We start from the raw sequence: 115,343 nt of genomic DNA, 5'->3' as shown, positions 1-115,343 counted from the left end.
GGTATCCAGGTCATCTGGTTCCTGATTCTGCTCATTCCGATTGTCTGGCTAAATCACGCAGCGCGTCAGCGGCTGTTCGTGCAGGGAGGTTAAGCTGAGCTATGTACTACCTGGGCTTATTGATTGAATATCTGAAGAATTATATGAAAACACGGTTAACCTACCGCGCGGATTTCTGGGTGGAGGTCATCTCCGACCTGTTGTTCCAGGCGACGAACTTTATCTTCATCCTGGTCATCTTCATGCATACCGACAGCCTGGGTGGCTGGAATCAGAACGAAGTGGTGTTCGTCTACGGCTTCTTCATGGTGCCATTTGGCGTGTTCAGCTGCTTCGTCAATATGTGGGGCTTCAGTGAACGGTATATTGTCAAAGGCGAAATGGACCGCGTTCTGACCCGTCCGGCGCATAACCTGTTCCAGATCTTCCTGGAAAATGTGGACCCGCCTTCACTGGTCGGCTCCTTCATCGGGCTGGTTGTGATGGCGATCAGCGGCAGCAATCTGGGCCTGCCGTTTGAATGGTGGACCTTGCCGATGCTGATTCTTCTGACTCTCAGCGCAGTAGCCATTTATACGGGGATCTATACGACACTGACCTCGTTGTCCTTCTATTCGGATGCCCCGACAGGCATTCTGCCGCTGATGTATAACATCCAGACGTACGGACGTTATCCGGTAACGATCTATAACCGGGCGATTCAGGTGCTGCTTACCTGGATTATCCCGTTCGCTTTTGTCGGGATCTATCCGGCAGCCTTGTTCCTGCACCGCGATGAGATGCGGACGATGGCGCTGCTGACCCCGCTGGTCGGCGTGGTCTTCCTCAGCATCGGCCTGATGGCCTGGAGCTTCGGCGTCAAGCGGTATAAGGGCGCTGGTTCTTAAGACACTTGGTTGTCCCGCAGCTTGAGTAGTGGCTGCCGGGGCAGCCCTCTTTGTCAATATATTAACAAACATCCGTATCAGCAGGATGTTTGTTTTCAAGTGAAACGTACTATCCATATGCTAGGAAAATGCTACTTATCTAAAAGTTGAAAGCGCATAATAAGGTAAGCAGAGATACAGCAATCTATCGGAGAAAGAAGGTTGAGGCAGGATGAACAAGTATATAGTAGGAATTGATCTGGGCGGAACCAATATCAAGGCAGGCCTATTCGATGAACATTTCACAGCAGTGGAGGAGATTTCGATACCTACGGAAGCGCAGCAGGGTCCGGCGCATGTGCTGGAGCGAATCCGGCTTGCTGTTACACAGTTATGTGCAGGAAGCGGGACTAACGAGTCTCAGATTGCCTGTATGGGCATGGGAATTCCTGGTCTGCTCGACCCGGAGGAGGGACTGTCGGTCTTTTCACCGAATTTTCCCGGCTGGGAGCAGGTCCATGTGGTCAACGAAATGAAGCCATACTACAACTTCAATGTATACATAGATAACGATGTGCGGGTTAATCTATACGGGGAGTGGCAGCGGGGGGCCGGACAAGGCCATAAGCATCTAATTCTGCTCACTCTCGGCACTGGTCTCGGCTCCGGGATGGTTCATGACGGCAAGGTGCTCTACGGGACAACCTTCAGCGCTGGTGAAATCGGACATATGAATATGTTCCGGCAGGGACGTCCCTGCCGCTGCGGAAGCTCCGGATGCCTGGGTCGGTATGTGTCTGCGGTGGGGATGGTGAATACCTTCAAGGAGAAGCTGGAGGCAGGAAGGGTCAGCTTGATTCAGACCTGGACCGGACAAGATCAGGAGCTGATCACGGCGCAGATGATCTCAGAGGCGTATGATGTTGGAGACTCCCTGGCAATTGAGGTCATGCATGAGACGGGAGAACTGCTGGGGTTCGGACTGGCGAATGTGATCAATCTGCTGAACCCGGAGCTGATTATTATCGGGGGCGGCATGGCCGCAGCAGGAGACCGTCTCCTGAATAGTGTCCGCGATACTGTAAATGCCCATGCGCTGAAGCTGTCTGCAAGCCGGTGCCGGATAGTTCAGGCTGAGCTAGGCAGCCGTGCGGGTACGCTGGGTGCGGCTGTGTATGCTTATCAGAAGCAGAAGCATACGCAACTAGACTATTCTAACTGAGCAGAAAATCCACTGATGCAAAACTATTGAAATGCAATAATTCACCATATGTCCATATAAAAGCCCGGAATCGACATGAATCGTCAAATTAACCCAATGAATATAGTAACTGACAGGCGATATACTGATAACAGTGCAGATATATGGAATATATATCCTCCTCTTCTAAGGAAGAAGATTGGATGATCTGGTTCTTCCATACTGCGAATTATAATCACGGGCAGATTGAATGAACCGTTAGCAGGTTGCTTAAGGTCTTCATGCGTTCGATAAGGAGCCGTTCATGTTATGAATCTCGTAATTGGGGGTAATGGCGGTCTGGGCCATTCTATCACACAAGAATTACTGTCACGGGGCAAGCTAGTGACAGCTACATACCACCGTTCCAGTCAGGCTCTGCGCAGGCTGAAGGGGCCGCTGCTGACCATAGCAGCAGTAGATGTAATGAATGAGAAGGTGCTGGCTGAAGCGCTGAATGGGGTAACAACCGTCTATTTCTGTCTTAATGTGCCGTATCAGGATTGGTACTCTGTCATGCCGGAGGCGCTGGAGCGGGTAACCCGCCTGCTTAGGACCGGACAGACGCTGGTATTTCCGGGCAATATTTACGGTTACGGCAAGCTCCAATATCTTCCGGCGGATGAACGCCATCCGAAGGAGGCACGAACCCGCAAGGGGAAGCTGCGGAATCAACTGGAGGAGCTGCTGAAGACGGAGGCTGAACGGCGGGGCTTCCGTTACGTGATTCCGCGATATCCGGATTATTACGGTCCCAATGTCACGAACCGGTTATTCGGACCGATCTTCAGCGGAGCCCTCCAGGCCAGAACGATTAAGTGGCCGGTGAAGCTGGATGTCCCGCATGATCTGGTCTATATCCGCGATGCGGCCAGGGCGGCCGTGCTGCTGGCGGAGAGCGGCGAGCAGGGGGAGTGGCATGTATCCGGCTCCGGCGCTATTGAGGGGCGGCAATTCCTGATGAACATCCAGCAAGCGGCTGGCAGCAAGGGGAAGTGCTGTGCGCTGCCGGCATGGGCAGTCGGAGTAGCCGGTGTGTTCAATAAGGAAGCGAACGAATTCCATGAGCTTCTATATGAATTCGAGTATCCGCTTCTGCTGAATGATAATAAATTCATGATGCGGTTCCCCGAGTACAATCCGACATCGTATAAGCGGGCCATTAGGGAAACCATAGAATGGTTCCGCGAAGAGCTGGGCTAGCGGATGAAGCCAAGGGAACTGAGCAGCAGTGCTTGTATAATAAACTTGCAGAATTGTACGCCGTTCCGGGTAGCATGATATGCTACAGGCAGTAATACACGGGAGGTAATATGATGACACGCGACATACAACATATGCCTTATGGCTATGAACCGCCAGCCAATGAACGTAAGGGGACGCTGATCTTCTATGATTCGTTCGAGCATATATCGGATATGGAGCTGCTTAAGGCGGCAGAGACGGCAGTGGACCGCAAGTTCATGAAGCTAGTGCTCTACCCGCTGCATGAAGAAACCGTCCGGCGGATGACGAAGGAGCCGGTGAAGGCCTGGTATAAGCGGGATGACCGGCTGCATGAGTGGAAAAAAGAGCAGGGACAGTCCTTCATCACCGTGGAGAGCCTCGAAGGTAAGCGAAAGAAGTACACCCCGCTGGATTCGGCACTGCGTCATATCAGCGATATCTATCCTGCACCGTATTTCCTCTATCTGACTCCAGATATGGCGAATCTCTTCGCCTCCTTCTCCTCCTTCGAGGAGTGGATCGTCAAGCTGCGTCTGCTTCTCTCCGAAGCGCCGGCAGAGGTCCATCCGCGCCTGGAGAAGTTCCGTCACCGCTGGGATGTGGCAGGCAGGGAACGCTGATCGGTTTACACCTTAGATTCGAAGCATAGAAGAAGAGAGAACTCAGGCCAGCCAAGCCTTGACAGTAGTGTTCTACTGCTGCAAGGACTGGCTGGCCTGTTCTGTGACAAGGAGTAGAGGTATGCAGCAGGAAGGAAATCCGGATTATTTGTGAAGCCCGGCCTGCTTGCGTCTGTGAGTGTACATTCTCCACTGATAATGAATGAAGCAGCCGATGCAGAAGCCGAGAATGGCAACCGTTGCTGCGATTCCGACCATCAGACTGAAGAGATATCCCGCGATGGTCCAGCCGGCGAGAAAGCTGACCAGTCCGCCCGCCAGACTGAAGACGGCAATCTTCTGGTTGAATTGCTGCTGCTCCGGGTCTTCAAGCACATAGGCGGAGCGCGGCTTCTTCAGCAGCGGGCTGCACAGCTTGATGACGGGATTATATCCGAAAATTAGACCGGATAATCCCGCGGCAAGCGGGAGGGCGAGAATCCAGTGGAGACCTGTGAGCAAGGCCAGTAATACACATATGACAATGAAGGCCTGATTGAGCTTCACTAGCGGCCGGGGAATTCCCTGCACGGAAGGCGTTTGATTCATGTAAATCAAACCTTTCTCATTGGAATTGTATAATTTAACTCGATTATAACGGCAGAACGCGGAAGTAGCAATCCTTATGTGCTACGATCAAGAAACAGAAATTAAAATTTGAAATTATTATCCATTGACAACGGAAGTTTTTTTGTGGTTTTATTATGTAGACCAATTGTTATAATTGTTGGATCGTCAAGATAAGGAAGTGTAGAGCTTGTCGAACAAGCCTAATGCACGCGAAGCCATTGTGGATACGGCTTCCAGGTTGTTTTTTACACAGGGGTACCATGCTACCGGACTGAATCAGATCATCAAGGACAGCGAATCGCCCAAGGGTTCCTTGTATTATTATTTCCCCCACGGCAAAGAGGAGCTGGCACTGACCTGCATTAACCGGACTAGTGAAGAGGTAGCCCATTTATTGCGCCATTATATGGAGGGTGAAGCGGCACCGGCTCAGGCAGTGCAGAATTTCATCATGTCTATGGCAAATGAGGCGGAAAAATCTTCTTTTGAAGGGCTCGTTCCGTTCAGCTTCTGGGTAGCCGTGGAGACCTCCTGTGTCAGCCATGAGCTTCGTACTGCTTGCCAGTGTGTCTTCAGAGATTGGCAGGATATTATTGCGAAGCGTCTGATCCGGGAGGGGGTACAGGAGGAAACGGCAGAGCGCAAAGCTTCGGTGGTGGTCTCCTTGTTCGAGGGAGCGCTGCTGCAGGCGTTGACCTGCAGAAATATTCAACCGCTGGAAGCAGCGGCAGAGTGCATTCCGGCAATACTGGCTTAACCGTAATACGCAAGACCAGAGAGAGATATACACAGATACCAGGAGGATACGAGAGTGAACGCAACTATGACTGACAAGGGGTCAAGCGAACCCCTGCAATTCAAGACTTTACCTATTCTGATCTCCCTGCTGATTGCCGGCTTCATCGGCATGTTCAGTGAGACCGCCCTAAATGTAGCTTTAAGTGATCTTATGAATGTCCTGCAAATTACACCATCGACGGCGCAGTGGCTGACTACCGCCTATCTGCTGACGCTGGGCATTCTGGTTCCGATCTCGGGGATGCTGCTGCAGTGGTTCACCACAAGACAGTTGTTTGTCGCTGCCCTATGCTTCTCTATTCTGGGCACATTCCTTGCGGCGATGTCGCCGAATTTCGAGTTTCTGCTCACTGCGAGAGTGGTGCAGGCGATGGGAACCGCGCTGCTGCTGCCGCTGATGTTCAATACGATTCTAATCATCATTCCCGCTGAGAAAAGAGGGGCGGCGATGGGACTTATCGGCTTGGTCATCATGGTAGCTCCAGCGATTGGACCTACGATTGCCGGTCTGCTGATTGAGAGCCTAAGCTGGCACTGGATCTTCTGGCTATCGCTGCCGTTCCTGGTGATCGCCCTAATTAGTGGAATTCTCTTCATGCAGAATGTCACGGAAGTGACGAAGCCGAAGATTGATGTCCTGTCCATTATTCTGTCCTCCTTCGGCTTCGGCGGTATTGTCTACGGCTTCAGCAGTGCTGGTGAAGCAGAAGGCTGGGGAAGTCCGAAGGTTATTATCGCCATCGTGATCGGTGCGATTGCCCTTATTCTATTCTGTATCCGCCAGTTGACAATGAAGCAGCCGATGATTGATCTGCGCGCCTTCAAGTTCCCGATGTTCGTGGTTGGAGTACTGATGGTCTTCATCTGTATGATGGTTATTCTCTCCTCGATGCTGATTCTTCCTATGTATCTGCAGCAGGGACAAGGGTATTCAGCCTTCAAGGCAGGATTACTGCTGCTGCCGGGCGGAATCATCAACGGCCTAATGTCGCCGGTTATGGGGCGTATGTTCGACAAATACGGTCCGAAATGGCTGGTTATCCCAGGACTGGCGCTCGTCGCTGTCTCCTTGTGGTTCTTCTCGGGGATTACAGCTACTTCGACCGTTGTCTTCGTGATCGTGCTTCACAGTGTGCTGATGATCGGAATTTCCATGATTATGATGCCTGCACAGACGAATGGTATCAATCAGCTTCCCATGGAATACTACCCGCATGGTACAGCCATTATGAATACACTCCAGCAGGTGGCGGGTGCGATTGGTACAGCATTGGCGGTAAGCATCATGACCTCCGGCTCCAAAAGCTACATGCAGACCGTTACTAACCCGGCTGATCCGCTAAACATCGGCGCTGCCTTCACTCATGGAGTGCAGAATGCCTTTATCTTCGGAATGGTCATGGCTATTATAGGTCTGGTGATTGCATTCTTCCTTAAGCGTGTCATCGTATCACACAAGACTCAGGCTTCTATGCATTAATTATCTGCAAATGAATAAGAACCTCTCCTTGTTAAAATGGGCAACCAATTTGGCGGGAGAGGTTTTTTTGTGTTTTATACTTTAATGGGGAGGATTGAACAAGGGCCACTAGGAAGAGCTTCCGTATTTCTCCCAGACCGCTGCATACTTCTTCTCCAAGATCGCCCAGCGCTTCTCGGCGCCGTATTTCGCCTGGAGCTGCTTCAGGCATTGCTCCGCAGTCTCTGTATCCCCTGTATCCAGCAGGAACCCGAAGGTCTCCTCACTTAAATGCAGTGCTGTCCGCTGCATATAGTATTCAATAATGGCCCTGGCATCGGTTAAGGTGTACAAGAATTGAAGCCCCTGATCCAAGTGGAGCAGCAGGTCTGACGTGAACTTGTCCACATCTACTTCCGGCGTCAGGAAGTAGCGTTCCGGGGCGGCGGGGACGATTTGGTTGATCCGGGCATAGAAGTGAGCCAAACCCAGAGACAAAGCAGGCCTATATTGCGCAAGCTCTTCGGAATGAATATTGTAATTCACATAGAAGCTGAGCTCCTTGTGTGTATTGTACTTGAATTTCTGAATATTGATTTTATAGCTGAGTTGGCCCTCTATTTTGTTGAAATTCAGATCCTTTGTCCGATAGCCTTGCGCGGAGAAAAAAGGTTTGACGTCTTGTTTGATAATCTGCGTGAACAATTCCTTCATATTTAACAATTCGTTCATAGTAAGTAAGTCCTCCTTCACCTGAGGTGATAATAGACAGCATATTATAACGTGTCGGCTGACAGCTATAATTGTACTATAAACAGGATAAGCACAAATGACTTCATTCTGGGTGAATAAATACTGGACTGCATTTGGATAATCCTGTATATTAAGCATAGATAACCGATGTATAGGCGAAACAAACAGGAGGGAATGCCGATGAAGGTCAGCAAAGAAATGCTGAAGGGGAGTACAGGTACGATGATCCTCACTCTGCTGCTGGACAGGCCGCTGTATGGGTACGAGCTGATTAAGGAGCTGGAGCAGCGCTCACAGGGGGTTTTTGCCCTGAAGGAGGGTACGCTCTACCCGATTCTTCATGCGATGGAGAGTGAACGCTGGGTGGAAGCGTATTGGATGGAGGTAGACGGACGCAGACGCAAGTATTACCGGCTACTGGATGAGGGCAAGCACAAGCTGCAGGAGAAGAAGGCGGAATGGGCGCTGTTCAAGGGTGCCATGGATACCGTTCTGGGGGAGGGCAGCGGATGATGGAGCAAAGTAAGAAGGATCTGGAGCGTTATCTGGATACAGTGTGCGCACAAGTTAGGGCCAAAGGGATGCATAAAGAAATCCGGGACGAGCTAAGCGGACACTTCACAGACCTGGTGACGGAGCGGCTGGAGCTTGGTGCTACCGATGAAGAGGCTCAGCAGTATGCGATCAGGCAACTAGGTGATCCGCAGGCCGTAGGCAGAGAGCTGCACCAGATTCATAAACCGCGCATTCCCTGGGGGCTGCTGGCCGGTGTAATATTGTTGTCGGCGGTAAGTCTGCTGGGGATGGCAGCTGTGGAGGCGGGATTCACTGAGGATCTTATTCCTAATGCGCTAATGTTGCGTCAGTCTGTCTTTATCATCCTTGGTCTTATAGCTATGACCGGAATGTTCTTCATCAATTTCAAGCAATTGCAGCGGGCCTCAGGCTTTATCTATGGTGGAGCGTTACTAATGATTGCTGCCAGTCTGTGGCTCGGTCCTGAGATGATGAATGGCAGCAGGCGCTATGTTTCTATTCTGGGATTCCCATTTGATCTGATTGGTTGCAGTCCCTATCTCTTCGTTGTGGCGCTTGCAGGAATTTGGAAAAGACCAAATGTGCAGAATACTACGGGCGGACGACTGAGGAGTTGGTTGGAGTTGGGCTTGCTGCTGCTGCCTGCGGCCATTTATATTCTTATCCCTTCTTTTGCCGAGCTGGTTGTATATCTGGTTGTTGCTTTACCATTATATATAAGGATTACCCGGCGTTGGGTAAGCGTTATGGTTGTTGCTGTAAGCAGTGTATCAGGCGTTGCCCTATATGTTTGGAGTCAACTGCATTGGAGTGACCGGAACATTGATGCCTTCTATTTCCAAGATGTAGTGACAGGTGCAGGCTATATTAATCGGATCATACATGGGACGCTTACCTCTGCCGGCTGGAAGGGTCATGGCTTGGAAGGAGCAGGGAACGGGTTGATTTATCCATATACGGATCTGTTTCCCGTGGTGCTGATTCAAACCTTCGGCTGGGCCGGGGGGCTACTGCTCCTTGTGTTAACCTGTTGGTTTGTGCTGAAAATGGTTTCCTGCGCCCGCGCGGTAAGCGACACTTACGGCCGGATGTTGATCTTTGCTTTGACGCTGATGCTCTCGATCCGCTTGCTGTATGGCTTGTCTATACTCAGCGGCAGAATGCCGCTGATCTCCATACCGTTTCCATTCCTGAGCTACGGTCAGCATGTCTTCATTGAATTCGCTGCTGCCGGGCTGCTGATGGGGATTTACCGGCGTAAAGATATGCTCCCGGCGGGTCAAGCTCCATCTTCACTATAGACGCTCCCTGGGGCTGCACCGTATACTGGAAGGGTAAATATGGGATGAGGCAGGTGAGGAGTAAGCATCGTGAACAAGCTGCGATATACAGGTACAAGACTCGGATTACTGTTAGGTTCAATGATTGTAAGCGGGGCTGTGCTTCTGGGCGCCATGACAACGGCTACAGCGGCATCCGTGACTCCTGAGACACCGTTTACACCAAGTACAGTTGTGAAGAAAAATAATCTGCCCGGCGGTTTTGTCTATCTGGATGAGGTTATTCCCTCGGCGCAATATGAGATCCGTTATTATAGTGAGAATAATTTTACCGGCACCAGAGTGGACGGATATAAGGCACCGCTCGCGATCTTCACGAAGACTGCCGCTGCTGCACTGAAGAAGGTTAGCGAAGATCTGGAGCAGAAGGGTTATATCCTGAGAATCTATGACGCATACCGTCCGCAGCAAGCCGTCAATCACTTCGTGCGCTGGTCGCAGGATGCTTCCGATCTGAAGATGAAGCCACAGTATTATCCGAAGCTGGACAAGCGCAATCTGTTCAAGCTGGGCTTCATCGCCAAGAAATCGGGGCATTCCCGGGGCAGCACGATCGACTTGACCCTGGCCCAGAAGAGTACAGGCAAGCTGGTGGATATGGGCAGCCCTTATGATTTTTTCGGTGAAATCTCTTACTATAATACGACGCTCATCAGCAGCACCCAGCATGAGAGCCGCAAGATTCTGAAGGATGCGATGACGAAGCAGGGCTTCAAGCCGTACGCCAAGGAATGGTGGCATTTCACCCTGATTAAGGAACCTTATCCGAAGCAATATTTCAACTTCAAGGTGGAGTAGGGCTGTTCCAAAGCTGTACAGAACGGTTAATGAATAATGTAAGGTTAATCTCTGAAGCATGCGTGCATAATATTCTAATACAGGAGAGGTGGGATCGATTTGTTCAAAAGAATCGTAACCGTATTCCTTAGTGTAATGTTATTTGCAGCAGGAGCAGGTGTATTGACCAGTCCTAACGTTAGTGCCGCCGGAAGCTTGAGGATTATCGTGAACGGGCAGGAATTGCAGCTAGGCGGGGGGGCATCGGCCTATACCGACGGAACGGACATTATGCTCCCGCTGCGGGAGACGGCCCAAGCCCTCAAGTATAAGGTCACCTTCAGTGGTGCTACCGGGACGTTCCTGCTGGAACGGTTCCAGGAGAGCGTTCAGTTCAGACTCTCCGGTAAGGAGCTTGTGCTCGACGGCAAGAACAAAGTACCTTTTACAGGCGGCTTTGAATTAAAACAAAAAAAGGCGTACGCGCCGCTGTCTTTTTTTGCAGCAATCGGGTTAGTCACTTCCTATAATCCGGAAACAGACCAGGTTGACGTATACGCACCGGAGGTAATGGCTGGTGCCGTAGCGGGTCTGCTTGTAACCGGTAACTATCCGGCGCTGAAGGAGCGGTATTACGCCAAGGATCCAGAACCCGCTGTTCTTCCGGTGCTCCAGCAGAGCTGGGAAGGGATGAATACGCCGGCGGGCAGCTACCTCGGAGTGAAATCGACCACCAGCACACAGCAGGATGGAGTAATGATGATTGTGAGCGTATTGTCCTTCACCAAAGCGGAGGCCGTACTGACTCTGGAACTGGGCGCTTCAGGTAAGCTCACCAAGCTGACTCTAACGCCGGTTCAGGCAGCCAATGAAGTATTGGCCAGCCCGGCCCAACCCTAGATTCGTATAAGACATAACTTCACTCCCAAGGGAGAATTCCACGGCTTAAGCATAGCTGCAGGAATTCTCCCTTTATATTTCTGTTGACAGAATGCCGGAAAGAGAGTAATTTTAAATTCGAATTAAACAATGTTTAAATCGTTGATTAGATCAATGATTAAGATTCTGTGACAGAGGAGGGCGGCAATCTTCATTATGGCCAAACCGGACGGTAAGACGGATTCAACGGACAAAGATACGAAGCAGATTATTCTGGATGCCACCGTGGACTTAATCCGTGAGGGGGGATTCCGCTGCATCACCCTGCGCAGTATTGCAGCGAGGGCAGAGACCAATCTGGCGCTGGTGAACTACTACTACGGCTCCAAGGAGAAGCTGTTCGGCGATGCGGTGAAGCAGCTTATGGCGACTTTTGACGATGCCTTTAAGGTCCTGGAGGATACATCTTTGCCGCCAAAAGAGCGCCTGAAGCTGTTCTTCACGCGGTACATTGTCAATCTCAACCGCTATCCCGGTATGGCCCGGCAGATGCTTGATCAGCGGCATCATATCATGGGCTCCCACGATGAATATGCGAAATATTCCAAGCTGATGCGGATTGAGCGGATTCTGGACGCACTTGGGGAGATTACCGGAGAACAGGACCGCGATAAGCTCATGATGATGAATTTGCAGATCTACGGGGCGATTGTCTTCCCGGTAATTATGGTGAGCAGTTTCCCGAAGGAGCGTGAGGATCTTCAGGAGATCTTCAGGCTGGCCCCGCTGGAGGAGCAGATTGACGGGTTGTTTGAGCTTTATTTTCACAAGTATAACTAATCATGAATAGAGAGAAGAGTGGACAAGAGAATGTCAAAACCTATGAATCCAAGTAACACCGCAGCAGCAGAGGCGCCGTTCTCTCTGAGAGCTATACTGCCATCCTTGCTGGCGATTATTGTCGGGATGATCATGGTTATTCTGGACAGCACCGCGGTCAATGTTGCCGTTCCGAATCTGGTGCAATATTTCGATACGGATCTGAAGACTGTTCAATGGGCGATCACCGGCTATACACTTGCGCTCGCTGCTGTAATTCCGTTGGCCGGCTATATGACGGACCGGTTCGGGTCCAAGCAGGTATTCCTAACGACCATTGCCATGTTCGTCTTTGGCTCTGTATTATGCTCTGTAGCTCAGACTTCGGGGCAGCTGGTTCTATTCCGCGTCATTCAAGGTCTTGGCGGCGGCATGGTCGCTCCAATCGGGATGGCGATGGTCTTCAGGCTCGCTCCGGCAGAGCGCAGAGGCTCTATCATGGGAATGCTCGGTATTCCAATGCTGCTGGCTCCGGCCCTGGGGCCGATTCTTTCGGGCTGGCTGGTGGAGTATGTAAGCTGGCACTGGATTTTCCTGATTAACCTGCCAATCGGTATTGTAGGTATTATTCTGGGCCTTAAATATTTGCCGGTGACCGAGAAAAAGGGAAGAGCTCACCTCGATATCCTCGGAATCATTCTGGCTCCGCTCGCCTTCTCGATGCTGGCTTATGGCGTCAATCAGGGCGGCGGGGAGAGCTGGACTTCAACCGGGGCTATCGTAGGCTTGTCGGTTGGCGGAGCCGCGTTGATCGTCTTTGTCATTGTTGAACTGCTGCAAAAGCATCCGCTGCTGGAGCTGCGCGTCTTCCGTTCCTCGGACTTCACGCGCGGGATTATTCTGTCCTGGGTCACACAGGCGGCATTGTTCGGCTCCATGCTGTTCGTTCCGCTGTATCTTCAGCAGATCCGCAATTACACGCCGCTTGAGACGGGTCTGATCCTGCTTCCCCAGGCGCTGGCTTCCGGAGTAGGGATGCCGCTGGGCGGCCGCTTGTTTGACAAAATCGGTGCACGTCCGCTGGTATTCGTAGGTCTCAGCATTATATCGACGGCCCTGTTCCTGCTCTCTGGAGTTACAGTAGACACCAGTCTTCCTATTATTATGCTGTGTCTGGTGATGATGGGCCTCGGTATGGGTCTGTCGATGATGCCGGTCAACACCCATGTTCTGAACTCTGCGCCGCGTGAATGGGTGAACCGGGTTACCCCGCTTACCGCCGCTGCCCAGCAGGTTGTGGTATCGTTCGCTGTTGCCGGTATGACCGGGTACCTGACCAGCCAGATTACCGTGCATATGGATAAAATGACCGCCGGAAGTAATCCGCTTGCCGCTGCCGTACAGGGCTTCGGGGATGTCTTCTTCCTCTCGGGCTGCATCGCCGTAGCCGGAGTGGTGCTCAGTCTGATTCTGCGCCGTCCAAAGACAGCAGGCGCTGCACCTTCTCCTGAAGAACAGCAGACGGATGCCGCCATGATGATGGGGCATTAACCGGTTGTAGCTGCTATGTAAGATAACCGTTATAGACTAACAAAGAACGTCCCTGACTGCCGGTTGGCAGGGGGGCGTTTTTTTGGTTTTTGGATGATCTGGTGGGGCATGAGCTATAGAGGTCCGTGGGTTCGAGCCGGATGTATATGGGAAACTGAATACAATGGGCGGGTGCGAGGGTGCATGGGAGGACGCTGGACCAGTTGAAGTCTGGGGAGCAAAATGAAGAGCACTAATGCACCTGAATATGCTCGATGTGGGCAAAAAGAGCAAATGAGGTGCACTAATACCCCTGAATACGCGAGATGCTGGCTAAAGGAGCAAAATGAGGAGCACTAGTGCACCTGAGTATGCTAGATGCGGGCTAAAGTGGAAAATGAGGTGCACTAATGCACCTCAATCGTCTGTTGCTTCAATAAATAAGCGGTTGGCTAAGGCTGGCACATACATTTGCTAAGCTATAAGTGCGCCCGCCGCTTCTTCAGCAGCCTAGCCGGAGGAACCATATGCAGCTTGCCCAGCAGCTCGGAGGCCAGAATCCCCAACAGGACAAGAGCGGCACCAGTATAGCCCTGAAGCGAGAGTTGTTCGTGCACGAACAAGTAGCCGAAGAAGGCAGCGAATACCGGCTCAAGTGCGAAGATCAGACCGGTGCGGGTCGGTGTAGTGTACTTCTGGGCAACCGGCTGCAGGATGAACCCGCAGGCACTGCAAAAGATCCCCAGAGCCAGAATAGCGATCCAGCCCGGAAGGGTGGACGGCAGCGAAGGCGTCTCGAAGATAGCGGATAGAATCAGAGCATAGCCCCCGGCGAAGCCGAGCTGCAGAATGCCGATATTCAGCGAGTCGCAGGTCTTAACCGCCCGGCCCGTCACTAGAATCTGCACCGCATAGAATACTGCGGACAGAATACAGAGGAGATCACCGGGCTGGACTTGCAGCGATCCGTTCAGCGTAAGCAGCCCGATGCCGCTGATGGCGAGCACGGTGCCGAAGATCTGCGGGGGCGCGACTTTTTTGCGGAAGACCAGAACCTCCAGCATCGGAACGAACACAACGGTCAGAGCGACCAGGAAACCGGCATTAGAGGTCGTAGTGGTCTTCAGTCCGAAGGTGATGCAGGTGAATACGCCAAGCAGCAGGAAGCCGAGCAAGGCTCCGTATTTCAAGGTTCGGGCATCCATACTGCGCAGCCGTTTGCGGAAGAGCAGCCCCGCCAGGATGAACGCAAGCCCGAAGCGCAGTGCGATCAGATTGAATTCTCCCAGTGTACCCAATCCCAGCTTCATGAACAGGTAGGAGGAGCCCCAGAATAGTGTTACTACAATGAGCATTAGCTCGGCCTTAAGCGGCTTCATTCAGTCATCATCCTTCTTTATTTCAAGTGAATATAGTATAATACGCATGAATACATAAGGTAACTGAATGTTTATCATAGGATACATGAGAAATTATCATGTTAAGTGAGGGGGCTGGACATGAGTCTGATTAAGTACGAAGTGTTCCTGAAAGTGGTGGAGCTGGGCAGTCTAACGCGGGCCGCAGATGCGCTGGGCTTCACCCAATCCGGAATCAGCCACACGCTGAGCAGCCTGGAGCACGAGTTCGGCTTTCCGCTGCTGGTGCGCAGCCGGTCGGGGGTAAAGCTGACGGTGAACGGGGAGCAGGTGATGCAGCCGATCCGGGAGATTCTGAACTGGAATGAGCAGCTTAAGCAGCAGGTAGCGGATATTCATGGTCTGGAGACGGGGACGATTACCATAGGAACCTTCACGAGTGTCTCTGTCCATTGGCTGCCGGACATCATTAAGGAGTTCCGCCGGGAATTTCCTTACATAGAGTTCAAGCTGATGGAGGGCGGGTATCTGGAGATTGAGCAGTGGATCGAGGCTGGGGTGGTCGATTGCGGATTCCTATCATTGCCGACAAGGGAGCGGTTCGAAGTCATTCCGCTAAAGCAGGACCGGATGCTGGCGATTCTCCCGCTCAGCCATCCGCTGAGCAAGTCCCCTTATATGCCGCTGGCTCAGATCGCCTACGAGGACTTCATCATTCCGAAGCCCGGTTCGGACTATGACGTACAGCGGGTGCTGGAGAAGGCGGGCATCAAGCCGAACATCAAGTTCTCAGCCGGTGACGATTACGCCATTATTGCCATGGTGGAAAAAGGTCTGGGCATCAGCATCCTCCCGGAGCTGGTCACCAGGTTCCAGTATGAGCGTGTAGCCATGCTTGAGCTGGAGGAGCGCAGTTTCCGTTCGCTTGGTATCGCGGTCAACTCGATGAAATATGCTTCACCTGCCACGCGGCGGTTCTTACAGCATGTGCAGCACTGGTCGTCCGGCCAAGGCGTAATTTGAATGTTAAAAAAGCGCAAAAAGGCATGTTTTCAAAATTGAAAACATGCCTTTTTGCCAATGGTCATCCGCTTAATTTGCGCCCTTCATTGTCGAGAAACAACAGCTCGTAGTATTTTTTGGGCCGCCCCTTACTGTTGTCCCTTTTTTCAAATACCGTTTGTACTTGTTTACTTTCCTCAATTTTGTTAAGAATTCGGTTGGCACCTTTGACGGTCATGGACAGGCACTGTGCAACATCCTCAGAGGATAGCTTATTGGTTCGCATGATTGCTGCATAGGATATGATTTTCTGTAAATTGATGTTGTTGATTCCGATCCTTTTGGCTAAGGCGATGATTTCCGGGTCCCCCTGTTCAGAGAACTGGATGACATTCATGCTCCGCATGGGGCCGGCAACCTTCTGATTCTCGTCTATGAAAAAGCTGGAACTGCCCGTATAGGCTTCGGCCTGTCTGTGAGCCTTGGTGGCGTTAACGTTCGCTTGAAAATATTCATGCCCCGAGCCCCACCCGATCTTCACCTTGCCCTGTATACGCTCCTCCAGATACTCCAGCAGGCTACAGTTATGCGCGTTAGAGGTGATTCTCATGAAATTGCCGTAGGTGGTGTACAGTCTGACATAGCCTTCTGAGATTTGGGCCGTGTCTGCCAGATTTACGCTGCGCAAAAAATTGCCGACCAGGACTTTCAGCTCATGAAGCTCCTCTTCGGAGGAGTGCTGCTCATTTTGGACCGATAAACATGCGACCACTGCCCTCTGGTTCTTAAGCTTGAGGATGGTAATTTCGTTAATAATCTCGCTGATGGTCTCTTTAACGTTCTCCAAAGTTGGCCGGATTAAGATATATTTGACGCCGTGCTTTTGGAGTTCTGGAACAAAGTGACCGAAGGCTGTAATGGACAGGTCTATTTTCTTAGCTTCCCACAGCGTGATATGGTTCTCCAGCATGATCTCCACACGCTCCAGCAAATTTCCGCTGCTAACGGGCTTTCCTTCATGAGTCAGATATTGCTGGAATTCGCTGAAAGAATCGATGACATACGCATAATCCACATAGACTCGGGAGATATCAAGCTCAGGTTCTGTAACCAGCAGCCGGAAAAGCTCTCTGTACAGCAGATTCTCATCATCATGCAAAATGTGAACAGGTACCTTATCGTCAAGGCATTCCTTGTCTATGGCCTCGTAAAGCATCCTCCCGCTGATCACAAATCCATCCACCGAATCCAGGTTTTTGAGATAAATGTCCGTTGTTTCGCGGAAGTTGCTGATGGTAAGGAAGCGGAACTGGCACAGGGGCCGCATTTCTTCTTCAATGGCGCGGAAGTAATCCATATGGGACTCTGGCGTGATAATACCCAGCTTGATTTTCATAATTGATTCCTTTCATGAACAGTTCAATCAAAAGAGTTATATCACAATAAATGTGATATTACAATGTTCCGGCGGCCTACTGAAATAATGTTCTTAAAATGTCTAAAAGTATCTTGACAGTGGATGAATTTATAAGTACGATAAACATGTTCTCAAAAAGTCTTAAAATACAAAGGAGGAATGCCTACACTGTTCTTACGTTCATTTAATTTATGCTTTGGGAGATGTTCATTGTGAGTGTAGAAGCTGAAGACTTAATGAGTATGGCTCATCAGCTGCAGGACAAAATGGTCATGTACAGGCATCATCTTCATGCGATTCCTGAGCTTGATCTAAGTTTGCCTAAGACAACTGCATACGTAAAAGAGGCATTGGAGTCGATGGGTCTTAAGCCCACTCCCATAGGAGAATCAGGACTAACAGTTACCATTGGCGGACAGCATGAAGGGAAGGTGGTTCTGATCCGTGCGGATATGGACGCTTTGCCCATTCCAGAGGAAACGGAGCTCTCTTACGCGTCGTTGAATGGAAATATGCATGCCTGTGGGCATGACATGCACACTTCCATGCTGCTGGGGGCGGCGGAGATTCTGAAGGCGAGCGAAGAGCAGCTTCGCGGGACAGTTAAGCTTATGTTCCAGCCGGGTGAAGAGACGCTGCACGGAGCACAGATGATGCTGGAGAATGGGATTCTGGACAATCCCAAGGTGGATGCAGCCATGATGCTCCATGTGTTGACCGGAATGCCGCTTCCTATCGGACAATTTGTTGTGCCTGAGGAAGGGGGAGCGATCTCTGCTTCTTCGGATTGGTTCGAAATCATCATCCGCGGAAGGGGCTCACATGGAGCGATGCCCGAGGCCGCAGTGGACCCCTTAAATGTGGCTGCTCATCTTCATCTGGCGCTGCAGGGTATCCTCAGCCGGGAAATATCGCCGATTGAACATGCAGTGCTTACCATCGGCGTGATGGAAGGCGGCACTACGAACAACGTGATTCCCGATACGGCCAGATTGAAAGGCAGTGTGCGCACATTTAACACCGCATTGCGGGATAAAATGGAGACCCGTATCCGTGAAATTACCGCAGGGATCGGAGAAACTTTTCAGGCAAAGATGGAAGTGATTTATACACGTGGTTGTCCTGAAGTGAGAACGGATGGCGGGCTTAATGAGCAAATGAGGGCTTCGATTGCAAATACCTTCGGCGATGACTCCTATATTGGTATAACTGAGCTGATACCCGGCGGTAAATTAATGGGCTCGGAAGATTTCGCCTTTGTCTCACAGGCAGTGCCAAGTACCACGGTGTTTCTTAACGCAGGCAATATGCAAGATGGTTATAGTTATCCTGTACACCATCCAAAGACGATGTTCTCGGATGAGGTGCTTCATAGAGGGGCTGCGGCTTACGCAGCTTTTGCCAGAGACTGGCTTGAAAGTAACAGATAAGCTCTAAACCAAACTTAGGAGGAATTACAATGACAGAGAGACGTATGATTGGACCCACCAAATTCGAAGAGTACTCGGAGAAATACAAGGAATTCCTGTTAATGACCCGCCGTGACGGAATCATTGAAGTGCGTCTGCACACCGATGGAGGCTCGTACACGCACAATTGGGAAGCTCATACCGCCTGGTCTCATGCCTGGTCAGATATTGGCCGTGACCCTGAGAACGAAGTCATGATTATTACGGGAACTGGGGATAAATGGTTGATCGGCGACCCAGAGGTCTGGAATACGAAATTCATGGACTGGCCGAAGCAAAAGAAGCTCGAACAGTATCATGAATCACTGAGACTGCTTGAAAATCTGATCTTCTGCATCGACATTCCGACGATCGGGGTGGTCAACGGGCCGGGAACGCACTGTGAACTCGCAACACTCTGTGATATTACCATTTGTACGGAAGACGCTGACTTTTTCGATCCGCATTATCTGGGAGGCACGCCTCCAGGAGATGGAATGCTGCTGACACTGCAGAACATGATCGGTTTCAAAAAAGCTGCCTACTACGCCTACACCGGCAAGAATATCAATGGTCAGACCGCCTTGGACCTGGGTATCGTCAGTGAAGTTCTGCCCCGTGAAAAGCTTCTTCCGCGCGCATGGGAGCTTGCGGAGATGATCATGCAGGCACCGCGTTCAACGAGACATCTGTCTCACTCCATCATCTCCCGTCCATGGAAGCAGGCCCTGCTCGCCGATCAAGGATTCCAGCTGGCCCACCAGATGTACGACATGGCCATAGATGAAGAAGGAGCGCTGGAGCGGCTGAAGAAAATGCAAGGACGCCTGATGGGCAACGATGTTCAATAGAGAGATGACTGGACCTACTAGACTCGAAGAATACTCTGAGAAGTACAAGGACTTATTCCTCATGACCCGCCGTGACGGTATTCTCGAAGTGCGGTTGCACACTCACGGGGGACCTTTACAATTCGACTGGCCGGTCCAAGCCGCATATGGTCAGATATGGTCAGATATTGGCCGTGATCCTGAGAATGAAGTCATGATTCTCACAGGGACAGGAGAGTTGTGGCAGACCGGCAATCCTGAAGTCTGGACCACCAAATTCATGGATTGGCCGAATCGCCGGAAGCTAGAGATGTATCATGAATCACTTAGAATGATTGAAAATATGGTTCATTGCCTGGACATCCCCACGATTGGGGCGATCAATGGCACAGGCGCACACTGGCAATTGGGAACGCTTTGTGATATTACCCTTTGTACGGAAGCCACAGCGTTCTTCGATGCCCATTATCTGGGCGGTGTACCGCCCGGAGATGGAATCGTTCTGGCACTTCAAAGGATTGTGGGAACCAAGAAAGCGGCATACTATGCATACACGGGCTTGAACATTAATGCTCAAGAGGCATTAGATCTCGGTATGGTTAGCGAGGTGCTGCCTCATGATCAACTTCTTCCACGGGCATGGCAGCTGGCAGAAATGATCATGCAGGCACCCCGCTCTACGAGACATCTTACTCATTCGATTGTGTCACACCCGTGGAAACAAGCTTTTGCAGAGGATCAGGGTCTTCAGCTTACCCACCAATTGGTTGACATGGCTATGGATGAAGAGGGGATTCATGAGCGGTTGATGAAGCTTAAGGAACGTTTTCAGAGTAATGACAACTGAGAAGGGATAAGGGTGCTATGAGATCGTTGACTGAGCTATATAAGATTGGCAGCGGACCGTCAAGCTCCCATACCATGGGGCCGGAGAAAGCGGCCAGAATCTTCAAATCGGAAAATGAAGACGCAGACCAGTTCAAATCGTTGATCTATGGTTCCCTTGCCAAAACAGGCAAAGGCCATATGACGGACAAGGCTATTCTTCGGGCATTGTCACCCGCTTCAGCGGAGGTTGAATTTGTTCCACAGCCTGACTTTGTTCTGCACCATCCCAATACGATGGACTTGTTCGCTTACAAAGACGGTCAGCAAACCAATTCCATGCGTGTTGTCAGCATCGGCGGCGGGGATATCGTGATTGAGGGACGGGAGGAGACGCTTGGATCTGGAGTCTACCCGGAGAACAGCTTTGCCGAGATCAGTACCTTTTGTAAAGCGAAGCATATCCGCCTAAGCGATTATGTTGAGCAGCGTGAAGGCCCGCAGATCTGGGAGTTCCTCCAAGGCATCTGGGAAGCGATGAAGCGGTCGATCGACGAGGGGTTATCTGTTACAGGGATTCTGGAAGGCGGGCTTAATGTTGAGCGCAAGGCGCAATATTTATATCATCAGGGGCATGTGGATGAGAGCCCGGAGACGCGGGAGAACCGGATCGTCAGCGCGTACGCTTTTGCCGTCAACGAACAGAATGCGGCCGCTGGTACAGTCGTAACGGCTCCAACCTGCGGGGCCTGCGGTGTTGTACCCGCCTCGCTCCGTTATATGCAGGAGAAGATGGAGGTCCCGGACGAACAGATCCTCCGGGCACTGGCTGTCGGCGGGCTTATTGGTAATCTGGTGAAGCAGAACGCCTCCATCAGCGGCGCTCAGTGCGGCTGCCAGGCGGAGGTGGGTACGGCTTGCTCTATGGCAGCGGCTGCACTGGCTGAACTGTCCGGTATGGAAATCGACCAGATTGAGTATGCGGCGGAGGTAGCCATGGAGCACCACCTGGGGTTAACGTGTGATCCGATTAACGGACTGGTGCAGATCCCTTGCATTGAGCGGAACGCTGTCGGCGCAATGCGGGCGATCAATGCGCTTAGCCTGGCTAAGTTCTTGTCGGGTACCCGTAAAATATCCTTTGATCTGGTTGTTCAGACGATGTATGAGACAGGCCTCGATATGAACAGCAGGTACCGTGAAACTTCTGAAGGCGGGCTTGCTAAGTTCTACAACATGGGCAGTTAAATGAAAATGATATCGCAGTAGATGAAGGATTAATTCCAAGCTTGTGAATAAGACAAGGAACGTCCCTTGCTGCCGGTTGGCAGAGGGGACATTTTTTTCGTTTGGCGGGAGATCTGTAGGGCGGACCTCACTGTAAGGCAAGAAGGGATTTGACTAAAGTGCAGCATGAATGAGAAAATGTATGCGTGTACATCGAGTAGTCTATTCAGTGAGGAGGCACCAAATGAAACAGCTGCGCATTGGAATGATAGGTTATAAATTCATGGGCAAGGCCCACAGCAACGCTTACCGCAGTCTGCCCATGTTCTTCCCGAAGGCAGTGAAGCCGCAAATGTCGGTCATCTGCGGACGTAATGAGGAAGCGGTTACAGAGGCGGCAGCACAGCTTGGCTGGTCGGAGAGTGTGACCGACTGGAAGGAGCTGATCGCACGCAGCGATATTGATCTGGTCGATATTAATGCGCCAAGCAATGCCCATAAAGAGATTGCCCTGGCGGCTGCGGCAGCAGGCAAGCATATCTTCTGTGAGAAGCCGCTGGCCCTGAATCTGGAGGATTCCCGCGAGATGCTGGAGGCTGCCGAAAAGGCTGGAATAGCGCATATGATTGGCTTCAACTACCGTTTCTCCCCGGCGGTACGGCTGGCGAAGCGGCTGATTGAGAGCGGCCGGCTGGGCCAAATCTATCACTTCCGCGCGTGGTTCCTGCAAGACTGGATTCTTGATCCGGAATTCCCGCTGGTCTGGCGGCTCCAGAAGGAGGTTGCCGGTTCGGGATCGCATGGTGATCTCGGGGCGCATCTGATTGATCTGGCTCATTTCCTGGTCGGAGATATAGAGGAAGTTATAGGTATGAGCGAGACCTTCGTCAAGGAGCGGCCGCTTGCAACGGAGATGACGGGGCTGAGTGCCAAGGCTGGTAAGGATGCGCCGCGCGGTCCGGTAACCGTAGACGATGCAACATTGTTCCTGGCCCGCTTTGTGAACGGCGCACTGGGCAGCTTCGAGGCGACGCGGTTTGCCGCCGGACACCGTTCGACCAACTCCTTCGAGATTAACGGCAGCCTGGGCAGTGTGAAGTTTGATTTTGAACGGATGAATGAGCTGGAGGTCTACCTGACCTCGGATGACGAGGATGTGCAGGGCTTCCGCCGGGTACTAGCCACCGATCCGTCCCATGATTATACCGAGGCCTGGTGGCCGCCGGGCCATACCATCGGATTCGAGCATACCTTCATCCATGAGATGCTGGAGCTGTCGAATGCCATTGAGGAAGGGCGCCAGCCGGAGCCTAACTTCAACGACGGCGTGAAATGCCAAGCAGTGCTGGAAGCGGTCGAGCGTTCGATTGAGCAGCGGCGCTGGGTTACGATATCTGAGATGTAAGCTGAAGACAGAGAAACACCGCCGGGGGATAGTGGCCGGCGGTGTTTTTTGGGCTTGAAACGCCCGCTTACTCCTGCTTCCGTGCCTGGGAAGGGGTTAGACCTTTGTACTGCTTGTACAGCTTAGTGAAGTAATTCGGATTGTCACAGCCGACCCGGCCTGAGATCTCGGTAATCGTCAGGTCCGTCTCCAGCAGCAGCCGCTGTGCCTCATCCATTCTGCAGAAATTCACATAATCGATGAACGTCCGCCCGGTGAGCTTTTTGAAGGTTTTGCAGAAATGAAAAGGGTTCAGATTCACGAACCTGGCAGCGGCCTCAATCGACATCTTCTGATCTGCGTGGTTCTCCAGGTATTCCAGCAGCGGCTTGAAGCGCTCCCGGTGGATCGAATGGCGTTCGCTGTGCTCCCGCTCGCTGCGTTGCCGGGCCGGGAAGGCCCGGGACATCAGGGTGAAGAACAGGTGCAGCTGATTCTTCACCACGAGCTGAAAAGCCGGCTGCTTGGCCTCCACTTCGGCAATCACCCGCTCCAGCAAATGATAATACGCAGCGCATTCAGGCTGCTGGGCGGCAGGCATAACCGGGAATTGATTCAGATTATTGAGGTACGGAGCTACGAATTGCTCGTGCTGGGAATCCTGGTTCCGGTCTTTGAACAGCGAGGCATGGAACACAATCGAGACATAAGAGAGGTCACCACTGCACAGGCTATAGCCGACATGAAGCCCGCCGGACGGCACCATCAGGACATCCCCCGGCCCGGCTTCATAAGGCTTGCTGTCCACATGAAAAATGGCCTGACCCTCGCGCATAATGATGATTTCGAAATGCTCATGCCAGTGCAGAAACAGGATGTTTTGTTCAGGAGATACCTCCCGGCAGTTGTTGAAGAACAGACGGAACGGATACGTTTTCTCTTCCAGCCTCGGGTATTCCTTAAGTTCCTTCGGATAGGTCATCTTTATTCAACTCCCGCAAGATTCAGCTAGTTTAGCACAAGATAAGTAGAGATTTTGCCCAAAATGAGCGATATACTAGGAATGTTGCATTAACTATAAACCAATATTGGAGTGGCATACAAGATGCAGGATACATTAAGAATCGGAACACTGGTTGGAGGCGGGGATGCGCTCAGAGTCATTCCGCAGATTATTGGACATGGCTTCGAGTCCTTCAGCTTAACCTTTTGGCAAACTACAGGAACTACTGATTTGGCGGAAACAGCGGCACGGGTGCGTGAACTGGCTGCGGAGCATGATTTCACGATTTCTTCAGTCGGCATATTCGGGAATCCGCTTACAGGGACAGGTGACAATTCGGATACGCTTGCCAGCTGGGAACGGCTGATCGACCATGCCCATTTGTTCGGGACGGATCTGGTCTCCGGCTTCACCGGACGTCTGCCCGGCGTATCTATAGATGAGTCGATTCCGAAGTTCACTGAGGTGTTCGGTGAGCTGTCGAAGCGGGCGGCGGAGCGCGGGGTCAAGATTGCTTTTGAGAATTGCTCGATGGACGGGAGCTGGCGGGCAGGGGACTGGAATATTGCGCATAACCCTACTGCCTGGGAGAAAATGTTCAACGCTGTGAATGCCGATAATCTCGGCCTGGAATGGGAGCCCTGCCACCAGATGGTGCAGCTGATTGACCCGATCCCGCAGCTGCGCAAATGGACGGACAAGATCTTCCACGTCCACGGCAAGGACGCAACCATCGCCTGGGATATTATCAAGGAATACGGAATCCACGGGCCTAAGCCGTATGTATGGCACCGGACGCCGGGCTTCGGGGATACGAACTGGACAGATGTGATCTCGATTCTTCGTCAAGCTGGATACAAGGGCACCATTGATATTGAAGGCTGGCATGACCCTGTCTATCGTGATGATCTGGAGATGACCGGTCAGGTCCATGCACTGAATTATCTCAAAACCTGCCGGGGCGGCAGCTTCATCCCTAACCCGGTGTAACTGGAGGAAAGAATGATGACAGCAGGATATCGTGTGGTTGTTGCGGGCTGCGGGGCTATGGCTAATGAGTGGATTACCTATGCACTGAAGCATACTGATGGAATAGAGATTGTAGCGCTCGTGGATATCCGGCGGGAGTCCGCTCAGGCTATGGCAGAGAAGCACGGGCTTACTTGTCCGGTATTTACTGATGTGGAACAGGCGATTGCGGGTACAGCGGCTAATCTGGTATTTGATGTGACGGTGCCGGCCAGCCATTACAATATTGCCAGCAGTGCGCTTGAGGCCGGTTGCCATGTATTCGCAGAGAAGCCGCTGGCGGAGACGATGGAGCAGTGCAATTCGATCGTGAGCATCGCTGAACGTACTGGCAGGAGCCATGCGGTGATGCAGAACCGCCGGTATGATCCGCGCATCCGTTCTTTGCGGGAGCTGATAACTTCAGGGGTTATAGGGCGGACAGGCTCTATCAGCGCTAATTTCTTCCTGGCTCCGCATTTCGGCGGTTTCCGGGATGCGATGGACAGCCCGCTGCTGCTGGATATGGCGATCCACACCTTCGATCAGGCCCGCTATATCAGCGGCGCTGATCCGGTAACTGTGTATTGCCAGGAGTTCAATCCGCCGGGATCATGGTATGCAGGGAATGCGGCGGCGGTCTGTATTTTTGAAATGTCGGACGGTTCTGTATTCTGTTATCAAGGCTCCTGGTGTGCGGAAGGCGCACCTACATCCTGGGAAGCTTCATGGCGGGTTCAAGGTGAAAAGGGCGCAGTAATCTGGGATGGCCGGGATCTGCCTTATGCCGAGGTGATTAGTGCCGGGAGTGAACACTCCGGCCAGTTCCTCCATGAATTCGAGCGCGTCGAAGCGCCGAAGGTACAGATGGAGGAGACCTTCCATCAGGGCTGCCTCGATGAAATGTTCCGTTCGCTGGCCGAAGGCCGTCCGGCCGAGACGGATTGCCGCGATAACCGCTACAGCATGGCCATGGTGCTGGCTGCTCTGGAGAGTGCGCGGACAGGCCGCAAGCTGAGCATTGCCGAATTCATAGAGGGCGCTGAGCTGGCGGGGAGTAAGGCGTAGGGGATTTTAGCAGGGGTTACAACATGGAATGCAAAAAAGCATGGGGGAAACCCCATGCCTTTTCTTTTACCGCCGTCACTGGTCACTAATCTGCTTGCTGGTCTGGTTATTTATCCGTCCCCAGTAACAAGTTCACAACCGTATCCAACTGCTGCTCCAAAGAATAAGGGTCCTCCATGACAAACTCATCATGATAATTATCCCCGTATAAAAATACTTTGCCATTCTTCACGGCAGGTACACTTTTCCATATATCACTTTCCATTGCTTGGTTCGTAATCTCAGCGTCGCCGTTATATACAAAGATATAATCCCCTAAATATTCAGGCAGCACCTCAAGGGAGATGGATTCGAACCCCTCTTTCATATGTAAAGCACTTTCTGTCGGTGGCAGCTTCAGCATTTCGTAAATAGTAGAGGAACCATAATTTCCGCCCGTGGCTGCTAACACATATACTGTTTTTTCGGCAAACTGAACGATGGATACCGTCTCCCCTTCCTTAATGACGTTAGATACCTTTGACTTTGCTTCAACAACCTTCTGTTCGTATTCCGCAATCCAATCCTCTGCCTGCTGTTCTTTTCCGAATATCGAGGCTACGCTTCTGAATTTATCAAGCGGTCCGGCTGTTGACAACTCTTCCCAGTATGGCAGAAAAACAGTAGTGCCGATCTTCTCATATTGCTCAACGTAATCTTCGATGGAACCGATAATGAGGTCTGGCTCCAGCATGGTCAATTTCTCCAGATTCATCGGGAATTCTCCCAGATCTTCGATCTTATCGAGTGTTTCTTGGGGAATCTCCGCCTTGTCCATCCAGCCTTCGTCGAGCATGAACGTCCTTGCCCCGACAGGGACAATGCCCAGTTTCAACAAATGGCCCATGTATTGGTCTGCCGCGACTTTTACCGGCTCTGCGGGTACTTCAATGTCTCCTCTTGGTGTGGTTACGATCCTTGTCTTAGAACTTTCTTGCGAGGCAGCCGGACTTGCCTGATTTACGTTGCTGTTCCCGCTGCTTGAATCCTTCGCTGCTGTGTTGGACCCGTTGGAGCAAGCACTGAGCAGGAGGGAGCCGCAGAGCAGGATAGCAGCCATGGCCACTGATCGGGTTGGTTTAAACATATGTATTTCCCCTTTATCCGTATTGTGATAATGATTATCATTATTAATATACAGATCCGCACTATGTTCAGAAATAGAGGATGTGGGGAAGTTTAATGGACTTTCAGCAACTTTGTGCTGCAGCAGCTTCCTATTTCTATGATGAGCAGGGGCTTCACCCTTTCGCTTTTTATAAATCCTGCTGAAATAATACCCGTCTTTATACCCGACACTTGCCGCAATCTCCCCGACAGAAGCATTAGTTGTCATTAGAAGCTCTGATGCAAGGTCAAGGCGGTAGCGAATTAAGTAATCTATCGGACTGATGCCTGTATGCTCTTTGAATAAGGATGACAGGTGATAAGCACTGAAATTGAACACTTCCGCAAGTGAATCTAAGGTAATAGGTTCCGCATAATTCTCCCGGATATAAGTGATTACCTGCACTGCAACAGAAGTTGTTCTGACCTCGGTCTCATGCTCTTGCAGGCGCAATTCCCTTAACGTCAGATGAACGAACTGGTAAAAAAGTGCTTTTACCTGAAGACGCTCTTCCGGCTGATCCCATTTCTGATACATCTGCTGAATTTTGTTATACAGTAAAAGCGGAGCCTTAGGGCTAAAACAATACTGCACTTGAAAAGGATTCGCTTCATGGAGCAAGGCTTTGTAGTAAATGATATAGTAAATAAATTTATCACTTACCGGTAGGATGCTTAGGGTCGCCCCTTCGCCGCAATGTAAAAGTTCAAATCCTGTACAAGCAAATTCAGCCTGGTCTGTCTGAACTTGTGCGCTCCCCTGTACCGATAGCAAAAATAGATTGGCAGGTATGATGAATGGAGGAAGAACTTCGCCTTGCGCTAACTCCTTCTGCCGGATATTCACCACTGTAATTGCAGCCTGATCCCAAAGTAATAATTGATTGCTGATGTGCATGATGCGATATTCCCCTCCGTAATCTGTCTACTCCCCATTTTAAATGATAACCATTATCAATGACAGTCCGAATAATACTTGCTATATTGAAAGTCACATAACTCCATATCCTTCTCACATCGCTGTATTCCAGATCTGTGTAATGAAGGTTAGAATAAATACCAGATAGTGGATGTAACGAACAAGGGGGAATCGCGATGGATGAGCAGTTGAAAGTTGTGATTGGGAGCGGCGGAAGCCGGCATAACCAGGGGTGGCTGCATACGGAGGAGAGGGAGCTTAATCTTTTGCAAGAAGAGCAGTGGGCCAACAGGTTCATGAAAAGTTCCATACAAGCCATCCTTGCGGAGCATGTCTGGGAGCATCTGACGTATAAGGAGGGGATACAGGCGGCGAGAATCTGCTATCCTTATCTGGCACCTGGCGGATATATCCGCTGTGCTGTGCCGGACGGGTATTTCCCGGATGAAGCTTATCAGAGGATTGTGCAGGTAGGGGGACCAGGGCCCCTGGATCATCCGGCGGCATCCCACCGTATCGTACATAATTACAATACCCTGCGAGGCATGTTTACGGCGGCTGGCTTCGAGGTCAAGTTGTTGGAATATTGCGATGAATCCGGACAGTTTCATTATAACCACTGGGATGAGGGCGAAGGGTTTATTTACCGTTCCAAGCGCTTTGACCACCGCAATACAGAGGGAAAGTTAGGTTTTGTCTCACTGATTGTGGATGCCGTTAAGAGATGACACATTACATTGCACCTGATAAAAAGGCTGATCCCCGCAGCACAACTCGCTACGCTAAGATCAGCCTGTCCTTCATTCAAACCGCCCGGGCTAGAAGCCGCGGTACTGTGGTTCTTCCTTTTCCAGCTCGGTTACACGGCCTTCCACCTGCTGAACAATCTGCTGGGTCTGATCGGCGGCATTGGTAAACAGGGTCTTGGCTTCTTCATTTTGCGTTTCCATGGCGAATTGCTCCAGGCTGGCCTGGGCGCTTTTCAGTGAAGCTACGCAGGTCTTGACTTGTGAGGCGACAGTCATCGGTATACCCTCCTCCTTATTATAGAAATGGATCATCATCCACGGATTCTAGTATCTGCATTCCCGCAGCTCATACTCTGGAAAATAAATCCATACTCACAAGAGCATAATCAACCGGCACGAAATCTTTTGGTTAATTCACCCCTGGTTTGACAAATACTGAAGCTGAATGTTTGAGCACACAGAACATGAAATATCACATTACAGGGGGTTTTTCGAATGCCTGAAGCACTGGAGGTTGTCCTGCGGACCTTGTTTGCGGTGGTCGTCTTGTTCTTTCTCACTAAACTTCTGGGGAAGCGGCAGGTTTCGCAGCTGTCGTTCTTTGAGTACATTACAGGCATCACAATAGGCAGTATTGCGGCATATATCTCGCTGGATACGGACAAAACCTGGCATCTGGGCCTAATTGCTCTAGGCGTCTGGGTCGGCTGCTCCCTGCTGATTGAGTTCCTGCAGATCAAGAGTAAGAAAGCCCGCGATTTCATTGACTTCAAATCGACCGTGCTGATCAAGGACGGCAAGATTCTGGAGGACAATATGAAAAAGGAGCGGATCAGCACGGATGAGCTGCTGGAGGAGCTGCGTAAGAAGGATGTTTTCAAAGTGGCTGATGTGGAGTTTGCCATTATGGAGTCGGACGGGGCAATTAACGTACTCCAGAAGAAGGAGAATCTGCCCCTGACCGCCAAGGATCTCGGGGTTAAGGTAGCGCCGGAGAAAGAGACACTGGCTGTCATCATGGATGGTGAGATTATGGACGAACCGCTGGACAGCATGAATCTCTCCAGGGCGTGGCTTAAGGATGAGCTGGACAAAATGAACCTGACCGTAAAGGACGTCTTCCTCGGCCAGGTGGATTCCTACGGTGAGCTGACCGTGGATCTGTATGCGGATAATGTGAAGGTGCCGCAGCCGCAGGATAAACCTCAGCTGTATGCGCTGCTGAAGAAATGCGAAGCCGATCTGGAGCTGTTCGGTCTGTCCACCAAGAACAAAGCGGCGAAGCAAATGTACGGAAATTGTTCAGAGCAATTGCAGGAGCTGCTGCAGAAGCTGAAGCCGTTTATCCAGAACTGACAGCAGTTGACCAAGCGGACAACAGGGGAGATTTTCCATTCGGGCGCTGTAGAGGTATACTATAATCGATTTCATAGGATCTATTTCAAATATAGGGAGGATGCTGCCGATTATGGACTATGTGAAGCTGGGGAAGACCGGACTGGAAGTATCACGAATCTGCCTGGGGTGTATGAGCTATGGGGTGCCGGAACGCGGAACCCATTCTTGGTCGCTGAGTGAGCAGGAGAGCCGGCCGTTTATCCGCAAAGCTCTGGAGCTGGGCATTAACTTCTTCGACACGGCTAATATCTATTCGGATGGGACCAGTGAAGAGATTGTCGGACGGGCCCTCAAGGAGTTCGCCTCCCGTGACGAGATTGTGCTGGCCACCAAGGTGCATGGCCGCATGCGTACCGGCCCCAATGGCGGAGGACTGTCGCGCAAAGCCATCCTGAGCGAAATCGATCATAGCCTGAAGCGGCTGGGCACAGATTATGTGGACCTGTATCAGATTCACCGCTGGGACCCGTCCACTCCGGTTGAGGAGACGATGGAAGCCCTGCATGATGTGGTAAAAGCGGGCAAAGCCCGCTACATCGGCGCTTCCTCCATGCCTGCATGGCAATTCCTCAAGGCACTGCATACCGCAGAGCGCCATGGCTGGACCCGGTTCGTGTCGATGCAGAACTATGTGAACCTGCTGTACCGGGAGGAGGAACGGGAGATGCTGCCGCTGTGTGAAGCGGAAGGCATCGGCGTAATTCCGTGGAGTCCGCTGGCCCGCGGCCGGCTGACCCGGGACTGGCAGGAGACGAGCGCCCGCTCGGAGAGTGATCAGTTCGGCAAGCTGCTGTATTCACAGACGGAGGAAGCGGACCGGCTGGTGGCCCTGCGGCTGAAGGAGATTGCGGAGCAGCGGGAGATTCCCCGTGCACAGGTGGCACTGGCTTGGGTACTTCAGAAGAAGCCTGTCACAGCGCCGATAGTTGGAGCAACCCGGATGAGCCATCTGGAGGATGCCGCCGCAGCGGTATCGGTCACCCTCACTGATGAGGAAATCCGGCGGCTTGAGGAGCCTTATGTACCTCATCCGGTAATGGGCTTTTAGCACTGGCATTATATGATAATGTGACTTAAACAGGAGCCGGATGACGGCTCCTTATTTGTTTTTTATAGCTTGGAATACTAGCTATTATATAATGTAGGCGCTTTCTGGTATGATTAGCTTATATGTACATACCTTTTTTTGGAATAGGATGGTGTTATTATTCATGAATCTTCAAGAAGCAACCGCTCTAATTGATTCAATCCGAAGTAATCTGGCACAAGTTATTGTCGGCAAGGAGGGCGGCGTGAACCTGCTGCTGACCGCCTTGCTGGCGAATGGTCATGTGCTGCTGGAGGATGTGCCTGGAACCGGAAAGACGCTGCTCGCCAAAACACTGGCCCGTTCCCTGGACTGCACTTTCAAGCGGATTCAGTTCACACCCGACCTGCTGCCGTCCGACTTAAGCGGCATCAATTACTATAATCAGAAGACCGGCGAATTTCAATTCCGCCCGGGCCCGGTATTTGCCAGCATTCTGCTTGCGGATGAGATCAACCGGGCTACGCCGCGCACCCAGTCCAGCCTGCTGGAGTGTATGGAGGAGCGGCAGATTACGATTGACGGCGTGACGCATGAGCTGGAGCGGCCGTTCCTGGTTATTGCTACCCAGAATCCGGTGGACAGCCAGGGGACCTTTCCGCTGCCTGAAGCGCAGCTGGACCGGTTCCTCATGCGGATTACCAGCGGGTATCCGTCATTTGAGGAAGGGGTACATATCCTCCAAAGATTCCGCCAAAATAACCCGCTGGAGGATACCGCTGCGGTGGCCACGGCCCGGCAGATTCAGGACATACAACGTCTGGCTGCGGAGGTTGCCGTCAGTGACGAGCTGCTCGCTTATATGATGCGCGTGGTCGAGGCCACCCGCACCTCTCCGGCGGTCCGTCTGGGAGCAAGTCCCCGGGCAGCTTTTGCCTTGCTGCGTGCCTCGCAGGGGTACGCACTGATCCAGGGCAGAAGCTACTGTATACCGGATGATATCAAAGAGGTTGCAGTTCCTGTGCTGGCGCACCGGCTGATTCTTCAGCGTGGTCCCGGAGTCCGTGAAGGCCAGTCGGCAGAGGTAGTGCTTCAGGTGCTGCGTGAAATCGAGGTACCTGCTGAACCTGCTGTCCTGTCCAGAGGCGGAAGGGTGGAGTGATCCATGTCGCTGTCGTGGTTCATTGCAAGCACGTTCATTCTGCTGGTCTTGATCTCGCTGATCTATGACCGGAATGCACTGAAGAAGGTCAGCTATACCCGTTACTTCTCTGCCAAAGCGGTGTACGCCGGAGAACAGGTAGAGATGGTTGAGGAGATTCTGAACAAGAAGCTGCTGCCGCTGCCTTGGCTGCGGCTGGAATCCAGCATAGCTAAGGGGCTTGAATTCGGTAACCAGGAGAATCTGGGCATCAGCAGCGGAGAGATTTCCCAGAATCATGTTAGCCTGTTCTTCCTGAGGTCTTTCCGCCAGATCAAACGGCGTCATAATATCACTTGCAGGGAGCGGGGGCTGTTCGTCCTGGAGACGGCAACCATGACTACCGGCGATCTGTTCGGACTGAGCCGCAGCGCCAAGACCTTCCCGCTTCATCTGGAGCTGCTGGTCTACCCCGGATTGCTGCGTTTCCATGACCTTCCGTTGCCGGTTCACAGCTGGCTTGGAGAGCTGCCGGTCAAACGCTGGATTGTCGAAGATCCGTTCCTGACCGCCGGTACAAGAGAGTACAGCGCAGGGGATTCCCTGGCGAGCATTAACTGGAAGGCGACTGCCCGGACAGGAAGTATGCAGGTGCATCAGAAGGATTACACCGCCGATTCCCGGCTGGTTATCTGCCTGAACGTAGAGACCAGTGAGTCCATGTGGAGAACGGTTACCGATGTGCAGCGCATAGAGCTGGGTATCCGCTATGCGGCGACTGTAGCCGAGTATGCGATCAGCCACGGGATTGAGGTCCGGCTGCTCAGCAATGGAAGACTGGACGGCAGCGGGGCGAGAGATTCGGTGGACACCTGGTCCATTGCCCATACCGAGGAGTTCCTTGGCCTGCTGGCCAGACTGAATCTGGACCGGACTGTGCCGATGAGCAGGCTGATGGAGATTGAAGCGGACAAGGGTGAGGGAGATATGGATTATCTGATCATCACCTGCCACCGGGGGGCAGAGCTGCAGTTGGCAGCGTCAGGGTTAAGCTTCCTCGGGAACGGTGTAGAGTGGCTGGATATTCCGGCAGAAGGGGGCGGTGAGTGATGACTTCCCGAATCCCGGATGCCTTCAAAGAAAATTTCGCCATATGGATGTCAGCCCTCATCGAATGGCTGCTGCTGCTCCCCGTATGGCTGGTACTCCAGACTTATTTCCAGCCGGAGGCCGAGGCGCTGCGCTGGATCTATCTGCTGCCGGTACTGGCCGCAGCTGGTGTACTGCTGCGGAAGATATGCAACCGCCGCTGGAAGCAGCTGCTGGCGGCGCTGGTTCTCGGAGCTATTACAGTTGCATTAACCGGTACGCTGACACTTATGGGCCTTCCGCTGGCAGCCGGAGCGGCAGTGTCTGCCTTCCTTGGTATGACGGCAGCCACACGGGTGAACCGGCTGTGGCTGTATATCAGCGGGATTATCCTTTATTTTGTCGCTTCGATTGCCTTCCCGCGCATACCCGGTCTCCAGCCGAGTGCAGCGGTGCTCACCTGGAGCGGCAGCCTATGCCTGATCCTGGCACTGCTGGCTACGAACAGCACCCACCTGCGTTATAGCTCCTTGAACGGAGGTGCAGGAAATCTGCCACAAGGACTTCGGCGGCATAACCGGATGTTCGTGGTCGGTTTCATTATCCTGGCAGCACTGCTTGCGGCGGGGGGCGGTAAGGCGGTAGGAATGCTGATATGGAATATGACGCGGGCATTCTTCGCCTGGCTCAGCCGGTTATCCTCCGGTTCCGAGGAGGCACCGCCAGCAGAAGCACCGCCTGCGGCCATCCCTGCCATGCCTGCAGCGGAGCCGGGTGAACCGGGCTTGCTGTCGATGATTCTGAATGTAGGCTTCTATATTCTAGGGGCGGCAGCCATTCTTGCGGTACTCTATTTTATCCTACGTTGGTTATACAGGAATACAGGAGGCATCCTGCGCAGAGCGATGGACAGGCTGTTGTCCCTGCTGCGCAGAGAGACGCCAGCGGTTTCGGGGTATCAGGATGAGGAGACCAGCCTGTTCAACTGGGAGCAGACCGTTCAGGACTTCCGCCAATATGTGCGCTCCAAGCTGACACCAGCCAGCCGCCGCGACCGCTGGGAGGGGATGGACGGAAGCCGCGAGCGCATCCGCTGGCTCTACCGGCACTGGCTGCGGGCCAGACATGCGGAAGGGTATGAGGTGAAGCCCTACCTGACCCCGCAGGAGACAGCCGCCGATGTAGCCGCCTGGTCGCAAGGCCAGAAGCGTGCGAACAAGCACTCTGGCAGCGGGCAACCCGCCCACGACCGGCTGCTCAGCCTATATAACAAGGCCCGCTACACCGAGGAGGCGTTGTCTGAACTTACTGCCGCTGAGGCGGCAGCGCTTAAGGAGCAGTTGAAGCTGTAGCTGAATCATTACATTCAGTGAATACGGGAAAGGAGCGGCAGGCATGACTCTTTATCTGCGCGGTGAACTGGCTAAAGAGGCTCAGATTAATTTAGAGACGCTCAGATTCTATGAGAAGAAAGGGCTGATTCCGCTGCCTCAGCGTTCAGCAGGCGGGTATCGGCTGTATCCGGAGGAGACGCTTCTCCGGATTGCTTTTATCCGTAATGCCAAGAACTGCGGGTTCACACTTCAGGAGATTAAGAAGGCACTCGTTAAATCTGCGGACCGCAGCATCGGAATCGATGATTTCGCCCAAGTCATTGAGCGGAAGATCGCCGCTGTTGATCTGGAGATTGCCCGGAGGAACGAGACACGCAGTCGGCTTGAAGCGTTAAAGTCCGGTCTTCTGTCTCAAGACAGGCACCCGGGCGTGGAGGATACGCTTACTATGTTGAACATGAATGATTAACCCGCTGTCACCTGTAATGCTGGAGGAATTGCCGCTTGACTCTGTATATAGCTACAGGGTTTATAGTAGGAGCATCCCAGGATAACAGGAGGAATTACACGTATGTTGTATCCGAGCAGCACCCCGATTGAACAGCTGCAGGCCATTAGTGCTTATCTGAAAAGTAATAATAATTATTCCAGAAGACCGGTTCAGGAGATCCGGGCGGCGGCAGTAGAAGCTTCCAGGCAGTTACCCTTACTTGAAGGCGTGAAGGTTGAACCGGTTGAGGCGGAGACCTTCAGCGGAGAGTGGGTCAGGGCGGAGGGGAAAAGTCTACTAAGTGAAGGACAATTGCAACCCACGGAGAACAAGGTCATTCTATATTTTCACGGTGGAGGGTTCGTGTCTGGCAACTGCGAGATCTATAGGGATCTGGCAGCCCGTCTATCTGAAGCAGCTGGGGGAATTACCGTTTTAACTGTGGAGTACCGGCTTGCACCGGAGTTCTGCTACCCGGCAGCCAATGAGGATTGCCTTGCTGCTTACCATTGGCTACTGGAACGGGGCGTTCATGCCGGCAATATCATAGTCTGCGGAGACTCCGTAGGAGCCACGCTTGCGCTGATGACCTTGATTACGCTGCGGGAGCAGGGAGACGGGCTTCCTGCCGGTGTCTGCCTGCTATCTCCCCATGCCGATCTTGTTCAATTGGATGGGGAGTCTTATGACAGCCGTGCGGGAACGGACCCGACAGGGAGCCGGGCAGCGAATCAGAGAATGATTGTGGAATATATGGGGGACTTTGGCGGTGCATGGCCTGCGATATTGTCACCGCTAAGACTGGATCTCCGGGGCTTGCCGCCCCTGCTCATACAGGCGGGTGATCATGAGGTGCTGCTGAGTGATGCAGAGCGTTTGGCTGAACAAGCAAGGGCTGCGGACATCACTGTAGAGCTTCAGATCTGGGAGAACATGTGGTGCGCCTTTCAGCTGATGGCTGCCATGCTTCCTGAAGCGCAGCAGGCCATTGGAAATATAGGCAGCTTCATTAAGAGAGTATTGCAGCTGGAGGGCAGGCAAGATTAACGCCTGTAGCCTGAATGGAATTGTACAGCGTATCCGTTGGACAGGGTCAGAACAGCAGACGCAGCAGCATCAGCGTCACAATACCGGTCAATACTGTGGCCAGCAGACTGCGGGTCTTGACGGCTACCCAGAAGGTGGGGAGGGCTGCGATTAGCTCTACATTGGTGGACAAGACTGCGAACCTGCCGCCGGTTACGAACAGCTCTTGGGCAACCAGAGCAGCCATGACTGCAATCGGCACATAGCTCAGCCAGCGCATGCCCCATTCCGGGATCGTGATCCGGCTCAGCAGCATCAGCGGAAGGACACGCGGAATGAAGGTAACGAGCGCGGCTCCGAGAATGATTATAGCAATATCGGGTCTTATTTCCATTGTTCCATCACTACTCCAATCGTTGAGGCTACCAGCGCGGCAGCTATAACACCCATGCTGGGCGACCACAGCACGGAGACGATCACGGCCACCACAGCTGCTGTTATACCGACAGTGATATCCAGTCTATACTTGCGCCGTCCCATAATGGTCAGGACCAGCAGTCCGATGAACATAGCCGGCAGGGCGAAATCCAGTCCCCACTTCTCGGGACTGGATATCCATTGACCGAGAATAGCACCGGCAATATTGGCCAGGAACCAGTTCAGATAAGCGGTAATATTCAGGCCGTGCATCCATCTCTCGCTGATCTGCTTCCTAGCGGCACTCTTCTGAATGGCTACGCCGAAGGTCTCATCTGTGAGCAGTGAGCCGATCAGCAGGTTGCGCAGCGGGGTCAGATGCCGGAAGTAAGGCGACAATGCTGCGCTTAACAGCAGATGACGCAGGTTAACCAGCAGAATCGTAATGATAATACCGGAGGCGCTACTCCCGGCGGCAATCATGCCAGCGGCAATAAACTGGGCCGAACCGGCGTACAGGATGATTGAGATCATGCCGATTTCGGCAAGGGTTAGCCCCGCTGTTTTCTCCACAACGCCTGCGGCGAATCCGATGCTGAGGTAACCGAGCAGCGTGGGGAGGCAGTCCTTCACCCCTTGCCAGAACGTATCGCTGCTCTCCGGCACACCTGGGCTATCTGTAACCAGGCTGCCGCCGGATAGCGGCTCCTGATGAATGGATTCTGGCTTCATGGGCATGCTCCTTCTGGGTAATGGAATAACGACTATCGCCGGTAACGAATACACTGTATTATAATATCTATTAATTCATAGTGAATATCAAGGGAATATTAGCTGTAATTGTAAAAAGGGTTCCGCCGTCCACAGAGCGATCTGCGGCAGCGGAACCCTTTTGGAGTTCTTGGTTATTTCAAGACGAGTACGCCGAACCCTTCCATCGTATAGCTCCCCGACAGGGTCTGGCCGCTTAAGAGATCCGTCTTGGCTGTCTTAAGCACAATCTGTGCCGGTTCTTCGCTGTAGTTGAGCAGGAAGGCGACACCTGTAGAGGCGTCTTCCCCTGTGGAGCGAATCTGCAATTCAACCTCTGGCGGCAGCTCCGCCCAATCTGCGGCTGGCGAGACCAGATCCAGGCTGCCAAGCATCTGCAGCACAGCAGGCTCATTGAACACGGCGCCGTAATACCACACTTCGCCTTGGCCCCGGGTGTTACGGGTTACTGCCGGTTTGCCGGCATAGTAGTCGGTCGCATAGGTTGCCATAACCTCTACACTATCCTCTTCCACCTGCAGGATGTCATTGAAGGCATCTGCACCGGTCAGCGCCTCAGGATCATGGTTCCAGCGGATGGAGGTAGGCTTGCGCGTTCCTTTGACCAGAGTGAATTCTTCAACCGTTACCCCACACATCTCCTGTGCCGCTCCGGGAAAAGGCCGCATATAGCATTGTCCGGTACTATCCTTATAGCCAGTACGGCAGCCGAAGACCAGCTTCCCGCCTTGCTGTACATACTGGTCCAGCAGTGCTGCTGTATCGTCAGTCATAATCGCCGGATGCGGATATACCAGCACTTCATAACGGGCAAGCTCTGCAAGGGAGGTATGGCTGCGCAAGTACAGAACGTCATTCGGAATATGCTTCCGCTGCAGAGCCTTGAACCATTCCTTGTTGCTCTGCCACATGAACGGTCCGTGCCAGACATCATATTCACCGTCCCACTCATTGTCATAATCACGCACGATTGCAACGCTCGCCTGAGTCCGGCTGCCGATGAACTGCTGCCCGATGCTTGCCAGCTCGCGGCCGATCTGCTCCGCTTCCCTTACCCGCCGGTTAGGCTGGTTATGGTAGTCGTTCAAGCCGTGCCAATAGATCTCATTGCCCATGGTGGCGGTCCGCCAGCGGAAATAGAGCAGCATGTCAGCGCCGTGGGCGACGGACTGGTACGTCCACAGCCGCATCTGTCCAGGCTTTGGTGAAGGCATATCAAGCCGATTCACCCAGCCTCCCGGACCGGATTGCTGCTCCATTACACAGAAGTTGCTGCTGACCGAACGTACAGCCGACAGGGACAATCCCCAGCCGCGGTCAAGCATCGGGTTCACCTCAGCCGGATCGAAGCCGATGGTGGAGAACTGCGGGTACGAGTCATAGCTGAAGAAATCCAGCAGCTCGTCATTCAGCTCATGGCTGTCCAGATGTCCGAACAGACCGTTCGTGGTAACCCACTGATTAGGGGCCAATTCCCGGAGGATATCTGCCTGGATTTTGGCGAAATAGATGGTGTTATCAGAGATGAAGCGCTTCTCATCCAGAGCCTGGTGAGGGTTCGGCTGGTTCGGTGAAGGGGTAGGCCGGGTGAGGCAGACCTGTGACCAGCTCGTATAGGTCTGATTCCAGAACACCGTGCCCCAAGCCTGATTAAGCTTGTCCAGGGTGACATACTTGTCCTGAAGCCAAAGGCGGAAGGCCTGATGATCACTCTCCGAGTAAAATACATTGATCTCACAGTTCAGTTCGTTGTCAATCTGCCAGCCGACGACGCCCGGATGATTTCCGTAATGTTCAGCAAGCTTCGTTACGATTCGGGCACAGAGCTCGCGGTACTTGGGACTGCTGTAATTGTAATGGCGGCGCATACCGTGCTGTAGCGTCACACCTTCATAAGTAACATTCAAGGCCTCAGGGTACTTCTCTGTAAGCCAGGCAGGCGGAGTGGCCGTAGGCGTTCCCAGAATGACCTTCAGCCCGTAGCTGTGTGCCATGTCGACTGCCCGGTCAAACAGATCATATTGAAACATGCCTTCCTCCGGTTCAAAAATGGACCAGGCGAACTCAGCCAGACGTACAATGGTGAATCCGGTTTCAACCATACGCCGGTAATCGTCAGCCCACATGGATTCAGGCCAGTGCTCAGGATAATAGCAAACGCCCAGTTCAAATCGTTCTGCTGCAACAGGTTTCTTCATCATAACCTCCAAGTGTAAAAATATGCTTTATTTAAGCTACCAATCTATTGTATTATCAGCAGTGTATCCACTTATATAACAGAATATTGCTATTATATCATTATATTGCGTGCTTGAACCGGCGCAGGGCAGGAGGAGATTCACATGAGAAAGCACTGGGTTCTGCCGCAGCCTGCTTATGCCCATTATGTATGTTATCCGGAGATGCTGGGGCATTACAGCGACTTCCCGGAGCATGCAGAGCGCAGAAGTGAGGGCTTCCTGAACAGCTATAATCTCCACATGGTTTTTGGGGGAGAAGGGTATGTATTTCAGGGTGGGGAGCGGATATCCATGAGACGGGGCAGCGGGTTTCTTTTTCCCAGGGGGGCTTATCAGCAGTACGGTTCTGATCCTGGCGCTGCCTGGGATGTGCGCTGGATGCACTTCGCCACGGCGATGCCCCTGCCTATGCTGGAGGAGGCGGACCAGTCGCGCGGCTACTTTTTCACCTTCGATCCCGCCACCGGCTATGAAGCGCTCTTCGAGGAAATGTACCGGCTCAGTGCAGGCTATGAGACCCGGAGTGAACCGCGTCTCTCTACGCTGCTCTATGAGATTTTGGTTACGCTGATGCAGAACTCCGAGCCGCTCCACGGCTCCGTTCCGCTGGAGATCCGGCATTCCATCCGGCTTACCGCCGACAGGATCTACAGTGAGTGTGAGCGGCCCTGGACGCTGGAGTCCATGGCCAGACTTGCCGGCTATAGCAGCTATCATTTTCTCCGCTTGTTCCGCAGCATTATGGGCAAGACGCCGAACCGGTATTTGAGCGATTGCCGGATGGCCCGGGCCAAGCTATTGCTGGCTTCCACCAAGCTGTCCGTTGCGCAAATTGCGCTGCAGTGCGGGTTCCAGCAATCCAGTTATTTCATCAAGGTGTTCAGACAACTAGAGGGGATGCCGCCGAACCAATACAGACGGTCCTTTAACTCATAGAATCAAGTTTTTTAGGACCAAGTATTAAGAAAGTTTGTTACATTTATGGCAGGGCTCACACCGCAGCAGCCTTGGTTGGGTGACAGAAAGTTACAAATAGAAACAAAGGGTTACAAAGTGGATACAAATTCCACGCGCCAAGCAACTATACTATTGCTAGTAAATACATCTGGAGGGAAATAAATGAGAAAGTATAGAGTTACATATGCTGCATTGCTGGTGAGTTCACTCGTTGCCGGCCAGGTGGCTGGCAGTATCACTGCGCCTGCTGCACATGCAGCCCCGGCGGCGAAGCCCCCCGCAGTATCCGCTCCGGCGGCATTCAAGTTCAATTCCGTTCCCATGGGTGCCGGAGTGACCGCAGTACTGGAGAATATCAACATATGGAGCCAGCCTGGCGGGAACATCTTGTCATACACACTTAAATATACAAATCCCGGTAATTCAAGCGCTAGCTTAATGCATTATTTCTCACGTGTGGTCACTCCGGGAGGGTCAGTGCTTCCGGGAAATCCCTTAGGTGCGGATGCCACGAAGAAGAAAGTTGGCGCCAAAGAAACCCTTAGCGTGACCTATTATGTAAATGTTGGACAAACCTCCTCCTTGCAGGGGATCAAAATCTCGATGCTTGTCTGGGATGCCAAGACGAAGGGGTATCTGAAGCAGATGGGATCTTTTGGAGTGCCCGCTAATTATTCAACTACGGCTGCAGTTGGAACAAGCTTAAGTACAGTCATGAACGACATTCCTGTCACAGCCAGTGCAGACTCTCTCCAGCTCTATAAATACAGCGGCAAGGTCTATGCCAAAGTAGGGGTCAGTCTGACCAACAAGGGCAATAAGGTCCTCAGTGATCCGGGCTACTCTGCGTATCTGCTCTCTGCCAGCGGCACCTCCTTCGAGCTGGCGCTGAGCGGGACACAGGCAGATTACAAGATTCAGCCGCAGGAGAAGCGGAGCATTTATTACATTACCGAAATTCCGGCCTATCTCAAAACAGATAATATGAAGCTGCAATTCACGAAGAAGGATGAGACTGCGAAGCTGGAGCTGGCTAAATCCTCTTATAAGCTGCCTGCAGCAAGCTCGCCTAATCTGGTTGTCGGCAGCGGGGTAGTCAAAAAGATTGTAGTCAATAACAACACAGTAGACACGCTGCTCCGCAACGCCAATGTGTACGCACAAGATGCAGATGCAGTCTGGACATTCCAGATGCAGCTTAAGAATACCGGCAACAAGGCGGTAACCCTGCCAAGCTATGACCTGGCGGTCAAATCGGTGAAGGGCAAGGTCTTTCCGGTGAATTCCAAAGGTATAAGCGGAGTCACCCTCAAACCGCTCGAGACCAAAATCGTACCGCTTACGGTCCGTGTACCGCTTGAAGTGGATCAATCCGGATTGCAGCTTATGATGATAGAGTCGGTAGGCGCTGAGAGCACAAATGTACCTGAATCAAACGGAGCCGGCGAGTCAACGGGAAATACAGGGAATACCGGCACTCCTTCCACTGCGGCTCCTGCAACACCGACTGCCAAAATGATTTTCCCGGTAGCCTACTTCGTCATTCCATATGCACTACGTACGGAAGTCATGTCCGGCCAAGAGTATATGACCACGAATTCATACGGCTCGTTCTCGTACAGTATTCTATCTCTGCAGCGCTATCCTTGGAGAGATGATGATATCGTAGCTGCCAGACTGAGAGTCACCAATACCCAGAACGTGTCTCTTACGCTGCCTGAGCTGAAGGGAACCATTAAGCTGGATAAAGAAAGTCTGCCCGTGACTACCGAGCTGTATATGGACAATAAGGATTCTTCTGTTCTTGCGCCAGGGAAGTCAGTGGAGCTGTATGTACTCGGCAAAATTGCCTATACCTCAGAGTTCCAGGATATGCGGATTGCCCTGAACGGCACACAGAATTCAGAGACCGTCCCGTTCCTGGATGTCAGCATCAGTAACTCGATTAACAGTATTCCGACCATCGAGAAGGGCAAGAGCTACACCATTAGCGGCAAAGGCAAAACGGCCAGTGTCGAGGAGAACCGGACTACGATCTATCAAGGAGAAAGCCACAATCTGGTATACACAGAGCTCTATCTGAGCAGTGAAGAGAAAAGACAGAGCAAAATGGCCCGCCTTCAGGCTTACTATAAGACCAAGGACGGCCAGTATTTCGAAGCAGGCACCAGCCAGTCGGAGAACAGCGCATCTCCGGGTGCCAAGCAGCTCGTGGTCTTATGGGCCAAGGTGCCTAAGGCTACGGACCTCGCGGATGTCTCGCTCTACCTGGGTGCCGGTATCAAAGAAGGCAAGCTGATTGAGGCCAAGGAGGAAGCAACCGGATTCGTCAATGTGGCTGCGCTGCAGCTGAATCCGCAGGCTAATGTACCGAAGAATACCCTGGAATCAACGGTAGTATATCCTTATACGATTTCTGTCCTGACCTCTCAAGGCAAGCGGATGAAGTCATCCGATACCTTCGATATCACTATGAACTACAGCCTGAGGAAGGATAACCTGTACGATGCAGGTGTGCTGGAGCATAAGCTGATTCTGCAGATTACCGATCCGTTCGGCGTCGCTACCGAGAAGGTTCTTACACTGGGCACAGACCTGATTGAAGGGACTAACAACCTGTATTCCTTCTCTCTCAGCAGACCCGTGTACAAGACGATGGACGGCGGCGCTTATAGGTTAGCCTTCTATGATGAATTCCAGGGTGAACGTCTGTTGCTGGGCAGCCAGGCCTTCGGAGTCACTAACGTGGTTCAGAACAAGACAGAGGAATAATCGTCATTCACTCCACTAAAACATTCTTGTATTTTTAAAAAAGGAGCAGCTTCCATGTTGCGTGTTGAAGATATTACGCATTCGTACAAAAGCGGTAATGAATGGACCTCTGTTCTTCATAAAATCAATTTCGCCGTCAAAAGAGGAGAAATGGTAGCTTTGCTGGGCAGTTCAGGCTCCGGGAAGTCAACGCTCCTCAATCTGATGGCCGGCTTGATGAAGCCCACAGAAGGTCATATCTACATTGCTGATCAGGATATTGTGAAGATGGGCGAGAATAAGCTTGCCGAGTTCCGCCGCAAGAACATCGGATTCATCTTTCAGGCGTATGAGCTGATTACCAGCCTGACGGTCCGTGAGAACGTGGAGCTCCCGCTGGTCTTCCAGTCGGTCTCTCCCAGGGCCCGTAAGGCTAAGGCGCTTGCACTGCTGGAGCAGGTAGGGATTCCTGACAAGGCGGATCTCTTCCCCTCGCAGCTCTCCGGGGGACAGCAGCAGCGTGTCAGTATCGCCCGGTCACTGATTACAGAGCCGTCGGTCATCTTCGCCGATGAACCGACGGGGAATCTGGATTCCAAGACTGAGGAAGAGATTATCAGCATTCTGCTGAACCTGAACCGGACGATGAAGACGACATTTATTGTTGTTACGCATGAATATAAGGTGGCTGAACAAATGCAGCGGATTTTTACGCTGAAGGACGGCTTCCTGGTCACTGAATCGCAGACAGCACCGCAAGCAGAGATAGAACCGCAGATAGAACCGCAGATAGAACCGCAGATAGAACCGCAGCTTGAGCTGCAGACAGAAGTACAGGTTGAAGAGCAAATTGCTGAGGAAGCTGAACCGCAGACCATGGTAGAGGTTGAAGAACAATTAGCTGCAGGAGCTGAACAGGAAGCTGTAGAGCCGCAGACAGCAGGAGCGGATGAAGATCCGCCGGCTGAGGAACCTGAACACCAGACCGCTGCGGAAGCTGATCCTGCAGAGGGAGGGAAGCCGTGAAGATCAGAGACATTTCACGGATGGCCTGGGAACAGGTCAAACGGCGCAAGGTGGTTACAGGTCTGTGTATGACCGGGATATCCATCGGCTGCGCAGCCATTATTGTGGCCCTGAGCGTAGGCCAGTCTGCACAGGTCTATGTGACGGAACAAGTCAATGCCAACTTCAAAATGGATGAGATTATGGTCCAGCCGGGCGGAGGAATTCCGTCGAACGGCGGCCAGAGCGCAGGCGGCGGATCGGGAGGTGGGGCCGAGAACCTTGATCAGGGCAAGCTGACTGACCAGAAGCTGGAGATTATCCGCGGACTGAACCATGTGAAGGCGGCTTCGCCTTTTCAGGAGGCCGGATATCTCCAGTTACTAACGGTAGACAACAAGATCTCGGATGTGAAGATTGTGGTGACTGATCTCCAGAAGCTGACAGCCTATGATCACAAATTCAAACAGGGCGGGGCGAACGACCAGGTTGGAACGATAGTGCTTAATCACGGGGCTACCCTGGGCCTGATCGACCTGGAGACCCGGGAGAAGCTGTTCGAGCAGATGAGCAGCGGACCGTATAACCCCGAGCTGTATCAGCAGTATGAGAAATTGTCCACTGTGCCGTCCGAGTTGTACCGTAAGCAGGTCCAGATTCAGGCTCAGGATTACAGTTCTACTTCACAGACAATCAAGCTTAGCTCGCCGCTTCAGGTCGGCGGCATTCTGGCGCTTCCCAAGGGAATGGATGATCAGCGGGCCTCGTACGACAAGATTATGTATATGTCGCCGGAGACCGCCCAGCAGCTCGCCAAGGAGCTGACCTTCGATAATTCTACTTCCAGTTCACTCAGTCTCCCGCCGGAAGGAAGCTACAATTCGGTTACGGTCAAAGTAGACGATGTGGCGAACATCAAGCCGGTGGAGCAGATGATTCAGAAGCTGACTCTGAACGCTCAAGATAATCTGTACCAGCAGGAGATGCTGAAGGAGCAATTTGATATGATCAAAATGGCGGCGCTCGGCATCGGGGTATTCATCCTGATCATCGCCTCCATCTCGATTATAGTAGCCATGACTATGTCCACCCATCAGCGGCGGCGCCAGATCGGGATTATGAAGGTTCTGGGAGCTAACATGGGGCAGATCCGTAACATGTTTATTACCGAAGCAGCGCTTCTGGGGCTGCTCGGGGGTATGCTGGGTGTCGCTTTCTCCTATTTAATTGTCATGGCACTTAACAAGCTGGTAGGCAGCGCAGGGGAGGGGATGAATTTCTTCATTCCGGTGATGAATCTGCCGGTCGGAATGTCCTTTGCCATTATGACCGGTGTGCTGTCGGGGATCTATCCGGCGATCAGCGCCTCCAGAACCGATGCATTAACCGCTATTAAACGAGACTAACCCTAAGCTAGAAAGGAAGCCGAAACAATGAAGAGGACTCTAAAGAAGAGCCTGAAATGGATCATAATCTTAGGTATCATCGGAACTGCCGGTTATTTCGGATATACCAAATTCTTCAAGGCTGATGAGACCGCCGATCTCCCGCCTGAACCGATGCAGGTAATCAGCTTCCCGGTAACGGAAGAGACGTTAACCAGCACAGTGCAGATCAAAGGCAGATCGCAATATCAGCAGGAGACGCTGGTGTATGCCCCCTTTGCTTCCAAGGTGACTTCCTGGAAGGTGGAGAACGGGGCGCAGGTGAAGAAGGGCCAGGTGCTCTTCACCCTGGACCAGAGCACACTCCGTAATGAGATTGCTACGGCGGAGGCGACTGCCCGTAAGGCGAAGCTGGAGGGGGAGCTGAACGCTTTTGTCAGCCAGCAGGAGGATGATTCCTCGGCCCCGGCCGGAACAGAAGCGGAACGGCTGAAGGCCTTGGCTGCCCAGGAAACCGCCCGTCTAAGCGATGAGCTGAACCAGGTGAATGCCGAGATTCAAGCCAAAGAGCTTGCGGAGAAGAAGACGAAGCTGAACACTGCGGTATTCCATGCACCGGAGAACGGCATCTTCCTCTTCGACAGCAGCAAGGAACGGCCACAGACCGTCACTGACAATCAGTACATCGGCAAGATTGTGGACACGAACAAGGTAGAGTTCATTGCACAGGTCGGGGAGCAGGACATCTTCCGCATCAAAAAAGGCATGAAGGTGAAGGTGAAGATGACTGCCGTCAAAGACCTGGTCCTGAACGGAGAGGTAACCGGAGTGGCCAAGTTCGCCACGACGACCACCGGACAGAACACAGCCGGCCAGCTTCCGCAATTCGAGGTGGTCATCTCTATGCAGCCGGACGAGCATTTGATGGGCGGTCTTAGCCTAAGCGGAGACGTCGAGACCTCGCGCAAAGAGAAGGCGGTAGTTGTATCCAATATCGCCGTCATCCGTGAAGGGGATCTAGCCTTCGTTATGGTGGACAAAGGAAACGGCCAGTACGAACGCAAAGAGATCAAGACCGGAATGGAAACGACCGATAAAACAGAGGTGCTGTCGGGACTGAAGGCAGGAGACACCGTGGTTCTGCAATAGTTAGCAGTAGTTGACAGCAGTTAAAAGCCCCAAACCCGGGTAATAACCGGATTTGGGGCTTTTCTGTGGATTGTAGCCTGAGTGGAGGGCAGCAGTTGGATTTTGTACACTTGTTGCTGAACGATTTGAACATTATTACTTCCGCATGAACGGCTTACGCCAAGCCTGGATGTCACTGTTCAGGCCAGTAAGATCAGGCAAGGGCACTGCTTCGTCCGTTAACTGATACTTGGCCTTCAGCGACAGAATCCGGTAGACACTCTCGTCAATCCGGGCTTCGGAGACGCTGCCGTTCTTGACACTGTCCAGCAGTGCGGCGCGTACGGCTTGCTCGTTCTTGTATTCATGGGCGACAAGCAGGATATCGCTGCCGGCCAATACGGATTCTACTGCCGCAGCAGGGAGGCTGTAATTCTTGATGATTGCGCCCATGGTCATGTCATCCGTAATGACTACCCCTTCGTATCCCATCTGCCCGCGCAGCTGCTGGCCGATAATCACTTGGGACAGAGACACTGGCTTGTCCGGGTCGAGCTTCGGATATAGAATATGGGCCACCATTACAGCATCGGCCTTCTCCCGGATCGCTGCCTGGAATGGCAGCCATTCCAGTGCTGCCAGCTGGGTCTCTGTCTTGTTGATCACAGGCAGCTCCAGGTGTGAGTCTACCGAGGTATCGCCATGGCCTGGATAATGCTTGACCACGGGAATGACGCCTGCGCGCTCAAGCCCCTTCATCTCGGCAATGCCTAGCCGGGTGACCAGCTCTGCGCTGTTGCCGAAGGAACGGTCACCAATTACCGGATTATCCGGGTTACTGTTGATATCGAGCACCGGCGCGAAGTCCATATTGAAGCCGGAGGATTTCACCGCCCGTCCGAGCAGCTCGCCCATCGTTCCGGCAGCTGTGGTATCGTCTCCGCTGCCGACAGCAGCGTTCGAGGGGAAGGCGGCGTAGTCATCAGGAAGACGGCTGACCTTGCCGCCTTCCTGATCGACACTAATGAACAGCGGCGCGGGATTCCCCGAATTACTCTGCTTCAAGGCGTTGGTCAGCTGCACCAGCTCCTTCAAGTTGCCGACATTACCCGAATACAGAATGATTCCGCCCACCTTATCTTCGGCAATCATCTTCCGCGCTTCAGCACCTGCTGTTTTGCCTTGGACGCCGACCAGCAGCATCTGCCCGATCTTCTCCTCCAGGGTCATTCCGGAGAGCTTCCGGGAGACGGGGTCAGGAGTGGCCGAAGCCTCAGGTGACGGTGTCGCTTCTGCTTCGGTTGCTCCTGGTGTCTGTACGGCGGCCGGAGAGGCTGCTGACGCAGCAGGGGTGGAGCCGGTATTGGTACTAACCTGTGCGGAATTTCCATTCCCCTCACAGCCGCTTGCCAGAAGCAGGCAGGCGGAGGCGGCGAGGGGGAGGAGAGAGTGGCGGAGTGGATTATTGTTTATCTTCTGAAGGCTGAACCATTTCATCGCGGGAATCTTCCTTTCGATTGCGGTTTGGCGGATAAGAATGATAGAATGAACAAGACATTACATAAGAACTGCATCAAGCATAATCAATACTATAGGATGAGGTGACCTGTCAATGAAAGAGCAATTAATGAACACGCTTAATGAACAAATGAATTTCGAATTCTATTCTGCGCATGTCTATCTTGCGATGGCTGCGTACTGTTCCGGTGAGAGCCTGGACGGATTCGCCAATTTCTTTTTGGTGCAGGCTGAAGAAGAACGGTTCCATGCCATGAAGATCTACAAATTCCTGAATGACCGTGATTATCGGGCAACCCTTGCGGCAATGCCTGAACCGAACAATGAGTATAGCTCTATGCTGGATGCGTTCGAGCATGCCTTCGCGCATGAGCAGCAGAATACGAAGAAATTCTATCATCTGGCGGATCTGGCCCTGGATGAACGGGAGCATGCGACGATCTATTTCCTGAAATGGTTCATTGATGAGCAGGTGGAAGAGGAGGCGCTCTTCAGCAACATTATCGCCAAGCTCAAACGGATCGAAACCGACAGCAACGCCTTCTATATGCTGGATGCAGAATTTGCAGCACGTTCGTTTACTCCTCCAGCGGAGTAGTAGACAGCCAGTGTAAGCGATCATACGTAAGCTCAGCGGCATTCTCCTGAAGAGGGGAAGCCGCTTATTTTTGTGCAAATAGAAGAATTTATATGTTGCACACGATAAATTATCCTTCTATTTCTCGCTGAAACGGTATCGTCCTTTCAAAGGACGGCCATGCCGTTTCCACTTGGCCGGCTTAGGGTCACCCTATAGTTAGACTACGTTTTGCGAGAAAAGTTACACGGCCTGTCAGCAGCAGATGAACTGCAAAGTTGAACAAGGGCAAAGAATGTTGGGGGCTGCAACTTACTTCCGGGTTCCCAACTCTATTTAGCGGGGTTAACTCTTGCGCTGTCCGGCAACACTGTTTCTCTAGACCCACCCGTAACTCAGCGTGTAGTATGGAACAATACTAATCTTTGGAGGTCCTTTTTCTTGGAAAATTACAGCGATATCAAACAAAGTGAAAAAGGAGCATGGCTAAGTCTATTAGCATACATACTCTTATCTGCCGTCAAATTATTCATAGGAACGGTGTCAGGCTCTCAGGCTCTCCTTGCTGACGGGCTGAATAACAGCACCGACATTATTGCTTCTCTGGCTATCCTGACCGGGCTTAGGATTTCCCGCAGACCCCCGGATTCCAATCATAGCTATGGTCATTTCAGAGCAGAGACAGTTGCCGCACTGGTCGCCTCTTTTATCATGATTGCTGTAGGCTTCCAAGTGCTCTATCAGGGTGTGAACAAATTCATTCAGCCTGTGCTGGAGACCCCTGATCTGATCGCCGCGTGGACGGCAGCTGCCTGTGCTGTGGTTATGATCGCAGTCTACCGTTATAACATCAGGCTTGCCCGCAACCTGAACAGCAATGCAATGCATGCAGTGGCGCAGGACAACCGTTCGGATGCGCTGGTCAGCATGGGAGCCTTCGTCGGCATTATCGGCTCACAGTTCGGAATTCCCTGGTTAGATCCGCTCACAGCCACGATTGTCGGACTGCTGATCTGCAAGACAGCCTGGGATATTTTCCGCAAAGCTACACATGACCTCACCGATGGCTTCGATGCCGGTAAGCTTGAGCAGATGAAGCAGACGGTCGCTGAGATTGAAGGTGTGGAGTCGATTAAGGATATCAAGGCCCGTATTCACGGCAATAATGTGCTGGTCGATACTACAGTGCTGGTGGATTCCAGTCTCAATGTGGTGCAGAGTCACGATATTACGGAGGAGATCGAAGATCAGCTCAAGGACCGTCATCAGGTCGCTACAGTGCTAGTCCATATCGAACCGATGTGATCAACAGGTGCACAACAAGAATAGGTTACATGAATTGCCTTGCTTTCGGGTGAGGCGATTTTTTGTGCTGTATTGGGGGGGATTGCTCTTCCTCCCGGCAGACTTGCCCGCATTCCCTTAACATGTATATAATATCAATATGTTATTAACAACCGATTCCTATTAATCGATTCAAGACAAGGAGAATATCCATGCCAAATCAACCAGTCACCGACCCCAACGGCTTAAACGAGGAGCAATTCCTGAAAAATTATAATGCCGGCAACTACGAACGTCCGTCTGTCACCGTCGATATGCTGATCTTCACCGTAATGGAGCAGGAGCAGGATAACTACCGCAAGCTGGCAGATAAGTCTTTGCAACTGCTGCTGATTCAGCGCGGGGAACATCCGTTTCTGGGACAATGGGCCTTGCCTGGAGGGTTCGTAGGGATCAGTGAGAGCGTAGAGGAGGCAGCCCGCCGGGAGCTGTACAGCGAGACTAATATCAATAACATCTACATGGAGCAGCTGTATACATGGGGCGAGGTAGACCGTGATCCGCGGATGCGGGTGATCAGCTGTTCCTACATGGCGCTCGTGGACCGCAAGGCTCTGGACGTACAGGCAGGGGATGATGCAGCCGCAGCCGCCTGGTTCGACGTCTCATACCACATTCTGGAGACCCGCCGCGAGGTGCTGGAGCAGGATGTCCGTCAGGAGACACTGGTGGAGATTATACTGGAGAATGAGCAGGAGAAGCTAAGCGGGGTGGTGAAGCTTACGGAGACTATTCAGGGGCATGTCCGCCAGGTCAGCCGTGAGATCGTGCGCAGCACGGGGTTTTCTTTTGACCATCTGCTCATGGTGCAGTATGCCATCGAACGTCTGCGCGGCAAGGCGGAATATACGGATATTATCTTCAATCTCATGCCGCCGCTGTTCACCTTATCCGAGTTGCAGCGTGTATATGAGATCATCCTCGGCAAGGAGTTGCTCGCCGCCGCTTTCCGCCGCAAAATCGCAGAGCGGGTCATCGAGACGGATCAGAGCACCCGGGATGCCGGACACCGTCCCTCGAAGCTGTACCGGTATAACCGGGAGTGGAATTTATTTTGAGACTGCTCTCCTGTCTGGCAACGCCGCCCTGTGATGTTCTTAATAGAACTTTCATAGGGAAAAGCAGACAATAAGTTATATTTTTACTATTGTGTTTAGGGTAAAGGACAGGGTGAGCCTATGATTAGCTGGAAAGATTCGTATGATATCGGAGTAGAAAAGATTGATTGTCAGCACAGACAGCTGCTGGTGAAGCTGAATGATTTTTTTGAAGCCTGCAGCAACCAGCAGGGCAAAGAAAAGATCGAAGAAACGCTGAAGTTCCTCAAGGACTATACCGTGGAGCATTTCAGCAGTGAAGAGCAGCTGATGAAGGATATCGATTTTCCCGAGCTGACGGAGCATCAGAAGACGCACGCTGAGTTCGTGCAGACAGTGTTGGAACTGGAGGAGACGGTTAAGACCAAAGGGGTATCCGTATTATCCACAATCAAGCTGAACCGGACGCTCACAGACTGGCTGATCAATCATATTCATAAATGCGACAAGCTAATCGGTGAATGCATCGCTGCCAAGGGGAACCAGGCGGTCTAACTGAACAATGGGAACATGGAGATGCCGCGAGGCATTTTCTTTTTTATAAGCAGCTTTAACATTCCTTTTTAAATGAGCGGACGGGAAGGTGCTCAGCCTATTCGAGAGGGGGATTACAATGGATTGCCTGGGCTGCAGAATTGCGAACGGGGTGGAACCCGGCCTGAATATTGTTTATGAGAATGAATATATCACCTGTGTACTCGATATCGATCCTTTCAATGAAGGCCATACTCTGATTCTGCCGAAAAGGCACTATTGGGACGTCGATGAGATGGATGCGGAAACTGCCCACGCCGTTATGGACGCTTCACAGAAGCTCTCTGCGCTGCTCAAACGGCTGTACCAGCCGGATGGGATCCGAATCATTGCTGATGGCGGTAAATTCAACGATCTGACCCACTACCACATGCATGTGCTTCCCAGATACGAGGGGGACGGGCTATTGTGGGGAGAACCGTTGCACCCGGATGGAGCCGGGCAACGGCTTGGCGAGACGAGACAAAGAATGGTAGAAGCGTTGGAGGAGAAAGAACCGATGCTGAAAAAAGCGATGGACACGCTAGAGTTTCTAAGTCAGGACGCGGCAGCGCGAATGGCTTATGATGTCCGAATGAAGGCGCTGAGTGATGAGCATTCCCGTATTGAAAGTGCCGAAGAAAAGGGTAGAACGGATTCAAGCAGAGAAATAGCTATCCGGCTTTTAGACCGCGGCATAGACCTGCAAACCATTTCCGAAGCCACTGGCTTATCGGTTGAAGAAATTAAGGAAGCACGCAAGTTTATCACAGGTTGACGGCACAGTTTATACCTGGTGAATACTTTGTGTTATGATTTGAAGTAGATAGGATAGAAACTTACTTTAAGGGAGTGGGATGAAGTGAAAAACATGCGGATGCTGGCCGGGGCTGCGGTCATGGTGCTGGTGCTTGGACTGGTGAATGTCTATATTGGATGGCATCTGTCCGTATTGCTCCAGGCATGGCTGCCGGGGATGAATACTGCTGTGTACTGGACTGTCTTTCTTGTCATTTCCTTCTCTTATATGATTGGACGGGTGCCGCTGCCGCAGGCGCTCAGACCGGTAGGCAGGTTGTTCAAGGTGATCGGCTCATATTATTTGGCTTGTATGGAGTTCGCCGTGATCATGCTGCCGCTGACCGATCTGCTCTATGGTGTACTGGCGCTCGCAGGCGCGAATCTCTCCGCATTCGTCACAGAAGCCGGGACTACAGTGCTGGTATTGCTCGCCGTCTTCCTGATCTGGGGATCGCGCAATGCCTGGAGTACTGTGGTGCGTACCCACCGGCTTAAGGTGGGAAAATCCATCGGAACCAGCGTACCGCTGACAGTAGCGGTAGCCTCCGACCTGCATCTGGGTAACATTGTCGGCAACCGCCATCTGCGTAGAATGGTCAGGGAGATGAACGCGATGAACCCGGATATCATTCTACTGGCCGGAGATGTGCTGGATGACAGCATTGAGCCTTTTCTCCGCAATGGGATGGAGCAGCAGCTGAAGCAGTTGAAGGCACGTTATGGGGTCTACGCTGTGCTGGGCAATCACGAATACTACGGCGGTTCGATTGCGCAGTATACGGAGGTTATGCGGAGTGTCGGTATTCAGGTGTTACAGGATGAGGTGGTAGAGACATCTGGAGTCTACGTGGTTGGGCGCAAAGACAAGACTGCTGAAGCTATGGAGGCCGGTGGACGGCTCAGCGTGGAAGACCTACTTACGGGACTTGACCGCAGCAAGCCGATCCTGATGATGGATCATCAGCCTACTGGCTTCGGAATTGCTTCAGAGGCTGGAGTAGATGTGCTGCTGTCGGGTCATACCCACCGGGGGCAGATTGCACCGAATCACTGGATTACCCGTCGCCTGTTCGAGCTGGATTGGGGCTATTTGCTCAAAAACAAGCTGCATGTCATCGTCTCGTCCGGCTACGGAACCTGGGGACCGCCGATCCGGCTGGCCAGCCGCTCGGAGCTGATTAAGCTGGAGCTTGTGCTGGATGGCAGTATGAGCTATGGTGAAGACAAGGTGTCACCTGCGGCTAAGCCTGTTTTGATCTAACGTAAACTTGCATGTAGCTGTATCAAATCCTCTGCCTTCCTTAGGAAGGGTAGGGGGTTTTTGTTTGGTTTTGGGGGAGTTGCTGCAATTCTTTTGACAATCCTGATGGAATCAGCTAATCTTTCTTTAGATATAGTTAAGCTATTAACTAAATGGAGTTGAACTTACCGCATGGATGATTTACAAAAGGTTGTGCTTGAGCTGCCGCTTGAAAATGAGGTTTTCTTCGCCTTGGTGGGAGCGACTGCCGGCACTGTGGCCGTCTCCGAGAAATACTGGCAGGCGCAGGGGCTGAACGGGGCAAGAATCCGCGTGCTGGTTGAGATTGCGAAGCACGGGGGATCGATCCTGCCCTCACTGCTTGCTGAGCGAATCACGGTAACCAAAGCCAACATCAGCCTGCTGCTGACTCCGCTGGAGAAGGATGGTTATATTACGCGGGCGGCTCACGCACAGGATGGACGTAAGACAGTCATTTCGCTGACCGATGCAGGTAAGAACCTGCTGCTGGAACAGCTGCCGGGGAACCGGGAAGCAGTTTCGGAGGTAATGAACCGGCTGAATGAGACGGAGCTGCACCTGCTGCTGGAGCTACTGAATAAGCTGGTCCGGGGACAAGGTTAGCAGCTCAAGCTGCTGCTCGTTACCCGATAAGATTGAGGAGGAATCAATTATGACAATCATGATTACAGGGGCTGCCGGTCAGCTGGGGCGTCTGATTATTGAACAGTTACGTCAGCGCCTGCCGGCCCGGCAGATCGTTGCCGGGGTCCGCAGGATGGAGCAAGCGGTTCTTTTCCGGGAGCTTGGAATTGAAGTCCGTAAGGTGGATTACGACCTGCCGGAATCACTGGATGAAGCCTTCCACGGGATTTCCCGGCTGCTGCTGATTTCCAGTTCGCATACAGATGATGATGTGCGTCTCGCCCAGCATAAGCGGGTTATTGATGCAGCGAAGCGAGGCGGGGTCCGGCAGCTGCTTTATACAGGTTTTGCTTTTTCGCAGCACAGTACAGATAGTAGTAAGCCTGACAATGTGCACACCCTGACGGAACAGGCGATCCTAGAGTCCGGGCTGGGCTATACCTTTTTGCGTAACGGATTGTATATGGATTTCTTAGGAGTACTGGGCCTGAAGGAAGCGATCTCCAGTGGACAGCTGGCTACGGCGCCGGGAGAATGGAGGTTCAATTCGGTAACACGCGCAGACCTGGCTCTGGCTACGGCTGCTGCGCTTGGGAGTGGAGAGTCCGGCAATCAGGTTTATGAGCTGGCTGCTTCCCGAACCTGGGATTTCGCAGATCTGGCTGAAGTGTTGACTGAGGTTGCCGGGAAGCCGGTTGTACATGTTCAGGATGCGAGTGTTCAGCACTGGATATACACTTGGCTCCGCAAGCTGGATACGGCTTCCACCTCCGGGGATTTGGAGCGGCTTATGGGCAGACCGGTCACCCCGCTGAGGGACAGCATTCTCCCCTTTATAGTGTAGAATGTATTGACTTAATAGAGATTGTTGAGGTGAAGTCCTATTGTCTTGAGCTGGGTTTGTTGCTAGTATGATGACATTGATCAGGCAAGCCGGAGGGAGCGTATGTAAGTTGAAAAAGATACTGGTAGCCGACGACGATGTTCATATCCGCACGCTGCTGCGGCATGTTCTTACCAGAGAGGGATATCAAGCAATAGAAGCCGGAGACGGGCTGGAAGCAGCGGCACGCATGAAGGAGCAGACGGTCGATCTGGCGGTGGTGGATGTAATGATGCCGCATATGGACGGATTGGAGTTGTGTGCATACATAAGGGAAAACTACGATATTCCTGTCATTCTGCTGACGGCCCGTCAGCAGCTCAGTGATAAGGAGCAGGGGTATCTGCACGGGACGGATGATTATGTGACCAAGCCTTTTGAGCCGGAGGAGCTGCTCTTTCGCATCAAGGCCTTGTTCCGCCGTTATTCCATCGCCTCCGATGACCGGATCCGCCTGAATTCGCTGGTGATTGACCGTAAGAATTACGAGATCAGTGACGGGACGGAGGTTCTCCTGCTGCCGGTGAAGGAGTTCGAGCTGCTGGCTCAGCTGGCGCAATATCCGGGACGCCTGTTCACGCGCGGTGAGCTGATTGAGCTGGTCTGGGGGGCGGATTACGAAGGGGACGAGCGGACGGTGGATGTGCATATTAAGCGCCTGCGTCAGCGGTTCAGCGAATATCAGAATGATTTTGTCATCCGCACGGTCCGGGGAATTGGCTACAAAGTGGACATGGTGAACTCATGAGATCGCTTTATGTACGGATGAGTATTATCTTCTGCTCGGTGATTATGATCAGCAGTGTATTGGGATTTCTGGTCTCTAACCTCTATTACCAGTCCCAAGTCAAGCCGAAAAATGATGCGAAGCTGACTCGTATGGCCATAGGTTTGCAGCAGTTCATTGAAGATCACCCGGATGCGGTGGAAGAGTATCTCCTGAGTACCGCTTCCCTGGGGTACAAGATGTATCTGGTCAATGCTGACGGGGAAGAACGCTTCTACGGCCTGCCTTTCCGCAAAAATGACCTCAAGGAGGAAGCGCTGCGCAGTGTGCTGGACGGGGAGATCTACCATGGGGTGGGGAATTTCCCCGGCCAGCTGTTCGTGACAGGCTTTTTCGATAATCAGCTCAGCAATTCCATTGGGGTGCCGGTTCATATTAACGGGGAGACCTATGCCTTATTCATGCGTCCGGATGCTCAGGTGCAGTTCGGGGAGCTGCGGATCTTTTTTGTCGTGATCATCGGGGTCATTATTCTGCTAAGCCTGTGGTTCATGCTGATTACTGTTTTTCATGTGGTGCGACCGATCACCCGGCTGACCGAGGCCACGCTCCTAATCTCCAAAGGGCGCTATGACATCAAGCTCTACACTGCACGCCGCGACGAGATCGGACAACTGGCATCTCACTTCATGACGATGAGCCGCGAGCTGGAGCGCACGAACCGGGCAAGACAGGAGTTTGTCGCCAATGTCTCGCATGAGATTGAATCACCGCTAACCTCAATTCAGGGCTTCGCCCATGCGCTCCAGGATGGTACTCTGGCGGAAGCTCAGCGTCTGGAGTATCTGTCTATTATCGGGGACGAGAGCCGGCGGTTGTCCATGCTCAGCACGCAGCTGCTCACCTTGTCTTCACTGGATTATGACGAGCATGCCCTGCAGAAAAGAAGCTTCGATCTGCGCACCCAGCTGCGCCAGGTAATTCAGATTATGGAGTGGCATCTTACGGAGAAGGAGCTGGCGGTACGGCTGCATGCCGCAGACATCACACTTACGGGCGATTCCAATCTGCTCTATCAGGTGTGGATGAATCTGGTGACGAATGCGATCAAATACACTCCGGCGGGCGGGACCCTCAGCATTGCAGCCTATGTGGAGGGCCAGCAATGTATTGTAACGGTGACCGACAACGGTGCGGGCATTCCGGCAGAGCAGCTGCCGATGATCTTTGACCGGTTCTACAAGGTGGATCAGTCGCGCTCCCGTGAGCCGGGCAGCAGCGGGCTGGGGCTGGCGATTGCCCAAAAGATCGTCCAGGCGCATGGCGGAACCATTGAGGTGACGAGCACAGTAGGGGAAGGAACTGCGTTCACTGTTTCTTTGCCCCGCTACCCTAACGATATAGATTGATTAGTCATTCATAAAATAGATGAAAGCAACGGAGGGGAATTTGGAACTGTAGGAGCGTAGCGACCGCCTTTGTTCCCGGATTTCCACCACGAACAGTGGTATAAATCAAGAAATCTGGGAACAACAGCGGCCGTAAGTCCAATATTCACCGCAGTTGCGCCTACCATCTGTTTTGGAAGCGTCTATATTCAATCTATATAGTGTAATTCTTTATTCATACTCCGTTCATCTTCACTCTCTAAACTGTGATTATACAGATTAGAAGGAGTGGTTATATGTTCTTGGCAATTCGGGAGATGAGGCACTCCAAAGCGCGTTACGGCCTCATTATGGTGATTATGCTGCTGGTATCGTTCCTGGTGCTGTTCGTCACCGGCCTGGCTAGAGGTCTTGCTTATGCCAACATTTCAGCGCTGAAAAATATGCCCGCCAATTACTTTGCCGTGCAGAGCGACGCGGATCATACCTTCAGACGTTCACAGTTAACGGATACGGAGCTTACGGCTGCCCGGGCGGTAGCCGGAGAGGCGAAGGCGACTCCGCTAGGGGTACAGACTAGTACAATAACAGCTGCCGGTACAGATGTTAAGGCGGATATTACGTTTTTTGCCGTAGATATGACGGGGATGCTGGCTCCTGATGTAACGGAAGGTGCCGCATTCACCAATGACGTTCAAGGGAGCGCGGTTGCAGACTCCAAACTTAAACAGTCTGGCGTTACAATTGGCAGTACGATTCGTGATCAGGCTTCCGGCATGAGCTGGACGGTTACCGGATTCGTGAAGGCCAGCTCCTATAGCCATACTCCGGTGGTCTATATCAATCAGCTGGACTGGCAGGCGATGAAGCAAGGAGCGGTTCAGGGAGGCGGTAGCTCAGGCAATGCCAATGCCCCATACAATGTTATCGCGCTGGATGTAACAGCGGCTCAAGCTGCGCAGATTGCAGATCAGCAACAGTCCGTAGAGGTAATTACGCAAAAGCAGGCGATCGCCAGTGTTCCCGGTTACTCCGCCGAACAGAATTCGCTCCTGATGATGATTGTGTTCCTGTTCGTGATTGCTGCAGTAGTTCTTGCTGTATTCTTCTATGTCATTACGATCCAGAAGACCAGCCAATTCGGTATCCTGAAAGCAATGGGGACTAAGATGTCCTATCTGGCCTGGAGTGTAGTCGGTCAAGTGATGCTGCTGTCTGTCGCCAGTCTGGCGCTGGGTATTCTGCTTACGCTTGGGATGAATATGGGCCTGCCCGACACGATGCCGTTTGAGCTGGACGGACAGACGATGGCGATGACCAGTCTGCTGTTCATAGGGATGTCCCTGTTGGGCTCGTTAATTTCGGTAGCAAGAGTAGCCAAGGTAGATGCCTTGGAAGCGATAGGGAGGACTGGAGCATGAGTGCGAAATTAGTGATGAAGCAGGTAACCAAGACTTACGGGGATGGGGACGGGGCGATGACCGTATTGAACCATCTGGACCTTACGGTGAACGAGGGCGAATTCATAGCAGTACTGGGACCATCCGGCTCCGGGAAAAGCACGTTTCTCTCCGCAGCCGGCGCGCTGCTCACGCCTACCAGCGGAGAGATCCTCCTCGACGGCGAGTCGCTGCGTGACAAGGACAAGGGGGCACTGACGGAGCTGAGGCTGAAAAAAATCGGCTTCATGTTCCAAAGTGCGCAGCTGCTGCCGTTCCTGAAGGTAGAAGAGCAATTGCTCTATGTAGCGAAGCTTGCCAAGCTGAGTCAAAAGGAAGCGAAGGTGCGTTCCGCCTATCTGCTGAAGCGTCTGGAGATCTGGGAACGCCGCAACCATTACCCCGAACAGCTGTCCGGGGGCGAGAAGCAGCGGGTGGCGATTGCCCGGGCATGGATGAACAAGCCGGCCATTCTGTTCGCGGATGAACCTACAGCCAGCCTGGATTACAGCCGCGGCCGTGAGGTGGTGCGGATGATCGCCGACGAGGTGCGGAGCGAAGGGAAGGCCGCCGTGATGGTGACTCATGATGAACGGATGCTGGACTGGTGCGACCGGGTGCTGCATCTGGAGGATGGCGTGCTGGTTGAGGCGTAGGGGATGAGATGACCTTGCCCTGTCGTTGAAGAATGTTTGGCCCCCTAAGCCCGATTAGCCTAGCTAATTCACCTTCGCGGTACAATTGTATTCGTTTCCACATTTATTCGGCGCTTCGAAGGCGCGTGAGCCAAATGTAATCGCAAATCCGATTACATTCGGCACTTCGAAGACGTGTGAGCCAAATGTAATCGAAAAACCGACTACATTCGGTCTATATGCCTGCTTGCGAGCACAATGTATACTGTTTTTCACATACGTTCGCCCTTGTAGCTTCGCAGAATGACAAAAACCTGAACCTCAGAAAACGAGGTTCAGGTTTTTGTTGATATCCCAGGTTCACACGCCCGAGTAGGCCATGAACCCGCCGTCTACGGGGATGGTCACCCCGGTCACGAACCCGGACATGCGCTCATCGGCCAGCCAGAGCAAGGTGCCGAGCAGATCCTCCGGTGTGCCGAAGCGGCGCATCGGGGTCTGTGAGATGATTTTGAGCGAACGTTCAGTTAATTCACCCTTCGGGTCCTTCAGCAGCTGTTCATTCTGTGCAGTGACGAAGAAGCCGGGGGCGATGGCATTCACCCGGATGCCGGACTCTGCCAGATGCACCGCAAGCCACTGAGTGAAGTTATTGATGCCTGCCTTGGCCGCGCTGTAAGCCGGAACCTTGGTGAGTGGCGAAGCGGCGCTCATGGAGGATATGTTGATCACTGCAGCTCCGGAGCGTCCGAGCATCTGCTTGGCGAAGATTTGGGTTGGAATTAATGTTCCGGTCAGATTGAGGTCGAGGACCGTGCGGAAGCCGCTCACGGACAGATCGAAGAAGGAGACGACATCGGGATTCTCCAGATCCCCCGGCTCCAAGGTCTCCTTGGTAGTAATCGCCGAAGGTTGATTGCCCCCGGCACCGTTGATCAATAAGTCGCAGGGACCCCAGTGATTAAGGATCTCTTCCGCTGCCTGCCGGACACTCCCGGCATCCATAACATCACAAGCCAAGGCCAAGGACTGGCCGCCCCCCGAAGAGATCTGTGCAGCCAGAGCTGCTCCCTTGGCCTCCGTACGGTTCAGGATGGCGACCTTCATGCCTTGACGGGCCAGCTCCAGCGCCATGGTGCTGCAAAGGGCTCCGGCTCCTCCGGTAATGACAGCGGTCTTGCCTGCCAGCGCAGGCTGTAATGCCAACTCGGTCATAGTGGTCCAACCCCTCTTGGTGAAAGTATGATTAGCGTAAGGTTCTATCAGTCTGCGGGTCTTTGCTTATAGTACTGCGGATATTTCTCCATCAGCATCTCCTGGTCGGCGATCGTCAGGGCCATATGCTCCTGCATAATCTGATCTCCTAGCTGAATATTATGCTGTTCAATGGCTTCATATAGACAATAATGCTGCTGGTAGAGATGCTCCCAGTTGTGATCCGCCGTGAGCTTGAGCATTCGGCTGCGGTTCAGGTGAACCTTGATCTGCTGGATGACCTCCCAGGTATTCTTTTTATTGCAGCCCATAAAGATCACATGATGGAACTCTTCGTCCAGCATGAACATTTCTTTATAGTCCTGGTCCTCGATGCAGAGCTTCTGCTTGTCCAGATTGGCCTTCAGATCAATAAGATTCCTGGCCTGGAAGGTGCTGCACGCTTCCCGGATGACCGCCCGCTCCAGATGCTCGCGCATGAAGCGGGCTTCTTCCACGAGTTCGGAATCAATCAGGGAGACTACCGTTCCCCGCTGGGGATAAACAGCAAGCAAGCCCTCCTGTGCCAGACGGACGAAGGCCTCCCGGACCGGGGTGCGGCTGACGTTGAACTTCAGCGAAATCTCTTTCTCTGAAATCCCGGTTCCGGGCGGCAGTTCCAGCAGCAGAATCTGATTCTTCAGTGAACGATACACGATGTCCCTTGTGGAGAGTGCTTGTGTACCGATAGTGTATTCCATCGTGTAACCCTCCTGCTATAGTTATTGTAAGCACTACCATACTACCATACTTGTATGGTAGTATGGTAGTGCGAATGGGCAGAAGCATTTGCTGTCCGCTTACGGATGGTACCTGTGGCCCACCAATATCATAGACGAGAGGCTGGAGAACAATATGAGTACCTCATCTTTTATTCATGACGACTGGCTGCTGTTAAGTTCAAGTGCACAGAGACTGTATCACGATTATGCCGCCGGAATGCCGATTTACGATTTCCACAGTCATCTGAATCCGCAGGAGATTAGCAGTAACCGCAGGTTCCGCAATATCGCTGATCTCGCCTTATCCGGGGACCATTACAAGTGGCGGGCGCTCCGCTGGCTGGGTGTTGACGAACAGCTAATTACCGGGAATGCACCAGACAAAGATAAGTTCATGATCTGGGCGCGCTCCCTGCCGGAGATGGTGGGCAATCCGCTCTACCACTGGACTCATCTGGAGTTGAAGCGCTACTTCGGGATCGACGAGCTGCTCTCCGGGGAGACTGCGGACAGTGTGTGGGAACGCTGCAATGAGCAGCTCCAGGGAGATGAACTGACTACGCAGGGGATTCTCAAAAAACTTAATGTCGATGTAGTCTGCACAACGGATGATCCCATTGATTCACTGGAGCATCACATTCAGATTAAGAAGGATCATGGGCTTAGAGTGGTGGTCGCTCCAACCTTCAGACCAGACCGGGTACTGAATATCCGTGATGAGGGGTTCACCGGATACGTGGGCCTGCTTAGTGAGGCGAGCGGTCTTGAGATCCACGATTACTCAGGGTTCCTCCAGGCTGTGACGGCGCGGATCGATTATTTCCATAAGCATGGCTGCCGGCTGTCGGATCAGGCCTTCGGCGAGCTGCCGCATGCCCAGTCCACAGAGCATGAAGCGGCCTACATATTCGCCCGGGCCTTCAAAGGGGAAGAGATCAGCCCGCAGGAGGAACAGAAGTTCCAGAGCCATACTCTGATCAAATTAGGCAGACTCTATCACGAGCGGGGCTGGAGCATGCAACTGCATATCGGAGCGCTGCGCAACAACAACGCACGGATGTTCAGTGCCATCGGCAAGGACAGCGGCTTCGATTCGATTCTGGATTTCAATATGGCCCGCAGCCTTAACGCGCTGCTGAATGAGCTGGATGCCAGCGGACAGCTGCCGAAGACCATCGTCTACACGCTGAATCCTTCGCAGTATGAGATGATCGCCACTGCGATCGGCAACTTCCAGGGGGCCGGCATCAAGGGCAAGGTGCAGATGGGTTCCGGCTGGTGGTTCCATGATCAGAAGGAGGGTATGCTGCAGCAGTTGAAGGCACTCTCCAGCATCGGCCTGATCAGTCCTTTTGTCGGGATGCTGACTGACTCCCGAAGCTTCCTCTCCTTCACACGTCATGAATATTTCCGGCGCATTCTCTGCAACCTGTTCGGCACGTGGATGGAAGAGGGGGACCTGCCGCGGGATTATGCCTTGATCGGCCGGACAATTGAGAATATATGCTACAACAATGCGAATGCGTATTTCGGGATCAAGTAGAGCAACATCACTTATAGCTTAATTTTGAAAAGCCAAATGTTTATTGAAGCAGAAAAAAGCAAATTTCCGACACTGAGGAAATTTGCTTTTTTATATTTCAGACAGCTTTAACTACTTAAGTTCTAATGTTCCATAATCAATTTCATCAATTCCTTTCAGAGGACAACCTAAAATTGAATAATCCATATTTTGAAATCCTCGTATCCATGATTTAAGTTTTAAATTATTGATCTCTATACTACCATTAGATTTTATTTTCCCAATTGAATTACATTCATTATTAAGAGCCACAGTACATTTATTTATATTTCCATCAGAACGAATTGAAAGTGAATTTGGTGACGAAGCATAACAGATATATTTTTCAGTTGATGCATTAATACATTTTATGTTTTTGATGTTTGAACTGATTAAATTTATCATTGATTTTTGTTTCTTAATTTCAAGAATATTAAATTCATCACTTGAATTCATTTTAAAAACCGGTTTTATGTATATCTGAAATCTTGGATCATATTTAAAAATATTATCTATGTTGGAAATTAAAATGTTTATGTCTCTAAAGTTTTCATTTGTTAAATGTACTCTCAGAGTTACGTTAACTTCTTCTTTAGAATCTCTAATATTAATTAAATTTGACCAGATTTGTTCAAAGGTCCCCTTACCATTTGCAAGCCTTCTGGTCTGATCGTGAATTACACCAAATCCATCTAAAGATATTTGAAATTGCCTAATATTATGATTAATGAGTTGATTGAATACAAGAGGGGTCAATAAATACCCATTAGTAGTCATCCCAGACTTTACTCTATAATTTTTATGTACTTTCACTAATTCATTTGCATGATTAGTGATGTTTAAAACTGTGTCCAAAGCTAATAAAGGCTCGCCTCCAAACCAGGATAGATGAAGTTCATCTAATTCAACAGCTCTTAAGGTAATTAGCTTTTTTATGCTTTCTCTGATTTCAGTAGACATTTTTTTAAGTAAGAAATCTTCATAACAATACACACATCTAAAATTACATTGTTCCGTTGGAAACAATGTTAATCTCAATATTCGTGATGAAAAGTTTGATAAAATATCGTCAATAACTGATGGATTTTTCATTGTATCCTCCATAATTAAGATAAACCGGCGTTTACCGCCGGCCCCTTATTAACATCCAATATTCACACCACAAACGTAACCTAAATTGTTACTTTCTAATTGAAACTCGTTTTTTCTTTCCATAAGCTTTTTAGCTAATTCTTTATTGTCTACCACTACTCTACCTTGTAGATCAATCGAAACATCTTTCGGATCGATATTCATATTAACTCACCTCACTTTTTTGTGTTTACAATACAAATTAAGGTATTCCCTTAAATAAAATAAAGATAAGCCTTTTAGAGGATGTTCACCAAAAATTCATTTATATGTTTTTAAATTTGTTGTACACATAAAGATTTGGTGGGGGATAGATGAGTGGGCTTATAACCTTTTAAGCAGGAAGGGGGAACACTCAAAACCTTACCTCGTACTGCTCCGGTAAGCAGAAGGGGATACGCCCGTCGACTTCTTGAATACCTTGGAAAAGTGGGCCAGCTCCATGCCGACCTGCTCGGCGATACTTGAGATGCTGAAATCGGTATAGGAGAGCTGTCTCTTAGCCAGCTCCATCCGTTTCAGCTGAACATACTGCATCGGCGGAACACCGATGAATTTCTTGAAGTAGGGAATGAAATAGTTCGGGTGCAAATGGACCCGCTCTGCCAGCTCCTCCACCGTCAGCGGCCGCATTAGCCGTTGATCGATGTAGCCCAGCACATTTGCCAATTTACCCTGGTCGCTTGTATGCGTCAGATCGTCAAGGAAATTGCTGTAGCCTCCCGATTCCAGGCAGAGGGACAGCAGCGTAAGCAGCGCGGCTTGCGTCCGCAGGGTGGCTAGGAAGCCGGTATCCTGGAACCATTCAATCATCTCCGCGAACATCGTCCGGGTCGCCTCCGGGTCAGGCACATCACAGATGTAGAGCTTATTCGCTGAATGAAACAGCGGCCATTCCCCGATCTGTGCATCGAAGTGGCAATAGTAGCGCGTATAAGGATCATCCCGCGAGGTATCCGTCGTCTGGGTAGAGCCGGCGGGCATAATCATCAGCTGTCTGGGTCTGGGGTAATGGTCCACTCCGTTGATAATCACCTTGCCTTCGCCCGAATCAATATAGTAGAGCCGGTTGAAGGCAGGGGTCTCATTCGTCCGGTTCCATCCCGGATATCTGCTGGTTAATTGAGCATGGGTAACGGTAACCGTCAGGTTGTGCAGCAGACGTCCGGTCAAATTTCCATTTCCAATCATATTCATCTCTGAGCGCCTCCATTAAGGACATAAATCTATTATAACGCTTTCATTTATCCATTACATCTTATTTATATACAAATATACCTTAATTACAGTCATGTTCACCACCGTCAAATAGGGTTATCCTCATATCATAAACTGTTTCAGGAAGGGACTGGGAGATGGATAAGGTACGATATGGAATTATTGGTGTAGGCAATATGGGGCGCGCCCATGCCCAGAGTCTGCTGAATGATATTAAGGGGGCTGAGCTTACAGCGGTATGCGACAGCAGCCCTGAGCGGCTGGATTGGGCAGAGGAGCATTTGCCGGATAGCGTGCAGCGCTTTTTGTCGCCGGAGGAGCTGTTCAAATCTGGTGCCATTGATGCTGTATTGATCGCTACCCCCCATTATGATCACCCGCCGCTGGCGATTGAAGCGCTGGGCTACGGGCTGCATGTTCTGATTGAGAAGCCTGCCGGTGTCTATACCAAAGCAGTCAAGGAGATGAATGACGCTGCGGCGAAGTCTGACCGTAAGTTCGGCATTATGTATAACCAGCGGACGAATCCGCTCTATCAGAAGCTGAGAGACTTGATCCAGTCCGGGGAACTGGGGGAGATCCGGCGCACGAACTGGATTATTACCAATTGGTACCGCTCTCAGAGCTACTATGATTCCGGCGGCTGGCGGGCGACCTGGGGCGGAGAAGGCGGCGGCGTGCTGCTGAACCAGGACCCGCACCAGCTTGACCTCTGGCAGTGGACTACAGGGATGATGCCTAAGCGGGTACGCGCTTTTTGCCAGTTCGGGAAGTACCGGAATATTGAGGTTGAGGATGATGTGACTGCTTATGTGGAATATGAGAACGGCGCAACCGGGCTGTTCATCACCACTACAGGGGAGGCGCCGGGGACGAACCGGTTCGAGATTACAGGAGACAACGGCAAAATCGTCATCGAAGACGGCAAGCTCACCTTCTTCCGCCTTCGCACCCCGGAGCCGAAGTTCAATGCGGAATTCACCGGAGGCTTCGGAGCACCGGAGTGCTGGAAATGCGAGATTCCGGTGCCACCTGGAGACGGAGAACAGCACAAGGGCATTATGCGTAACTTCACCAATGCGATTCTGCACGATGAGCCGCTGCTGGCTCCGGGGGAAGAGGGCATTCACGGCCTGACCCTGTCCAATGCCATGTATCTGTCCGCGTGGACCGACAACTGGGTGGACCTGCCGATCGACAGCCAGTTGTTCTATGAGAAGCTGATGGAGCAGGTAGAGAATTCTACTTTTCAGAAAGCACCGGTCAGCCAGAAAGCCCTGGATGTATCGGGAACTCATTAGGAGAACCTTACTCTCTTACACAACTCAAACTTATCTAGGAGTGGATGAATACAATGAACCGTTCAACGATTGCCGCTCAAATGTATACCCTGCGTGAATATACCCAGACGCCGGAGGCCTTGCGGGAGAGCTTGCGGAAGGTAAGCAGTATCGGGTACCAGGCTGTCCAGATCTCCGGAATCGGTCCCATGGACCCCAAGCTGGTGAAGGAATACGCGGATGAATTTAATCTCAAAATATGTGCGACACACGTTCCCTGGGACAGGCTGGTGAATGATCTGGATGCACTCGCCGCCGAACATAAGCTGTGGGACTGCAAATACATCGGTCTTGGCTCACTGCCTGCGGAATATCAGACCAGTCAGGAAGGGTACCGCACCTTCGCCAAGCTGGCTTCCGGCATTGCACGTACACTTAAGGAAGAGCATGGCCTGCAATTTGTGTATCATAATCATGATTTTGAATTCGAACGTTTTGACGGTCTGACCGGGATGGATGTGCTGCTGCAGGACAGTGATCCGGAGGTCTTCGGCTTCGAGCTGGATCTGTACTGGGTGCAGGCCGGGGGCGGAGATCCTGTAGAGTGGATTCTTAAGGTGGAAGGCAGAATGCAGGCCGTGCATTTCAAGGATATGACTATACTGAACCGCAAAGCTGTATTCGCCGAGATCGGCGAAGGCAATATGAACTATGGAGCGATTATTGAGGCCTGCCGCAAGACGGGTGTGGAGTGGCATATCGTGGAGCAGGATGTGTGCCAGCGTGATCCGTTCGAGAGCCTGGAGATTAGTCTCCGGCATCTGCATTCCAGATTGGAGGTGCAAGCATGAGCCGCAAGGATGGAATGATGTATGCCCCGGTACATGAGGCGAAGCCAGTGGTGGGACCGGGTGAATTCGTAATCGCTGCGTTGGCGCTGGATCATGGGCATATCTACGGGATGTGCAACGGACTAGTAGAAGCGGGAGCCGAGCTGAAGTGGGTATACGATCCTGACCCCGAGAAGGTAAAAGCGTTCCTGAACAAGTATCCCGGCGTCAGAGCCGCACGCTCTGCTGAAGAGATTCTTGAAGATTCTAAGGTCCGGCTCGTAGCAGCGGCCGCCGTTCCTTCGGAGCGTGGTCCGCTCGGTCTGCGGGTGATGGCACACGGGAAGGATTATTTCACGGACAAATCTCCGTTTACTTCTCTGGACCAACTCGCAGCAGCACGCCTTCAGGTGGAGAAGACGGGCCGGAAATACATGACATACTACAGTGAGAGACTGCATGTAGAGAGCGCTGTCTATGCCGGTCAGCTGGTGCAGCAGGGGGCGATTGGCCGTGTGCTTCAGGTCATGGGGCTGGGGCCGCACCGGTTAAATGCACCAAGCCGGCCGGAATGGTTCTTCCAGCGTGATAAATACGGCGGCATTCTCTGTGACATCGGCAGCCATCAGATTGAACAGTTCCTCTTCTACGCGGGCTGCCGCGATGCCAAGGTGCTGCACAGCAAGGTCGCCAACTACAACAACCCGGCTTACCCGGAGCTGGAGGATTACGGGGATGCTACGCTGGTTGGGGATAACGGGGCTACGCAGTATTTTCGCGTGGACTGGTTCACTCCGGCAGGGCTCGGGACCTGGGGCGACGGACGGACGATTATTCTCGGCACGGAAGGTTATATCGAACTGCGCAAATACAGCGATATCGGCCGCTCCAGCACACCGGACCATGTCTTCTGGGTGGACGGTGAGGGAGAGCATTATGAGCATGTAGCCAGGAAGGTTGGCTTCCCGTTCTTCGGGGAGCTGATTCTGGACTGCCTGGAACGGACGGAGAAGGCGATGACCCAGGAGCATGCGTTCAAGGCGGCTGAGCTGTGTCTGGAAGCGCAGCGGCAAGCGGTGAATCTGACCCCGGATACGCTTAAATAGGTGCAGGACAGCTAGCAGAAGATCGGAAGGTGGTTAAGATGAATACTAATGGAGCAGCGATTATCGGCTGCGGGGCGATTGCCCCGCTGCATGCCAGAGCCATTGCTTCCATCGACAATGCGCGGCTGGTAGCCGTGGTGGACAGTGACCCTGTTCAGGCAACACAGTCTGCTCAGGATTACGAATGTGAAGGCCTGACAGATTACAGGGAGCTGCTGGAGCGTCCAGATATCGGCATCGTTCATCTCTGCACGCCGCATCATCTGCATGCCGGAATGGCAGTGGAGCTGCTGAAGGCCGGCAAGCATGTGTTAACCGAGAAACCGATGGCACTGGATGTGCCTTCGGCCCGCATGATGCAGGAGGCGGCAGAGGATGCTGCGGGACAACTGGGTGTAGTGTTCCAGAACCGCTATAATGAACCTTCGGTGCGGATCAGACAAGTGATTGATTCCGGCAGCCTGGGCAATCTCCTCTGCATGAAGGGCCTGGTGACTTGGACCCGGAGTGAGGAGTACTACACGAATAGTCCCTGGAGAGGCCGCTGGGCGACGGAAGGCGGCGGGGTATTGATCAACCAGGCTATCCATACCCTGGATCTGCTGCAATGGTTCGGCGGTGACATTGATTCCGTGAAAGGCAGTGTCAGCACTGATGTGCTGAACGATGTCATTGAGGTCGAGGACAGCGCACATGCGTGTATCGATTTCAAGAACAAGGCGCGCGGACTCTTCTACGGAACCAATGCGTATCAGGCCAATTCACCGGTGGAGCTGGAGCTGGTCTTTGAGCAAGGGACTCTGCAGCAGCGCCGGGACAACCTGTATCTGTGGAATGATGGGAAGGAGACGCTGCTCTGTGAGCCGCAGAGCATCAGCAGTGGAGGGAAATCCTACTGGGGCAGCGGACATTCCCGGTTAATTCATGACTTCTACGCCCATATCCGTGAAGGCCGCAGGTTCTGGATTGACGGTGCTGAAGGCATCAAAGCGCTCACACTGATTGCAGAGATCTATAAGTCCTCGGAGGGCCGGAATCTGGTCCCTCAGGTCTAGTATTCGTCAACCGGCTGATGCCAGAATATAGGCTGTCTCTTATGCATAGTCTTGCTTAAGGGATAGCCTTATTTAAAAATAGAATTTATATGATGCACACGATAACTTACCCTTCTATTTCTCGCTGAAACGGTACCGTCCTTTAAAAGGACGGCAAAGCCGCTTCCACTTGTGTTAGCCGCTACAGCTTAATCGCAAGCCAGCAAGCTTCAATGGTCTGCTGAATCTGCTGCTCGTTAAGCGGGTATTTTCCGCCTAAGTAGCCCTTGATCACGGCAATCAAAATTCCGTTGACCAGCTGATAACACAGGCAAACATTCATTTCCCGGATGATGCCCTGCCGCTGGCCTTCTTCAATGATGGAGAAAATCTCTAAGGTGGAGGGGGCGGGTGTGTTCCGTATATCCTCGGAAATATAGGGCGAAGTGCAATAGTTCTCTGTGAAGTCAACCTCATTGGGGTAGTGAAGCGAATAGTTGGCTGTATTCTTCAGATGGCTTTTCATACGCTCATAGATTGTTAACCCGGGATCATAGCCGTTCATGACGAATTCATTTTTATGTATGCGGACTTTATGGTATAGCTCATTGACCAGTTGCTCTTTGTTCTCAAAATAATGGTAGAATGTACTGGAGCCGACATTGGCCCTCTTGAATATTTTGGAAAAAGCAACAGACTGTAAGCCTTCTTCAGTAATTAAAACAAGGGTTGCCTGAAGAATATCATCGCGTTTACCCATCATTACACCTCGCTAGCGGAATAATCATTCTATGAAATAGAACAACCCCTGCAAGGAATTGTCAATTAACAGAATATGCATTCTACTCTCAAGTATCAAAAAGATAGATTTTGTGGTGAAACTGACAATAGGGAAGCTATATTTTAGTCATTACTCTGCAAAAAGGAATTTCCATTCCGAACATACTTGAAGTTTAATTATCCTATTTCTGAACTATTAATAGAATAAAAATTCTATTTCTTGAGTGTATCTAAGGGCAATCAGTTCTAGCGATCAAATTGACTTTCAAATCATTAGGCTTTATCTTCAGTACAGGGTGTAACAAGAGTCAGCAGATGAGAGACAGGGAGTGGGAGATTGGCTATGGAACAGGCAATGTTTGCCGGAGGCTGCTTCTGGTGTATGGTTACACCGTTCGAAGAGCTGCCCGGTATTCACGGAATTGTATCAGGTTACGCCGGAGGATCGGTAGAGAACCCTACTTATGAGCAGGTGAAGACCGGTACAACCGGTCACTACGAGGTGGTTCAGATCACTTATGACCCTGAGTTATTCCCATATGAGCGGCTGCTGGAGCTGTTCTGGCCGCAGATTGACCCGACGGATGACGGCGGACAATTTCAGGACCGGGGAACACAGTACCGCACGGCGGTATTCTATTATACGGAAGAGCAGCGGCTGGCTGCACTGTCTTCCCGGGAGCGGGTGGCGGTTAGCGGCAGATTCGAGCTTCCGGTGGTGACGGAGATTCTGCCTGCGCCGGTGTTTTATCCGGCAGAAGACTATCATCAGGACTATCACAAGAAGAATCCGAAGCATTATAAGGAGGACCGTGAGCAGTCGGGGCGGGATACCTTTATTTCGCAGCATTGGGAATAGCGAATACGTGATAGATGTGTAAAAAAGCCTTTAATGACCAGACATCTGGGGATTAAGGGCTTTTTGCTATTTTTGCAGCACCAAACCAAAATATGGGAACTGAAATCCGAAATTCTGTGCCTACTAAATAGCTATCAGAGCTACTATAATCATATTTGTAAACGGATACAGAAATACCAATATCATTCAGGAGGAATCTGAGAATGTCCAAAAAATGGCAAATGACGATGCTTGCGTTCGTGCTTCTGCTCTCTTGCCTGCCTTTGTTCAACTCCAAAGCAGCCGCGGCAGACTACACCCAAGGGGTAGAGCTGTCGGGAACCTCGGCTACCATCTGGTTCAAATCCACAGTAAATACCAGTTGGGTGGACGTCCATTACAAGGTGAATGCCGGGACGCAAAGCAATTTCCGATCAACGTATAACAACAGCAAAGCGCGTTATGAGCAAGTGGTTACAGGAATCACCAGCGGCACAGCACTCTCTTACTTCTTCACCTACAACAACGGAACTCCGGCTTATGACACCGGCTGGTTCAACTACACGGCAGGAACTGCACCGACAACCGGGCCGACAACTCCGCCATCCGGCTCCTCCGGTTCCATCTATTCCATCGCTGCCTCTTCGATCCCGACACCGCCCTCAGGCTCTGTCTCCGTCAAGGTCATGAACGGAACGGGCGGCGCTTATCCAGACAGCCAGATCTACTGGGGTGTACTCGGCATTAATCCGGCCAATGGCAAGTGGAGTTATCTGGATCTCAGCGGCAATATCGTTCCGATCTCGAATGCGCTGAATGATGCTTCCGGCCACTTGACCAAGAGCGGCGTGAATTATGCCAATATTTATCACACGATTAATCAGGCTTCCTGGGTAACGCTGCCCAAAATCACCTCCGGCCGCATGTTCCTTAGTGTAGGCACGCCGCTGTACATCAAGACCTATGACGACGGCTTCGCTGGACCGGATATTGATAATCCGACCGATCCTAACCGAAATCTCTATTTCGACTTTGTTGAATTCACAGTGGATGCTACAGGCTATCATGGCAATACCACCCGTGTAGATGGCTTCGGCTTCCCGATCCAGCACCGGCTGGTGGGCTTGTCCGGCGGTTATGACAAGACGGTAGGCGAGCTTGAATCGGAGACACGGGCTGGAATTTTTACCAAATACCAGAATGAAGTTCCCGCTGCCTTCAAATCACTGGCAACCGATCAGGCACCTTACCGGATTATTGCTCCAGTCCATGGATCATTCAAAGCCGGTGGAGCCAATGCCAATTACTTCGCAGGGTATTCCAGCTATAGCACACAGGATATTCTGCGCAATGACGGTTCGCTAATCGATGCCGCCACTTCCGCTGCGATCAACCGCCATGTCTACACCACCAGTAACTGGAATAACGTAGCGAATTATTACAATGCGGCTCCCGCCAACTTTTATGCGAAATTCTGGCATGACCACAGCATCAGCGGACTGGCTTACGGCTTCCCGTATGACGATGTGAACGGCCAGGCGGCCTATCTGGAAGTCGGTGACCCTAAGGGACTGATTATCCGAGTGGCTTGGTAAGCATGGAGCCGATAGCTTCCAGCAGCACAGCTTCCTCAATCATCAGCAAATGAGGGATATCGTGTAGAGAGCCGGTCCTGAACATAAGCAGGCTGCCGACTCTCTCACACGATTGAATCTGGGAATACAGGGAAGGATCATCATCCAGTGAAGGGAAAACTACACTCGCAGGCACGGGCTCATATCCGGCAAAGGACCATTCACTGATCCGTTCCATCGTTCCAGGATCAAACAGAAAGAAGCGTTCATTCGTATTTTGTGAGATGGCTTGACCGTTCTGAAGATAGAGCATGCCATACCCCGGATAATGGTCTTCTTCCTCATACTCGTCTTCGTATTCCCCATCGTGCGGACCCTGTTCCTGTTGCAGCTCCAAGGCTGGATAGGAGAAACAGGCATACACCTGCACATCATTCTCCAAGGTGAACAGCTGACTGCCGTCAGGATGCCAAGCGGGTGAGAGATAACAGCCCTGCGGGAACATCTCCCTGCTATGTAACCCGCCCTGCTGAATAGATAATTCATACACGGATATACCGTTCTGACCTGCCGCAAGCTCCAGTGTTACAGCATCCGACCCGGGGATATCCATCAGCCGCAGCGCACTGTCACCGAACGGATCTTCCAAATCTAGTGAATGTGCCAACGTTCCGTCCCCGCTATGAAACACTGAAATCCGCAGATGTTCTTCGTCCAGCTTGGCTACAGACCAGAGTAGACTTCCATCACGTGAAAAAAGAACACATACATACGCCCCGGCTTTGCTCCACAGCAAGCGGCCCGTAAAGTCTCCTGCGCCCATTGCCGCATCCTCCATAATGAAAGCCGCCAGTGCAAGCTCTGGATGGAACGAAAGGGAGTCCAAGTTAAGCGGTTGCATGCTATAGAGCTGTCCGGCTTCACTAGGCGTTAAATCCGCATCCAGGCGGTACACTCTGCCTTCCTTGTCATATACAACAACTTCAGGTCCGGCATTGTTCCTAGCGGCGAAGTGATAGTCGCCTATGAGTATTGTGGCGGGATTAAGCAGTATCATCTTATTCCTCCTGCTCCTCGAATGCCCTGAATTATAGCATCCTGAGGATGGAAAATAAACAGAAAGAAAGGTATGATAGATAGCAATTGCACACGAAGGGAGCATCCGGGAGAGATGAAGGACAGCTTGAAGCACATCTTATTTGATCTGGACGGCACATTGACTGACCCCAAGGAAGGCATTACCAAAAGCGTAGAGTATGCGCTTAACCAATTCAGCATCGAGGTGGAGCATCCTGACTTGCTGATTCCATACATAGGTCCGCCGCTATATGATTCTTTTATCGAAATTCAGGGCTTCACGGCGGAGGCAGCGGCACAGGCGGTGGAGTTCTACCGGGAGCGTTACCGGACCCTGGGGATGTTCGAGAATCATGTAATTGCAGGCATACCTGAGCTGCTGGAGAACTTGAGAGCCAAGGGATTCGAGCTGTATGTGGCGACCTCTAAGCCGATTGTATTCGCTGAGCAGATTCTCCGGCATTATGAGCTCGACGGGTTCTTCAAGTATGCGGCAGGCAGCAATCTGGACGGGACACGTTCGAAGAAGCGCGAGGTCATTCAACACGTGCTGGACGAGAATAATCTTCTTGCTTCGCAGTCGCTAATGATCGGGGACCGGGAGCATGACATTATCGGGGCCAAAGCCTGCCGCGTAGCCTCAGTGGGCGTGTTATTCGGCTATGGTTCCGAGGAGGAATTATCGGCGGCCGGAGCGGATTATATTGCGCATACGGTGGAAGAAGTGGGAGATATTATTCAGCGTTTGCAGACGAATGAGCTTGGTGAGTAAGGCCCACGAGCTAAAGGATTAGGGGAGTAAAAGTTTAAGAATTAAGCGGTCAAACGGAAAGCGGTTTTTAAGTTTTTTTCTGCGCGGTATTGACTTCTGGCTAAGAGCGTGCGTATTATGTAACCAGCAACACCATAACTAAGGCAATGACCAGAGACATGATATCCCGTGAGGACTGACCAGAGAGAGAAGTGCAAGGTGAGAGCTTCTTACAGAGACCAGCCGGATGTTACCCCTCTATAGCCGTGACACTGAACCCTCCTGCTGTTAGCGAGGCTGTAAATGTCGCCGCCCCATCCCCGTTAACGGATGCCATGAGGATTGTACTGATCACCTTTCCGCCGAACAGCCGGAGGTGAAGTGACGTATAATCGAATTAGGGTGGAACCACGAGCTTAAGACGCACTCGTCCCTTTCCGGGATGAGATGCGTTTTTTTTGTGTTCACATATACGAATATAACTGAAGAAATGGAGGCCAAAATCATGGAGATTCAAGTGCAGCTGCCGGATGGAGCAAATAGGAGGTATTCGCGTAACACCACAATTGCGCAGATTGCGGATTCGATTAGCGTAAGTCTGAGGAAGAATGCAGTAGCCGGCACAATCGATGGCAGACTCGTTGACCTTGATTGTCCGGTTGAAAGGGACAGCCTCGTGGAGATCGTTCTAGCAGACAGCAGCGACGGGCTGATGATTCACAGACACAGTACAGCCCATGTGATGGCCCAAGCGATCAAACGGATCTATGGAGAACGGAACGTGAAGCTGGGAATTGGTCCGGTAATTGAGGACGGCTTCTATTACGATATAGATATTGAACAGCCCCTGTCCATCGAGGATCTTGCTGCGATTGAGCGGGAGATGGGAAAAATCATCAAGGAGAACCTGCCGATCCGGCGGCGGGTGGTCAGCCGGGAGGAAGCGGTGCAGTACTTTGAACAGCTGGAAGAGCCGCTGAAGCTGGAGCTGATCCGGGATCTGCCGGAGGACGCAGTCCTCAGCCTGTATGAGCAAGGAGAATTCACGGACCTGTGCCGGGGGCCGCATCTGCCCTCCACTGGCCGGATTAAGGCGTTCAAGCTGCTTAGTGTAGCGGGTGCTTACTGGCGCGGGGATGCTGACAATCAGGTGCTTCAGCGGATATACGGCACAGCCTTCCTGAGCACAGCCCTACTTGAGGAACATCTGCATCTGCTGGAGGAAGCGAAGAAACGGGATCACCGCAAGCTGGGCAAGGAGCTAGGCTTGTTCATGTTCTCCGAGGAAGCGCCGGGCATGCCGTTCTACCTGGCCAAAGGGATGCTGATCCGCACAGCACTGGAGGATTTCTCCCGCAAGCTGCAGCGTGCCGACGGGTACGAAGAGGTCCGCTCGCCGCTGATGATGAACCGCCGTCTGTGGGAGCAATCCGGACATTGGGATCATTACAAGGATGAGATGTATTTTACAAAGGTGGATGAGACAGATTTTGCGCTGAAGCCGATGAACTGTCCCGGACACATGCTGATCTACAAGAACAGCCTCCGCTCCTACCGGGATCTGCCGATCCGCATTGCGGAATACGGCCAGGTTCACCGCCATGAATCTTCCGGCGCGCTGAACGGGATGATGCGGGTCCGTACTTTTTGCCAGGATGATGCCCACTTGTTCGTACTGCCGGAGCAGATAGAATCTGAGATATCGCGGGTGCTGGAGTTGATTGATCAGTTCTATTCCATCTTCGGATTCGAGTACAAGGTTGAGCTGTCTACACGCCCGGAGGATTATATGGGTTCCGAGGAGCTCTGGGATCAGGCAGAAGAGTCACTTGCGCGGGTGCTGAAGAAGAACGGAATCGAATACCGGGTGAATGCGGGGGATGGCGCTTTTTACGGACCGAAGATCGATTTCCATGTCCTCGATGCCCTGAAGCGGAGCTGGCAATGCGGTACCATTCAACTGGATTTCCAGATGCCCGAGAAGTTCGACCTGACTTACATTGGCGAAGATAACAACAAGCATCGTCCGGTTGTCATCCATCGTGCGGTGTTCGGCTCCATTGACCGGTTCATGGGTATTCTTACAGAGCACTATAGCGGAGCGTTCCCGCTGTGGCTGTCTCCGGTGCAGGTCAAGCTGCTGCCAGTCTCTGTGGTTCATGACGAGTATGCCGAGCAGGTCAGAAGACAGCTTGCTACAGCCGGACTGCGGGTGGAGGTAGATTCCCGGAATGAGAAGCTGGGCTACAGAATCCGTGAAGCTCAGCTGGAGAAAATCCCTTATATGCTTGTGCTGGGAGATCAGGAGCAGAATGACGGCACAATCTCGGTAAGAAGCCGTGCGGAGAACAAATTATTCACACTGAGCGCCCAGGAGTTCATTCAGCAACTGACAGCTAAGATTGACGGTTGGGAATAAATCGCTTCATATATAATAGGTGAAAAGCTATAGGGGGAGATAAGTTGACAGCAATAGAAACAGGGCAGCTTGCAGGCAACGTAATCCGGCTTGTGCCTTTGACGGCGGAGCATAAGCCTGAGCTTACGAAGTTGCTGTATAATCCGCTGATCTGGGAGTACACCTGGAGACGGATCAGCTCAGAGGAAGAGGCAGGACAACTGGCGGATACGGCTCTGGCGAATCAGGCAGCAGGCAAGGATATGCCCTATGTGATGGTGGAGCAGGCATCCGGCCGGATCGTTGGGACTACGCGGTTAATGCATCTGGACCGTACGCATCGTAATGCAGAGATCGGCTGCACCTGGATCTCACCGGATTATTGGAGATCTGAGGTGAATACGGAATCGAAGCTGCTTTTGCTGCAATATGCCTTCGAGGTGCTGGGGCTGATCCGGGTGGACTTCTCCATTGTCAGTGACAATCTGCGCTCGCAGCGGGCCATTGAGCGGATTGGTGCGGTCCGGGAAGGCGTCCTGCGCAAGCACCGGATCACTGCTCACGGCGCTGTCATGGACAATGTGCTGTACAGTATTATCGATGAGGAATGGCCTGCGGTGAAGCAGAATCTGCAATATCTGGTGAATGAAAAGTACAAGTAGCGGTGTGCTATGGTGTGCTATAATGTAGTGCTTTAACATAGAGGGGGCCCTGCGCGGGCTCCTCTATTTATTTTGCAAATAGCCATATCTATCAAACATTGATATAATAGAATGACATGAGAATAGAAACATACATTCCCATTCCCTCGGGGTCTGAGCATTAACAAACCGTCTATAACTGTGTATGTTCCGGCCCAACCTTCACCCTGCGGTGCGGATTTGGGTTTATGTTATGTTGTAGGGAAATTATGAAGTGATGGCGAGGTTGGCAAGAGCATGAACTGGAATGATTTCGGAGAACGGAACAAGCGGCTGAACCCCTTATGGAGTCTGGGCGCAGGCATGAATCTGGGTGAACTGCAGCCGTATAAGGAAATGATTGCGCTTAGTGTGCTGCTACAGGTCTATTATCTGGAGCTGGAATCGAATGAACAGCGGGCCAGGGAGGATCTGGTGGATCTGGCCTGGAGCTCGCTGGAGCGCTTCGGCATTGCGAAGTCGGGCAGCCCGGAATCGGTCGAACGGCTGATAGACGGACTGCTGTGGAGCGGCAGCGGCGGGGATTTCGAGGCCCATTATTATGATGACCACACCCGGCAGATCGGGGTCCAGAAATACAAATATTTCACCGTGGATGAGGATGCTACACGTATCAGCTGGGAGGAGAACGGGACGACCATCTACCGGCTCTCCGAGTATGCGATGGAGCTGATCTTCATGAGCCATGAGATTATCGACGAGTTCCAGGTCAGCATCAAGCTGCTGGAGATTCAGATGCATATCAAGCATGGACGGGTTACCCGGGCAATGCAGGATGTCAATGAGCTGATCTCCCGCGTGCGCAAAATGACCCAGCAGCAGCAGGAGTACCGCAATGCCCTGCGCCGTAATCCGAAGCACATCTTCAGCGAATACGGCGCCCAGCGGCATGAGCGGCTGGAGGAGATCCACCAGCAATTTGACGAGGAACGCAAGCATTTCGACAATATCCACCGCTCGCTGGCCCGGCTGGCCAATGATGAGAAGGATGTCATTGATTTCAATGAGCTGCGCCAGCTCTCCGAGCGGGTGGAGCTGTCCCGGCGGGTGCATGACGAGCTGGCCGAGGTCGTGCTGAGTATCTTCGAAGCGGAGACGAATCTGCGGCTGAACTTCCCGGAGTTATTCTGGGGAGCAGCAGGCTTCAACTTCCGCACCCATGTATGGGAGGAATGGGTGAAGCCGGAAGGGCTGCGGGATGGGGATAGCCTGGAGATGCTGATCAGCGGGCTGTTCTCGCCCAGCCAGGATTTCATCTATCCGCTGGCCTGGGCCTGGGAGGAGCAGGAGGTCGGCTTCTTGCCGGAGGATACGCAGGATGTGCCGGAGGAAGCCAGGGAAGAAGAGGACATCCATTATGTTCCCAGAGGTATTCCCTGGACCGAGGTATGCGAGCTGTGGCTGCCGGTTATAGCCGGAGTGGCTGCGCACGGCAGCTTCACCTTCACTGCGGAGGCGTTCACGGAGCAGGAGCAGCGGCGCTGGGCGGATTGCCCGGATGCCGTGGATTTGTGGGTACAATTTTTCCATACCGTAATTACTGTCGAGGAGCAGGAAGCGGAGGGCCATGGCGTGGCGGACGAATGCCAGAAGCTGCTTCAGCGGCTGATGCTGGACCACCCGGAGCTGGAAGTGCTGCGCGGCACAAGGCTCCGGACCACTATCTCTGCACAGCAGCAGAGCAGCATCCGTATCCCCGGCCTTGAGATCAGCCCTTATACCATTAATATAGTAGAGAAGTGAGATGATTCGGATATGAGTTATTCCCTAGAGCAAGTTCAGCAGGCTTCCCGGCTGTTCTTCGACCTGCTTCGGCGCAAGGTGATTCCGCTGGATGATCCCGCTGCCGCCGAATGTCTGCAGGATACCGCTGCTTATGATGCCCTGCAATACGTAGCCAAAGAAGCCGGCTGCCGGATTATGAATTCCGGTCACCGCCTGCACCTGCTCGTGAGTCCGATCGGCTCCGGGTTCGCCAGCAACTTCACTCAGCTGCGTAATAAATATTCACGGATTGAGCGCAAGACGCATTTACATATCATTAACGTTATTATCCTCGTCTTCCTGGCGGAGATGGATCAGGATGAGCAGCACTTCAAGCCGGGACAGGACAGCATGTCCTATATTCAGTTGTCGGATCAGGTATCCGAGCTGTTCCAAGGCTGGATCGGCATGGATGAAGACGGCAGCTTCAGCAAGCAGTGGCGGCTGGATATCCAGGCGATGCACAGAGTGTGGACCAGCCTCTATATGCAGACCCGAAGCCAGGAGGAGGGCGATTCGCTGACCCGCGGCGCAGGCTCCCGGATTGGCCTCATTCACGAAGGAATGAAGCTGCTGGAGGAGGAGCATCTGGTGTTCATTTCCGAGAATGAGAAGCGGATTTTCCCAAGGGAAGAGCTGTATGAGCGGATGCGTTATCTCTACCACGATGTGGACCGGTACAAAGAGCTGAAGGCTCTAGTTGGCCGGACACTCAGCGAACAGGAGGGGGAAGCCCATGCCGCGTATTGAGCGAATCCGCATCGCCGGACTGAAATACGAGAAGATGCTGAAGAAATATGAGGATATGATCCTCGATCTGTGTAATGAAGAAGGCCCGGCCAATACCCTGATTACGCTGATGAACGGCGGGGGAAAGGGCGTGCTGCTACAGTCGATTTTCCAGTTGCTGATGCCTAGAGCCGCCTGGGGTAAGGATAATGAGAACCAGGTCGAGGCCTTCTTCCATAATCACAAAAAACAGCTGAAACCCTACACCTTCCACGTGGCCATCGAATGGCGGCTTGACGATAAGGAGCGGGCGGAGTATATCACCACCGGAATCGCGATGACTGCCCAGCATTCCATGGACCAGCTTGAGATCAAAGTCGATTATCTGCTGTACGCGTTGCTGAAATATGAAGAGACGGCTGAGCTTACACTCTCCACCCTGCCTTTATATGATCATGAGCTGAATACGCCCGCGAGCTTCGAAGCGATTCAGCAGTTTGTGCGGGAGCGGCGAGGTGAGATTAATGTCTACGGCAGCAGCAGCTCCGATCTGAAGAAATATTATGCCTACCTGGCTGACCATGATATCCATATCGATGAATGGCGCAATATGCGCAGAATCAACGGGGAAGAGGGCGGCATCAAGGGCTATTTCCAGAAAAATGATGCCTTCACCAATCATAATCTCTTCGAGCGGCTGATTATCCCGGAGATCGGTTCCAGTCTGGGAGGGAGCCTGCGTGAGGATGAAGGCTCGCTTCAGCGGATGTTCGTGGATACCGCTACGGTTGCACAGCGGCTGCCGATGCTGGAGCAGCGCGAGCGGGCTTTTGCCGAGTTCACCTCTCTTGCGGCTCCTTTGTATGAAGCGGTGAAACTCGGAACGGAGGCGGACCTCAGCTTCCGGGAGACCGAGCGGCTAGGAGCGCAGCTCTATACCGTTATTCATGATGAACTGAAGCAGGCGGAAGACAAGCGCCGCAGAACGTCAGATGAGCTGGCCGGGCATTATCTGGAAGCGAAGACGCTCAGATTCGAGAGCGATAACCTGAAGTACCTGCGGCTGAAGGAAGAGCATGATGGCAAGCAAGAGCACTTCAGAGCGGTCTCGGACAATCAGACACGGGCCAAGCAGCGTCTGGAAGAATCGAAGCAGAGAGAGAAGTTGCTGGAGGTCGCCCATTATCTGGCCCGGCGCAAGCTGCAGCTCCGCCAGATGGAGCAATGGCAGAAGGAAATTGAAGCCATCGAAGGGTCGCTTGCGATGAAGGAACGCCAAAAGGTGATTCAAGGGGCCAAGCAGGAGCTGCGGATACAGTGGGAGCAGGTATACCGGTTATGGCAGGCGAAGAGCCTGTACTACAGCGGACAGCAGCGGTCCCATGCAGCGGAGGAGCAGATTCTGCGCAAGGGCCGGGAGGAGCTGCTGCTGGAGCTGGGCCGGGTGGATGGTAAGCTGCAGGAATTAACAGCCATGATCCGTCAGTATACAGAGGATCTGGGTGTGTTCGCTTCCCGCCACGGGCAGGAAGCTGCCCACTCGCCGGCAGGCGCCCTTCAGCGCGCGCTGATTGCGGCCAGAGGGCTCATTGAGCAGATAGATGCCTTGAATGAACAACGCAAGACCGCTGAGGACCAGAAGCTGCTTCTGCATACGCAGCATACCCGGCTGGCCGAGAAGCTGCTGGGGGCCGAGGTTCAGGCAGAGGAGCTAACCGGGCGAATCGAAGCCCAGATGAACAAGGAGTCGCAGCTCTGGTCACAGCTGGTAGTGCTGCTGGAGATGTACGAGGAGCATCAGCTGCTTGGCGCGACAGCTCTATTCGAAGCGAAGCCTCTAATCCAGGAGCGGTTCATCCGCAGGCTGGAGGATACCGAGCAGCAGACGAAGCGGCTGCGGCGGGATTATTATCAGCAGCTGCTGGATGTCGAGCTGCAACAGGAAGCCTACTGGCTGCCTAACCATGATATCGTAACGGTGAAGGACACGCTGGATGCCCTCAAAATTAGCTCCATGACCGGCACCATGTATCTGAACGATCAGCCTTATCTGGTCCGCGAGGAGGAGCTGGAACGCCATCCGCTGCTTCCTTACGGACTGATTGTCACGAAGCGTGAAGCGGCTAAGCTTCAGCCGGAGCTGCTTAAGGAGCTTCTGCTTAAGGCTCCGGTCCCGATCTTCGTGCGCGAGGAGATGGCGGAGGGTGGTACAGACGCCTTCCTGCTGCTCGCGCATCAAGGGCCGCAAATGGTCTTGCAGCCGGATCATTTCCAGGAGTGGAAGCGGGGGATGGCTTCCAGACTCCGTGAGCAGGAGGAGGAGCTTCAGGCGGAGGAAGCGTATCTTGCCAAGCTGAGGTCCGCCCGGCAAGAATATGAACGTCTGCATCTGAGCGAGCATACTGCAAGTCTGCGGATCAGACAGAAGAGTGCGGAGACTCTGCTGCAGGAGCTTCGCAGCCAGCTGAATGAAATGAACGCAGAACAGGCACGCTATGAGGAGGTTCTGGATGGAATTTCCAGAGACCTGTCAGCCTGCGAAGCGGATAAGTCCGAGCAGGAGACCCGGGCGGCGGCACTGCGGGAGTGGAGTGAGCGGAGCCGGAAGCACGAGCAGAACTATACAGACAAGCACAAGTCTGTGGAGCAGAAGAATAATCTCACCAAAGAGATTGCAGTTAAGGATCAGCAACTTAACCGGCTGAAGGCGGAGATGGACAGCCTCGCCTTGCAGCGCGAGAAATGGATCGGGGATGCCCGTTATTCCGTATTCCCGCGCCTGCAGAACTGGTTCCCTGACGTTGAGTTCCCCGGTGAATCTGCGGGTGCGAAAGTTCAGGGTTCAGTTGTTGAGGCGGATGCTAAGGCAGATGATGCTGCTGCCGATGAAGCACTGAATGAGACGGTACAGGACAAGCTGCTGCAGCTACTCAGTACAGTTGAGAGTCTTCAGCAGTCTTTAAGCCAGAATGAGCTGGAGATCCGCACAAGAACAGCCCAGATCAAGGCGGCCAGAGAACAGCTGGCTGAGCTGGAAGCTGCTGTGCAGCAGGTAGATGCCGGATGGCCGTCTGCCCCTGAGCCGCAGGAGGCACCGGATATGATTCAGTCCGCCAGAGTCCGCCAGAAGAGCGACACGATGATTCTGGACGAGGATTATCAGCAGCTCCGTGACTCCTTCATCCGCTGCCAGACCGAGCTTGACAGCCTGCGCAAAGAGCTGGGCAAGTCCGAGAAGGCGATTAAGGAGAAGCATGAGCGGACGGTAGAGCTATGGCATGAGCCGCTGGAACAGAAGGAGGAAGAGATCAGTCTGCGGGTCCGGGAGAATGAGCATCTGCTGAATACCTGTAAGCAGGCTCTGGCTTCCATGGATCAATGGCTGCTCATTCTCGGCAATCAGAGCCGGATCATGGATACCCATGTCGAGAACCGTGTGCCGCTCCGGGAGGTGCCGGAAGAATTGCAGCTGAGTGTGCGGGAGAGCTGCGAGACGCTGGTGGAGGATTGGCTGCAGCGCAGCAAGGAGAGCCGCAGCCAGCGGGCAGAGGTCTCCCGCAAGGTGAAGGAAGAGAAGACTGAGCTAAGCGGCAAGGTGGCCAAGTCCGGCTGGAATGCGGAGCTTGAGACCAAGATTCAGGAACGCCTGAACAACGTTCATTGGGATGATTTCGCTATCGCCTTGCAGGTGCTTGATTCCATGCTTCAGAGCTCTCGTGATCAGATGGAGAGCATCCGCAGCGATAAAGAGGATATGGAGCTGTCCCGCAAGCTGTGGGTAGGCCGGGCAGCCAAGCGTGTGGTGCAGATCGTTGATATTCTGAAGCGGATGGAACGCCGGATGATCATTCACAACGAGAACGGCCATGCCTTCCCGCTGGTTAAGCTGAATTACAAGAATATTAATGTTCCACGGACTACAGATGACATCGAACCGCTGGTCAGCGAATATTTCAACCGCTGCATCAGCAGCCTGCTGGAGCGGTTCCCGAAGATGGAGCAGGTTCCGGCTTCAGCCGTCAGAGAGCTGATTAACGACGGACGCATGGTGTACGCAGCGCTGCAGAACCGCTTCCCGGTGCTACAGGTGTATAAGCCGGTGACGGAGAATTACTTCCTGTATGCCGCTCCCGAGGACTATCATTATTCTGATTGGGAGGTTATCAACCGAGGCGCGCTGGATGAGGCGGTAGGCAGCGGCGGACAGCGCCAGTCTGTTCAGCTGCTGGTGGCGATGATGATCATGACGCACAAGCGCGTTAACCGGGAAAATAAAGGCTGGACGGTCTTCCTGTACGATAACCCGTTCGGAGAGATGGTCTCAAATAACGTGCTTGATCCGGTCTTCGAGATCTCGAAGGCGCTGAAGTTCCAGTGGCTGATCGTCACGCCGCCAGAGCTGGTCAAGAATGATGTCAGCATCCGCTTCGGCGTGTACTGGCAGCTGTATTTTGGCGGAGATAAAGGGGATGCTCTGGATTCGGTCCTGATCAAAGGCGGGCGCAAGCTGATCCCTGCTTCATTATTCTAATTTATCCAACAAATCCATTAGACAGGTGGTAGTGTAATTATGATGAACTTAAAATCGGCAACGAAATTAGCTAACGGTGTAGAAATGCCATGGTTCGGGCTGGGTGTCTTCAAGGTACAAGAGGGCCAGGAGGTTATTGATTCGGTCAAAGCAGCCATCAAGGCCGGTTACCGGAGTATTGATACCGCAGCTGTGTATGGAAACGAAGAAGGAGTCGGACAGGCTATCCGTGAATCGGGAGTTGCGCGTGAGGAGCTGTTCATCACCACCAAGGTATGGAATACAGAGCAGGGCTATGATTCTACGCTGGCCGCATTTGACGAGAGCTTAAACAAGCTGGGACTGGATTATGCCGATCTGTATCTGGTACACTGGCCGATCCGGGCCAAATACAAAGACACCTGGCGCGCTCTTGAGAAGCTGTATGCGGACGGCAAAGTCCGTGCCATCGGGGTATCCAACTTCCAGATCGATCATCTGGAGGATCTGCTGGCAGACGCCGCTGTGAAGCCGATGGTCAACCAGGTGGAGCTGCATCCGCTGCTTAACCAGCAAGAGCTTCGTGAGTATTGCAAGGCGCAGGGCATTCAGATTGAAGCCTGGGCCCCGCTGGCCCAAGGGCATCTGCTGGACAATGAGGTATTGGCCGATATTGCAGCGCATCATAACAAAACGCTGCCACAGGTCATCCTGCGCTGGGATCTGCAGAACGGAATCGTAACGATTCCGAAGTCGGTCAAGGAGGAGCGGATTATTGCGAATGCCGATATTTTTGACTTCGAGCTGTCTGAAGAGGAGATCAGCCGGATCAACGGCCTGAACCGCGATCAGCGCTTCGGCTCCCACCCGGACCGGTTCAATAACGAGTAAGCCCCGGCAGACTCTTTTGAATAATTACTAGATTCGGACATACACATAAGAGAGATGGAACTATAAGTCCATCCCGTGCGTAACCGATATAGTAATAGAAGAGATACGAGAAGCCGGAGGGGATTTAATGAAGCGTGCAAGAATACTGCAAACACTGCTGACCGGTATGCTGATCATGATGCTGCTGCCGTTCATTCCGGGGAAGGCAGAGGCGGCAGTGCCGGCTCATTCGGAAGCCTTTTATGTGAATGACTTTGCGAACGTGATTGATGAGAAGACCGAGAATTACATGGTCAACTATGGGGTGAAGCTCTATCAGGAGACCGGGGCGCAGGTTGTGCTGGTTACGGTGAATTCAACGAACGGCGTATCTATGGAGAAATATGCAACCTCGCTGTTCAATTCATGGGGAGTCGGCTCGGCGGACAAGAATAACGGACTTCTGCTGCTGCTCTCCATTAAGGATGATGATTACTGGGCCGTTCCCGGCAAAGGACTGGAGAATGAGCTGAACAGTGGTGTGATCTCGAAGATTCTCTCGGCATCGCTGGAGCCGGACTTCGCTGCCAAGAAGTATAGTGCCGGTGCTAATAAAACCTATGGCTCCTTCATTCAAAAGCTTGGCGGAAGCTACTCGGAAACACTTGGCACCCGCAGCTATGTCTCGGACAATGCCGGAATCCTCCCGCAAGCTACCAAGGATTATTTGAACCAGTCCAGCAACCGTTACGCGGCTACCACCGGGAGCGGAATCTATGTGGTAACTGTTAAGAATACCGGCGGCAAGAGTCTGCAGGATTACACCTATGCGAAGTTCGCCGGGGTTGCAGCCGGGCCCAGAGATGTGATGCTGGTGCTGGATATCGGCGGGGATAATTATCATGTGCTACAGGGCAAGTCAATCGATAGAGTGCTGACGAATGAGCGGGTCAGCGGGATTCTGAATACGGTGCTGGAGCCTAAATTTGCGGCAAAAGATTATGCAGGCGGTGCAACGGGGACGGCGAATGCCTTCTACAGCTTCTTCCTGACCCGGGCAGATGCTGCTTCGGGACAAGCCGCAGGCAGCGCCGCATCCGCAACAGCCTCCACTGTCAGCAAAGCACCTGTGACACCGAAAGAACCTGTGAAACTGGTGCCTGTCTCCAGATCCAAGGGGATGATGATTCTCGGGATTTTCCTGGTTCTTGTCGCGCTAATCAGTCTCGCAGCCAGCGCACGCAACCGTTATGTTGCCCGTTACGGGATACGGCTAAATCCGCATAACCCGCGCAATATCCGGCGCTACGGCGTCTGGACCGGCCAGGCTGGTTATGGCTACAGCCAGAGAAGAAGATACCGGCAGCCTCATCATCACAACCATTCGTCTGCGGGGAGCAGTTCCTCATCCAGCTCTAGCAGTTTCTGGGGCAGTAACTCCGGGGGAGGCGGTTCTTCGAGCGGAGGGGGAGCCGGGCGGTATTCCTCGCGTGGCGACGATGATGATGACAGAAATCAGGGTGGCGGCGGTTACACGGGCGGCGGCGGAGCCGGCCGGTATTCATCTCGCGATGATGACGATGATGGTGGGAGCTCCGGCGGAGGCGGCAGTGCAAGCAGCGGTGGCGGTGTGGGCAGACACGGGTGAGCCGTACTATAAGTAGGGGCAGGTTTTTGCGGAACTATGTAAAGTTTCTCTAAAATATTCTTTGCCTATCCCACATGAAATTATAATGATATCCTTTTCCTAACCCGTAAGCATCTCGACTTTACGAAAGACTCTTCACAGAACTGATCTAATGCTGCAGCTGAGGGTAGAAATAGCGGAGGATAGCAATGTAATCCCTCATCATGGGAGTCATATTAGTCTAGACTTAGTCCAAATGAAAAGGAATGAATGATCTTATGAGTCAATCTACACTTGTCCGCCGGATGAAGTCTGAGGACATTACATTGATACATGAGGGGCTGGCCCCACATGATGTCAGCAAACCTGTAGCGTATATTGAACAATGCTGGGAAGAGAACGAAAGGGAGAATCGGCTTACGCTCTTGGCCTTTCATGAGAATGAGTTCGCAGGCTGGGGACATATCGTCTATAACTCACACTATCCTTACTTTGCGGAGAACGACATTCCCGAGATTCAGAATCTTGATGTGATTCCCCCTTTACGCAAGTGTGGCATTGGCAGTGTGTTGATGGAAGCTCTCGAAACTGAAGTGTTCACTTCATTCGATACGATTGGCATTGGGTTTGGACTGTATGCCAGCTACGGTACTGCACAACGGCTGTACACCAAACGCGGCTACATTCCGGATGGCCGGGGACTCATGTATGACAATCTGCCCGCAGTTCCTGGAAGCCAGGTTCGGGTGGATGATGAGCTCACGCTATACTTGACAAAATCAAGATAGAGCACGAATTACCATTGCAACAGCGGCAGTCAAGGGTGTTAGCCCGGGCTACCGCTGTTTGGTTTCTTTAGCTTTCTGCATCATAACGTGTTAAAAACGCTGGAACCAATTCAGGATTTGTCATCAGTGCCACCGATTCATTCTCTAATTCCTCAGCCAGCTCATCGTCGGTCATGGATACAAAGAAGGTGATGTCCTCTTTAGTTTGATTATATTTAGTGAATAAATCGTCCTTGGTTTCATTGACAATCTTGGCAATGATTTTGACCATTTCATCTTTATATTGATATACATTATCCTCCGCATATAAAAAACGGCTGATATGATTGAAATGCGAATGCTCACCATATTGAAATTCGGAAATTCCCCATTTGTAATAAAGCTCTGTTTCAGCATCATCACATAACCCTTCACTAGTCATATCGGCAATATGTCTGGCAAGGGATTGCTCTGTATTGACAGCAAGGAACAGAGTGACAAAGTCGCTATCCGTCCCGACTGCGCAGGCATACACCTTCTCATGTGCTACTTCCGCTAAAATCGCTTCAATGTCAGCCACAAAACCCTCACGAATCCGTTGTTCAAATTCGGTTAGAAAAGCGTTCATGATAACACTCCTTAAATTATGTTTAGGTTGACTTCACTTATAGAATAGTAGCGTGGAGTATAGGAATGCAAGCAATCATCACTAACCGAGAGCGATATCCTCATAGGGCACATACCTATCGGGCTGAATTTCTGTATACACCCGCAGATGTGTTATTGTCCAAGTGGGAAATGGTGTTAATTCTGTTTGTGCAAGCGCTTGTATCTCTGTTAATTCAGCAGCGTTCAATCCCCACCAAGTCTGCCCCAAGGTTAGGTGAGGAAGGTAGCTGTCCAGCTCAAAATAACGGGCGATAAGCTCTGGTGACGGGGAAACGGCCCTTACAAGTCTAAAATGTAATTCTGATAAATACTGTGAATGAACACCTAAGCCTATAACAGAATCTCCTATACATATCGGAGCAGTCAGAGATAACTCAAACGGCCAATATGAGGAACAAACCCTTTTCACATGCTGCAACCCATCCAAGTCCGGATATAATCCGCCCTGAGCTTTTACAGTGATATGAGGCTCGACTACCTGTGGCAAGCGGTTATTGGACCAGCGGTTCTGAAACTGGATAATTCTTGCGGTATATTTCTGTGGCGGTACGATGCCTATGAAATACTGCATTCAAGCTCCTCTTTTCCTTTGTATTCTTATGTTTAGGATGTAACTAACGGTATAAAATCATGAAATCTGTAGAAGGGCAGCGGCCGGAAGTCCAAAACTTCTCTGGAGTCACGGCTAATCTAAAACATAAAAACATAGTTCAATATATAGTTTACAGTTTATGGACAGAGTTAAACAAACTGAAACTTTTAAATCCGGAATTTCGTCTATCATGGAAGTTGTGAGTTTGTAGACTTAACCATTATCAGTATGTTAGGGAGGATTCCAGGAGTGAGCTCTTTACCACAACGTTCTACTGTCCGCAAGAAGAAGAAGCCGGCGCCGAAGCGCAAGAAAAGAGGTTTCTTCCGTACACTCTTCAGGGTGTTCATGGTCTGTTTCATTCTGATTATAGCAGCCGGAGGCTGGCTCTATTTCGCACCGTCGGCCAAGAATACGCGCTTCCTGATCGCAGATACGCTGATTACGACGCAGCACCGGCACTGGGCCAAATATATTATCGGCGAAGAGGAACTAAAGCACCGCGTCAGCGATTATACCAAGCGCTTCGAGGAGATGGGCGACGAGGTAGATACCCATGAGATTAAGCCTGAGCCTGTAAAGGAAGCTGAGCATACACCACTGGTCCAGGTTGAAGAGGTTTCGGGCAGTGGCTATAGCGGCTATGTCATGATTGTGAACGACCCCAAGAAGGTGCGCCTGGGTGTGCCGAGCAAAATTGGCTCCGGGGAAAAGGTATCCAGCATGGTAGCACGGACGGGGGCTATCGCCGGGGTGAACGGCGGCGGCTTCGCCGATCCGAACTGGAAGGGCAATGGCTTCAAGCCGATCGGGCTGGTGATCTCGCAAGGGAAGCTGTTCTACAATGGACTGGGCGGCAAGAAATCCACACAGATTGTCGGCATCGATAAGGAAGGCAAGATGATTGCCGGGAATTATACCCTGGACCAGCTCAGCAAGATGGGCGTGCAGGAGGCAGTGACTTTTCAGCCGCGGATTATTGTGAACGGTAAAGGCCAGATTAAGAATGCCGCCGAAGGCTGGGGCATCGCGCCAAGAACAGCCATGGGCCAACGGGCAGACGGTGCGCTCATCTTCGTAGTCATTGACGGGCGGCAGCCGGGCTACAGTATCGGGGCGAACCTGTATGATGTGCAGCAGATTATGCTGAAGCATGGGGCGGTCATCGCGGCCAATCTGGATGGGGGATCTTCGACAGTGCTGGTGAAGGACAATGAGATTGTCAACAAGCCCTCTTCGCAGTATGGGGAGCGTTACTTGCCAACGGCATTCCTGGTATTCGATGACCCTGAGAACGCGAAGATCAAGAATATCTGGGAAGGGCTGGACCCGGCCAAAATCGACGCAGGCAAGAAGCGCACCCAGTAACATCCGCCAGGCCACCTGCTTCAATAATCTATAGTAGATCAGACGCGGCAGGTGTGCTAGGATAACAAGTAAATTCTTATTTTGATGAACCTGCCAGGTGAAGTCCTTGATCGGAGGGGGAAAAGGTTTGACTTTGCAGCAGCTCCGCTACGCGATTGAGATTGCGAACAGCGGCTCTATGAATGAAGCGGCCAAACGGCTATTTGTGTCGCAGCCCAGCCTCTCGAATGCTATCAAAGAGCTGGAGAACGAGCTTGGCATCACGATTTTTGAACGGAATAACCGGGGGATCAGTATCTCAGCCGAAGGCATGGAATTCCTGGGTTATGCCCGGCAGATTATTGAGCAGACCGAATTCATGGAGAACCGCTATACCGGCAAGAAGCGCAGCCCGATCTATTTCTCGGTATCTACACAGCATTATGCATTTGTTACGGATGCTTTTGTGAAGCTGATGAAGGAGAGCAAGGTGCAGGAGTACAATTTCAGCCTGAGAGAGACGCAGACCTATGAGATCATCGAGGATGTGCGTACCCTGCGCAGTGACATCGGGATTCTGTATATCAACGAGAGCAACTACAAGATCATGAACAAGCTGTTCAGTGACGGGAACCTGAAGTTCACTCCGCTGTTCAATACGAATCCGCATGTCTATGTGCGGGCAGGACATGTTTTGGCTGCAAAAGAGTGGATCACGGCGGAGGACATTCATCCGTATCCTTACATTACTTTTGAGCAGGGGGATAACAATTCGCTGCATTTCTCGGAGGAGATGCTTAGCTTCACACAGATTGAGAAGAATATTAAGGTGACCGACCGGGCCACGCTGACTCATTTGCTGCTCGGAAGCGATTCGTATACTGTGGGGACCGGGATTATGGCCTCTGAGCTGGATGATGCGGGGCTGATCACGATTCCTTTTGACAGCAAGGAAGTGTTCTCTGTCGGCTGGATCGCCCACAAGGACCGCAAACCGAGTGAGATTATGTCTACATATATTGATATTCTGAATGATTTGGTGTCGGGTAATGTGTTTAAGTTTGAATCTTTCTTACTATAAGAGCAGGAGGGACGTATGAGCAGTCCAGTGATCGGATCGACAAGAAACGCACCGCCCTTCCGTTACGACATTGTCGGGAGCTTCCTGCGTACAGAGGAGATCAAGAATGCGCGCAGCCTACATGCGGAAGGTGAACTAACTGCGGGACAACTGCAGGAAATTGAGACTGTGGAGATTCGGAAGCTGCTGGAGCAGGAGAAGGCGCTTGGGCTGCATGCGGTCACAGACGGAGAATTCCGCCGCTCCTGGTGGCATCTTGACTTCTTCCTGGGGATTGAGGGTACTGGAAGGATTACGCTTGGTGGTACCCCCGGGGCTACCAAAGAACAGTTGAACCGGGCCGAGAGCTTCAGAATTACCGGTAAAATCGCCTTCGGGGACCATCCTATGGTCGAGGAATTCCGCAGCTTGCAGCAGATGGCCGGAGAGACCATGGCCAAAATGACGATTCCTTCCCCCTCTTTGTTCCATTTCGTGCAGGAGTATAACGGAAACGAGATTTATTCTGATACCGAAACGTTGTACGGCGACATCATTCAGGTGTACCGGTCGGCGATTCAGGCCTTCTATGATGCCGGTTGCCGTTATCTGCAGCTGGATGATACCACCTGGGGGACGCTGTGCAGCGGCAGACATCGTGCTCATCTGCGCAGCAGGGGCGTTGACCCGGATCAGCTGGCCAAAGATTACGTCCGGCTGATCAACGAGAGCATTGCCGGCCGCCCGGCGGACATGACCATTGCCCTTCATGTATGCCGGGGCAATCTCCGCTCGACCTGGTTCGCCGCCGGAGGATACGGGCCGGTCGCCGAGGAGCTGTTCTCGAATACGAACGTGGACGCCTTCTTCCTCGAATATGACAATGAACGCTCCGGCGACTTCGAGCCGCTGCGCTTCATCAAGGATCAGTTCGTCGTACTGGGACTGGTGACCACCAAGCATGGCGGGCTGGAGAGCAAGGAGCAGCTCATTGCGCGTATCGAAGAAGCTTCACAGTACGTTGACATCAACAAGCTATGCCTAAGCACACAATGCGGCTTCGCCTCTTCGGAGGAAGGCAATATTTTGACGGAAGAAGAGCAGTGGGATAAGCTGCGGCTGGTGATTGAGACGGCGAATGAGGTTTGGGTGTAAGTTAGTGGGGAGGATTGCCGGGGGTGGCAATCCTCCTTTTCGTAGTTGTAGTCTTTTTCTTTAACCATTCTGTACCAGTCGTACGGATTCCCTCTACAGTATAATGTTGGGAGCGGATTCAATACTGAGTCTATATCTCTGGAGGGAATATGATGGTTATTGAACTACGACCTGTATCGGCCGAGAACTGGTATGATTGCACATTGCTGAAAGTGAAGCCAGAGCAACAAAGCGTTTTTCCTGCTCCGGTGGTTAATTGGATTGCTGAAGCAAAATTCGTGCAGGAATTTGAGCTGGGGGCCATTTATTCAGGAGATGTGGTGGTAGGATTTATTGTCTTTTGTACAACTCCCGATGAGGACGGTAACTGCTGGATACCTGCCCTTATGATTGATGAGCATCATCAAGGACAGGGTTATGCCAGACAAGCCATGGTGAAATTAATCGGGCATATGCGAAACGAAGGGTGTACCCGATTAATGATCGGCCATAGACCCGACAACCGGATAGCCGGATTGTTGTATGAGTCTTTAGGATTCCAAAAGGTCAGTGAAGAGTTATGTGATGGTGAGGTTGTACGTTGTCTGGATCTTAAGTTTCGTTGACAAAACCATCCACCCCAGCGTAAAATGGCTGATAACAACTTACAGCAACAAGCGATGAAGAGAAGAGTAAGCAGGCGGCAGCGTTCACAGAGAGCTCCAGAGTGGTGAAAGGGAGCAGCGAAGCGCCTGATCTGAAAAAAGTCTCCGAGCTGCATAGGGAATTGGGCACAGGGTGTCCAAGGATGGTATGCCGGGATCTCCCGTTACAGAGATAGGGTATAAGCGTTATGGCCGTACCCGAAGAGGCGGATAAGGCAACTTGTCCGTGAACAGAGGTGGTACCACGAAGCTGATTCAAGCTCTCGTCCTCAAGATATTAATCTTGAGGGCGGGAGCTTTTTTGCTTTTACCCAACTATATCAAACAGTAGAGGTGATTATCATGCATTGGGCAGAGAGAATGGCAAGCCGGTTAATCGCGGAGCATCCGCAGCGGCAGACGTATGTATGTGCATCCGGGATCAGCCCGTCCGGGTCCGTTCATATCGGGAATTTCCGCGAGGTGGTGACGACTGCATTTGTGGCGAAGGCGCTGCGGCGGGCGGGTAAGGAGGTGCGGTTTATTTTCTCGTGGGATGACTTCGACCGGTTCCGTAAAGTGCCGGCCCACGTAGACCCTGGCTTCTCTGATTATATTGGGCTTCCCTATTCGCAGGTGCCTTGTCCGTATGGCTGTCATGCTTCGTATGCGGCACATTTCGAGTCGGAATTCCAGCAGGCGCTTCAGGTATTTGAGATTGAGCCAGAGTTCATCTATCAGAGCCGGGAATACCAGTCAGGCCGTTATTCTCCGCAAATTCTGCACGCCCTGCGCCGCCGGGGAGAGATCTACGATATCCTGATGTCATTCAAAACAGGCGGGAGTTCGGCGGAGGAACGGGCTGCATTCTATCCCATCCATCTCTATTGCGGGCATTGCGGCAAAGACTCGACCACCATTCTGGATTACGACGACACAGCGGAGACTGTGGCTTACCGCTGCGGCTGTGGTCATTGCGATATCGTACATATTCCGCAGGCGGACAATATCAAGCTGCACTGGAAAATCGACTGGCCGATGCGCTGGCAGCAGGAACAGGTCGTATTCGAGCCGGGCGGCCGTGACCATTCGTCTGAGACAGGGAGCTATAATGTGGCTGCGGTCATCGCAGAGCAGATCTTCGGGTATTCACCACCTGTGTATGAGCCATATGAATTCATCAGCATCAAAGGCAGCTTCGCCAAAATGTCCAGCTCCTCCGGGCATAATTACACTCCAGATGATCTGCTAGAGGTCTATGACCCTGAGAATATCCTGTTCCTGTTCGCCAAATACCAGCCGAATGCCGCCTTCCATATCGGGCTGGATGAGGATGTGCTGCGCAATTATGCGGAGTTCGAGCGTTATGCTGCAGGAGCGCGGGCAGGCACGTTAACGGGCGATCTTGCGGGTGCGCTGGAGCTGTCTCTGCTAAGCGACTCTCCACTGAGTGCTGGAACCACCGTTAGCTTCGGTCAGGTAGCCAGTCTGCTTCCCTTAATTAACTTCGACAGGGGAAGGCTCCGGGAGATGTTCAACAGAAACGGGGAAGATGCAGATGAGCTGCGGCTGCAGAGGGTGGCGGACCGGGCGGAATACTGGATCAGGAACTGGATGCCGCACAAGCTGGTGACGATTCAAGACTCGCCCAATTATGCTTATTATCATTCTCTTACCGGAGTAGAGCTGAAATGGTTGCGGAACTTATGCAGTCTGCTACGGAGCAGGGAGCTGGACGAGACGCAGCGGATGACCGAAATCTACGCCATTTGTCAGCATCAAGACAAGAAGACGATGCGCAGCCAGCAAAAAAGACTGTTCACTATCATTTATCAGCTGGTGCTTGGTGCCGGGGAGGGTCCGCGTCTGCCCTGGCTGATTCAGGCGGCGGGCACAGAGCGGATGCTGAATTTGCTGGATTTGTGAAGGTGTGTGGACAGCCCTTTACGGGATTGATTGAAGAGAGGTATAATGTACAGGACTATTTAACATCAAATGTTGGAAAGCGAGCGGTAACGATATGGGTCGTAAATGGAATAATATTAAGGAAAAGAAAGCATCCAAGGATGCTAATACAAGTAAGGTCTACGCCAAGTTCGGGGTAGAAATCTATGTGGTTGCCAAGAAGGGTGAGCCTGATCCGGAATCCAACCGGGCGCTTAAGGTGGTTCTCGAGCGTGCCAAGACCTACAATGTGCCGAAAGCGATTATTGACCGTGCCCTGGAGAAAGCCAAAGGCAGCGGCGATGAGACCTATGTTGAGCTGCGCTATGAGGGCTTCGGTCCAAGCGGCTCGATGATTGTAGTCGATGCGCTGACTAACAACGTCAACCGTACGGCTCCGCTGGTTCGTTCTACCTTCAGCAAGAATGGCGGCAATATGGGCGTCAGCGGATCGGTTACGTATATGTTCGATCCAACGGCTGTCATCGGGGTGGTAGGTAAATCTGCGGATGAGGTGATGGAGCTTCTAATCGAAGCAGACCTGGATGTCCGCGATGTGCTGGAAGAGGATGAGTCGGTAATCGTATATGCCGAACCGGACCAGTTCCATGCAGTACAGGAAGCCTTCCGCAGCGCAGGGATTACCGAATTCACGGTAGCCGAGCTGACGCTGCTTCCACAGAATGATGTGGCAATTCCTGAAGATGCACAGGCCCAATTCGAGAAGCTGATCGACGCGCTCGAAGATCTGGACGATGTACAACAGGTTTATCACAACGTGGATTTGGGAGAATAGAATAGCGGTATTTTGAATAAGCGGGCATGCCGATTTCCAGGCTTGTCCGCTTATTCTTTCGTAAGTGAGAGTGGAGAGGAAAAACTGGAAATGGAAGTCTTTCGATTAGTCAGTGTGGTCCATGTATTTCTGATTAAGGACGGGCAAGTCCTGCTGCTCAGGCGCGCGAATACAGGACATCATGACGGGGAGTATGGACTGCCTGCCGGGAAGCTGGATGGCGGAGAGCCGCTTCATACTGCCGCCATCCGTGAGGTCCGCGAAGAATGTGGTGCTGTTATTGCTCCTGCCGAGCTTACCATGATCGGAACGATGCACCTGCGTACCTCCAGGGATGAGCGGATGGATTTCTTTTTCAAGGCGGAGCAGTGGACTGGAGAGATCCGCAACATGGAGCCGGACAAATGCGATGAGGTGTGCTGGTTCCCGCTGGATGCATTGCCGGAGAATATCATTCCGTTCGTACAGGAGGCCTGGAATACATTCAGGGACGGCGTCTGGTATGCCGCTCACGGATGGAATTAGATTAGAGTAACAGGGGGATGGCGCAGGAATGGAAGACTGGACGCTCAGTATGGTTCTTATATTGGTGGTCTGCGGATTTCTGGCCGGATTCATTGATTCTGTAGTGGGCGGCGGCGGACTGATCGCGATTCCGGCCTTGCTGTCTGTGGGCATTCCGCTTCACCTGCTGCTCGGCAGCAGCAAATTGGCAGGATCGATGTGTTCGCTGACCAGCACCGCCTCGTTTGTGCGTTCCGGCAAAATCAATTTCAAGCTGGTCCGCACCCTCATCCCGTTATCTGTCATGGGCGCGATGGCCGGAACGCTGACTGTCCGTCAGGTGCCTTCCGAGTTCCTGAAGCCGCTGGTGATCGTGATGCTGGTCATAATTACCCTCTATACCCTGTTCAAAAAATCCTGGGGAGATGTCTCCACCTTCCCGGCAAAAAGCGGCAGGCTGCGGCTGGCCGGAGGTATGGCAGCGCTGATTATCGGCTTTTATGACGGGTTCTTCGGCCCGGGAACGGGGTCGTTTTTGATTTTCGCTTTTCTGATGATGGGGTTTGAATTTGTAACCGCCGCAGGCAACGCCAAAATCCTGAACTTCGCCAGCAATATCACCAGCCTGCTTACGTTCATTGCCCTGGGCTCTGTCAGCTACACCCATGGCCTGATTCTGGGAATTCCGATGGTGATCGGAGCCGTTATCGGCTCCCGGATGGCTATCCGCAAAGGGGCGGCGTATATTAAGCCGTTATTCATTACAGTCACTGTGATATTGATCGGCAAGCAAATATGGGATACGATGCATTAAGCACAACTAATGGAGTGGATGAGATGGAGATCAAGCTTATACATAAGGAAGAAGTCTGGAAGCTTAGGCATGAAGTGATGTGGCCCGAGCGGGAGCCGGACTATATTAAGCTCGCAGATGACGATCAAGGCAAGCATTACGGGTTGTATGTGGGAGATCGTCTGGTTTCGGTGTTATCCCTGTTCGTCAACGGTACAGAAGGACAGTTCCGCAAGTTCGCCACCCTTGAGCTGGAGCAGGGGCAGGGCTACGGCAGCAAGCTGCTGAACACGGTTCTTGCGGAAGCGGAACAGGCGGGGGTGCGGCGGATATTCTGTAATGCCAGAACCTACAAGGCAGGCTTTTATAAGAAATTCGGCATGCAGAGAACGGATGAAGTGTTCAGCAAAGGCGGCAAGGATTATGTGGTCATGGAGAAGTTCTTCGGGCCTGCAACGGATACGAAAGGGGGAGCTTAAGGGATGACCAAGAAGCTATATTATGATTCGGCTTATATTCAAGAATGGAGTACCGTTATCACCTCTACGCTGGAGCGTGAAGACGGGATCTATGTGACGCTTGCGGAGACGGCCTTCTACCCGCACGGCGGCGGACAGCCCTGCGATACGGGAACCATCGGCGGGATTGCTGTGCTGGATGTGGTGCTGGAGGATCAGGAGGTGCTGCATAAGGTAGCGCAGCTTCCCGGGCAGACTGATGTGGATTGCGCCATCGACTGGACACGGAGATTCGACCATATGCAGCAGCACAGCGGCCAGCATCTGTTGTCGGCGGTATTCCGCGGGCTGTATCAGGCACTGACGCTGAGCTTCCACCTGGGCAGCGATTATGCCACGATTGATCTCGATCTGCAGGATCTGTCAGCGGCGCAGCTGGCGGAGGCAGAACAAGAGGTGAACCGTCAAATCTATCTGAACCGCGCAATTACCAGCTACTTCGTGACCGCAGAGGAAATGGCCAAGCTGCCGCTGGTGAAGCTCCCTAAGGTAACAGAGGATATCCGGATTGTCGAGATTGAAGGAGTCGAGCATAACGCCTGCGGCGGCACCCATGTCGCTTCGACCGGGGCGATTGGGATGATTAAGCTGCTGCGGTCCGAGAAGCAGAAGGGCAATCTAAGGATTACCTTCAAATGCGGAAGCCGGGCGCTTGCGGAATTCAACGACCATATGCAAATTATGAGTCAGCTGTCCGCCAGATTCAATACAGGCAAGGACGAAATTATGGACCGGCTCGGAAAGTGGGAGCAGGAGCAGAAGCTGCTGGCTGCGGAGCTTGCTGCCGTGAAGGAGCAGAATGACCGCTATCTGGCCCGGGATCTGTTAGCTTCTATGGAAGAGGGCAGCCGGGTGCTCACCCATATTTCGGACCATAGACCGCTTAAGGATCTGCAGAGTCTGGCTGCGAAGCTGACGGCGCTGACCGACCTTCCGGTGCTGCTGCTGAGTGCGGTGGAGAATAAGGCGGTGCTCGCGCATAGCGGATCTGCGGATTTCTCGTGCGGCGCCTTCTTTAAGGCTTATCTGGGCGGATACCAGGGCAAGGGCGGGGGCAGCGACAAGCTGGCTCAGGCCGGATTCCCGTCATGGGAAGACGCACTGGCATTTTACAGTTTTGCCACAGGGCAATTCTGAGGTAGGGCAATTAAGGAGCTATGGAGCGTTTATTCCGTAGCTCTTTTTTGCTGTTTCCATAGGGTGCACAAGGATTGGACCGACTTAAGGATTATTTAACAATTGCCGGCTTATAATCAGGACAGAGCTTGATGAAGGGAGAAAATTAACGTGTTCCTGACTATTCTAAAAAAGGATTTGCGGCGCAAAAAGGTGATGAATACCGTTCTGCTGATCCTCATCATCCTCGCCTCCACACTAGCCGCAAGCAGCTCCAGCCTGATGTATTCCACCTCCAGCGCCCTGGGCAGCTTCATTGAAGCCAGCAAGGTGGCGGATCTTAATATCACGCTGGCCAATGACCCCGTCCATAACTCGGCAGTAGAGGACTGGGTGAAGCAGGAGAAGAAGGTGGAGACAGCTTATACAGAACGGCAGCTCAATCTCTTCCTGAATCAGGTTACGATGCCTGAAGGCCGTAAGAGCTTCGCGGGAAATGTAAGCTTCGTGTTATCCGCCATTCCTGAACAGGTGAACCTGGTCTTCGGTGAGGACAATGAGCGATATTCGCTTCGCCCGGGGGAGATCGGTCTTCCGGCCAGCCTGATGCTGGGCAGCGGTATCTTGCCGGGAGAGCAGCTGAAGCTTAAGTTCGGTGAGATTACGAGAACGTTCACGGTGAACGGTTACTTCAAGGATGCGTTCATGGGGGCGGATCTGCTTGGACTGAAGCGCCTCATGCTGGCAGCAGAGGATTTCAAGGAAATAGAGAAGCTGGTGCCCGAAGATAAACGGATGAATCTATGGAGCTTCGTGGCGGCACCGGGTGTAGCATCTACGGAGATATCTTCTTCTTTTGCGAACAGTGATCTGCCCATCAGCTTCGAGGTGGATAAGGCGCTGGTTAAGATGACTTATATGACGGACCGGATCATCTCAGCCATGATGTTTGCGATTAGCGTGTTCCTGATCTTCATTGCCTTTCTGACCCTGCGCTTCACCATTGTCTCCACCCTTCAGGATGAATACAAGGAGATTGGCGTTATGAAGGCCATCGGGTTCAGGAACCGGGCGATCAAGCAGCTCTACCTGACAAAATATACAGGGCTGGCCTGTCTCGGCGGTGTCCTCGGACTCGGCATCAGTCTCCCCTTGACTGCGCTGATGTCCCGCAAAACCTCGCAGTATATGATTTTGCCCGGAGGCAGCATCAATATAATGATCTCGGCGCTTAGCACAGTAGTCATGATCGCATTCATTCTGCTGTTCTGCTTACTCTGCATGCGTAAGATTAACAAGGCATCGGCCATCGATGCCATCCGGCAAGGCCAGACCGGCGAACGCTTCAAGGCATCCCGCCGCATTCATTTACATACAAGCCGTTTCCTCCCGCCCCCGTTCTTCCTCGCGCTGAGCGATGTGCTGAACCGGCTCAAGAGCTATACGGCGCTCATCCTGACGCTAATCTTAAGCTCGGCGATCATCCTGATTCCGGTCAATCTGACCAATACCATTGTGACACCTAAGTTCCTGGAATATTTCGGGACGATCGGTGCGGATTTTTATAGCCCAACCGTTGTGGCAGAGAAATCCGTAGAGCAGATCCAGCAGGAGAAGGCGCTACTGTCCAAGCGGCTGAAGGATCAGGGCTTCGAGGCCGCGCTTACAGCGAATTACACGGTAAGTACCAAATATATCTCCGATAACGGACAGGCCAACCGGCGGATCAACGGCCAGAAGAATGATCAAAACGGGTCTGTTGAGATTCTGGAGGGGACGGCCCCGCTGCTGAAGAATGAAATTGCGATTACGACCATCATGTCCGGGAAATACGGGAAGCGGGTGGGCGACAATATTACTTTTGAAATCGGCGGGGTTAAGGGAACCTTCATGATCAGCGGACTGTTCCAAAGCATCTCCAATGAGGGGTATGCGGTCTGGATTGCCCGGGACTATGAGCTGAAGACGATATCCGCTTACCTGTTCTCCGGCGAACTCCATGCCCCAGAGCAAGCAAAGGCGGGGATGATGAAGGAAATTCAGGAGCAGTTCCCGGAACAAGGCATCAAAACCTCGCTCGAACTGCTGGGAGAGATCACCGGTGGCTTCATGGGCCAGCTTCACAGCATCAATAGACTGCTTACGGCTATCATCTGCATGATTACGTTCTTCATCACTAGCTTGTTCGTCAGACTGATGATTGCGAAAGAGGTCCATGGCATTGCTGTCATGAAAAGCATCGGCTTCACGAATGCCGCGATCCGGCGGTGGCAGGCACTGCGTATTCTGATCATTATGTCCGTCTCGCTGGTGCTGGGCGTAATCGCTGCGAATACCCTTGGCAGCCGCCTACTCGGTCTTATCTTCCGGATCTTCGGACTGACCAGCCTCCGGCTGAATATTATTCCGCTTCAGGTCTATCTGCTGTATCCGCTGCTGATCCTGGCCGTGGTTATGCTGGCAGTGTACACCAGCTGCGGCCAGATCAAGCGTGTGCAGATATGGAACATGAATAAAGAATAGGCTTATATTTTAAAAGAAAAAAAGGAGTGTCGAAATGGCAGCAGTACTTGAAGTAACTAACCTATGCAAGACTTATATCGTCAATAAAGGTCAGAATAATGTTCTGCGGAATATAAATTTCACGCTTCATGCAGGAGAGTTCGTGTCTGTCATGGGGCCGTCCGGTTCGGGCAAGTCTACGCTGCTCTATACCGTCAGCGGGATGGACCGGCTTACTGCGGGTGAGGTGGTTTTTGACGGAGAGAGTCTCTCGCGGCTCTCGGAGAAGGGCATGGCTGAACTGCGGCTGCACAAAATGGGCTTCATCTTCCAACAGATGCATATGCTGAGCAATCTCTCCGTTTATGATAATATTATTCTATCAGGCTATCAGTCGCTGAGCGGCAAGGGAAGCGGACAAGGACGCAGCCGCAGCGAGGTGAATCAATATGCCGATGAGCTGATGCGGAAGCTGAACATTATGGAGACGGCGGGCCATGACATTACAGAGGTGTCCGGCGGACAGCTGCAGCGGGCCTGCATCTGCCGGGCGCTCATCAACAAGCCGGCAATGCTGTTCGCCGATGAGCCGACAGGTGCGCTCAATTCCAAAGCTGCACAGGAAGTCATGTCCGAGCTCTGCCGGATCAACCGGGAAGGAACAACGCTGATGGTGGTTACACATGATGTGAAGGTAGCCGCGCAGAGTGATAAGGTGCTGTATATGGTGGATGGCAATATTCAGGGCGAGCATGTGCTGGGCAAATATATGCCGGAACAAGGCCCGAGGGAACGCGAACGCAGCCTGACCGGCTGGCTGATGGAGATGGGCTGGTAGGAAGCTGCAAGCAGCAGGAGGAGAGAGGCGTGGCGGACATTCTGATCATTGAGGATAATGCGGAGCTGGCAGAGGTGATGAAGGATTTTTTGCAGGTGGAAGGATATTCTGTATGCAGTATGGCCTCTGCGGAAGAGGGCTTGGCTTACTTGGAGACGAGTGCAGTCAAGCTGCTGCTGCTCGATATTATGCTGCCGGGGCTGGACGGCTTCGCCGTATGCAGAATCGCCAGGGAGAAGTACAATTTGCCGATTCTGATCATGAGCGCACGCCACGGGGATGAGAGCAAGATTATCGGACTTGAGCTGGGAGCAGACGACTACCTGGAGAAGCCCTTCTCGGCTCCGCTGCTGACGGCCAAGGTCAAGGCGCATCTGCGGCGGAGCTATGAGATGAACGAGAACAAGCTGCTGCTGACCGATGGCGAACTTACAGTGAACCAGACTGCAAGATCAGTGTATAGAAGCGGCCAGCCGCTCGGGATGACGGCCAAAGAGTACGAGCTTCTGGTGCTGCTTATGAGCAACAAAGGCAAGGCGCTGCGCAAAGAGTGGTTGTTCCAGCAGGTGTGGGGAGCAGACAGCTTCAGTGAGCCGTCCACACTGACCGTACATATGAACAAGCTGCGGGACAAAATCGAGCAGAACCCCAAAGAGCCCAGACGCATCGTCACCGTCTGGGGAGTGGGATATAAATATGAAGGCATTTAACAGGCTGATGCTCTGGACATTACTTCTCGGTCTGACGTTCATAGCGGCTCTGAATGGATATGTATCCTACAGGGAGACAGGGGCAGGGACACCCGGGAAGGCTTATAGGATAGAGATAGGCCGGATCTATGACCAGGTGCAGCGTGGTATTCCTATGGAGGAACTGCTGCCGGATGTGAACCGGTACACCTACGTGAACGGCTTAAGCTGGATCGGGAAGGAAGCGGGACCGGATGTGGTTCAGCGCTTTTTTGCCGGTATCGGGGTGGAGGACGCAAGTGAATTCATGGTCAAGCCCTTGTATGCGGACCAGCAAAGCACAGGATATTTAAGGTTCTCTTACCGGATGCCCGGGCCGGATGTACATACGCTTCTGGTGTTGAATCTGTTCCTGCTGGCGGCGCTTGGCGCGGTTATGGTGCTGCTGTTCTACATCCGCAAGCAGATTCTGCGGCCGTTCCATACGCTGCAGGAGCTTCCCTACGAGTTATCCCGGGGACAGCTTAACATAGGCATGAAGGAGCACCGGAGCCGGTTCTTCGGCCGGTTCGTCTGGGGGCTGGACCTGCTGCGGCAGACACTCGATGCCCAGAGAGAGACGAATCTCCGCCTGGAAAAAGACCGCCAGACGCTGGTCGCGTCCCTCTCGCATGAGCTCAAAACCCCAGTTGCCACGATCAGGCTTTACGCCAGCGCCCTTGCGGATAGCCTCTATGACAGTGAAGTCAAGCGGCAATCGGCCGCCCGGATGATTGGTCAGCAAGCAGAGCAAATGGAGCAGCTGATCGGCGGGATCATCACTGCTTCCGTCTCTTCTTTGCAGAATATAGAGGTGGTTCCGGGAGAGTTCTATCTGAGCGGGCTGGTCGGCAAGGTCATCCGTAACCATAAGGAGCGGCTGGAGCTGCTGAAGGTGGAGCTTGAAGTAGGTGCTTATCAGGACAAGCTGCTGCTTGGGGACGAAGAACGGCTGCATGAGGTGCTCAATAATCTCATAGAGAATGCCATTAAGTATGGAGACGGCAAGTCTATCTCTATTACCTTCCGTGAGGAGGATTACCGCCAGCTGATTGAGATCGGGAATTCCGGAGAGCCGCTGCTCCTGAGCGAGCTGCCCCACATCTTCACCAGCTTCTGGCGCGGGTCCAATACGGACGGCAAGCCGGGCAACGGCCTCGGACTCTTCATCTGCAAGCAGCTGCTGCAGAAGATGGGCGGCGATATTTACGCGGAGCCGATGGAGCGGGGAATGCGGTTTGTGCTGGTGCTGCGGTATTGAGTTGAGATACATACATGGAGGGAAGCGTAATGAATGAGCTGAATAAGCTTTTGGAGCTGCAACCTGAGAATTTTGCTGCAGTTCATGATTTATATGCCGGTAAAAAGCATCACCTTCCTGCCTTATCCGTCCTGCTGGAGAATTATCCCGGGCGGGTATTTGCTGATCATACGGAAGCGCCGGCCCTGGCTGTGGTATGGGCTACTGGGAGATGGATGTATGCTGCCGGAGATATCAGTAGTGAGAATAACCGCCTGAAGCTAATGACCTTTTTGCAGACGGTAGTCGTACCTGATTGCCAGCAGAGGCAAGAGAACGGGTTCGAGATCTATACGGAAGATAGTGATTCATGGACGGAACTACTTACGCTTGAGATTGCCGGGCTGAGCGTAGACAGACATATGGAGTCGGTCTATGAATTCAATAGCGAACGATTTATTCAGCTGAGAAACAGGCGTGCTGCTATCCCCTTGGAGGGAGATCTATCTGTCACCTATGAGGAATTTCCTGTTCTCGCCTTACCGGAGCATTATAGGTCTGCAAGAGAGGACAGATTCGTTGGGCTGACAGCCTCTGGTGCTGTAGTGAAGGTTAGGGATAAGGTAGTCTCCATCTGCAAAAATAACGGCTTCGGCGTGAATAACAGGTACTTCATTGATGTAGATACTTATGCAGAATCCGAGCGCGGGAAGGGCTATGCTACGCTCGCCGCTGCATCGTTAATTAGTTACTATCTCGATCAGGGAATGCTGCCCTTATGGGAAACAACGCATGAGAATACGGCTTCCCATAAGCTCGCGCTTAGGCTCGGCTTCGAGCCGGTGGAGAGTTATCCGGTGTTTGCTTTTGTCATATAAGGCTAGTACCTTTTATCGTAGAGGAGTGGTATTAATGAAGAGGTTAGCAATCCTTACAGTCGGTAAAACGCATAGCGGGAAGACCACCTTTGCCAGAGAATTAGAGCAGTGCTTGCCTGAGTCGGTTATTATTGACCGGGATGACCTTGCGGAATTCATCAATACTCATTACGAAAGTCTCCTGCCCAAGCAGGGGGCGAATACGCTTAAGGACGCTCTTACCCGAACGTTAGTGGATTATGCCGTTCATGAGTCGGAGCAGCACATCATCATGTGTAACAATAACTCCAATAGGGAAGGCCGGCTGCGAATGCTGGATTGGTTTCACCAGAAGGGATTGGTTACAGTGCTGGTACATTTCAATCTGCCCGATGAGCTGCTGTATTCGCGTATAGCGAGTAGTGAACGAAGTACTGCTATCCTTAGAAAATCAAAAAGCTTCGATGTAGTGCTGACCCGGCAAATCGCGGATTCACAAAAGGGGCTGGCGCAGCAGCCAACAGAGAGTGAGTCGGAGCATCTGTTTGTAATCAACGACAGCGATGAAGTACCCGGTACGATTCAGAAGATCGTCCAGATCGCAGGCGGGAAGTGAAGTCCTCCCTACCAACTGGACCTGACCGCCCAAACCCTTCATAATAAGAAGAGTTGTGAACGGTTCCATACAAACTCATAAACGGAGGTTCATAGGATGAAATACCGCGAGCTGGGAAATACAGGTCTGTCTGTCAGTGAGGTCAGCTTTGGCACTTGGGCAATTGGCGGGGATTGGGGCAGCAGTAAGGATGAGGACGGGCTGAGAGGCTTGCAGGCGGCGATGGAGCAGGGCGTGAATTTCTTCGATACTGCAGATGTCTATGGCGGCGGCCATGCGGAGGAGCTGCTCGCCAAGGCGACCCGGGGGAAGCAGGATGAGATACATATCGCCACGAAGTTCTGCCGCGCCGGTGATATACATGACCCGGAGAATTACTCCGCGCGCCGGATCAGTGAATACTGTGAGCAGAGCCTGCGCCGTCTGGAGCGGGAAGCGATTGATCTGTATCAGATTCACTGTCCGCCGATGGAGATTCTGCGTGATGGGAGTGTATTCGCGGCGCTGGAACAATTGAAGGCCGAGGGTAAAATCCGTCACTACGGCGTCAGCGTTGAGACTATCGAGGAGGGCTTGCTCTGTTTGGAGTATCCTGGCGTTGCAGCGCTTCAGGTGATCTTCAATCTGTTCCGGCAGCAGCCGGCACAGGAGTTATTGCCGCAGGCTGCGTCCAAGGGTGCAGGAATTCTGGTGCGTCTGCCGCTGGCCAGCGGTCTGTTGACCGGCAAATTCACGACGTCCAGTACCTTCCAGGAGAATGATCACCGGAAATTCAATGCGAACGGGGAGCGGTTCAATGTGGGCGAGACCTTTGCCGGACTGCCTTTTGGTAAGGGTGTAGAGCTGGCGCAGAAGCTGGATTGGATAGCTGAAAGACGCGGCAATATGGCACGGGCCTCTATGCGTTGGATTCTAGACCATCCGGCAGTCAGCTGTGTGATTCCGGGCTTCAAGAATGAGGCTCAGGTGAATGATAATCTGGCCACACTGGATGTACCCTCCTTCAGCCCAGGGGATAAGGAGCGCCTGGCTGCCTTTTACCAGTCAGAGGTGGTTCCGCATATCCGTGGAGAGGTGTAGCGATACTCTATGAATATAACTGTCGGACTGCTCGCCCATGTAGATGCCGGGAAGACAACCTTCGCCGAGCAGCTGCTCTACCATACAGAAGCCATCCGCAGCAGGGGGCGTGTGGACCATCAGGATACGTTCCTGGACACCCATGAGATTGAAAAAGCACGCGGGATCACCGTCTTCGCCGATCAGGCGGAGTTCACCTATAAAGATGCCCGCTATTTCCTGCTGGATACGCCGGGCCATGTCGATTTCTCCCCGGAGATGGAGCGCTGTCTGCAAGTGCTGGACTATGCAGTGGTGATTCTCAGCGCGGTGGAGGGTGTAGAGAGCCATACCGAAACGCTCTGGCAGCTGCTGCGCCAGCACCGGATTCCGACCCTGTTCTTCATTAACAAAACCGACCGTGCAGGCAGCGACCCTGAGCGCGTCCTGGAAGAGATCCGGCAGCTGCTTAGCGGCGATGCCTTGCTGTTGACGGAGCAGCCGGAAGCTGCGTGGACCGAGGAGATGAAATCGTTCCTTGCCGAACGAGAAGAGACGCTGCTGGAACCCTATCTTGAAGGCACGCTTACGGACGGCGATTACCGCAGTGCGCTGAAGACTATGGTGAAGCGCGGAGAGATTTTTCCGTGTATGCACGGCTCTGCACTGCTGGACCAGGGTGTGGGTGAATTTCTGGAGGTTCTGGATGCGCTCACGTTCACGGAGTACGATCATACGCTGCCTTTTGCCGGGAGGGTCTACAAGATCCGCCACGATGCCAGAGGTACCCGCATTACCTACATCAAAGCGCTGCAGGGCGTTCTGAAGAACCGCGAGAGCTTGGCTTATGGCCCTGAAGCGGAACAAACTTCCGAACGGATTACCGGAATCCGCAAGTATAACGGTACTGCTTATAGCGCTTCTGACTGGGCTGCCGCCGGGGAGCTGTTCGCCGTTGTCGGCCTAAGCTCCGTGCTACCCGGTGCGGGAGTGGGCGCACTTCAGGACGCGCAGGGCAGCGGACTTATACCCACCTTGAAATCCAAGGTGCTCTTCAAGCCGCCCGTGCACCTGAAGGAGCTGATGCATGCTTTCGGACAGCTCGGCGTGGAAGATCCGTCACTGAATGTAAGCTGGGATGAAGATCTCCAGGAGCTGCATATCCATGTGATGGGCGGGATACAGCTTGAGATTCTGGAGCAGATCGTGGCGGAGCGGTTCCGGCTTAAGATCTCGTTCGGCCCGCCGGAGATTCTCTACAAGGAGACCATTGCCGGTAGGGTCTATGGCTGCGGGCATTTCGAGCCGCTGGGCCACTACGCCGAGGTTCATCTGATGCTTGAGGGAGGGGAACGCGGGAGCGGGATCACGTTCATGAACCGCTGCCACCCGGATGATCTCGCGGCAGGCTATCAGCATCAGATTGAGCAGCATCTGCTGGAGAGCGGCCATCACGGCCTGCTGACCGGTTCCCCGCTGACAGATCTGAAGATCACCTTGCTGACGGGAAAGGCGCATAATAAGCACACGAGCGGCGGTGATTTCCGGGAAGCGGCTTACCGCGCCTTACGCCAGGGGCTGGAGCAGGCAGAGAATCTGCTGCTGGAGCCGGTCTACGATCTGAAGATTAGGATAGATCCGGACGATGTGGGAAAGGTTATGAGTGATATTCAGCAAGCCGGCGGCCGCTTCAATCCCCCGGATATTTCACCGTCCAAGGCGGTAATTACGGGCACAGTTCCGGCGGCAAGCTTCATGAATTACGGGGTGAGACTGGCGTCGATGACGCAAGGCAAAGGAGCGATGTCGCTCAGAGTAGCCGGATATGAGCCCTGCCACCAGACCGGGGCGGTGGTGGAGCAGCGGAATTATAATAAAAATGCAGACCCGGCCTACTCCTCGGCGTCTATTTTTTGCGCCAAGGGTGAGGGATATGCTGTGCCCTGGGAAGAGGCCGGACAGCATATGCATATTCAAGCAGCAAGCAGGAACGGGTACACTGTTCTTAAACGGGCAGCTCCGTTTCAGCGTGACGTAGAAGGAAAGGTGCAGACTAACAATGAGTAATGTAATAGATAAGGTAGCTTGGATCTATGTTGTGGACGGCAAGGTGCTGGGCGCGCGTTCCACAGGCAAGGACACCTATTATTTCCCCGGCGGTAAGCGGGAGACCGGTGAGAGTGATGCCGAGACTCTGATCCGCGAGATTGAGGAGGAGCTGTCGGTTCAGATCCTGCCGGAGACGATTGCAGCGTTCGGAAGCTTCGAGGCTCCGGCCCATGGCAAAGCGGAAGGCGTACTCGTGCGGATGACCTGCCTGACCGCAGATTTCACAGGCGAGCTTGCCCCGGCTTCGGAGATTGAGGAGCTGGCCTGGTTAACCTATAAGGACATAGACCGGGTATCGGCGGTCAGTGTCATCATCATGGACAAGCTGCGGGAGATGAATCTTATCTCCTAAGAGTCCGGTGTGCAATCATCTTGTGCCGAAAAGTCTATGCAAGCCCGTTTTGAGCCGGAATCCGGCCTGAAACGGGCTTGTTGTCTCTTTAGCAGGGCGATGCATGCGGCGCGGCTAGCAGACTTTTACCGAATAGGACATATGTCCTTTTCCAATCCGGCGAACTGGCTTTTAATAAGTACAGAGAAGCAAAAAGAGGAGAGAGACAGATGAGAGGGATCATATTCGCATTTTTGGCCGGGGCCTGCATTACGCTTCAGGGGGTAGCCAATGCCAGAATCAGTCAGGATATCGGCACGTGGCAGGCGGCAACCATTACCCAGCTTACCGGATTCATTATGGCGTTAGCGATAGCGCTGGTGGTACGGGACGGCAAAAAGCACGGCTTCCGCAAGGTACATCCGCTATACATCAGCGGCGGCGGTCTGGCCGCCTTCGTGATTTTCAGTGAGGTAACGGCGATTCAGAACATCGGGGTTACGCTTACGATCTCGGCGCTGCTGATTGCCCAGCTCTGCCTGACGTTTATCATTGATATCAGGGGCTGGTTCGGAGTCGTCCGGCAGAAGATGAAGCTGCCGCAGTTTATCGGCATCGGGATGATGATTCTCGGAGTAGTTGTACTGAAGTTCTAAACGAAGGGAGCAAGAGATATGTTAGCAGGATTAGTACTTGCACTGATCGCGGGCGCGCTGGTCAGTTTACAGAATATTTTCAACGCCAAGGTTAATGAGCACACGGGCTCCTGGTCAACTACTACACTGGTGCTGGGCATGGGCTTCGCCGCCTCCCTCGTCATGGGGCTGATTATGGAAGGAAAAAATATGTTCACGCTCCAGCACATGCAGCCCTGGTACTGGTTAAGCGGGATGATCGGCGTGGGGGTCGTAATCTGCCTGGTTCAGGCCACTAGAATCCTTGGCGCTACCTATGCCATCTCGATTGTACTTACTGCCCAGCTCGGCTTCGCCTTGCTCTGGGATTCACTGGGCTGGCTGGGCCTGGCAAAGGTTCCGTTCTCGTTCAACCAGCTAATCGGCGTGCTGATCATTGTTGGCGGCATCCTGGTCTTCAAGCTGGGCGGCACAAGTAATGCCAAAGAGCCCGCCGGTACCCCAGGTTCCGGCAAGCCGCAGGGGGCACTGCATACGGATTAACGGAAGCATTTGCATTAACGGACAAGAGCGTGCACCGCAGGAATGCGGATGGCACGCTTTTTTATGTGTGTGGAAAACCGAATACAATGGTGGGTGCTGGGGTGCGTGGGCCGAATGTATGCGGAAAACCGAATTCATTGGTGGCTGTGAGGGCGCATGGGCCGAATGTATGCGGAAAACCGAATACATCGGTGGTTGCGAGGGCGCGTGGGCCGAATGTATGCGGAAAACCGAATACATTCGAAAGCTACTACTGCTGCGCGGGCATAAACTAGCCAAAAGTAGTGAATCAGGTGCAGAAGTGCACCTGAATTCGCCAGACAAACCCAAAAGCGGCAAATGAGGTGCAGAAGTGCACCTGAATTCGCCAGACACACCCAAAAGCGGCAAATGAGGTGCAGAAGTGCACCTGAATTCGCCAGACAAACCCAAAAACGGCAAATGAGGTGCAGAAGTGCGCCTGAATTCGCCAGACAAAACCAAAAGCGGCAAATGAGGTGCAGAAGTGCACCTGAATTCGCCAGACGCACCCAAAAGTGGCAAATGAGGTGCAGAAGTGCGCCTGAATTCGCCAGACACATCTAAAAGTGGCAAATGAGGTGCAGAAGTGCGCCTGAATTCGCCAGACACATCTAAAAGTGGAAAATGAGGTGCAGAAGTGCACCCGAATTCCTAGGAGGCAGCCATACAAGTTTGTGTACACCTCAAATAACTGGCGAACGGAGAAGCCAGGCTCTGCCGGCCACTCTCAACCCTGTCCGAGTGAAGCGACCCTTCTGCCTGCCAGTGCGTGCTGCCAGCGCTGGTAAGTCTCCCAGGCCTGGCCGTTGTCCAGCAGAGGCTTGCAGGTATAGACGCCTTCCTCGATAGAATTCACACGCCCGGCGGCATGCAGTCTGGCAGCGGCGTTAAGCAGCGTCTGGTTATAGTAGGCCATATGTCCGCCGCCTTGCAGGACCTCCTCTGCCGTACGCAGTTGCCGGAGAGCCGTCCATTCCTGCTCCACAGGTACGGGAACCTCCAGGCCAAGCGACTCGGGGTCTATGATATCCAGCTCCGCCGCACCATCCTGAATCCGGTATACGCGGTTCGGCCGGTCAATGTACAGATCCTCCGAGCCTTCCACACCCTGCACCACCAGCCCCCGCTGATAGCCGAGCTTCACAATGAGCCGGGAGATCCGGTCGAATACCGTATTATGGAATATCCCGAATACAATAAACGGCGAACAGGAATAGTCGATCAGCTTCTCAGCCGTATTGAAAATCGTCCGCATCCCAATGTCCTCCCGGAGTCTGCGAAGCTCCCCCAGCGGCGGGCACCACTGCTCCGACTTCACGAACAGAACCCCGCCGGCTTCAGCGGCATGAACCGCGTCGCTGCGGCTCAGTCCAGCTACATCCACTCCGCTGGCCTGGATAATATCCTGAAGCGTAATGCCCCATTTAGGCGGCAATCCCGCTGAACCATGCAGGGTAACCGGCAGACCTGCGGCCGATAGCAGAAAGGCCGTGGGGAAGGTGGCGATGAAGGAATGTACCCTGCCGTCATACGGACCGGCGCAGTCGATTCCCTGATGAACAGGCTCACGGAAGGCGTATTTACGGCAGACTGCCACAAAAGCCTCCAGCTCCTCCAGGCTCTCCAGCTTCATGCGTTCTGCGATCAGGAACGCGCCGATCTGCACCGGCGAAGCGGCCCGGGTGAGTATGGCTTCCGCTGCATATTCGGCTTCCCCGTAGCTTAAATCCTTCGCACCGCGTTTGCCGCGGGCAACTTCCTTGAGAATATTAATCATATGGTGTTCTCCTTAAGTTTGATCCTGCAGCATCTGGTAGACCTTGACGATGGAGGTTGCTACATCCACGATCCGTTTACGTTCATTCATCGCCTGCTTGCGCAGCAGGTCATAGGCTTCGGATTCGCTGATATTCTTGGCCTTGGACAGAATGCCCTTGGCCATATCGATCCATTTACGTTCTTCAATCCGGGAGAGCAGCTGCTCCCGTTCCTTCAGCCATTGCTTGCGCTCGAAGCATTGCCTGGCACTGAAATGCAGCGTCCAGTGAATCTCCGGCGGCTTCATAGCAGGGGATAGAATGCCGTCCACCATAATATCGTCGCCGCAGGCAGAGACGGAGAGGTTAGCGGTATGCGGGGTACACCACCAGATTACTGGCGCAAGCTTATGCTGCACCAGCAGGGTTCTCCAAGGGCTGATATCCGTCACCGGAAGATTGAGGATGAAGGCATCGGCGTCACCGATGAACGGAGCCGCTTGCTCCGGTGACGCTGCAGTTCCTACTACATAGCCGCAAGAGCTTAAGATGTGATCAGGCCCTTCAGAGGAGCGCGCTTCTGCGGGATTCTCTGTTCCAGCAGGTTCTATTACGAGCAGGGAATGCATGGGGGACGACGCTCCTTTTACAGTAAGAATAGAGACATCATGAATAGTTGCTGACAATCCAATTACAGGAATGATTATGTTATATTATATAACACGAATTCAGCATTCTTGTCGATGAATTAAATTAATTAAATTTTATATGTCATAATTATTGACGTATCACAGACGGCTGTAGTATAGTCGTTTTAACAAATTCAACAATTCACGAATACAACGATGTATTCGGCTGAAGCGGCAATGGCGCCTGCTCTCACTTATATCGCTTACGGGAAATGTATCTTTTCCGGGCGGAGTGAAGCGGGCTATTTCTGTTGTGCACCTGGAGAGGAGAGAGATACAGATGACAGTGAAGCGTAAAAAACTGATAGTAGTCGGCAATGGGATGGCGGGGGTCAGAGCCATAGAGCATCTGCTCAAATTGGCGCCGGAGGCTTATGAGATTACGATCTTTGGCACCGAACCTTATCCCAACTATAACCGGATCATGCTGTCTTCCGTGCTGGCAGGCGGAGCAAGCCTGGACGAAATCGTAATTAATGATCTCGAATGGTACCGCAGCTTCAATATTACCTTATACACAGGACACACAGTGACTTCTATTAATACTACTGCACGTACAGTCTATACGGATAAAGGAGTTACCGCCGCTTATGACGAGCTGATTCTGGCGACCGGCTCCAATCCCTTCATGCTGCCGATCCCCGGAACGGAGAAGGAGGGCGTCATTGCCTTCCGTGACATCAAGGACACACAAATTATGCAGGACGTCTCGCAAAAATACGGCAAAGCCCTTGTCATCGGCGGCGGCTTGCTCGGACTTGAGGCGGCCAGAGGGCTGCTGCATCTGGGGATGGACGTCTCGGTGGTTCACATCCACGAGTATATTATGGAGCGTCAGTTAGACGAAGCCGCTTCCCGGATGCTGCGGGGAGAGCTGGAAGCTCAGGGCATGAAGTTCCTGCTGAAGAAGCAGTCAGAAGCCATTCTCGGCAAAAAAAGAGTCAAAGGCCTGCTGTTCGCAGACGGAGAGATGGCGGAGGCCGATCTGATCGTGATGGCGGTCGGGATCAAGCCGAATGTTATGCTTGCCCGCAGCAGCGGGATTGAGGTGAACCGGGGCATCGTGGTGAACGATTATATGGAGACCAGCCTGCCCGGCATTTATGCCGTCGGGGAATGTGCAGAGCATCGCGGCATTGCCTACGGTCTGGTAGCACCGCTCTATGAGCAAGGCGCTGTGCTGGCCAAAAGACTGGCAGGCGCTCCCACAGAGGGCTACGCCGGTTCGGTGACCTCAACCAAGCTGAAGGTATCCGGCGTCGATGTTTTCTCGGCGGGACAGTATATTGAACAGCCCGGTACGAAGGCGCTACGCTTCCAGGATGAGACGGAGGGAATCTACAAGAAGCTGGTCATCCAGGATGATAAGCTGATTGGTGCCGTGCTGTTCGGCGATACCAATGACGGTGCGCAGCTCTTCTCGATGATTAAGAAGGGCGAGAATATCAAGGGGCGAGAGAAGGAGTTGCTGCTTGGCATTCCAGCCGATGCGCTAGCTTCGCCCAAGGGCAACCGGCTGGAAGGGATGCCGGATGATGAGATCATCTGCGGCTGCAACGGAGTAACGAAGGGAACCATTGCCGAAGCGATAACCGCCGGAGGCTGCACCAGTGTCGGCCAGATCAAAGCCTGCACCAAAGCATCTGCCTCCTGCGGGGGCTGCAAGCCATTGGTAGAGGGACTGCTCCAGCTCTATGCCGGAGAGGCGGCCGTTACGGTCAAGGAGGGAATCTGCGGCTGCACGACGCTCGGACGGGATGAGATTGTCGCTGAGATCAAGCGGATGAAGCTGACCAGGGTGAAGGAAGTCATGCATGTATTGTCCTGGAACAACGAGGAAGGCTGCCCGAAATGCCGCCCGTCACTGAACTATTACCTGGGTATGCTCTGGCCGGAGGAATATGTGGACGAGAATGAATCCAGATATACGAATGAGCGCTACCATGCCAATATC

The 115,343-nt window shown here is 52.5% G+C and carries 105 protein-coding genes and 1 pseudogene (2 of these 106 running past the window's edge); 84 read left to right on the top strand and 22 right to left on the bottom strand.

Annotation, left to right across the window (positions count from 1 at the left end):
* From C162_RS10400 to C162_RS10380, 5 genes are all read left to right on the top strand, one after another.
* Positions 1–93, top strand: partial view of an ABC transporter permease gene (locus tag C162_RS10400; RefSeq protein ID WP_036694255.1) — the 3' portion only. 702 nt of this gene lie to the left of the window's left edge; the window shows 93 of its 795 coding nt (coding positions 703–795); its start codon lies off the left edge, out of view; the stop codon is at positions 91–93.
* A gap of 8 nt (positions 94–101) precedes the next feature.
* A complete protein-coding gene (locus C162_RS10395; protein WP_036694119.1) occupies positions 102–887 on the top strand; it encodes an ABC transporter permease in 786 nt (261 codons plus the stop codon).
* A 211-nt stretch (positions 888–1,098) separates the two neighbouring features.
* Complete coding sequence (locus C162_RS10390; RefSeq protein WP_036694118.1) at positions 1,099–2,088, top strand: ROK family protein; 990 nt, start codon at positions 1,099–1,101, stop codon at positions 2,086–2,088.
* A gap of 288 nt (positions 2,089–2,376) precedes the next feature.
* Positions 2,377–3,309: an NAD-dependent epimerase/dehydratase family protein gene (locus C162_RS10385; RefSeq protein WP_036694116.1), complete on the top strand. Its 933-nt coding sequence runs from the start codon at positions 2,377–2,379 to the stop codon at positions 3,307–3,309.
* Positions 3,310–3,422: 113 nt separating this feature from the next.
* Positions 3,423–3,953: a hypothetical protein gene (locus tag C162_RS10380; RefSeq protein WP_036694114.1), complete on the top strand. Its 531-nt coding sequence runs from the start codon at positions 3,423–3,425 to the stop codon at positions 3,951–3,953.
* Between the two features lie 144 nt (positions 3,954–4,097).
* On the opposite strand, the gene C162_RS10375 is transcribed toward C162_RS10380, so the two are convergent.
* A complete protein-coding gene (locus tag C162_RS10375; protein ID WP_036694113.1) occupies positions 4,098–4,541 on the bottom strand; it encodes a DUF4395 domain-containing protein in 444 nt (147 codons plus the stop codon).
* A 208-nt stretch (positions 4,542–4,749) separates the two neighbouring features.
* Between C162_RS10375 and C162_RS10370 the strand changes: the two genes are divergently transcribed.
* Both C162_RS10370 and C162_RS10365 read left to right on the top strand, forming a co-directional pair.
* Complete coding sequence (locus C162_RS10370) at positions 4,750–5,319, top strand: TetR/AcrR family transcriptional regulator (protein ID WP_036694110.1); 570 nt, start codon at positions 4,750–4,752, stop codon at positions 5,317–5,319.
* 66 nt (positions 5,320–5,385) lie between these two features.
* A complete protein-coding gene (locus C162_RS10365) occupies positions 5,386–6,840 on the top strand; it encodes a DHA2 family efflux MFS transporter permease subunit (protein ID WP_036694253.1) in 1,455 nt (484 codons plus the stop codon).
* 108 nt (positions 6,841–6,948) lie between these two features.
* On the opposite strand, the gene C162_RS10360 is transcribed toward C162_RS10365, so the two are convergent.
* The gene (locus C162_RS10360) at positions 6,949–7,551 is read right to left on the bottom strand and encodes a DUF4304 domain-containing protein (RefSeq protein ID WP_051493370.1); all 603 of its coding nucleotides are present in this window, start codon (positions 7,549–7,551) and stop codon (positions 6,949–6,951) included.
* A gap of 201 nt (positions 7,552–7,752) precedes the next feature.
* On the opposite strand from C162_RS10360, the gene C162_RS10355 reads away from it, so the two are divergent.
* The 6 genes from C162_RS10355 (at position 7,753) to C162_RS10330 (ending at position 13,475) form a co-directional block, all read left to right on the top strand.
* A complete protein-coding gene (locus C162_RS10355) occupies positions 7,753–8,085 on the top strand; it encodes a PadR family transcriptional regulator (RefSeq protein ID WP_036694109.1) in 333 nt (110 codons plus the stop codon).
* Positions 8,082–9,410: an FtsW/RodA/SpoVE family cell cycle protein gene (locus C162_RS10350; RefSeq protein WP_036694108.1), complete on the top strand. Its 1,329-nt coding sequence runs from the start codon at positions 8,082–8,084 to the stop codon at positions 9,408–9,410. The genes C162_RS10355 and C162_RS10350 overlap by 4 nt, the downstream gene beginning before the upstream one ends.
* Positions 9,411–9,479: 69 nt before the next feature.
* Complete coding sequence (locus C162_RS10345) at positions 9,480–10,247, top strand: M15 family metallopeptidase (protein WP_200869195.1); 768 nt, start codon at positions 9,480–9,482, stop codon at positions 10,245–10,247.
* A gap of 99 nt (positions 10,248–10,346) precedes the next feature.
* Positions 10,347–11,126: a stalk domain-containing protein gene (locus tag C162_RS10340; RefSeq protein WP_036694104.1), complete on the top strand. Its 780-nt coding sequence runs from the start codon at positions 10,347–10,349 to the stop codon at positions 11,124–11,126.
* Positions 11,127–11,321: 195 nt separating this feature from the next.
* Positions 11,322–11,945 carry a TetR/AcrR family transcriptional regulator gene (locus tag C162_RS10335; RefSeq protein WP_036694103.1) on the top strand — a complete coding sequence of 208 codons (624 nt, stop codon included), beginning with the start codon at positions 11,322–11,324 and terminating at the stop codon, positions 11,943–11,945.
* A 42-nt stretch (positions 11,946–11,987) separates the two neighbouring features.
* Complete coding sequence (locus C162_RS10330) at positions 11,988–13,475, top strand: DHA2 family efflux MFS transporter permease subunit (RefSeq protein WP_036694102.1); 1,488 nt, start codon at positions 11,988–11,990, stop codon at positions 13,473–13,475.
* 458 nt (positions 13,476–13,933) lie between these two features.
* Here the strand turns inward: C162_RS10330 and C162_RS10325 are convergent, their stop codons facing one another.
* Positions 13,934–14,833: a DMT family transporter gene (locus C162_RS10325; protein ID WP_036694099.1), complete on the bottom strand. Its 900-nt coding sequence runs from the start codon at positions 14,831–14,833 to the stop codon at positions 13,934–13,936.
* 120 nt (positions 14,834–14,953) lie between these two features.
* Between C162_RS10325 and C162_RS10320 the strand changes: the two genes are divergently transcribed.
* Positions 14,954–15,835, top strand: a complete 882-nt coding sequence (locus tag C162_RS10320; protein ID WP_036694098.1) for a LysR family transcriptional regulator — start codon at positions 14,954–14,956, stop codon at positions 15,833–15,835.
* Between the two features lie 61 nt (positions 15,836–15,896).
* Here the strand turns inward: C162_RS10320 and C162_RS10315 are convergent, their stop codons facing one another.
* Positions 15,897–17,210, bottom strand: coding sequence for a hypothetical protein (locus tag C162_RS10315; RefSeq protein WP_036694097.1), 1,314 nt, complete (start codon positions 17,208–17,210; stop codon positions 15,897–15,899).
* Between the two features lie 224 nt (positions 17,211–17,434).
* Between C162_RS10315 and C162_RS10310 the strand changes: the two genes are divergently transcribed.
* From C162_RS10310 to C162_RS10290, 5 genes are all read left to right on the top strand, one after another.
* A complete protein-coding gene (locus C162_RS10310) occupies positions 17,435–18,661 on the top strand; it encodes a M20 metallopeptidase family protein (protein WP_036694248.1) in 1,227 nt (408 codons plus the stop codon).
* Positions 18,662–18,690: 29 nt separating this feature from the next.
* Complete coding sequence (locus C162_RS10305; RefSeq protein WP_036694096.1) at positions 18,691–19,530, top strand: enoyl-CoA hydratase/isomerase family protein; 840 nt, start codon at positions 18,691–18,693, stop codon at positions 19,528–19,530.
* 4 nt (positions 19,531–19,534) lie between these two features.
* Positions 19,535–20,356 (top strand): enoyl-CoA hydratase/isomerase family protein, encoded by an 822-nt coding sequence (locus C162_RS10300; RefSeq protein WP_235218397.1) that lies wholly within the window; start codon positions 19,535–19,537, stop codon positions 20,354–20,356.
* 17 nt (positions 20,357–20,373) lie between these two features.
* Positions 20,374–21,582: an L-serine ammonia-lyase, iron-sulfur-dependent, subunit alpha gene (locus C162_RS10295; protein ID WP_036694091.1), complete on the top strand. Its 1,209-nt coding sequence runs from the start codon at positions 20,374–20,376 to the stop codon at positions 21,580–21,582.
* A 223-nt stretch (positions 21,583–21,805) separates the two neighbouring features.
* Positions 21,806–22,966 carry a Gfo/Idh/MocA family protein gene (locus tag C162_RS10290; RefSeq protein ID WP_036694090.1) on the top strand — a complete coding sequence of 387 codons (1,161 nt, stop codon included), beginning with the start codon at positions 21,806–21,808 and terminating at the stop codon, positions 22,964–22,966.
* A 67-nt stretch (positions 22,967–23,033) separates the two neighbouring features.
* On the opposite strand, the gene C162_RS10285 is transcribed toward C162_RS10290, so the two are convergent.
* Positions 23,034–23,927 (bottom strand): helix-turn-helix transcriptional regulator, encoded by an 894-nt coding sequence (locus C162_RS10285; protein ID WP_036694089.1) that lies wholly within the window; start codon positions 23,925–23,927, stop codon positions 23,034–23,036.
* A 123-nt stretch (positions 23,928–24,050) separates the two neighbouring features.
* On the opposite strand from C162_RS10285, the gene C162_RS10280 reads away from it, so the two are divergent.
* Positions 24,051–24,938, top strand: coding sequence for a sugar phosphate isomerase/epimerase family protein (locus tag C162_RS10280; protein WP_036694088.1), 888 nt, complete (start codon positions 24,051–24,053; stop codon positions 24,936–24,938).
* 15 nt (positions 24,939–24,953) lie between these two features.
* Positions 24,954–26,024 carry a Gfo/Idh/MocA family protein gene (locus tag C162_RS10275; RefSeq protein ID WP_036694086.1) on the top strand — a complete coding sequence of 357 codons (1,071 nt, stop codon included), beginning with the start codon at positions 24,954–24,956 and terminating at the stop codon, positions 26,022–26,024.
* 106 nt (positions 26,025–26,130) lie between these two features.
* Here C162_RS10275 and C162_RS10270 read toward each other — a convergent pair whose 3' ends face one another.
* Complete coding sequence (locus C162_RS10270) at positions 26,131–28,068, bottom strand: ABC transporter substrate-binding protein (RefSeq protein ID WP_036694085.1); 1,938 nt, start codon at positions 28,066–28,068, stop codon at positions 26,131–26,133.
* 197 nt (positions 28,069–28,265) lie between these two features.
* On the opposite strand from C162_RS10270, the gene C162_RS10265 reads away from it, so the two are divergent.
* Positions 28,266–28,817, top strand: a complete 552-nt coding sequence (locus tag C162_RS10265; RefSeq protein ID WP_036694084.1) for a protein distantly related to SAM-dependent methyltransferase — start codon at positions 28,266–28,268, stop codon at positions 28,815–28,817.
* 90 nt (positions 28,818–28,907) lie between these two features.
* On the opposite strand, the gene C162_RS10260 is transcribed toward C162_RS10265, so the two are convergent.
* Positions 28,908–29,114, bottom strand: a complete 207-nt coding sequence (locus C162_RS10260) for a DUF1657 domain-containing protein (protein ID WP_036694081.1) — start codon at positions 29,112–29,114, stop codon at positions 28,908–28,910.
* A 219-nt stretch (positions 29,115–29,333) separates the two neighbouring features.
* Between C162_RS10260 and C162_RS10255 the strand changes: the two genes are divergently transcribed.
* The 7 genes from C162_RS10255 (at position 29,334) to C162_RS10225 (ending at position 36,364) form a co-directional block, all read left to right on the top strand.
* Positions 29,334–30,194: a DUF421 domain-containing protein gene (locus tag C162_RS10255; protein ID WP_036694079.1), complete on the top strand. Its 861-nt coding sequence runs from the start codon at positions 29,334–29,336 to the stop codon at positions 30,192–30,194.
* A 112-nt stretch (positions 30,195–30,306) separates the two neighbouring features.
* Positions 30,307–31,284 (top strand): aldo/keto reductase, encoded by a 978-nt coding sequence (locus C162_RS10250; protein ID WP_036694246.1) that lies wholly within the window; start codon positions 30,307–30,309, stop codon positions 31,282–31,284.
* Positions 31,285–31,447: 163 nt separating this feature from the next.
* The gene (locus tag C162_RS10245) at positions 31,448–32,425 is read left to right on the top strand and encodes an AAA family ATPase (protein ID WP_036694077.1); all 978 of its coding nucleotides are present in this window, start codon (positions 31,448–31,450) and stop codon (positions 32,423–32,425) included.
* 3 nt (positions 32,426–32,428) lie between these two features.
* Positions 32,429–33,514, top strand: a complete 1,086-nt coding sequence (locus C162_RS10240; protein ID WP_036694075.1) for a DUF58 domain-containing protein — start codon at positions 32,429–32,431, stop codon at positions 33,512–33,514.
* Positions 33,514–34,845, top strand: a complete 1,332-nt coding sequence (locus C162_RS10235; protein ID WP_036694074.1) for a hypothetical protein — start codon at positions 33,514–33,516, stop codon at positions 34,843–34,845. The genes C162_RS10240 and C162_RS10235 overlap by 1 nt, the downstream gene beginning before the upstream one ends.
* Before the next feature lie 43 nt (positions 34,846–34,888).
* Positions 34,889–35,296 (top strand): MerR family transcriptional regulator, encoded by a 408-nt coding sequence (locus C162_RS10230; protein ID WP_051493368.1) that lies wholly within the window; start codon positions 34,889–34,891, stop codon positions 35,294–35,296.
* A 102-nt stretch (positions 35,297–35,398) separates the two neighbouring features.
* Positions 35,399–36,364: an alpha/beta hydrolase gene (locus tag C162_RS10225; protein WP_051493367.1), complete on the top strand. Its 966-nt coding sequence runs from the start codon at positions 35,399–35,401 to the stop codon at positions 36,362–36,364.
* Between the two features lie 46 nt (positions 36,365–36,410).
* Here the strand turns inward: C162_RS10225 and C162_RS10220 are convergent, their stop codons facing one another.
* The 3 genes from C162_RS10220 to C162_RS10210 form a co-directional block, all read right to left on the bottom strand.
* On the bottom strand, positions 36,411–36,737 hold the full coding sequence (locus tag C162_RS10220; RefSeq protein WP_036694073.1) for an AzlD domain-containing protein: 327 nt from the start codon (positions 36,735–36,737) through the stop codon (positions 36,411–36,413).
* Positions 36,728–37,492, bottom strand: coding sequence for an AzlC family ABC transporter permease (locus C162_RS10215; protein WP_084648884.1), 765 nt, complete (start codon positions 37,490–37,492; stop codon positions 36,728–36,730). The genes C162_RS10220 and C162_RS10215 overlap by 10 nt, the downstream gene beginning before the upstream one ends.
* 173 nt (positions 37,493–37,665) lie before the next feature.
* On the bottom strand, positions 37,666–39,729 hold the full coding sequence (locus C162_RS10210; RefSeq protein WP_036694071.1) for a beta-galactosidase: 2,064 nt from the start codon (positions 39,727–39,729) through the stop codon (positions 37,666–37,668).
* Between the two features lie 144 nt (positions 39,730–39,873).
* Between C162_RS10210 and C162_RS10205 the strand changes: the two genes are divergently transcribed.
* The 5 genes and pseudogenes from C162_RS10205 (at position 39,874) to C162_RS10185 (ending at position 47,018) form a co-directional block, all read left to right on the top strand.
* Complete coding sequence (locus C162_RS10205; protein ID WP_036694068.1) at positions 39,874–40,707, top strand: helix-turn-helix transcriptional regulator; 834 nt, start codon at positions 39,874–39,876, stop codon at positions 40,705–40,707.
* A 183-nt stretch (positions 40,708–40,890) separates the two neighbouring features.
* On the top strand, positions 40,891–43,500 hold the full coding sequence (locus C162_RS10200; RefSeq protein WP_036694064.1) for a hypothetical protein: 2,610 nt from the start codon (positions 40,891–40,893) through the stop codon (positions 43,498–43,500).
* A gap of 54 nt (positions 43,501–43,554) precedes the next feature.
* Positions 43,555–44,250: pseudogene (locus C162_RS10195) on the top strand (ABC transporter ATP-binding protein); the annotation flags it as partial.
* A gap of 251 nt (positions 44,251–44,501) precedes the next feature.
* Positions 44,502–45,890, top strand: a complete 1,389-nt coding sequence (locus C162_RS10190; protein ID WP_063829005.1) for an ABC transporter permease — start codon at positions 44,502–44,504, stop codon at positions 45,888–45,890.
* A 27-nt stretch (positions 45,891–45,917) separates the two neighbouring features.
* The gene (locus tag C162_RS10185) at positions 45,918–47,018 is read left to right on the top strand and encodes an efflux RND transporter periplasmic adaptor subunit (protein WP_036694060.1); all 1,101 of its coding nucleotides are present in this window, start codon (positions 45,918–45,920) and stop codon (positions 47,016–47,018) included.
* Between the two features lie 135 nt (positions 47,019–47,153).
* Here the strand turns inward: C162_RS10185 and nagZ are convergent, their stop codons facing one another.
* Positions 47,154–48,494: a beta-N-acetylhexosaminidase gene (gene nagZ / locus C162_RS10180; RefSeq protein ID WP_084648883.1), complete on the bottom strand. Its 1,341-nt coding sequence runs from the start codon at positions 48,492–48,494 to the stop codon at positions 47,154–47,156.
* 115 nt (positions 48,495–48,609) lie between these two features.
* Between nagZ and C162_RS10175 the strand changes: the two genes are divergently transcribed.
* From C162_RS10175 to C162_RS10120, 12 genes are all read left to right on the top strand, one after another.
* Positions 48,610–49,113: a ferritin gene (locus tag C162_RS10175; protein WP_036694058.1), complete on the top strand. Its 504-nt coding sequence runs from the start codon at positions 48,610–48,612 to the stop codon at positions 49,111–49,113.
* A 420-nt stretch (positions 49,114–49,533) separates the two neighbouring features.
* The gene (locus tag C162_RS10170) at positions 49,534–50,397 is read left to right on the top strand and encodes a cation diffusion facilitator family transporter (RefSeq protein ID WP_036694055.1); all 864 of its coding nucleotides are present in this window, start codon (positions 49,534–49,536) and stop codon (positions 50,395–50,397) included.
* A gap of 191 nt (positions 50,398–50,588) precedes the next feature.
* The gene (locus tag C162_RS10165; protein ID WP_036694052.1) at positions 50,589–51,494 is read left to right on the top strand and encodes an NUDIX hydrolase; all 906 of its coding nucleotides are present in this window, start codon (positions 50,589–50,591) and stop codon (positions 51,492–51,494) included.
* A 120-nt stretch (positions 51,495–51,614) separates the two neighbouring features.
* On the top strand, positions 51,615–52,028 hold the full coding sequence (locus C162_RS10160; RefSeq protein ID WP_084648882.1) for a bacteriohemerythrin: 414 nt from the start codon (positions 51,615–51,617) through the stop codon (positions 52,026–52,028).
* Positions 52,029–52,146: 118 nt separating this feature from the next.
* The gene (locus tag C162_RS37600) at positions 52,147–52,824 is read left to right on the top strand and encodes an HIT domain-containing protein (protein ID WP_084648881.1); all 678 of its coding nucleotides are present in this window, start codon (positions 52,147–52,149) and stop codon (positions 52,822–52,824) included.
* Positions 52,825–52,917: 93 nt separating this feature from the next.
* Positions 52,918–54,108, top strand: a complete 1,191-nt coding sequence (locus C162_RS10150; protein ID WP_200869197.1) for a metallophosphoesterase — start codon at positions 52,918–52,920, stop codon at positions 54,106–54,108.
* Between the two features lie 171 nt (positions 54,109–54,279).
* The gene (locus C162_RS10145; protein ID WP_036694047.1) at positions 54,280–54,732 is read left to right on the top strand and encodes a MarR family winged helix-turn-helix transcriptional regulator; all 453 of its coding nucleotides are present in this window, start codon (positions 54,280–54,282) and stop codon (positions 54,730–54,732) included.
* A 49-nt stretch (positions 54,733–54,781) separates the two neighbouring features.
* Positions 54,782–55,597 (top strand): NmrA family NAD(P)-binding protein, encoded by an 816-nt coding sequence (locus C162_RS10140; RefSeq protein WP_036694044.1) that lies wholly within the window; start codon positions 54,782–54,784, stop codon positions 55,595–55,597.
* 109 nt (positions 55,598–55,706) lie between these two features.
* Positions 55,707–56,384, top strand: coding sequence for a response regulator transcription factor (locus C162_RS10135; protein ID WP_036694042.1), 678 nt, complete (start codon positions 55,707–55,709; stop codon positions 56,382–56,384).
* A complete protein-coding gene (locus tag C162_RS10130) occupies positions 56,381–57,772 on the top strand; it encodes a sensor histidine kinase (protein ID WP_036694039.1) in 1,392 nt (463 codons plus the stop codon). Before C162_RS10135 ends, C162_RS10130 begins: the two co-directional genes overlap by 4 nt.
* 275 nt (positions 57,773–58,047) lie before the next feature.
* Positions 58,048–59,172, top strand: a complete 1,125-nt coding sequence (locus C162_RS10125; protein ID WP_036694037.1) for an ABC transporter permease — start codon at positions 58,048–58,050, stop codon at positions 59,170–59,172.
* On the top strand, positions 59,169–59,846 hold the full coding sequence (locus C162_RS10120; RefSeq protein ID WP_036694035.1) for an ABC transporter ATP-binding protein: 678 nt from the start codon (positions 59,169–59,171) through the stop codon (positions 59,844–59,846). The genes C162_RS10125 and C162_RS10120 overlap by 4 nt, the downstream gene beginning before the upstream one ends.
* Before the next feature lie 339 nt (positions 59,847–60,185).
* Here the strand turns inward: C162_RS10120 and C162_RS10115 are convergent, their stop codons facing one another.
* Together C162_RS10115 and C162_RS10110 are read right to left on the bottom strand one after the other, a co-directional pair.
* Positions 60,186–61,040: an SDR family oxidoreductase gene (locus C162_RS10115; RefSeq protein WP_036694032.1), complete on the bottom strand. Its 855-nt coding sequence runs from the start codon at positions 61,038–61,040 to the stop codon at positions 60,186–60,188.
* Between the two features lie 47 nt (positions 61,041–61,087).
* Entirely contained in the window at positions 61,088–61,780 is a 693-nt protein-coding gene (locus C162_RS10110) for a GntR family transcriptional regulator (RefSeq protein WP_036694030.1), read from the bottom strand.
* A 154-nt stretch (positions 61,781–61,934) separates the two neighbouring features.
* Here C162_RS10110 and uxaC point away from each other — a divergent pair, with 154 nt between their 5' ends.
* The gene (uxaC, locus tag C162_RS10105) at positions 61,935–63,344 is read left to right on the top strand and encodes a glucuronate isomerase (protein WP_036694028.1); all 1,410 of its coding nucleotides are present in this window, start codon (positions 61,935–61,937) and stop codon (positions 63,342–63,344) included.
* A gap of 111 nt (positions 63,345–63,455) precedes the next feature.
* Here uxaC and C162_RS10100 read toward each other — a convergent pair whose 3' ends face one another.
* The 3 genes from C162_RS10100 to C162_RS10095 form a co-directional block, all read right to left on the bottom strand.
* Complete coding sequence (locus C162_RS10100; RefSeq protein WP_051493365.1) at positions 63,456–64,454, bottom strand: radical SAM protein; 999 nt, start codon at positions 64,452–64,454, stop codon at positions 63,456–63,458.
* Positions 64,455–64,502: 48 nt separating this feature from the next.
* The gene (locus C162_RS35935; protein ID WP_156949598.1) at positions 64,503–64,658 is read right to left on the bottom strand and encodes a hypothetical protein; all 156 of its coding nucleotides are present in this window, start codon (positions 64,656–64,658) and stop codon (positions 64,503–64,505) included.
* Between the two features lie 198 nt (positions 64,659–64,856).
* Complete coding sequence (locus C162_RS10095; RefSeq protein ID WP_327196377.1) at positions 64,857–65,690, bottom strand: helix-turn-helix domain-containing protein; 834 nt, start codon at positions 65,688–65,690, stop codon at positions 64,857–64,859.
* A 158-nt stretch (positions 65,691–65,848) separates the two neighbouring features.
* On the opposite strand from C162_RS10095, the gene C162_RS10090 reads away from it, so the two are divergent.
* From C162_RS10090 to C162_RS10075, 4 genes are read left to right on the top strand one after another with little or no spacing between them, the layout of a single operon-like run.
* Positions 65,849–67,012, top strand: a complete 1,164-nt coding sequence (locus C162_RS10090) for a Gfo/Idh/MocA family protein (protein WP_036694026.1) — start codon at positions 65,849–65,851, stop codon at positions 67,010–67,012.
* Between the two features lie 53 nt (positions 67,013–67,065).
* A complete protein-coding gene (locus C162_RS10085) occupies positions 67,066–67,842 on the top strand; it encodes a sugar phosphate isomerase/epimerase family protein (RefSeq protein WP_036694024.1) in 777 nt (258 codons plus the stop codon).
* Positions 67,839–68,927: a Gfo/Idh/MocA family protein gene (locus tag C162_RS10080; RefSeq protein WP_036694022.1), complete on the top strand. Its 1,089-nt coding sequence runs from the start codon at positions 67,839–67,841 to the stop codon at positions 68,925–68,927. The genes C162_RS10085 and C162_RS10080 overlap by 4 nt, the downstream gene beginning before the upstream one ends.
* A 38-nt stretch (positions 68,928–68,965) precedes the next feature.
* Complete coding sequence (locus tag C162_RS10075; RefSeq protein WP_036694020.1) at positions 68,966–69,982, top strand: Gfo/Idh/MocA family protein; 1,017 nt, start codon at positions 68,966–68,968, stop codon at positions 69,980–69,982.
* A 181-nt stretch (positions 69,983–70,163) separates the two neighbouring features.
* On the opposite strand, the gene C162_RS10070 is transcribed toward C162_RS10075, so the two are convergent.
* Positions 70,164–70,724, bottom strand: coding sequence for a TetR/AcrR family transcriptional regulator (locus C162_RS10070; RefSeq protein WP_235218396.1), 561 nt, complete (start codon positions 70,722–70,724; stop codon positions 70,164–70,166).
* A gap of 360 nt (positions 70,725–71,084) precedes the next feature.
* Here C162_RS10070 and msrA point away from each other — a divergent pair, with 360 nt between their 5' ends.
* Positions 71,085–71,600: a peptide-methionine (S)-S-oxide reductase MsrA gene (msrA, locus tag C162_RS10065; protein WP_036694016.1), complete on the top strand. Its 516-nt coding sequence runs from the start codon at positions 71,085–71,087 to the stop codon at positions 71,598–71,600.
* A gap of 203 nt (positions 71,601–71,803) precedes the next feature.
* Complete coding sequence (locus tag C162_RS10060) at positions 71,804–73,174, top strand: glycoside hydrolase family 64 protein (RefSeq protein ID WP_036694014.1); 1,371 nt, start codon at positions 71,804–71,806, stop codon at positions 73,172–73,174.
* Here the strand turns inward: C162_RS10060 and C162_RS10055 are convergent.
* A complete protein-coding gene (locus tag C162_RS10055; RefSeq protein ID WP_036694012.1) occupies positions 73,155–74,210 on the bottom strand; it encodes a hypothetical protein in 1,056 nt (351 codons plus the stop codon). The genes C162_RS10060 and C162_RS10055 overlap by 20 nt on opposite strands.
* 114 nt (positions 74,211–74,324) lie before the next feature.
* On the opposite strand from C162_RS10055, the gene C162_RS10050 reads away from it, so the two are divergent.
* From C162_RS10050 to C162_RS10010, 9 genes are all read left to right on the top strand, one after another.
* Positions 74,325–75,002 (top strand): HAD family hydrolase, encoded by a 678-nt coding sequence (locus C162_RS10050; RefSeq protein WP_036694010.1) that lies wholly within the window; start codon positions 74,325–74,327, stop codon positions 75,000–75,002.
* A 484-nt stretch (positions 75,003–75,486) separates the two neighbouring features.
* Complete coding sequence (gene thrS, locus C162_RS10045; RefSeq protein ID WP_036694007.1) at positions 75,487–77,400, top strand: threonine--tRNA ligase; 1,914 nt, start codon at positions 75,487–75,489, stop codon at positions 77,398–77,400.
* Positions 77,401–77,444: 44 nt separating this feature from the next.
* On the top strand, positions 77,445–78,041 hold the full coding sequence (locus tag C162_RS10040; RefSeq protein WP_051493364.1) for a GNAT family N-acetyltransferase: 597 nt from the start codon (positions 77,445–77,447) through the stop codon (positions 78,039–78,041).
* Between the two features lie 276 nt (positions 78,042–78,317).
* The gene (locus C162_RS10035) at positions 78,318–79,823 is read left to right on the top strand and encodes a hypothetical protein (RefSeq protein ID WP_036694004.1); all 1,506 of its coding nucleotides are present in this window, start codon (positions 78,318–78,320) and stop codon (positions 79,821–79,823) included.
* A 12-nt stretch (positions 79,824–79,835) separates the two neighbouring features.
* Positions 79,836–80,594, top strand: a complete 759-nt coding sequence (locus C162_RS10030; RefSeq protein WP_036694001.1) for a DUF6063 family protein — start codon at positions 79,836–79,838, stop codon at positions 80,592–80,594.
* On the top strand, positions 80,581–85,104 hold the full coding sequence (locus C162_RS10025; protein ID WP_036693998.1) for a hypothetical protein: 4,524 nt from the start codon (positions 80,581–80,583) through the stop codon (positions 85,102–85,104). Before C162_RS10030 ends, C162_RS10025 begins: the two co-directional genes overlap by 14 nt.
* 39 nt (positions 85,105–85,143) lie before the next feature.
* Complete coding sequence (locus C162_RS10020) at positions 85,144–85,974, top strand: aldo/keto reductase (protein ID WP_036693995.1); 831 nt, start codon at positions 85,144–85,146, stop codon at positions 85,972–85,974.
* Between the two features lie 127 nt (positions 85,975–86,101).
* Positions 86,102–87,601, top strand: coding sequence for a TPM domain-containing protein (locus C162_RS10015; RefSeq protein ID WP_036693993.1), 1,500 nt, complete (start codon positions 86,102–86,104; stop codon positions 87,599–87,601).
* Positions 87,602–87,858: 257 nt separating this feature from the next.
* Positions 87,859–88,368, top strand: coding sequence for a GNAT family N-acetyltransferase (locus C162_RS10010; protein WP_036694222.1), 510 nt, complete (start codon positions 87,859–87,861; stop codon positions 88,366–88,368).
* A 67-nt stretch (positions 88,369–88,435) separates the two neighbouring features.
* Here the strand turns inward: C162_RS10010 and C162_RS10005 are convergent, their stop codons facing one another.
* Together C162_RS10005 and C162_RS10000 are read right to left on the bottom strand one after the other, a co-directional pair.
* Positions 88,436–88,975: a DUF4303 domain-containing protein gene (locus tag C162_RS10005; protein WP_036693991.1), complete on the bottom strand. Its 540-nt coding sequence runs from the start codon at positions 88,973–88,975 to the stop codon at positions 88,436–88,438.
* A gap of 81 nt (positions 88,976–89,056) precedes the next feature.
* Positions 89,057–89,587 (bottom strand): 2'-5' RNA ligase family protein, encoded by a 531-nt coding sequence (locus C162_RS10000; RefSeq protein ID WP_036693989.1) that lies wholly within the window; start codon positions 89,585–89,587, stop codon positions 89,057–89,059.
* Between the two features lie 249 nt (positions 89,588–89,836).
* Here C162_RS10000 and C162_RS09995 point away from each other — a divergent pair, with 249 nt between their 5' ends.
* The 21 genes from C162_RS09995 (at position 89,837) to C162_RS09895 (ending at position 110,922) form a co-directional block, all read left to right on the top strand.
* Positions 89,837–90,976 (top strand): phosphodiester glycosidase family protein, encoded by a 1,140-nt coding sequence (locus tag C162_RS09995; protein WP_036693987.1) that lies wholly within the window; start codon positions 89,837–89,839, stop codon positions 90,974–90,976.
* Positions 90,977–91,103: 127 nt separating this feature from the next.
* A complete protein-coding gene (locus C162_RS09990; protein WP_036693986.1) occupies positions 91,104–92,036 on the top strand; it encodes a LysR family transcriptional regulator in 933 nt (310 codons plus the stop codon).
* A 15-nt stretch (positions 92,037–92,051) separates the two neighbouring features.
* Entirely contained in the window at positions 92,052–93,170 is a 1,119-nt protein-coding gene (locus C162_RS09985; RefSeq protein ID WP_036693985.1) for a 5-methyltetrahydropteroyltriglutamate--homocysteine S-methyltransferase, read from the top strand.
* 149 nt (positions 93,171–93,319) lie between these two features.
* Positions 93,320–93,775 carry a GNAT family N-acetyltransferase gene (locus C162_RS09980; protein ID WP_235218394.1) on the top strand — a complete coding sequence of 152 codons (456 nt, stop codon included), beginning with the start codon at positions 93,320–93,322 and terminating at the stop codon, positions 93,773–93,775.
* Positions 93,776–94,156: 381 nt separating this feature from the next.
* A complete protein-coding gene (gene lysS, locus C162_RS09975; RefSeq protein ID WP_036693984.1) occupies positions 94,157–95,719 on the top strand; it encodes a lysine--tRNA ligase in 1,563 nt (520 codons plus the stop codon).
* Between the two features lie 94 nt (positions 95,720–95,813).
* Positions 95,814–96,533 (top strand): YebC/PmpR family DNA-binding transcriptional regulator, encoded by a 720-nt coding sequence (locus C162_RS09970; RefSeq protein ID WP_036693982.1) that lies wholly within the window; start codon positions 95,814–95,816, stop codon positions 96,531–96,533.
* A 90-nt stretch (positions 96,534–96,623) separates the two neighbouring features.
* Positions 96,624–97,058 carry an NUDIX hydrolase gene (locus tag C162_RS09965; RefSeq protein ID WP_036693981.1) on the top strand — a complete coding sequence of 145 codons (435 nt, stop codon included), beginning with the start codon at positions 96,624–96,626 and terminating at the stop codon, positions 97,056–97,058.
* Positions 97,059–97,086: 28 nt separating this feature from the next.
* A complete protein-coding gene (locus tag C162_RS09960; RefSeq protein WP_036693980.1) occupies positions 97,087–97,851 on the top strand; it encodes a TSUP family transporter in 765 nt (254 codons plus the stop codon).
* A gap of 23 nt (positions 97,852–97,874) precedes the next feature.
* Positions 97,875–98,309, top strand: a complete 435-nt coding sequence (locus tag C162_RS09955; protein WP_179090363.1) for a GNAT family N-acetyltransferase — start codon at positions 97,875–97,877, stop codon at positions 98,307–98,309.
* 3 nt (positions 98,310–98,312) lie between these two features.
* Entirely contained in the window at positions 98,313–99,485 is a 1,173-nt protein-coding gene (locus tag C162_RS09950) for an alanyl-tRNA editing protein (protein WP_036693978.1), read from the top strand.
* Positions 99,486–99,635: 150 nt separating this feature from the next.
* A complete protein-coding gene (locus C162_RS09945) occupies positions 99,636–101,987 on the top strand; it encodes an ABC transporter permease (RefSeq protein ID WP_036693977.1) in 2,352 nt (783 codons plus the stop codon).
* 34 nt (positions 101,988–102,021) lie between these two features.
* A complete protein-coding gene (locus C162_RS09940; RefSeq protein WP_036693974.1) occupies positions 102,022–102,804 on the top strand; it encodes an ABC transporter ATP-binding protein in 783 nt (260 codons plus the stop codon).
* Positions 102,805–102,833: 29 nt separating this feature from the next.
* Positions 102,834–103,514 carry a response regulator transcription factor gene (locus tag C162_RS09935; protein ID WP_036693973.1) on the top strand — a complete coding sequence of 227 codons (681 nt, stop codon included), beginning with the start codon at positions 102,834–102,836 and terminating at the stop codon, positions 103,512–103,514.
* On the top strand, positions 103,501–104,793 hold the full coding sequence (locus C162_RS09930; protein WP_051493363.1) for a sensor histidine kinase: 1,293 nt from the start codon (positions 103,501–103,503) through the stop codon (positions 104,791–104,793). Before C162_RS09935 ends, C162_RS09930 begins: the two co-directional genes overlap by 14 nt.
* Positions 104,794–104,822: 29 nt before the next feature.
* Positions 104,823–105,650, top strand: a complete 828-nt coding sequence (locus tag C162_RS09925; RefSeq protein WP_036693971.1) for a GNAT family N-acetyltransferase — start codon at positions 104,823–104,825, stop codon at positions 105,648–105,650.
* A gap of 34 nt (positions 105,651–105,684) precedes the next feature.
* Positions 105,685–106,245 carry an AAA family ATPase gene (locus C162_RS09920; protein ID WP_036693970.1) on the top strand — a complete coding sequence of 187 codons (561 nt, stop codon included), beginning with the start codon at positions 105,685–105,687 and terminating at the stop codon, positions 106,243–106,245.
* A gap of 96 nt (positions 106,246–106,341) precedes the next feature.
* A complete protein-coding gene (locus tag C162_RS09915) occupies positions 106,342–107,325 on the top strand; it encodes an aldo/keto reductase (protein WP_036693969.1) in 984 nt (327 codons plus the stop codon).
* Positions 107,326–107,334: 9 nt separating this feature from the next.
* Positions 107,335–109,371, top strand: a complete 2,037-nt coding sequence (locus C162_RS09910; RefSeq protein WP_084648876.1) for an elongation factor G — start codon at positions 107,335–107,337, stop codon at positions 109,369–109,371.
* A complete protein-coding gene (locus C162_RS09905; RefSeq protein ID WP_036693967.1) occupies positions 109,364–109,765 on the top strand; it encodes an NUDIX hydrolase in 402 nt (133 codons plus the stop codon). The genes C162_RS09910 and C162_RS09905 overlap by 8 nt, the downstream gene beginning before the upstream one ends.
* A gap of 209 nt (positions 109,766–109,974) precedes the next feature.
* Positions 109,975–110,400 carry a DMT family transporter gene (locus tag C162_RS09900; RefSeq protein WP_036693966.1) on the top strand — a complete coding sequence of 142 codons (426 nt, stop codon included), beginning with the start codon at positions 109,975–109,977 and terminating at the stop codon, positions 110,398–110,400.
* 18 nt (positions 110,401–110,418) lie between these two features.
* Positions 110,419–110,922, top strand: a complete 504-nt coding sequence (locus C162_RS09895) for a DMT family transporter (protein ID WP_051493362.1) — start codon at positions 110,419–110,421, stop codon at positions 110,920–110,922.
* A gap of 748 nt (positions 110,923–111,670) precedes the next feature.
* On the opposite strand, the gene C162_RS09890 is transcribed toward C162_RS09895, so the two are convergent.
* Positions 111,671–112,720 carry an anthranilate phosphoribosyltransferase gene (locus C162_RS09890; protein WP_036693964.1) on the bottom strand — a complete coding sequence of 350 codons (1,050 nt, stop codon included), beginning with the start codon at positions 112,718–112,720 and terminating at the stop codon, positions 111,671–111,673.
* A gap of 12 nt (positions 112,721–112,732) precedes the next feature.
* Positions 112,733–113,329: an ANTAR domain-containing response regulator gene (locus tag C162_RS09885; protein WP_036693962.1), complete on the bottom strand. Its 597-nt coding sequence runs from the start codon at positions 113,327–113,329 to the stop codon at positions 112,733–112,735.
* A gap of 340 nt (positions 113,330–113,669) precedes the next feature.
* Here C162_RS09885 and nirB point away from each other — a divergent pair, with 340 nt between their 5' ends.
* Positions 113,670–115,343 carry the 5' portion of a nitrite reductase large subunit NirB gene (nirB, locus tag C162_RS09880; RefSeq protein WP_036693959.1) on the top strand. It continues 756 nt past the right edge of the window, so only the first 1,674 of its 2,430 coding nucleotides appear in the window; the start codon lies at positions 113,670–113,672; its stop codon lies beyond the right edge, outside the window.

Source organism: Paenibacillus sp. FSL R7-269, assembly GCF_000517865.1.
Lineage (GTDB): Bacteria > Bacillota > Bacilli > Paenibacillales > Paenibacillaceae > Paenibacillus_AQ.
The sequence above is the reverse complement of the archived record's forward strand: the minus strand, read 5'-3'. Positions and strand labels throughout refer to the sequence as shown.

What these genes read in the sequence shown, in the direction of transcription:
- C162_RS10395 (WP_036694119.1), top strand. Translation starts at nt 102, where the DNA reads ATGTACTACCTGGGCTTATTGATTGAATATCTGAAGAATTATATGAAA.
- C162_RS10390 (WP_036694118.1), top strand. Translation starts at nt 1,099, where the DNA reads ATGAACAAGTATATAGTAGGAATTGATCTGGGCGGAACCAATATCAAG.
- C162_RS10385 (WP_036694116.1), top strand. Translation starts at nt 2,377, where the DNA reads ATGAATCTCGTAATTGGGGGTAATGGCGGTCTGGGCCATTCTATCACA.
- C162_RS10380 (WP_036694114.1), top strand. Translation starts at nt 3,423, where the DNA reads ATGACACGCGACATACAACATATGCCTTATGGCTATGAACCGCCAGCC.
- C162_RS10375 (WP_036694113.1), bottom strand. Translation starts at nt 4,541, where the DNA reads ATGAATCAAACGCCTTCCGTGCAGGGAATTCCCCGGCCGCTAGTGAAG.
- C162_RS10365 (WP_036694253.1), top strand. Translation starts at nt 5,386, where the DNA reads ATGACTGACAAGGGGTCAAGCGAACCCCTGCAATTCAAGACTTTACCT.
- C162_RS10360 (WP_051493370.1), bottom strand. Translation starts at nt 7,551, where the DNA reads ATGAACGAATTGTTAAATATGAAGGAATTGTTCACGCAGATTATCAAA.
- C162_RS10355 (WP_036694109.1), top strand. Translation starts at nt 7,753, where the DNA reads ATGAAGGTCAGCAAAGAAATGCTGAAGGGGAGTACAGGTACGATGATC.
- C162_RS10350 (WP_036694108.1), top strand. Translation starts at nt 8,082, where the DNA reads ATGATGGAGCAAAGTAAGAAGGATCTGGAGCGTTATCTGGATACAGTG.
- C162_RS10335 (WP_036694103.1), top strand. Translation starts at nt 11,322, where the DNA reads ATGGCCAAACCGGACGGTAAGACGGATTCAACGGACAAAGATACGAAG.
- C162_RS10330 (WP_036694102.1), top strand. Translation starts at nt 11,988, where the DNA reads ATGAATCCAAGTAACACCGCAGCAGCAGAGGCGCCGTTCTCTCTGAGA.
- C162_RS10325 (WP_036694099.1), bottom strand. Translation starts at nt 14,833, where the DNA reads ATGAAGCCGCTTAAGGCCGAGCTAATGCTCATTGTAGTAACACTATTC.
- C162_RS10320 (WP_036694098.1), top strand. Translation starts at nt 14,954, where the DNA reads ATGAGTCTGATTAAGTACGAAGTGTTCCTGAAAGTGGTGGAGCTGGGC.
- C162_RS10315 (WP_036694097.1), bottom strand. Translation starts at nt 17,210, where the DNA reads ATGAAAATCAAGCTGGGTATTATCACGCCAGAGTCCCATATGGATTAC.
- C162_RS10310 (WP_036694248.1), top strand. Translation starts at nt 17,435, where the DNA reads ATGTTCATTGTGAGTGTAGAAGCTGAAGACTTAATGAGTATGGCTCAT.
- C162_RS10305 (WP_036694096.1), top strand. Translation starts at nt 18,691, where the DNA reads ATGACAGAGAGACGTATGATTGGACCCACCAAATTCGAAGAGTACTCG.
- C162_RS10300 (WP_235218397.1), top strand. Translation starts at nt 19,535, where the DNA reads ATGACTGGACCTACTAGACTCGAAGAATACTCTGAGAAGTACAAGGAC.
- C162_RS10295 (WP_036694091.1), top strand. Translation starts at nt 20,374, where the DNA reads ATGAGATCGTTGACTGAGCTATATAAGATTGGCAGCGGACCGTCAAGC.
- C162_RS10290 (WP_036694090.1), top strand. Translation starts at nt 21,806, where the DNA reads ATGAAACAGCTGCGCATTGGAATGATAGGTTATAAATTCATGGGCAAG.
- C162_RS10285 (WP_036694089.1), bottom strand. Translation starts at nt 23,927, where the DNA reads ATGACCTATCCGAAGGAACTTAAGGAATACCCGAGGCTGGAAGAGAAA.
- C162_RS10280 (WP_036694088.1), top strand. Translation starts at nt 24,051, where the DNA reads ATGCAGGATACATTAAGAATCGGAACACTGGTTGGAGGCGGGGATGCG.
- C162_RS10275 (WP_036694086.1), top strand. Translation starts at nt 24,954, where the DNA reads ATGACAGCAGGATATCGTGTGGTTGTTGCGGGCTGCGGGGCTATGGCT.
- C162_RS10270 (WP_036694085.1), bottom strand. Translation starts at nt 28,068, where the DNA reads ATGCACATCAGCAATCAATTATTACTTTGGGATCAGGCTGCAATTACA.
- C162_RS10265 (WP_036694084.1), top strand. Translation starts at nt 28,266, where the DNA reads ATGGATGAGCAGTTGAAAGTTGTGATTGGGAGCGGCGGAAGCCGGCAT.
- C162_RS10260 (WP_036694081.1), bottom strand. Translation starts at nt 29,114, where the DNA reads ATGACTGTCGCCTCACAAGTCAAGACCTGCGTAGCTTCACTGAAAAGC.
- C162_RS10255 (WP_036694079.1), top strand. Translation starts at nt 29,334, where the DNA reads ATGCCTGAAGCACTGGAGGTTGTCCTGCGGACCTTGTTTGCGGTGGTC.
- C162_RS10250 (WP_036694246.1), top strand. Translation starts at nt 30,307, where the DNA reads ATGGACTATGTGAAGCTGGGGAAGACCGGACTGGAAGTATCACGAATC.
- C162_RS10245 (WP_036694077.1), top strand. Translation starts at nt 31,448, where the DNA reads ATGAATCTTCAAGAAGCAACCGCTCTAATTGATTCAATCCGAAGTAAT.
- C162_RS10240 (WP_036694075.1), top strand. Translation starts at nt 32,429, where the DNA reads ATGTCGCTGTCGTGGTTCATTGCAAGCACGTTCATTCTGCTGGTCTTG.
- C162_RS10235 (WP_036694074.1), top strand. Translation starts at nt 33,514, where the DNA reads ATGACTTCCCGAATCCCGGATGCCTTCAAAGAAAATTTCGCCATATGG.
- C162_RS10230 (WP_051493368.1), top strand. Translation starts at nt 34,889, where the DNA reads ATGACTCTTTATCTGCGCGGTGAACTGGCTAAAGAGGCTCAGATTAAT.
- C162_RS10225 (WP_051493367.1), top strand. Translation starts at nt 35,399, where the DNA reads ATGTTGTATCCGAGCAGCACCCCGATTGAACAGCTGCAGGCCATTAGT.
- C162_RS10220 (WP_036694073.1), bottom strand. Translation starts at nt 36,737, where the DNA reads ATGGAAATAAGACCCGATATTGCTATAATCATTCTCGGAGCCGCGCTC.
- C162_RS10215 (WP_084648884.1), bottom strand. Translation starts at nt 37,492, where the DNA reads ATGAAGCCAGAATCCATTCATCAGGAGCCGCTATCCGGCGGCAGCCTG.
- C162_RS10210 (WP_036694071.1), bottom strand. Translation starts at nt 39,729, where the DNA reads ATGAAGAAACCTGTTGCAGCAGAACGATTTGAACTGGGCGTTTGCTAT.
- C162_RS10205 (WP_036694068.1), top strand. Translation starts at nt 39,874, where the DNA reads ATGAGAAAGCACTGGGTTCTGCCGCAGCCTGCTTATGCCCATTATGTA.
- C162_RS10200 (WP_036694064.1), top strand. Translation starts at nt 40,891, where the DNA reads ATGAGAAAGTATAGAGTTACATATGCTGCATTGCTGGTGAGTTCACTC.
- C162_RS10185 (WP_036694060.1), top strand. Translation starts at nt 45,918, where the DNA reads ATGAAGAGGACTCTAAAGAAGAGCCTGAAATGGATCATAATCTTAGGT.
- nagZ (WP_084648883.1), bottom strand. Translation starts at nt 48,494, where the DNA reads ATGAAATGGTTCAGCCTTCAGAAGATAAACAATAATCCACTCCGCCAC.
- C162_RS10175 (WP_036694058.1), top strand. Translation starts at nt 48,610, where the DNA reads ATGAAAGAGCAATTAATGAACACGCTTAATGAACAAATGAATTTCGAA.
- C162_RS10165 (WP_036694052.1), top strand. Translation starts at nt 50,589, where the DNA reads ATGCCAAATCAACCAGTCACCGACCCCAACGGCTTAAACGAGGAGCAA.
- C162_RS10160 (WP_084648882.1), top strand. Translation starts at nt 51,615, where the DNA reads ATGATTAGCTGGAAAGATTCGTATGATATCGGAGTAGAAAAGATTGAT.
- C162_RS37600 (WP_084648881.1), top strand. Translation starts at nt 52,147, where the DNA reads ATGGATTGCCTGGGCTGCAGAATTGCGAACGGGGTGGAACCCGGCCTG.
- C162_RS10150 (WP_200869197.1), top strand. Translation starts at nt 52,918, where the DNA reads ATGCGGATGCTGGCCGGGGCTGCGGTCATGGTGCTGGTGCTTGGACTG.
- C162_RS10145 (WP_036694047.1), top strand. Translation starts at nt 54,280, where the DNA reads ATGGATGATTTACAAAAGGTTGTGCTTGAGCTGCCGCTTGAAAATGAG.
- C162_RS10140 (WP_036694044.1), top strand. Translation starts at nt 54,782, where the DNA reads ATGACAATCATGATTACAGGGGCTGCCGGTCAGCTGGGGCGTCTGATT.
- C162_RS10130 (WP_036694039.1), top strand. Translation starts at nt 56,381, where the DNA reads ATGAGATCGCTTTATGTACGGATGAGTATTATCTTCTGCTCGGTGATT.
- C162_RS10125 (WP_036694037.1), top strand. Translation starts at nt 58,048, where the DNA reads ATGTTCTTGGCAATTCGGGAGATGAGGCACTCCAAAGCGCGTTACGGC.
- C162_RS10120 (WP_036694035.1), top strand. Translation starts at nt 59,169, where the DNA reads ATGAGTGCGAAATTAGTGATGAAGCAGGTAACCAAGACTTACGGGGAT.
- C162_RS10115 (WP_036694032.1), bottom strand. Translation starts at nt 61,040, where the DNA reads ATGACCGAGTTGGCATTACAGCCTGCGCTGGCAGGCAAGACCGCTGTC.
- C162_RS10110 (WP_036694030.1), bottom strand. Translation starts at nt 61,780, where the DNA reads ATGGAATACACTATCGGTACACAAGCACTCTCCACAAGGGACATCGTG.
- uxaC (WP_036694028.1), top strand. Translation starts at nt 61,935, where the DNA reads ATGAGTACCTCATCTTTTATTCATGACGACTGGCTGCTGTTAAGTTCA.
- C162_RS10100 (WP_051493365.1), bottom strand. Translation starts at nt 64,454, where the DNA reads ATGAAAAATCCATCAGTTATTGACGATATTTTATCAAACTTTTCATCA.
- C162_RS35935 (WP_156949598.1), bottom strand. Translation starts at nt 64,658, where the DNA reads ATGAATATCGATCCGAAAGATGTTTCGATTGATCTACAAGGTAGAGTA.
- C162_RS10095 (WP_327196377.1), bottom strand. Translation starts at nt 65,690, where the DNA reads ATGAATATGATTGGAAATGGAAATTTGACCGGACGTCTGCTGCACAAC.
- C162_RS10090 (WP_036694026.1), top strand. Translation starts at nt 65,849, where the DNA reads ATGGATAAGGTACGATATGGAATTATTGGTGTAGGCAATATGGGGCGC.
- C162_RS10085 (WP_036694024.1), top strand. Translation starts at nt 67,066, where the DNA reads ATGAACCGTTCAACGATTGCCGCTCAAATGTATACCCTGCGTGAATAT.
- C162_RS10080 (WP_036694022.1), top strand. Translation starts at nt 67,839, where the DNA reads ATGAGCCGCAAGGATGGAATGATGTATGCCCCGGTACATGAGGCGAAG.
- C162_RS10075 (WP_036694020.1), top strand. Translation starts at nt 68,966, where the DNA reads ATGAATACTAATGGAGCAGCGATTATCGGCTGCGGGGCGATTGCCCCG.
- C162_RS10070 (WP_235218396.1), bottom strand. Translation starts at nt 70,724, where the DNA reads ATGATGGGTAAACGCGATGATATTCTTCAGGCAACCCTTGTTTTAATT.
- msrA (WP_036694016.1), top strand. Translation starts at nt 71,085, where the DNA reads ATGGAACAGGCAATGTTTGCCGGAGGCTGCTTCTGGTGTATGGTTACA.
- C162_RS10060 (WP_036694014.1), top strand. Translation starts at nt 71,804, where the DNA reads ATGTCCAAAAAATGGCAAATGACGATGCTTGCGTTCGTGCTTCTGCTC.
- C162_RS10055 (WP_036694012.1), bottom strand. Translation starts at nt 74,210, where the DNA reads ATGATACTGCTTAATCCCGCCACAATACTCATAGGCGACTATCACTTC.
- C162_RS10050 (WP_036694010.1), top strand. Translation starts at nt 74,325, where the DNA reads ATGAAGGACAGCTTGAAGCACATCTTATTTGATCTGGACGGCACATTG.
- thrS (WP_036694007.1), top strand. Translation starts at nt 75,487, where the DNA reads ATGGAGATTCAAGTGCAGCTGCCGGATGGAGCAAATAGGAGGTATTCG.
- C162_RS10035 (WP_036694004.1), top strand. Translation starts at nt 78,318, where the DNA reads ATGAACTGGAATGATTTCGGAGAACGGAACAAGCGGCTGAACCCCTTA.
- C162_RS10030 (WP_036694001.1), top strand. Translation starts at nt 79,836, where the DNA reads ATGAGTTATTCCCTAGAGCAAGTTCAGCAGGCTTCCCGGCTGTTCTTC.
- C162_RS10025 (WP_036693998.1), top strand. Translation starts at nt 80,581, where the DNA reads ATGCCGCGTATTGAGCGAATCCGCATCGCCGGACTGAAATACGAGAAG.
- C162_RS10020 (WP_036693995.1), top strand. Translation starts at nt 85,144, where the DNA reads ATGATGAACTTAAAATCGGCAACGAAATTAGCTAACGGTGTAGAAATG.
- C162_RS10015 (WP_036693993.1), top strand. Translation starts at nt 86,102, where the DNA reads ATGAAGCGTGCAAGAATACTGCAAACACTGCTGACCGGTATGCTGATC.
- C162_RS10010 (WP_036694222.1), top strand. Translation starts at nt 87,859, where the DNA reads ATGAGTCAATCTACACTTGTCCGCCGGATGAAGTCTGAGGACATTACA.
- C162_RS10005 (WP_036693991.1), bottom strand. Translation starts at nt 88,975, where the DNA reads ATGAACGCTTTTCTAACCGAATTTGAACAACGGATTCGTGAGGGTTTT.
- C162_RS10000 (WP_036693989.1), bottom strand. Translation starts at nt 89,587, where the DNA reads ATGCAGTATTTCATAGGCATCGTACCGCCACAGAAATATACCGCAAGA.
- C162_RS09995 (WP_036693987.1), top strand. Translation starts at nt 89,837, where the DNA reads ATGTTAGGGAGGATTCCAGGAGTGAGCTCTTTACCACAACGTTCTACT.
- C162_RS09985 (WP_036693985.1), top strand. Translation starts at nt 92,052, where the DNA reads ATGAGCAGTCCAGTGATCGGATCGACAAGAAACGCACCGCCCTTCCGT.
- C162_RS09980 (WP_235218394.1), top strand. Translation starts at nt 93,320, where the DNA reads ATGATGGTTATTGAACTACGACCTGTATCGGCCGAGAACTGGTATGAT.
- lysS (WP_036693984.1), top strand. Translation starts at nt 94,157, where the DNA reads ATGCATTGGGCAGAGAGAATGGCAAGCCGGTTAATCGCGGAGCATCCG.
- C162_RS09970 (WP_036693982.1), top strand. Translation starts at nt 95,814, where the DNA reads ATGGGTCGTAAATGGAATAATATTAAGGAAAAGAAAGCATCCAAGGAT.
- C162_RS09965 (WP_036693981.1), top strand. Translation starts at nt 96,624, where the DNA reads ATGGAAGTCTTTCGATTAGTCAGTGTGGTCCATGTATTTCTGATTAAG.
- C162_RS09960 (WP_036693980.1), top strand. Translation starts at nt 97,087, where the DNA reads ATGGAAGACTGGACGCTCAGTATGGTTCTTATATTGGTGGTCTGCGGA.
- C162_RS09955 (WP_179090363.1), top strand. Translation starts at nt 97,875, where the DNA reads ATGGAGATCAAGCTTATACATAAGGAAGAAGTCTGGAAGCTTAGGCAT.
- C162_RS09950 (WP_036693978.1), top strand. Translation starts at nt 98,313, where the DNA reads ATGACCAAGAAGCTATATTATGATTCGGCTTATATTCAAGAATGGAGT.
- C162_RS09940 (WP_036693974.1), top strand. Translation starts at nt 102,022, where the DNA reads ATGGCAGCAGTACTTGAAGTAACTAACCTATGCAAGACTTATATCGTC.
- C162_RS09930 (WP_051493363.1), top strand. Translation starts at nt 103,501, where the DNA reads ATGAAGGCATTTAACAGGCTGATGCTCTGGACATTACTTCTCGGTCTG.
- C162_RS09925 (WP_036693971.1), top strand. Translation starts at nt 104,823, where the DNA reads ATGAATGAGCTGAATAAGCTTTTGGAGCTGCAACCTGAGAATTTTGCT.
- C162_RS09920 (WP_036693970.1), top strand. Translation starts at nt 105,685, where the DNA reads ATGAAGAGGTTAGCAATCCTTACAGTCGGTAAAACGCATAGCGGGAAG.
- C162_RS09915 (WP_036693969.1), top strand. Translation starts at nt 106,342, where the DNA reads ATGAAATACCGCGAGCTGGGAAATACAGGTCTGTCTGTCAGTGAGGTC.
- C162_RS09910 (WP_084648876.1), top strand. Translation starts at nt 107,335, where the DNA reads ATGAATATAACTGTCGGACTGCTCGCCCATGTAGATGCCGGGAAGACA.
- C162_RS09905 (WP_036693967.1), top strand. Translation starts at nt 109,364, where the DNA reads ATGAGTAATGTAATAGATAAGGTAGCTTGGATCTATGTTGTGGACGGC.
- C162_RS09900 (WP_036693966.1), top strand. Translation starts at nt 109,975, where the DNA reads ATGAGAGGGATCATATTCGCATTTTTGGCCGGGGCCTGCATTACGCTT.
- C162_RS09895 (WP_051493362.1), top strand. Translation starts at nt 110,419, where the DNA reads ATGTTAGCAGGATTAGTACTTGCACTGATCGCGGGCGCGCTGGTCAGT.
- C162_RS09890 (WP_036693964.1), bottom strand. Translation starts at nt 112,720, where the DNA reads ATGATTAATATTCTCAAGGAAGTTGCCCGCGGCAAACGCGGTGCGAAG.
- C162_RS09885 (WP_036693962.1), bottom strand. Translation starts at nt 113,329, where the DNA reads ATGCATTCCCTGCTCGTAATAGAACCTGCTGGAACAGAGAATCCCGCA.